The 94,153-nt window shown below is 74.1% G+C and carries 80 protein-coding genes; 37 read left to right on the top strand and 43 right to left on the bottom strand.

The genetic code is table 11. The annotated features are described in order from the left end of the window. Positions 1–90: 90 nt before the first annotated feature. The 6 genes from ABIE39_RS16170 to ABIE39_RS16145 form a co-directional block, all read right to left on the bottom strand. Positions 91–1,422 (bottom strand): RNA polymerase sigma factor, encoded by a 1,332-nt coding sequence (locus ABIE39_RS16170; RefSeq protein WP_354052577.1) that lies wholly within the window; start codon positions 1,420–1,422, stop codon positions 91–93. Position 1,423: 1 nt separating this feature from the next. Then, positions 1,424–1,780 carry a YciI family protein gene (locus tag ABIE39_RS16165; protein WP_061266624.1) on the bottom strand — a complete coding sequence of 119 codons (357 nt, stop codon included), beginning with the start codon at positions 1,778–1,780 and terminating at the stop codon, positions 1,424–1,426. Next, entirely contained in the window at positions 1,780–1,950 is a 171-nt protein-coding gene (locus ABIE39_RS16160; protein WP_186810323.1) for a hypothetical protein, read from the bottom strand. Before ABIE39_RS16160 ends, ABIE39_RS16165 begins: the two co-directional genes overlap by 1 nt. Then, on the bottom strand, positions 1,947–3,539 hold the full coding sequence (uxaC, locus tag ABIE39_RS16155) for a glucuronate isomerase (RefSeq protein WP_175007642.1): 1,593 nt from the start codon (positions 3,537–3,539) through the stop codon (positions 1,947–1,949). The genes ABIE39_RS16160 and uxaC overlap by 4 nt, the downstream gene beginning before the upstream one ends. A gap of 168 nt (positions 3,540–3,707) precedes the next feature. Next, positions 3,708–7,079 (bottom strand): 3-keto-alpha-glucoside-1,2-lyase-like domain-containing protein, encoded by a 3,372-nt coding sequence (locus ABIE39_RS16150; RefSeq protein ID WP_354052568.1) that lies wholly within the window; start codon positions 7,077–7,079, stop codon positions 3,708–3,710. A gap of 157 nt (positions 7,080–7,236) precedes the next feature. Continuing rightward, positions 7,237–8,241 carry a LacI family DNA-binding transcriptional regulator gene (locus ABIE39_RS16145; RefSeq protein ID WP_168945395.1) on the bottom strand — a complete coding sequence of 335 codons (1,005 nt, stop codon included), beginning with the start codon at positions 8,239–8,241 and terminating at the stop codon, positions 7,237–7,239. Positions 8,242–8,541: 300 nt separating this feature from the next. Between ABIE39_RS16145 and ABIE39_RS16140 the strand changes: the two genes are divergently transcribed. The 8 genes from ABIE39_RS16140 to ABIE39_RS16105 all read left to right on the top strand — a co-directional run bounded on the left by ABIE39_RS16140 (position 8,542) and on the right by ABIE39_RS16105 (position 16,562). Then, positions 8,542–8,832: an adenine nucleotide alpha-hydrolase family protein gene (locus ABIE39_RS16140; RefSeq protein WP_209828375.1), complete on the top strand. Its 291-nt coding sequence runs from the start codon at positions 8,542–8,544 to the stop codon at positions 8,830–8,832. Positions 8,833–9,180: 348 nt separating this feature from the next. Then, entirely contained in the window at positions 9,181–10,008 is an 828-nt protein-coding gene (locus ABIE39_RS16135; protein ID WP_175007644.1) for a TIM barrel protein, read from the top strand. Between the two features lie 68 nt (positions 10,009–10,076). Continuing rightward, positions 10,077–10,967, top strand: coding sequence for an ABC transporter permease subunit (locus ABIE39_RS16130; protein ID WP_175007645.1), 891 nt, complete (start codon positions 10,077–10,079; stop codon positions 10,965–10,967). Between the two features lie 88 nt (positions 10,968–11,055). Continuing rightward, positions 11,056–12,078 carry an ABC transporter substrate-binding protein gene (locus ABIE39_RS16125; RefSeq protein WP_354052565.1) on the top strand — a complete coding sequence of 341 codons (1,023 nt, stop codon included), beginning with the start codon at positions 11,056–11,058 and terminating at the stop codon, positions 12,076–12,078. A 17-nt stretch (positions 12,079–12,095) separates the two neighbouring features. Then, positions 12,096–12,893, top strand: coding sequence for an ABC transporter ATP-binding protein (locus ABIE39_RS16120; protein WP_255436958.1), 798 nt, complete (start codon positions 12,096–12,098; stop codon positions 12,891–12,893). Beyond that, positions 12,890–13,963, top strand: coding sequence for a Gfo/Idh/MocA family protein (locus ABIE39_RS16115; protein ID WP_354052563.1), 1,074 nt, complete (start codon positions 12,890–12,892; stop codon positions 13,961–13,963). Before ABIE39_RS16120 ends, ABIE39_RS16115 begins: the two co-directional genes overlap by 4 nt. After that, positions 13,960–15,444 carry a mannitol dehydrogenase family protein gene (locus tag ABIE39_RS16110; protein WP_354052561.1) on the top strand — a complete coding sequence of 495 codons (1,485 nt, stop codon included), beginning with the start codon at positions 13,960–13,962 and terminating at the stop codon, positions 15,442–15,444. The genes ABIE39_RS16115 and ABIE39_RS16110 overlap by 4 nt, the downstream gene beginning before the upstream one ends. Before the next feature lie 2 nt (positions 15,445–15,446). Then, positions 15,447–16,562: a mannonate dehydratase gene (locus ABIE39_RS16105; RefSeq protein ID WP_354052575.1), complete on the top strand. Its 1,116-nt coding sequence runs from the start codon at positions 15,447–15,449 to the stop codon at positions 16,560–16,562. A gap of 26 nt (positions 16,563–16,588) precedes the next feature. Here the strand turns inward: ABIE39_RS16105 and ABIE39_RS16100 are convergent, their stop codons facing one another. After that, a complete protein-coding gene (locus ABIE39_RS16100) occupies positions 16,589–17,005 on the bottom strand; it encodes a TIGR03618 family F420-dependent PPOX class oxidoreductase (protein WP_061266625.1) in 417 nt (138 codons plus the stop codon). A gap of 123 nt (positions 17,006–17,128) precedes the next feature. On the opposite strand from ABIE39_RS16100, the gene ABIE39_RS16095 reads away from it, so the two are divergent. Continuing rightward, on the top strand, positions 17,129–18,154 hold the full coding sequence (locus ABIE39_RS16095; RefSeq protein ID WP_354052560.1) for a 3-oxoacyl-[acyl-carrier-protein] synthase III C-terminal domain-containing protein: 1,026 nt from the start codon (positions 17,129–17,131) through the stop codon (positions 18,152–18,154). A gap of 23 nt (positions 18,155–18,177) precedes the next feature. Here the strand turns inward: ABIE39_RS16095 and ABIE39_RS16090 are convergent, their stop codons facing one another. Then, a complete protein-coding gene (locus tag ABIE39_RS16090) occupies positions 18,178–18,714 on the bottom strand; it encodes a DUF488 domain-containing protein (protein WP_354052558.1) in 537 nt (178 codons plus the stop codon). Positions 18,715–18,824: 110 nt separating this feature from the next. Here ABIE39_RS16090 and ABIE39_RS16085 point away from each other — a divergent pair, with 110 nt between their 5' ends. Further along, positions 18,825–19,874 (top strand): aldo/keto reductase, encoded by a 1,050-nt coding sequence (locus ABIE39_RS16085; protein ID WP_354052556.1) that lies wholly within the window; start codon positions 18,825–18,827, stop codon positions 19,872–19,874. Between the two features lie 64 nt (positions 19,875–19,938). On the opposite strand, the gene ABIE39_RS16080 is transcribed toward ABIE39_RS16085, so the two are convergent. The 3 genes from ABIE39_RS16080 to ABIE39_RS16070 all read right to left on the bottom strand — a co-directional run bounded on the left by ABIE39_RS16080 (position 19,939) and on the right by ABIE39_RS16070 (position 22,662). Then, entirely contained in the window at positions 19,939–21,276 is a 1,338-nt protein-coding gene (locus ABIE39_RS16080; RefSeq protein ID WP_354052554.1) for an RNA polymerase sigma factor, read from the bottom strand. 33 nt (positions 21,277–21,309) lie between these two features. Then, positions 21,310–21,747: a YciI family protein gene (locus ABIE39_RS16075; protein WP_354052552.1), complete on the bottom strand. Its 438-nt coding sequence runs from the start codon at positions 21,745–21,747 to the stop codon at positions 21,310–21,312. 117 nt (positions 21,748–21,864) lie between these two features. Next, a complete protein-coding gene (locus ABIE39_RS16070; protein WP_354052550.1) occupies positions 21,865–22,662 on the bottom strand; it encodes an ABC transporter ATP-binding protein in 798 nt (265 codons plus the stop codon). A gap of 247 nt (positions 22,663–22,909) precedes the next feature. On the opposite strand from ABIE39_RS16070, the gene ABIE39_RS16065 reads away from it, so the two are divergent. Continuing rightward, positions 22,910–25,195, top strand: a complete 2,286-nt coding sequence (locus ABIE39_RS16065) for a SpoIIE family protein phosphatase (protein WP_354052548.1) — start codon at positions 22,910–22,912, stop codon at positions 25,193–25,195. 80 nt (positions 25,196–25,275) lie between these two features. On the opposite strand, the gene ABIE39_RS16060 is transcribed toward ABIE39_RS16065, so the two are convergent. From ABIE39_RS16060 to ABIE39_RS16030, 7 genes are all read right to left on the bottom strand, one after another. After that, the gene (locus ABIE39_RS16060; protein WP_209828385.1) at positions 25,276–25,749 is read right to left on the bottom strand and encodes an ATP-binding protein; all 474 of its coding nucleotides are present in this window, start codon (positions 25,747–25,749) and stop codon (positions 25,276–25,278) included. Continuing rightward, a complete protein-coding gene (locus ABIE39_RS16055) occupies positions 25,746–26,081 on the bottom strand; it encodes an STAS domain-containing protein (protein ID WP_228485224.1) in 336 nt (111 codons plus the stop codon). Before ABIE39_RS16055 ends, ABIE39_RS16060 begins: the two co-directional genes overlap by 4 nt. A gap of 227 nt (positions 26,082–26,308) precedes the next feature. Continuing rightward, positions 26,309–29,908 carry an RICIN domain-containing protein gene (locus tag ABIE39_RS16050; protein WP_354052546.1) on the bottom strand — a complete coding sequence of 1,200 codons (3,600 nt, stop codon included), beginning with the start codon at positions 29,906–29,908 and terminating at the stop codon, positions 26,309–26,311. A 204-nt stretch (positions 29,909–30,112) separates the two neighbouring features. After that, positions 30,113–32,317 carry a beta-galactosidase gene (locus tag ABIE39_RS16045; RefSeq protein WP_354052544.1) on the bottom strand — a complete coding sequence of 735 codons (2,205 nt, stop codon included), beginning with the start codon at positions 32,315–32,317 and terminating at the stop codon, positions 30,113–30,115. A gap of 221 nt (positions 32,318–32,538) precedes the next feature. After that, a complete protein-coding gene (locus tag ABIE39_RS16040) occupies positions 32,539–33,870 on the bottom strand; it encodes an ABC transporter substrate-binding protein (protein ID WP_043654300.1) in 1,332 nt (443 codons plus the stop codon). 110 nt (positions 33,871–33,980) lie between these two features. Next, positions 33,981–34,919 (bottom strand): carbohydrate ABC transporter permease, encoded by a 939-nt coding sequence (locus ABIE39_RS16035; RefSeq protein ID WP_043654299.1) that lies wholly within the window; start codon positions 34,917–34,919, stop codon positions 33,981–33,983. Between the two features lie 4 nt (positions 34,920–34,923). Beyond that, on the bottom strand, positions 34,924–35,865 hold the full coding sequence (locus ABIE39_RS16030) for a carbohydrate ABC transporter permease (RefSeq protein WP_114553153.1): 942 nt from the start codon (positions 35,863–35,865) through the stop codon (positions 34,924–34,926). Between the two features lie 308 nt (positions 35,866–36,173). Between ABIE39_RS16030 and ABIE39_RS16025 the strand changes: the two genes are divergently transcribed. Both ABIE39_RS16025 and arfA read left to right on the top strand, forming a co-directional pair. Next, positions 36,174–37,175 (top strand): LacI family DNA-binding transcriptional regulator, encoded by a 1,002-nt coding sequence (locus tag ABIE39_RS16025; protein ID WP_043654319.1) that lies wholly within the window; start codon positions 36,174–36,176, stop codon positions 37,173–37,175. A 65-nt stretch (positions 37,176–37,240) separates the two neighbouring features. Beyond that, complete coding sequence (arfA, locus tag ABIE39_RS16020; protein WP_209828389.1) at positions 37,241–38,764, top strand: arabinosylfuranosidase ArfA; 1,524 nt, start codon at positions 37,241–37,243, stop codon at positions 38,762–38,764. Between the two features lie 41 nt (positions 38,765–38,805). On the opposite strand, the gene ABIE39_RS16015 is transcribed toward arfA, so the two are convergent. Continuing rightward, positions 38,806–40,035 carry an ROK family protein gene (locus tag ABIE39_RS16015; RefSeq protein ID WP_175007658.1) on the bottom strand — a complete coding sequence of 410 codons (1,230 nt, stop codon included), beginning with the start codon at positions 40,033–40,035 and terminating at the stop codon, positions 38,806–38,808. A 101-nt stretch (positions 40,036–40,136) separates the two neighbouring features. Here ABIE39_RS16015 and xylA point away from each other — a divergent pair, with 101 nt between their 5' ends. Then, positions 40,137–41,318, top strand: coding sequence for a xylose isomerase (gene xylA / locus ABIE39_RS16010; protein WP_249355793.1), 1,182 nt, complete (start codon positions 40,137–40,139; stop codon positions 41,316–41,318). Between the two features lies 1 nt (position 41,319). After that, positions 41,320–42,915, top strand: coding sequence for a xylulokinase (locus tag ABIE39_RS16005; protein ID WP_354052540.1), 1,596 nt, complete (start codon positions 41,320–41,322; stop codon positions 42,913–42,915). A gap of 106 nt (positions 42,916–43,021) precedes the next feature. On the opposite strand, the gene ABIE39_RS16000 is transcribed toward ABIE39_RS16005, so the two are convergent. The 13 genes from ABIE39_RS16000 to ABIE39_RS15940 all read right to left on the bottom strand — a co-directional run bounded on the left by ABIE39_RS16000 (position 43,022) and on the right by ABIE39_RS15940 (position 60,093). After that, a complete protein-coding gene (locus tag ABIE39_RS16000) occupies positions 43,022–43,483 on the bottom strand; it encodes a tRNA (cytidine(34)-2'-O)-methyltransferase (protein WP_354052573.1) in 462 nt (153 codons plus the stop codon). A 154-nt stretch (positions 43,484–43,637) separates the two neighbouring features. Further along, on the bottom strand, positions 43,638–44,702 hold the full coding sequence (locus tag ABIE39_RS15995) for a hydroxyacid dehydrogenase (RefSeq protein ID WP_354052538.1): 1,065 nt from the start codon (positions 44,700–44,702) through the stop codon (positions 43,638–43,640). Beyond that, on the bottom strand, positions 44,699–45,886 hold the full coding sequence (locus tag ABIE39_RS15990) for a dihydrodipicolinate synthase family protein (RefSeq protein WP_354052537.1): 1,188 nt from the start codon (positions 45,884–45,886) through the stop codon (positions 44,699–44,701). Before ABIE39_RS15990 ends, ABIE39_RS15995 begins: the two co-directional genes overlap by 4 nt. Beyond that, complete coding sequence (locus ABIE39_RS15985; RefSeq protein WP_354052535.1) at positions 45,886–46,944, bottom strand: NAD-dependent epimerase/dehydratase family protein; 1,059 nt, start codon at positions 46,942–46,944, stop codon at positions 45,886–45,888. The genes ABIE39_RS15990 and ABIE39_RS15985 overlap by 1 nt, the downstream gene beginning before the upstream one ends. An 8-nt stretch (positions 46,945–46,952) precedes the next feature. After that, a complete protein-coding gene (locus tag ABIE39_RS15980; RefSeq protein ID WP_255436962.1) occupies positions 46,953–47,873 on the bottom strand; it encodes a carbohydrate ABC transporter permease in 921 nt (306 codons plus the stop codon). Continuing rightward, positions 47,870–48,823, bottom strand: coding sequence for a carbohydrate ABC transporter permease (locus tag ABIE39_RS15975; protein ID WP_083385437.1), 954 nt, complete (start codon positions 48,821–48,823; stop codon positions 47,870–47,872). The genes ABIE39_RS15980 and ABIE39_RS15975 overlap by 4 nt, the downstream gene beginning before the upstream one ends. Positions 48,824–48,897: 74 nt before the next feature. Then, positions 48,898–50,172, bottom strand: coding sequence for an ABC transporter substrate-binding protein (locus ABIE39_RS15970; RefSeq protein WP_074810197.1), 1,275 nt, complete (start codon positions 50,170–50,172; stop codon positions 48,898–48,900). 103 nt (positions 50,173–50,275) lie between these two features. Next, positions 50,276–51,697, bottom strand: a complete 1,422-nt coding sequence (locus ABIE39_RS15965) for a Gfo/Idh/MocA family protein (protein WP_354052533.1) — start codon at positions 51,695–51,697, stop codon at positions 50,276–50,278. 380 nt (positions 51,698–52,077) lie between these two features. Beyond that, positions 52,078–54,297 (bottom strand): peptidase C14, encoded by a 2,220-nt coding sequence (locus tag ABIE39_RS15960; protein ID WP_354052531.1) that lies wholly within the window; start codon positions 54,295–54,297, stop codon positions 52,078–52,080. An 83-nt stretch (positions 54,298–54,380) separates the two neighbouring features. Beyond that, positions 54,381–56,648, bottom strand: coding sequence for a peptidase C14 (locus ABIE39_RS15955; RefSeq protein WP_354052529.1), 2,268 nt, complete (start codon positions 56,646–56,648; stop codon positions 54,381–54,383). A gap of 867 nt (positions 56,649–57,515) precedes the next feature. Next, positions 57,516–58,580 (bottom strand): GNAT family N-acetyltransferase, encoded by a 1,065-nt coding sequence (locus ABIE39_RS15950; RefSeq protein WP_354052527.1) that lies wholly within the window; start codon positions 58,578–58,580, stop codon positions 57,516–57,518. Between the two features lie 164 nt (positions 58,581–58,744). After that, positions 58,745–59,347, bottom strand: coding sequence for a HEAT repeat domain-containing protein (locus ABIE39_RS15945; RefSeq protein ID WP_354052525.1), 603 nt, complete (start codon positions 59,345–59,347; stop codon positions 58,745–58,747). Between the two features lie 56 nt (positions 59,348–59,403). Beyond that, on the bottom strand, positions 59,404–60,093 hold the full coding sequence (locus ABIE39_RS15940) for a GntR family transcriptional regulator (RefSeq protein ID WP_061266641.1): 690 nt from the start codon (positions 60,091–60,093) through the stop codon (positions 59,404–59,406). Between the two features lie 148 nt (positions 60,094–60,241). Here ABIE39_RS15940 and ABIE39_RS15935 point away from each other — a divergent pair, with 148 nt between their 5' ends. The 4 genes from ABIE39_RS15935 to ABIE39_RS15920 are packed head-to-tail and all read left to right on the top strand — an operon-like array spanning position 60,242 to position 64,822. Further along, the gene (locus ABIE39_RS15935) at positions 60,242–61,885 is read left to right on the top strand and encodes a hypothetical protein (protein ID WP_354052523.1); all 1,644 of its coding nucleotides are present in this window, start codon (positions 60,242–60,244) and stop codon (positions 61,883–61,885) included. After that, a complete protein-coding gene (locus ABIE39_RS15930; RefSeq protein WP_354052521.1) occupies positions 61,882–62,679 on the top strand; it encodes an SDR family NAD(P)-dependent oxidoreductase in 798 nt (265 codons plus the stop codon). Before ABIE39_RS15935 ends, ABIE39_RS15930 begins: the two co-directional genes overlap by 4 nt. Beyond that, positions 62,676–63,986, top strand: a complete 1,311-nt coding sequence (locus ABIE39_RS15925) for an enolase C-terminal domain-like protein (protein WP_354052519.1) — start codon at positions 62,676–62,678, stop codon at positions 63,984–63,986. Before ABIE39_RS15930 ends, ABIE39_RS15925 begins: the two co-directional genes overlap by 4 nt. Beyond that, the gene (locus ABIE39_RS15920) at positions 63,983–64,822 is read left to right on the top strand and encodes an SDR family NAD(P)-dependent oxidoreductase (protein WP_354052517.1); all 840 of its coding nucleotides are present in this window, start codon (positions 63,983–63,985) and stop codon (positions 64,820–64,822) included. Before ABIE39_RS15925 ends, ABIE39_RS15920 begins: the two co-directional genes overlap by 4 nt. A gap of 39 nt (positions 64,823–64,861) precedes the next feature. Here the strand turns inward: ABIE39_RS15920 and ABIE39_RS15915 are convergent, their stop codons facing one another. The 3 genes from ABIE39_RS15915 to ABIE39_RS15905 form a co-directional block, all read right to left on the bottom strand. Continuing rightward, complete coding sequence (locus ABIE39_RS15915) at positions 64,862–65,956, bottom strand: type I restriction enzyme HsdR N-terminal domain-containing protein (protein WP_354052515.1); 1,095 nt, start codon at positions 65,954–65,956, stop codon at positions 64,862–64,864. A gap of 371 nt (positions 65,957–66,327) precedes the next feature. After that, a complete protein-coding gene (locus tag ABIE39_RS15910; protein ID WP_021482951.1) occupies positions 66,328–66,660 on the bottom strand; it encodes a nuclear transport factor 2 family protein in 333 nt (110 codons plus the stop codon). A 47-nt stretch (positions 66,661–66,707) separates the two neighbouring features. Beyond that, positions 66,708–67,520: an SDR family NAD(P)-dependent oxidoreductase gene (locus ABIE39_RS15905; RefSeq protein WP_354052513.1), complete on the bottom strand. Its 813-nt coding sequence runs from the start codon at positions 67,518–67,520 to the stop codon at positions 66,708–66,710. Positions 67,521–67,590: 70 nt separating this feature from the next. Here ABIE39_RS15905 and ABIE39_RS15900 point away from each other — a divergent pair, with 70 nt between their 5' ends. Further along, positions 67,591–68,595, top strand: coding sequence for a C-terminal binding protein (locus ABIE39_RS15900; RefSeq protein WP_354052511.1), 1,005 nt, complete (start codon positions 67,591–67,593; stop codon positions 68,593–68,595). Positions 68,596–68,633: 38 nt separating this feature from the next. Further along, entirely contained in the window at positions 68,634–69,488 is an 855-nt protein-coding gene (locus ABIE39_RS15895) for a fumarylacetoacetate hydrolase family protein (protein WP_354052509.1), read from the top strand. A 15-nt stretch (positions 69,489–69,503) separates the two neighbouring features. Here ABIE39_RS15895 and ABIE39_RS15890 read toward each other — a convergent pair whose 3' ends face one another. Continuing rightward, the gene (locus tag ABIE39_RS15890) at positions 69,504–70,376 is read right to left on the bottom strand and encodes an SMP-30/gluconolactonase/LRE family protein (protein ID WP_354052507.1); all 873 of its coding nucleotides are present in this window, start codon (positions 70,374–70,376) and stop codon (positions 69,504–69,506) included. Positions 70,377–70,584: 208 nt separating this feature from the next. On the opposite strand from ABIE39_RS15890, the gene trpS reads away from it, so the two are divergent. Continuing rightward, the gene (trpS, locus tag ABIE39_RS15885) at positions 70,585–71,718 is read left to right on the top strand and encodes a tryptophan--tRNA ligase (protein WP_354052505.1); all 1,134 of its coding nucleotides are present in this window, start codon (positions 70,585–70,587) and stop codon (positions 71,716–71,718) included. Here trpS and ABIE39_RS15880 read toward each other — a convergent pair. Next, entirely contained in the window at positions 71,712–72,377 is a 666-nt protein-coding gene (locus ABIE39_RS15880; protein WP_175007672.1) for a methyltransferase domain-containing protein, read from the bottom strand. The genes trpS and ABIE39_RS15880 overlap by 7 nt on opposite strands. Positions 72,378–72,416: 39 nt before the next feature. After that, positions 72,417–74,357 carry a phosphoenolpyruvate carboxykinase (GTP) gene (locus ABIE39_RS15875; protein WP_209828417.1) on the bottom strand — a complete coding sequence of 647 codons (1,941 nt, stop codon included), beginning with the start codon at positions 74,355–74,357 and terminating at the stop codon, positions 72,417–72,419. A gap of 116 nt (positions 74,358–74,473) precedes the next feature. On the opposite strand from ABIE39_RS15875, the gene ABIE39_RS15870 reads away from it, so the two are divergent. Then, complete coding sequence (locus ABIE39_RS15870; RefSeq protein ID WP_175007674.1) at positions 74,474–75,970, top strand: helix-turn-helix domain-containing protein; 1,497 nt, start codon at positions 74,474–74,476, stop codon at positions 75,968–75,970. Between the two features lie 21 nt (positions 75,971–75,991). On the opposite strand, the gene ABIE39_RS15865 is transcribed toward ABIE39_RS15870, so the two are convergent. After that, complete coding sequence (locus ABIE39_RS15865) at positions 75,992–77,062, bottom strand: hypothetical protein (RefSeq protein WP_354052503.1); 1,071 nt, start codon at positions 77,060–77,062, stop codon at positions 75,992–75,994. 162 nt (positions 77,063–77,224) lie between these two features. On the opposite strand from ABIE39_RS15865, the gene ABIE39_RS15860 reads away from it, so the two are divergent. The 12 genes from ABIE39_RS15860 (at position 77,225) to ABIE39_RS15805 (ending at position 88,629) form a co-directional block, all read left to right on the top strand. Then, on the top strand, positions 77,225–78,481 hold the full coding sequence (locus ABIE39_RS15860; RefSeq protein ID WP_175007676.1) for a hypothetical protein: 1,257 nt from the start codon (positions 77,225–77,227) through the stop codon (positions 78,479–78,481). 52 nt (positions 78,482–78,533) lie between these two features. After that, entirely contained in the window at positions 78,534–78,749 is a 216-nt protein-coding gene (locus tag ABIE39_RS15855) for a hypothetical protein (protein ID WP_043653789.1), read from the top strand. Between the two features lie 181 nt (positions 78,750–78,930). Beyond that, positions 78,931–81,249 carry a chemotaxis protein CheA gene (locus ABIE39_RS15850; RefSeq protein ID WP_354052571.1) on the top strand — a complete coding sequence of 773 codons (2,319 nt, stop codon included), beginning with the start codon at positions 78,931–78,933 and terminating at the stop codon, positions 81,247–81,249. Next, the gene (locus tag ABIE39_RS15845; RefSeq protein WP_043660141.1) at positions 81,246–81,659 is read left to right on the top strand and encodes a chemotaxis protein CheW; all 414 of its coding nucleotides are present in this window, start codon (positions 81,246–81,248) and stop codon (positions 81,657–81,659) included. The genes ABIE39_RS15850 and ABIE39_RS15845 overlap by 4 nt, the downstream gene beginning before the upstream one ends. Positions 81,660–81,714: 55 nt before the next feature. Then, positions 81,715–83,328, top strand: a complete 1,614-nt coding sequence (locus ABIE39_RS15840; protein ID WP_354052500.1) for a methyl-accepting chemotaxis protein — start codon at positions 81,715–81,717, stop codon at positions 83,326–83,328. A gap of 41 nt (positions 83,329–83,369) precedes the next feature. Beyond that, the gene (locus ABIE39_RS15835) at positions 83,370–84,977 is read left to right on the top strand and encodes a methyl-accepting chemotaxis protein (protein WP_354052498.1); all 1,608 of its coding nucleotides are present in this window, start codon (positions 83,370–83,372) and stop codon (positions 84,975–84,977) included. Positions 84,978–85,041: 64 nt separating this feature from the next. After that, positions 85,042–86,094, top strand: a complete 1,053-nt coding sequence (locus tag ABIE39_RS15830; protein WP_354052496.1) for a protein-glutamate methylesterase/protein-glutamine glutaminase — start codon at positions 85,042–85,044, stop codon at positions 86,092–86,094. Further along, positions 86,091–86,903, top strand: coding sequence for a CheR family methyltransferase (locus ABIE39_RS15825; protein ID WP_175007679.1), 813 nt, complete (start codon positions 86,091–86,093; stop codon positions 86,901–86,903). Before ABIE39_RS15830 ends, ABIE39_RS15825 begins: the two co-directional genes overlap by 4 nt. Continuing rightward, complete coding sequence (locus tag ABIE39_RS15820) at positions 86,900–87,283, top strand: response regulator (RefSeq protein WP_175007680.1); 384 nt, start codon at positions 86,900–86,902, stop codon at positions 87,281–87,283. Before ABIE39_RS15825 ends, ABIE39_RS15820 begins: the two co-directional genes overlap by 4 nt. Beyond that, a complete protein-coding gene (locus ABIE39_RS15815; protein ID WP_175007681.1) occupies positions 87,280–87,750 on the top strand; it encodes a chemotaxis protein CheX in 471 nt (156 codons plus the stop codon). Before ABIE39_RS15820 ends, ABIE39_RS15815 begins: the two co-directional genes overlap by 4 nt. Continuing rightward, a complete protein-coding gene (locus tag ABIE39_RS15810; RefSeq protein ID WP_175007682.1) occupies positions 87,747–88,109 on the top strand; it encodes a response regulator in 363 nt (120 codons plus the stop codon). The genes ABIE39_RS15815 and ABIE39_RS15810 overlap by 4 nt, the downstream gene beginning before the upstream one ends. Positions 88,110–88,140: 31 nt before the next feature. After that, the gene (locus ABIE39_RS15805; RefSeq protein ID WP_061266681.1) at positions 88,141–88,629 is read left to right on the top strand and encodes a hypothetical protein; all 489 of its coding nucleotides are present in this window, start codon (positions 88,141–88,143) and stop codon (positions 88,627–88,629) included. Positions 88,630–88,807: 178 nt separating this feature from the next. Here the strand turns inward: ABIE39_RS15805 and ABIE39_RS15800 are convergent, their stop codons facing one another. The 4 genes from ABIE39_RS15800 to ABIE39_RS15785 are packed head-to-tail and all read right to left on the bottom strand — an operon-like array spanning position 88,808 to position 91,997. After that, positions 88,808–89,173, bottom strand: a complete 366-nt coding sequence (locus tag ABIE39_RS15800; RefSeq protein ID WP_061266682.1) for a flagellar assembly protein FliW — start codon at positions 89,171–89,173, stop codon at positions 88,808–88,810. Beyond that, a complete protein-coding gene (gene flgL / locus ABIE39_RS15795; protein ID WP_354052494.1) occupies positions 89,173–90,045 on the bottom strand; it encodes a flagellar hook-associated protein FlgL in 873 nt (290 codons plus the stop codon). The genes ABIE39_RS15800 and flgL overlap by 1 nt, the downstream gene beginning before the upstream one ends. 29 nt (positions 90,046–90,074) lie before the next feature. Continuing rightward, complete coding sequence (flgK, locus tag ABIE39_RS15790) at positions 90,075–91,496, bottom strand: flagellar hook-associated protein FlgK (RefSeq protein ID WP_354052492.1); 1,422 nt, start codon at positions 91,494–91,496, stop codon at positions 90,075–90,077. A gap of 12 nt (positions 91,497–91,508) precedes the next feature. Beyond that, positions 91,509–91,997, bottom strand: a complete 489-nt coding sequence (locus ABIE39_RS15785; RefSeq protein WP_175007684.1) for a flagellar export chaperone FlgN — start codon at positions 91,995–91,997, stop codon at positions 91,509–91,511. A 207-nt stretch (positions 91,998–92,204) separates the two neighbouring features. Here ABIE39_RS15785 and ABIE39_RS15780 point away from each other — a divergent pair, with 207 nt between their 5' ends. Next, on the top strand, positions 92,205–93,005 hold the full coding sequence (locus ABIE39_RS15780) for a sigma-70 family RNA polymerase sigma factor (RefSeq protein WP_175007685.1): 801 nt from the start codon (positions 92,205–92,207) through the stop codon (positions 93,003–93,005). 152 nt (positions 93,006–93,157) lie between these two features. Then, positions 93,158–94,021: a flagellin N-terminal helical domain-containing protein gene (locus ABIE39_RS15775; RefSeq protein WP_175007686.1), complete on the top strand. Its 864-nt coding sequence runs from the start codon at positions 93,158–93,160 to the stop codon at positions 94,019–94,021. Positions 94,022–94,153: the final 132 nt, after the last annotated feature.

Here is a 94,153-nt window from a genome sequence, read left to right as displayed (position 1 = left end):
ACCCTCGACCTGATCACTGAGGTCCGGCAATCAGAGCGATCGCGAGGTCACTTGCTCTGTCGCTCCATGGCCCTCATTAGGAGACACGCCCTAGGTCGAGCTCGCGAGGGGGAGGTCCGTCAGGCGGCGCTCCAGGAGGCGGCGCTCGCCCTCGCGGTCGACGAGCGCGAGCGCGCGGCGCAGGTCGACGGCGGCGTCAGCGGGTCGCCCGGCCCGGACGAGCAGCTCGGCGCGGACGGCGGGCAGCAGGTGGTACTCCGCGAGCGCCGGCTCGTCCGCGACGGCGTCCAGCGCAGCCAGCCCCGCCTCGGCGCCGCGCACCTCCGCGACCGCGACCGCGCGGTTGAGCGCGACGACGGGCGAGCCGGTGAGGTCGAGCAGGACGTCGTAGAGGCCGAGGATCTGCGGCCAGTCGGTCGCGGCCGCGTCGGTGGCCTGGTCGTGGAGCGCCGCGACGGCGGCCTGCACCTGGTACGGCCCGGGCCGCCCGACGGCGAGCGCCGCATCGAGCTCGGCCAGGCCCTCGGCGATCTCGTCGTGCCGCCAGCGGGCGCGGTCCTGCTCGGCCAGGGTCCGCGTGACGCCGTCGGGCCCCACGCGCTCGTCGCGGCGCGCGTGCTGGAGCAGCAGCAGGGCGAGCAGGCCGCGCGTCTCGGGCTCGTCGTCGAGCAGGCGCGCGGTGAGGCGGGCGAGCCGGACGGCGGCGTCGGCGAGCGCGCGCCGCTCGGCCGAGCCCGCGACGGCGTCGGCGGGCTCCGCCCACGCGTCGTACCCCTCGGTGAACAGCACGTACAGCACCGCGAGGACGCCCTCGACGCGCTCGGCCCGCAGCGCGGTCGGCGGCACCCGGAAGGTCATGCCGGTCGCGCGGATGCGGCGCTTGGCCCGGACCAGGCGCTGCGCCATCGTCGCCTCGGGGACGAGGAAGGCGCGCGCGACCTGGGCGGTCGTCATGCCGGTCAGCGACCGCAGGGTGAGCGCGACCCGCGCCTCGGCGGGCAGCGCCGGGTGGCAGCACGTGAAGAGCAGGCGCACGAGGTCGCCGTCCGGGTCGTCGGCGTCCCAGGCGTCGTCGTCGAGGCCGCGCGCGACCTGGTCGAGCACGGGATCCGCTGCCCGACCCCCGCCCCGGTGACGCGGGTCGACGCGCTCGCCCAGGCGGCCCGCCGCGGCGACCCGCTCGGCCTCGACCCGACGACGGCGCAGCACGTCGATCGCGTGGCGGCGCGCGGTCGTCGTCAGCCACGCGCCGGGACGCTCGGGCACGCCGTCGCGGCCCCACGTCCGCAGCGCCGCGGCGAACGCCTCCTGCGCGGACTCCTCGGCCAGGTCGAGGTCGCCCGTGCTGCGCGCGACGGCGCCGAGGACGCGTGCCCACTCGGTGCGGAACGCGTCCTCGACGGGGTCCGTCGCGGGCGTCAGCTCAGGACCCGTCGAGGTCCAGCGGCCATGCAGGGTGCAGCTCGATCGCGCCGCCGTACGCCATGGGGTGCTCGGACGCGATGGCGATCGCGGTGTCCAGGTCGGGGGCCTCCAGGACGTCGAAGCCCGCGATCGACTCCTTCGTCTCGGAGAACGGCCCGTCCGTGACGAGCACCTTGCCGCCCCGGACCCGCACGCCCACGGCGTCCTCGGGCGGGCGCAGCCGGTCGCCGACCACCGCAGCGCCGCTGCCGTAGTGCCGCCCGACCCACTCCTCGATCGGGGCCGCGGCCTCGGCCTCCTCGGGCCGCAGCCCCGGGTCGTCCGGGGTGCCGAGCACGAGCATGAGGTAGCGCATCAGAGGTCCTCCGCCCTCGTCGCCGCGGGCCGGCGGAGCGCCGTCGGCCCGGAGAACGCCACGTCCGCGACGGCCGTCCCGTCCCCGACGCTGCGTCCGTCACGGTACCGCGCACGGTCCGGCGGGTGCTCGCGGTCCGCCGCGAGGATCGTCTCCAGGAACGTCGTCATCGTGCCTCCTCGTCTCGCACGGCCCGTGCGGCCGTACGGGAGGACGACGAAGCCCGGGCGCCGAGATCGACACCTTTCTGCTGCCGTGGCGGTCGGCGGGGTGAGGGGTAGGAGGCGCGCGGCAGGTGGTACGCCAGGTCGACGGCGGTCTCGACCGCCTCGTCCATCTCCAGCCGGTGCTCGGCGACGAGGCGCGCGAGGAACCCGGCGTCGACCCGGCGCGCCAGGTCGTGGCGGGCCGGGACGGAGCAGAACGCCCGGGTGTCGTCGACGAACCCGCTCGTGTTGTAGAAGCCGGCGGAGTCCGTGACGGCCTCCCGGAACCGGCGCATGCCGTCGGGCGTGTCGAGGAACCACCACGGAGCTCCGAGGCGGAGGGCGGGGTACACGCCCGCGAGCGGGGCCAGCTCGCGCGAGAACGCGGTCTCGTCGACCGTGAACGCGATCATGCGGAACCCCGGATGGTGGCCGAACGCCTCGAGGACCGGACGCAGCCCGCGCACGTACTCGGTGCGCTCGGGCACGTCGTACCCCCGGTCGGGTCCGTACGCCTGCACGACGCCGGTGCAGTGGTCGCGCAGCACCCCGGGGTGGAGCTGCATCACGAGCCCGTCCTCGGCGGACATCGCCGCCATCTGGAAGAGCATGTGCGCGGCGAAGGCCCGCGCCTCCGCAGCCGTCGCGACGCCGCGCAGCGCACGGTCGAGCACGTGCGCGGCGTCGACGTCGTCCATGGGGGTCGTGTCGGCCGTGGGGTGACCGTGGTCGGTCGCGCGGGCGCCCGCGGCGACGAACGCGGCGCGGCGCTCGCGGAGGGCGTCGAGGAACGACCGGTAGTCGACGACGTCGGTGCCCGCCGCGGCACCGAGCTCGGCGACCTGGGCGGCCCAGTCCGCCCGGTCCACGCGCAGGACCGGGTCGGGCCGGAACGTCGGCACGACACGCTCACCCCAGCCGTCGGCCGCGAGGCGCGCGTGGTCGACGAGCGGGGACTGGGCGGCGTCGGTGGTCGCGAGCGTCTCGATGCCGAAGCGCTCGAACAGCGCGCGGGGGCGGAACTCCGGTCGCGAGAGCCGGTCGACGAGATGGTCGAACAGCTCGTCCGCCGTGGCGGCGGACGGGCGGACCGGGGCCTCGAAGACCTCGACCAGCGCGTGCTCGAGCCAGTACCGCGTCGGGGTCCCGCGGTAGAGCCGCCACCCGGCGCAGAACCGACGCCAGATCGTCCGGGGATCCGTCGCCGCGGGCGCCGTGCCAGCGGGCGCCGACGCGAGGGGTGCCGCACCGAGGTCCTGCACACCGCGTACGCCCGGCGAGCCGTGCGGCGACGTGCTCTGCGCGACGAGCATCCGGACCAGGTAGTGGTCCGGGGTGACGAGGAGTGCTGCGGGATCGCCGAAGGGCGCGTCGTCCGCGAGGAGCGCGGCGTCGACGTGCCCGTGCATCGAGACGATCGGCAGCCCGCGCGTGGCGTCGTACACCTCGCGGGCGAGGGGCCGCAGAGCCGGGTCCGCGGGCAGCGCGCGGTCGGGGTGCAGGGTCCACGGTGCCGTGGTGGTCCTGGTCTGGTGGTGCGTCGTGCTCGTCACGGGTGTCCTCCGGTGGTGCGCGGGGGGCGGTGGTCCCTCCGGTGCGGACGGGAGCGCGCGCCCTGGTGCGTGGTGGTCTCGGGGCGGGTGCGCAGCACGTCCCGACGACGCGTCGGGCTCGGTGCCGCCCGCGGACGAGCGGGCGGCACCGAGCCCGACGGTGGAGCCTCAGCCGCAGGTCGGCTGACCGTGCTCCGGTGTCGCGACGGTCTCCCGCTCGTCGGAGGTGTCGGACGGGCGAGCGGTGACGGTCACGGACCCTGCCGCCGGTGCCTCGCGTCCTCGGACGGCGAACGCCTGATAGGCGTTGCCGCCGGGAGCGACGCCGGCGAACGTCTTCGACCCGTACGGCGTGTCGAGGACCACGTCCAGCGGGACCTCGTCGTCGTTGAGCGCCCGGACCGCCACGTAGGGCGCGCCGGCGAGGCAACGGACCTCGGCGGTCGCGGTGACCGCGACCTCCTCCGGGCCGGGAGCCTCCGTGCTCGGGAGGCGCTCGATCCAGACGTTCCGGAACCGCGGGTTGAGGCCAGGGTCGCCGTGGTCCTGGAGCTTGACGTACCCCGACGTCGGACCCTCGTCCTTGCCGTTGCCGGTCTTGCCGTCGACGGCGACGTCGTCGTGCACGAGCTGCCCGTTCCACACGAGCGTGATGCGGGCGTCCTCGGTCTTGGTGCCGTCCGGGCCGAAGCGCGCGGCACGGAACTCGAGGTCGTAGGTCTGCCAGGTGCCCATCGGGGTCGCCGCGTTCACGTCGGGGGCCTTCTTCAGGTAGATGGCCCCCGCGTCGTTGTTCTTCGGCGGGTCGATCCCGAACGACTCGAGCACCTGGACCTCGTAGCGCTCCTGGATGTAGACGCCGCTGTTGCCGCGTGCCTGGCCCGTGACCTCGGGCCCGTGCTCGGGCTGGTACCACTCGATGTGCATGCGGAAGTCGTCGAACCTCTCCTTCGTGCGGATGTCGCCGCCGAAGGACTCGAACGAGCCGTCCGCGATCGGCCACGTCGCGGGCCCGCCCCCGTTGACCGCGGCCCACGCGTCCAGGTCGTCGCCGTCGAAGAGCGTGATGCGTTCGCTCGGGGTGACCGTGAGGCTGTCGAGGTTGACGTGACCGATGTCGTCGTCGTCGTGCCGGATCGTGATGGTGTTCGCACCCTCGCGCAGCGGCACCGTCTCGACCTGCGTCGCCCAGGCCGACCAGCTCACGGTGCTGTCGAACCAGACCTGCTTGAGCTTCTCGCCGTTGACGTACAGGCTCAGGTTCCGCGGGGTCGGTCGCGGGTCGCTGTTCTGTCCGTTGGCGTACCGGATCGCGAGGTCGTGGGGCCCGGCCTCCTCGGTGCGGACCGCAAAGGTGGTCTGTGCGCCCGGCTCCCAGTTGCGGTCGACGAAACCGCTGCCCGAGTAGCCGGCGTGGTTGCTGTTCCAGCCGGCACCGCCGGAGATGTCGGCGGCCTCGGCCTCGTAGACGGGCGGCGCGACGGAGCCGTCCGGCAGGCGCGTGAGCGTGTACCAGGCCTCGGTGCTCCACAGCTCCTGTCCGCTCTCGGACGCGAAGGGTCGCGGGGAGTGGACGTTCACGACCCGCCCCGGCTTCAGCCCGTCGACCTGCAGCGTCACGGTCTTCCGGTCCGCGGAGACGGCCGCGGCCGTGACGTCGAGGTCCTCCTCGTCGACCTTGGGTCCGCCGTACTGCGGTGTCGCGACGTAGCGCCACTGCGACGCCGTGTACCTCGACGCGAGGTCCTGCGCGGTCTCCTCGGACAGCGGCTGCGTGTACTCGATCTCGAACCCGCCCTCGACCGCGCGCATCGCGAGCATGTCGAACGCGTGGTTGTCGTCGTACGTGAGCTTCTGCAGCCCGTACGAGAGCTTGCCCGCCTGGCCCCAGTTGCCCGACCAGCCGATCCCGCCGACGTAGATCGCGCCGTCGGGGCCGACGCTCGTCCGGCTCACACCGGACTCCAGGCCCTGCGTCATGCGGAAGACGGCGCCCTGCTCCTGGCCGGCGACGTCCTCGAGGTACGCACGCTGGAGACCGCCGTAGGTCACGTCGCCGATCGCCAGCTGACCGGCGAACACGCCCTCGGTGAGCACGACCGGGTTGCTCGGCGAGTTCGAGATCTCGCTGTGCGGCATCCACAGGACGGGCTCGGTGACGGGCTGGTCGTCGTACGGGCCGTCGGGGTTCGTGAAGTGGTTGTAGAACGCGCCCTCCTCGACGCGGACCAGCTTCGACGTCGGGATGCGGACACCCTGGTTGTCGGTGACGTACATGCCACCGTCGGCGCCCCAGCCGAGGCCGTTCGGCGTGCGCAGGCCGCCCGCGACGTACTCGACCTCCCCGGTCTCCCTGCTGATCTTCATGACCGAGCCGCGGTTCTCGGCGAGCTGCGGGTCGAGCGAGTTACCGCCGGGCACCATGGCGATGCCGGTGGTGACGTAGAAGTACCCGTCCTCGTAGAGCAGGCCGAACGCGAACTCGTGGTAGTTGCCGCCGAACGGCCAGGTCGCGATCGTGTCGTGCTCGTCGGCGACCTCGTCGCCGTCGGTGTCGACGAGCGCGGTCAGCCCGTCCTTCTCGGACACGTAGATCGTGCCGTCGACGTACTTCAGACCCATCGGCTCGGTGAGGCCCTCGGCGACCTTGGTGTAGGTCACGTCGTCCGCGCCGGTGTCCCCCTGGACGTGGTCGACCAGGTAGACCTCGCCGCGCTGCGTGAGCCGGTCGCCTCCCCACGTGGAGATGGCCAGACGGCCGTCGGGTAGCCAGTCCATGCCGGTCACCTGGGGCTGGAAGCCCTCGGGGCGCAGGTCCGTCAGGGTGTAGTCGGGGTGCACCTCGGTGAGCGGCAGACCGTCGCCCGGGGCCTCGGTGACGCCTTCGCACTCCTTGCGGCCGGGCGAGGTGACACGCGTGACGTCGGCGTCGGTGCTCAGCACGGAGGTCGGGACCACGACGTAGCCCGAGGCGCCCGGGGGGCGCCACTCGAGCTTGAGCCGCTGGTCGAACTCGCCGTCGAAGTGGTCGATGCGCAGTGCGCGGTAGCCCGGCTCGAGCTCGATCGACCCCTCCTTGGACGTCGCGCCGTGGCGACCCGGGTGGTCGACGACGAGCTGGTCGTCCAGGAGCAGCCGCGCTCCGTCGTCGTTCGTGATGCGGAAGTCGTACGTGCCGGCCGCGGGGACGTTCAGATATCCCGTCACCTCGGTGACGAACTTGTCCGTGAGGCCGAAGTCGGCGGCCGTGGTCCAGTCGATCGTCGGCATGATCTTGTCGACGTTGGGCGTCTGCCCGGGCTTGAGCGTGCAGTAGTCGTCGAGGATGACCTGCACGTCGAAGACGCGCAGGGTGACGCCTGGCTCCTGGGGGCGGATGTCGGCCTGGGTCGCGGCGGGGACGGCGGTCGGTGCCGCTGCCTGGGCGGTCAGCACGCCCGACGGGAGGGCGAGCGCGGCGATCGTCGCGACGACGGCGCGCCGTCGTCTGCGCCGTGCTGCGCCGTGCGGAGGTCGTACCAGGTTCGAGGGGTGGTCCATCTGCCTGCCTCTCCATCGAGGGCCGTGCGTGTCCGGGACGGTGCGCGGGGCGCGCATCGGTGCGCGCCGTGCGGTCACTATCCGGGGGCGTGCGCGGCCGGGGCAACGAGTTGCCACTTGTTGCCCTTGCCGGTCGACGTGGTGCGCCCTCGGCGGTTCAGCCCGGACGACCGGTCGAGCCTCGCTCCACGAGCTTGGCCGGCAGGAGGGTCGGTCCGACAGCAGCCGGGGGCGACGAGCGCAGCTGGGCCAGGAGACGCTGGACGGCGAACGACCCGAAGTGGCGCAGCGGAGCGGCGACCGTGGTGAGCGGGGGCGTGCAGAAGTCCGACCCGAAGATGTTGTCGAACCCGACGACGCTCATGTCCCGGGGCACGTCGACGCCGAGCCGACGCATGCCGCGCATGGCTCCGATCGCGATGAGGTCGTTGTAGGCGACGACCGCCGTCGCGGCGTGCGCGACGAGCGCCTTCGCCGCGGAGAGCCCGCCGGCGAGCGTGGGTGCGTAGGGGCCGACCCGACGGGCCTGCACGTCGACCTCGCGCGTCGCCTCGCGGAACGCCCGCCAGCGCATCCCGTCGGCCCACGACGCCTCCGGCCCGGCGGCGTAGGCGAGGCTCGTGTGCCCGAGACCGGCGAGGTGCTCGACGGCGCTGCGCATGCCCTGGGCGTTGTCCGTGAGCACGCTCGGGACGTCGGTGACGTGCCGGTTCATGACGACCGTCGGGCGCTGCTTCGCGGCGACGCGGATCGAGGAGTCCGAGAGCCGGGACGTCGCGAGGATCATGCCTTCCACGAGGGGGAGGGTGCGGTCCAGGGCCCGGCGCTCGGCCTCGTCGGACTCGTGCGCGTCCACCATGAGCAGCGTGTACCCGGCGTCCTGGGCGGTCTTCTCGGCGCCACGGAGGATCTCGAAGAAGAACGGGTTGGTGACGTCCGCGACGACGATCCCGAGCAGGGAGGTCCGGCCGGTCGGGAGCCCGCGGGCGAGCGGGTCGGTCCGGTAGCCGAGCTCGCTGGCGATTTGCCGGATGCGTTCCGCGGTCTGGGCGTTGACGCGGCCGGGCCGCGAGAAGGCCCGCGACACGGTCGAGGGCGCGACGCCGGCCGCCTGGGCGACGTCGTAGATCGTCGGGCTGGCACCATTGCCGGCGGGGGTCATGCGGTCGGACTGTAACGTTGCTGACAGCGTCGGACAACAACCGGTTGTCGTCGTCGTGTCGCGCGGGGACGGTGCCGGAGGCAACCGACGGCAACTCCTTGACGGTCACCGGGGTGCGCCGTCCAATGGCTCCGTGAAGCCGCGACCGACCCCGTCCTCGACCCTGCCGACGGTTCGGCGCGGACCGGGTGCCAGGCCGCCAGGCTCGGACTCTGCAGCACCCGCACCCGCACCCGCGGCCGCGCCGGCGCCCCCGTCGCACCGGTGCCCACGGTGAGGCGCACCGCCACCTCGCCGGTCGTGACCGGCCCTGGACCGGACCCGGTCGACCGCACGGCCACGGTCGACGGGCCGGCTGCGGTCGAGAAGGCGGTGCAGGTGGAGACGGCCGAGAGCGAGCTGCGGCGGCTCGGCCTCGACGCCCTGCGGGTCCACCACCACGGTGACCTCGCTCGCGTCGAGGCGCCCTCCGTGGAGCTGCTCGCGGTCGCGAGCGAGCCGCTGCGCGGCGAGGTGCTCCGGGCAGTCCGGTCGGCGGGGTTCCGTCTCGTCGCGCTCGACCTCGCCGGGCCGCCCGACCCCGCTGCCTGACGGCGGCCCTCGTCGACCGGTGGCAACCGGTGGCAACCGGTACCGGGCGCGCGCAGGCGAGCGCACGTTCCCGCACGCACCCGCGGAACCCGGCGGTGGTCGTGCCCGACTCGCTCCGACGGCGTCGGGGGGCAACAAGTGGCAACTCGTTGTCCGCCGAGAAGCCCGCCCCTACTGTCCATGCCAGGCGCACCGAGAACGAGCTCCGTGCGCCGGACCTCGACACCGTCTCGTCGACGACCCGCCTCACCTCCGTGCACCGCCCCGTCCGGCGCCTCCCCGCGTCGTCGGGAGCCGGACGGCGGTCGCCGCGCCGTCGCCGGGAGACGACCAGAAGGAGGACGTGCGATGTGGACGCTCTCGGGCTTCGCGGACGAGATCTCGCCCGACGTCGAGACGCAGTGCGTCGTCGCCGCCGAGCTGGGGCTGCGCTTCGTCGAGCTCCGCAGCGCGTGGGGGACGAACATGCTCGACCTCGACGCCGACCAGCGCGCTGAGGTCGCGCGCCTGCTGCACCGCCACGACCTGAGGGTCTCGAGCATCGGCTCGCCCGTGGGCAAGATCTCGGTCGACGACGACTTCGACCCGCACCTCGACCGGATGCGGCACGCCGCGCGGCTCGCGCAGGAGCTCGGGGCGCCGTACGTGCGGGTGTTCTCGTTCTTCGTGCGGCCGGGGACGGACCCGGCGACCGTGCGCGACGACGTCCTGCGGCGGATGCGGGCGCTCGCCGAGGTCGCGCGCACAGCGGGCGTCGTGCTGGTCCACGAGAACGAGAAGCACGTCTACGGCGACACGCCGGAGCGGTGCCTCGACGTCGTCGAGTCGGTGGGGTCGGAGCATCTCGCGCTCGCCTGGGACTCGGCGAACTTCGTCCAGGTGGGCGTCGCGCCCTACACCGACGGGTACGCGCTGCTGCGCCCGTACCTCGAGTACGTGCAGGTCAAGGACGCGCTCGCGGCGACGGGGGCCGTCGTGCCCGCCGGCCGCGGCGACGGCCAGGTCGTGGAGACGGTCCGTGCCCTGCGGGACGACGGGTTCGACGGGTTCTTCTCGCTCGAGCCGCACCTCAGCGACGCCCATGCCCTCGGCGGCTTCTCCGGACCCGAGCTGTTCACCGAGGCGTGGGAGGCCTTCACCACGATCCTCGAGGCCGAAGGGGTGCCCTACCGATGACGAGTGCACCGCCCCCGGACGTCCCGCGCCGCACCCACCCCCGCACCACGACCATGGAGGACCGCAGGATGACGACAGCCCAGGACGTGCGACCCGCCCGCCCCGCGCCGGGACCTCCTGCGACGCCCCGACGGGTGCGCTCGGGTGCCCGGGCCGCGACGTCGCTGGGTGCGCGCACGGTCGCCGTCGCGTCTGCGGCGTGGCGGCCGGCGCTCGTGCTCCTCGCCCTGTTCGCGGTGTGGTGGTTCGTCGCATGGCGCGAGCTCGTCCCTGCCTACCTCGTCCCGTCGCCGGGCGCCGTTCGGGACACGATGGTCGCGGACTGGCCGATGCTGCTCGAGCACACGTGGGTCACCACGATGGAGACGGTCGTCGGGTTCGTCCTCGCGGCGGCGATCGGCGTCGCGACCGCGGTGCTCCTCGTGTACTCCCCGACCGCGGAGAAGTCGCTCTACCCCCTGATCCTCTTCGCCCAGGTGATCCCCAAGATCGCGATCGCCCCGATCCTCGTGGTGTGGTTCGGGTTCGGCGCGACGCCCAAGATCGTCCTCGCGGTGCTCATCGCGTTCTTCCCGGTCGTCGTCTCGGCCGTCGCCGGTCTGCGGTCGATCGACCCCGAGCTGCTGGAGATGTCCGCGACCATGGGTGCGTCGCGCTGGAAGACGTTCCGCAAGATCCGCTTCCCCGGGTCCCTTCCCCAGCTCATGTCCGGGCTCAAGGTCGCGGTCACCCTCGCGGTCGTCGGCGCTGTCGTGGGTGAGTTCGTCGGCGCCGACCGCGGCCTCGGGTACGTGCTCCTCCTGGCGAGCGGCAACCTCGACGCGCCTCTGCTGTTCGCCGACCTCATCCTCATGTCGCTCATCGGCGTCGTGCTCTTCCTCCTGGTCGAGCTGCTCGAGCGGCTCCTCATCCCGTGGCACGCGTCGCGGCGCGGGAACCTCGTCCTCGCGGCGTCATGACGTCCCGGGACACCGGCGGCCGCCGGGTCCCGGTCCAGCACACCCCGCCCCTCGACGACGAGGCGGCACGAGCAGAAGGGCTCTTCCCATGCGCGGTGGACAGTTCGCAGTGACGCTGGCGGTGGCCGGCGCCGTGGTGGCAGGGACGGCGGCCTGCGGGCAGCCCGACCCGGCACCGCCCGGCGGCGAAGGGAGCGCGGACCTCACCGAGGTCACCGTCACCCTCAACTGGGTCCCGTACGGCGAGCACGCGCCGTTCTACTACGGCGTCGACCAGGGGATCTTCGAGGAGGAGGGCATCGACCTCACCATCCAGCCGGGGAACGGGTCGGGGAACACGGTCCAGCAGGTGGCGCAGCGCAACACGGACTTCGGGTGGGCGGACACACCCCCGCTGGCCAACGCGATCAGCTCCGGGATGCCCGTGCGCAGCGTGGGCGTCTTCCTGCAGACCGGACCGAGCTCCGTCGAGTTCTTCGCCGACCAGGGCATCGCCGAACCCGCCGACCTCGTCGGCAAGACCGTCGGGGGCACGCCCGGCGACGCGATGTACGGCACGTTCCCGGCGTGGCTCGAGCTCAACGGCGTGGACCCTGCGGACGTGACGGTGGTCAACGTCGACGCGGCGGGCAAGATCGCCGCCCTCATCGAGGGCAAGGTGGACGCCATCCAGGGGTTCCACCACGACCAGGCGCCGACCATCGAGAACCAGACCGGGGAGGAGGTCGACGCGCTGCCCTTCGCCGACTTCGGGATGAACCTTCTCGGCACCGGTCTGGTCGCCAACGAGCGGCTCATCGCCGACGACCCGGACCTCGTCGCGGCGATGGTGCGCGCGACCTCCCGTTCCTTCCTCGCGGCCGCCGAGGACCCCGAGGGCGCGGTCGCGGCGATGGCGGACGGCGCCGAGCAGGCGCCGGACGACGCGGTCCTGGCGGCCCAGCTCGCCGCGACGATCGAGCTGCTCGGGCTCGACGAGGCCCCCGCTCCGGGCGTCAACGGCGAGGAGCAGTGGACGAGCACGCTGACGTTCCTCTCCGAGAACACCGACTTCGACGGTGGCACCACCCCCGCCGACTTCTGGGACGGCTCCTTCGGGGCGGACCTGTGACGGCGGCCCCGGAGCGGGTGGCTCCGAGCATCGACACCCGAACGGAACCGGTCATCGAGGTCCGCGACCTCACCATGCGGTTCGCGTCGAAGCGGTCCGAGACGGTGGCTCTCGACGACGTGTCGCTGACCGTCCGGGCCGGCGAGCTCGTGACGATCGTCGGGCCGTCCGGCTGCGGCAAGTCGACGCTTCTCAAGATCGTCGCGGGTCTCACGGCGTACACCGAGGGCGAGGTGCGCCTCAACGGTCAGGTCGTCACGCGTCCCCAGCGCGACATCGGCTTCGCGTTCCAGCGCTCGGCGCTGCTCGAGTGGCGCGGGGTGCGCAAGAACATCCTGCTCCAGGCCGAGATGCGCGGGATGGACCGGCGTCGCGCCCAGGAGCGCGCCGACGCGCTCATCGAGCTCACCGGGCTCACCGGCTTCGAGAAGGCGCTGCCGCACGAGCTCTCCGGTGGCATGCAGCAGCGCGTCGCCCTGTGCCGGGCGCTCCTGCACGAGCCGCGGGTGCTGCTCATGGACGAGCCCTTCGGCGCGCTCGACGCTCTCACGCGCGAGCAGATGAACATCGAGATGAACCGCATCTGGCGGGAGACGGGGACGACGATCGTGCTCGTCACCCACTCCGTGCCGGAGGCCGTGTTCCTGGGCAGCCGGATCGTCGTCATGAGCCGCCGCCCGGGCCGGATCGTCGAGACGCTCGAGCCGGGGCTGCCCGCCGAGCGCGACTACGGGGCGACCCTCGTCGACCCGCGGTTCACCGGTGCTGCCGAGCGGCTGCGCGACCTGCTGGGCGCCAGCCACGTGGTCGAATGAGCGGGGTCGTGGTCGGGGGCCCGAGTGCCGCGGGAGCCGTCGGGGTCGGCATCGTCGGGTCAGGCAGCATCGGCGCGCTGCACGCGCGGGCGCTGCGCGACCTGCACCCGCGGGCGCGCCTCGTCGCGTACAGCGGGCGCGACCTGCCCGACGTCGCGGCGAGCGGCGTCCGGCCGGTGCGTACGACGGCGGACGACGTGGTCCGCCGCCCGGACGTCGACGTCGTCGCGGTCTGCACCCCGAGCGGGAGCCACGCGCGGCTCGCGCTCGCCGCGCTCGAGGCCGGCAAGCACGTGGTCGTGGAGAAGCCGCTCGCGCTCACCGTCGAGGACGCGCTGCGCGTGGAGCGGGTCGCGCGCGAGCGGGGACGCCTCGTCTCGATGATCGCGCAGCGCCGTTTCGAGCCGCAGCACCAGGTGCTGCGGCGCGCGCTCGACCAGGGCGCGCTGGGCGACCTGCGGCTCGTCGCGACGCACGTCCCGTGGTTCCGCGACGACGACTACTACGCGGCCGCGTCGTGGCGGTCGGACGAGCGAGAGGGCGGCGGCTCGCTCGTCAACCAGGGCGTCCACAACGTCGACCTCCTGCGGTGGTTCTGCGGACCGGTCGAGTCCGTGACCGCCCAGGCCGCGACCCTCGCGCGCCCGACGGGCGCCGAGGACACCACGGTCGCGACCCTGCGCCTGGCGTCCGGCGGTCTCGGGGTCGTCACGACGACGACGACGACCCCGCCCGGCTTCGTCGCGACCCTGACGCTCCACGGGTCGCGCGGCTCCGTCGAGCTCGCGCAGGACGAGGTGGTCCGGTGGGACGTCCCGGGCGTCCCCGCTCCCGCGTCCGGCAGTGCGGCGGGCGGGGCCGCGGACCCGCTGGCGATCGGGCACGCCGGTCACCGTGCACAGTGGGAACGGGTGCTCGCGGCGCTCGACGGCGCGGAGCCGCCACCGGTGGGGCCCGCCGACGCCGTGGAGACCGTCCGGCTCCTGTGCGCGATCCGGGAGGCGGCCGCGACCGGGCGCGCCGTCCGTCCGGCCGACCTCGCGCGCGTCGGACCCCGGGAGGCGGCGTGACGACGCGGCTCCACCGGGGCGGACCGCCGTCGCTCCGGCCCGCGCCGGTCGACCCGGCGGAGGTCGGCATCGTCCATCTCGGGATCGGCGCGTTCCACCGGGCGCACCAGGCGGTCGTCACGGAAGACGCCGCGCTGGCCACGGGGGAGGACCGTTGGGGGATCCTCGGTGTGACCCAGCGCTCCGCGGCCGTGCGGGACCAGCTCCGTCCGCAGGGTGGCGTCTACACCGTGCTGACGGTCAGCACCCGGGAGGCGACCGCGCGGGTCATAGGTTCCGTGACGGACGTGGCGTGGCCGGCCGAGGAGACGCCACGCATCCTCGCGACGATCGCTGCGCGCACGACGCACATCGTGACGCTCACCGTCACCGAGAAGGGGTACGCGCGCCGCGCCGACGGGGACCTGGACACGGAAGCGGTACGCGACGACCTCGGCCTGCTCGCCGCGGAGGAGACGGGTGAGGGCGCGGACCAGGAACCCGGGCCGGCCACGACCGCCGTCGGGCTGCTGGTCCGCGGGCTGGCCGCGCGCCGCCGGGCCGGCGGCGCGCCGCTCACCGTGGTGAGCTGCGACAACCTCGCCGACAACGGCCGCGTGCTCGCCCGCCTCGTGCGCCAGGCGGTCGACGCCGCGCTCCCCGGCCGCACGGGCGACGCGCTGCGTTGCTGGCTCGCGTCGGCGGTGACGTTCCCGTGCACCATGGTGGACCGGATCGTGCCCGCCACCACGTCGGCGCACCGTGGGGAGGTCGCGGAGCTCCTCGGCGCGCGCGACGAGGGCGTCGTCGTCGCGGAGCCGTTCCTCCAGTGGGTCGTCGAGGACCGCTTCGCCGGGCCACGCCCGGCGTGGGAGCTCGGCGGCGCGACGCTCACGAGCGACGTCGCGCCGTACGAGCGCGCCAAGCTGCGTCTGCTCAACGGGGCGCACTCGTACCTCGCCTACGCCGGGTCGCTGGCAGGCCACGCCACCATCGCCGACGCTGTCGCCGACCCGGTGCTGGCGGCCGGGGCCCGCGCGCTGCAGGCCGATGCTCTGGAGACGCTCGAGGCGCCGGAAGGCGTCGATCTGCCTGCCTACGCCGAGGCCCTGCTGGGTCGGTTCGCGAACCCCGCGACGGGCCACGCGACCCGGCAGGTCGCCATGGACGGCACGTCGAAGATCCCGGTGCGGTGGGGGACGACGCTCGGCGACCTCCTCGCGAGCCGGCCTCACGGCGTGCACGCGCCGGGCGTCGTCGGTGCCCTCGCCGCCTGGGCCACGTTCGTCGTGACGGAGGTACGGGCCGGGCGTCCCCTGGACGACCCGCGCGGCGACGAGCTGCGCACGGCCGTGCAGGGGGCGCCCGACCAGGCGGCGGCCGCCCGCGCGCTCGTCCGCCTCACGGGGCTGCTCCCGGGCGTGGAGGACGTCCGGCTGGACGAGGTCGCCGACGCGGTCGTCGGCGCGATCAGGACGAGAGACGAGGTGGGTGCCCGGTGAAGATGGGTTTCCGGTGGTACGGCGAGGGCAACGACACGGTGACGCTGGACCACGTCCGGCAGATCCCCGGGGTCGAGACGATCGTCTGGAGCCTCCACGGCAAGCAGGCGGGCGAGGCGTGGGGGCAGGCGGAGATCGACGCGGAGGTCGCGAGGATCACCGGTCTGTCCGCCGCGGCTCGAGCGCGAGGGATCACCCGGACCTTCGACGCCGACGTCGTCGAGTCGGTGAACGTGCACGAGTCGATCAAGCTCGGGAGGACGGTCCTCGGCCTGAGCCGCGACGAGGCGATCGACAACTACGTGACGACGATCCGCCGGCTGGGCCGGGCGGGCGTGAAGGTCGTCTGCTACAACTTCATGCCCGTCCTGGACTGGTTGCGCACCGACCTCTGGCACCCGCTGCCCGACGGCTCGACGGCGCTCTTCTTCGAGCGCGCCGTCGTCGACTCCTGGACGCCGCAGCGTCTCGTCGCCGAGATGGAGACGAGCACGCACGGCCTCACGCTGCCCGGGTGGGAGCCCGAGCGGCTCGCGAGCCTCGCAGAGCTCGACGCCGCCTACGAGGGGGTGACCCACGACGACATGTACGCGCACTACCGGTACTTCCTGGACGCCGTGATCCCCGCGTGCGAGGAGGCCGGGGTACGGCTGGGCGTGCACCCGGACGACCCGCCGTTCGACGTCTTCGGCTGGCCGCGCGTCGTCTCGACCAAGGACGACCTGGCACGTGTCCTGGCCCTCCACGACAGCCCCTATCACGGTCTGACGCTGTGCCTCGGCAGCTTCTCCGCGAACCCCGAGCAGGACGCCGTCGACGCGGTGCGCACGTTCATGGACCGCATCCACTTCACCCACGTGCGGAACATCAAGCACCTGGGAGACGGGGACTTCACCGAGGTCGCGCACCGGGCGTGCGAGGGCAGCGTCGACACGACGGGCATCATGCGCGCGTATGCGGAGGCCGACTACCGGGGCTATGTCCGCCCCGACCACGGGCGGCACCTGTGGGACGAGAACACGACCGCCAAGCCGCGACCCGGCTACGGCCTGTACGACCGCGCGCTCGGGATCCAGTACCTGCTCGGCGCGTGGGACGCGTTCCGCCACGGCGGGTGACGACCGGTGCCGGGCGGCGGGCGGCGCTACGCGTCGTCGCCGGCCTTCGCCTCGCCCCAGCCGTACCAGCGCTCGACCTCGACCCAGGCGCTGACGCGCGGGTCGGTCCGGTTCGCGTACTCGTGGCCGGTGTAGTGGCGCGAGATGCGGTCGATGTCGGCCAGGCCCTCGTCGGCGCGCAGCTCGACGACGCGCCCGATGAGCGTCACGTGCGTGTACCAGTTCTCGTCGAGCACGGTGAGCGAGACGCGAGGGTCGTTCCGCAGGTGCTTGAGCCGCACGCGGGACTCGTCGAGGTTGACGAGCACGCGGCCGTCGTCCTCCCACACGTACCAGGTCGCGGCGGTGACGGGCGCGCCGTCGGAGCGCACCGTCGCCATGACGGCGGCGTTCGGGCGGCGGAGCATCTCGACGAGACGGGAGGGCAGCGGCGGACGGGACACGACGGCTCCTTCGGTGGCACGACGGCGGACCTCCCGACGGTACGTCACAGGTGTGGCGCACGACCTCCCGGAGGTCGCGCGGAGCGTTCTGACGACGAGCGGCCGCGTGACATGATCGTCCTCATGCTCACTCCCGCCACCGGCGCGGCCGGGTCGCGCATCGTCGGCCTCGGTCACTTCCAGCCCGAGAAGACGCTGACGAACGACGACGTCGCGCAGCTCGTCGAGACCAACGACGAGTGGATCCGCTCGCGGACGGGCATCGTCACGCGGCACGTCGCGGACGACGACACGACCGTCGCCGACATGGCGACCGCGGCGGCTCGCCACGCGCTCGACGACGCGGGCGTCGACCCGGCCGAGGTCGACCTCGTCATCGTCGCCACGGCGACCGCGACGGACCGCTCGCCCAACACGGCGGGCCGTGTCGCGTACCACCTGCGCACGGGGGTCATGCCCGGGCAGTCGACGCCCGAGGAGGCGTCCGAGCTGGACCTGCGGGGCGTCGTCGGGCCGGCGGTGCTCGACGTGAACGTCGCGTGCTCCGGCTTCGCCCACTCCGTCGGCCTCGCCGACCAGGCGATCCGCGCCGGCTCGGCCCGCACGGCCGTCGTGATCGGCGCGGAGAAGCTCACCGCGTTCACCGACTGGACCGACCGCAGCACGTGCATCCTCACCGCCGACGGCGCCGGAGCGGCCGTGCTGCGCGCGACGGACGGGCCCGGCGTCGGCCCGGTCACCTGGGGCTCCGAGCCCGACCTCACCCCGGCCGTGCTCATCGAGGCGCCGCAGGAGAAGTTCGCCCAGGACGGTCGCGCCGTCTTCAAGTGGGCCATCACGCGCGCCGCCGAGCGCGCGCGCACCGTCGTGGAGCGCTCCGGCGTCTCGCTCGACGACATCGAGGTGCTCGTCGCGCACCAGGCGAACCTGCGCATCATCGAGCCCCTCGCGAAGGCGCTCGGGCTGGAGTCCAAGGTCGTCGTCACGGACATCGTCGAGTCCGGCAACACGTCCGCGGCGTCCATCCCGCTCGGGCTCTCCAAGTGGTGGCACGCGGGCAAGATCCCCGCGGGCGTCCCCGCGCTCCTCTTCGGCTTCGGCGGCGGCTTCGCGTGGGCGGGCCAGGTCGTGGAGACCCCGACCCGCTGACGCGGGGCGACGAGCCCGCTGCGTCAGCCCGCCGTGTGGTCCGGCTCGGGCGGGTACCAGACGCGCGTGCCCTCGACGCGGGCGAAGGACGTCAGGGTGTGGGGCCGTGGCGCGGCGTCGGAGACGATGTCGCGCACCTCGACACCGCGGACGACGAGCGCGTCCCCGACGAGCGACCGGTGGCAGCGCCACGGGACGGCCTCCGCGCACATCAGCACGAGGTCGTCGTGGGCGCTGCGCCGCACGAGGTCGTCGACCGCGGCGCCGAACTCCGGAGTCTGCATCTGGTCCGCGTACCCGCGGAACGACAGGTTGCGCCACGCGCCGTTCGGGCTGTCGGGACGGGCGTGCCGCAGGCCGCCGAGCGCGCGCACCCACCGGTACGTGATCCCGTGGGACCGCAGGACGGGCGCCAGGGCGTCCTGGCCGAACTGGGGGTTGTGCCGCGACCGCGGTACCGTCCGGACGTCGACCAGACGGCGGATGTCGTTTCCCCGGAGGAGCGCAAGGAACTCCTCGACCGGACGCGTGGAGTGCCCCACCGTGTACACGACGCTCACCCGGCCACTCTAGGAAGGCACCGCGTCCCCGGCACGAGGGACGGGACGCCCGGGCGGCCCGGTCGTGGGCCGGGGTGGGCGTCGCGGCCGGCGCACGCCAGAATGGGCCTATGCCCCTCGCCCCGCGCTACCTCGCCGCCGACGACCGCTACGACACCATGACCTACCGGCGGACGGGGCGCAGCGGCCTCGACCTGCCCGCGATCTCGCTCGGTCTGTGGCACAACTTCGGGGACGTGAACCCGTTCGAGACCCAGCGCGCCGTGCTGCGCCGCGCGTTCGACCTCGGGATCACCCACTTCGACCTGGCGAACAACTACGGCCCGCCCTACGGCTCGGCGGAGGAGAACTTCGGCCGGCACCTCGCGCAGGACCTCGGCGCGTACCGCGACGAGCTCGTCATCTCGTCGAAGGCCGGCTACGACATGTGGCCCGGCCCCTACGGCGACGGCGGGTCGCGCAAGTACCTGCTCTCCTCGCTCGAACAGTCGCTCCGGCGGATGAACCTCGACTACGTCGACGTCTTCTACCACCACCGTCCGGACCCGAGCACGCCGCTCGAGGAGTCCATGCGCGCGCTGCACGACGCCGTCCAGCAGGGCAAGGCGCTGTACGTGGGCGTCTCCAACTACTCGCCCGCGCGCACGCGCGAGGCCGCGGCGGTCCTCGCCGACCTCGGCACCCCGCTGCTCATCCACCAGCCGAGCTACTCGATGCTCAACCGCCACGTCGAGGACCCGGCGCACGAGGACGCGTACGACGGCGTGCAGACCGAGTCGCTGCTCGACGTCGTGGGCGACCTCGGCGTCGGCACCATCGTCTTCTCGCCGCTCCAGCAGGGCCTGCTCACGGACCGCTACCTGTCCGGGTCGGCACCCGAGGGGTCGCGCGCGGCCCGCCCGGACTCGCCGTTCCTGTCCGAGAAGAACCTCGACGAGACGTACCTGGAGCGTGCCCGGGCGCTGAACGAGATCGCGGGCGCCCGCGGCCAGACCCTCGCCCAGCTCGCCCTCGCCTGGGTGCTGCGCGACGAGCGCGTCACCTCCGCCCTCGTCGGGGCGAGCAGCGTCCGCCAGCTCGAGAACAACGTCGCGGCGCTCTCTGCGCCGCCCCTCACCGACGACGAGAAGGCCACCATCGAGTCCGTCCTCGCGAGGTAGAGCGCCGGTCGCGCGAGGTAGAGCCCTGGTTGCTACCAGGGCTCTACCTCGCGGGGTGGTCGGGTCACGCAGTGTGTGGGTCGGCCGACGACGACGCGGCGGCGGCGCGCTCGAGCAGGAGCTGGCGCTCGTAGCGGGTCGGGGCGAGGGCGGCGGCGCGCTCGAGCACGTCGGCCGCCTCGGCGTGCCGACCCAGGCGGGTGAGCAGGTCTCCGCGCACGGCCCCGTAGAGGTGGTGGCGCGCGAGCCGAGGGTCGTCCGCGACGCCGTCGAGCACCGCGAGCGCGGCCGCCGAGCCGTCCGCGAACCCGACGGCGACGGCGCGGTTGAGCTCGACGACCGGCGACGGCGCGACGGACGCGAGCGCGTCGTAGAGCGCGACGATCGCGTCCCAGTCGGTCTCCGCCCAGGTCCGGGCGCGCGCGTGGCACGCGGCGATCGCGGCCTGGAGCGAGTAGGCGCCGAGCGCCCGTCCGGCCCGCGCGCCGAGCGTGAGCGCGCGGTCGAGGGCGTCGAGCCCGTGGCGCACGAGGAGCCGGTCCCAGCGCGCGCGGTCCTGGTGCTCGAGGAGCACGGGCGCACCGTCGGGCCCGGTGCGCGCGGCGAAGCGGGACGCCTGGAGCTCCATGAGCGCGACGAGCCCGTGCACCTCCGGCTCGGCCGGGAGCAGCCCGGCGAGCACGCGCCCGAGGCGCATCGCGTCGTCGGCGAGCTCGCGCCGCACCCACGTGTCGCCCGACGTCGCGGCGTAGCCCTCGGAGAAGACGAGGTACACGACCTCCAGCGCGGCGGGCACCCGCTCGGCGAGCTCGTCGGCCTGGGGGACGGCGAACGGGACGCGCGCCTCGGCGAGCGTCCGCTTCGCCCGCGAGATGCGCTGCCCGACGGTCGCGGACGGCACGAGGAAGGCCCGCGCGACCTCGTCGGTGGTCAGGCCTCCGACGAGGCGCAGCGTGAGCGCCACGCGGGACTCGCGCGGCAGCACGGGGTGGCACGCGACGAGGACGAGCGCGAGCAGGTCGTCGCCCACCGGGTCCTCGACGACCGCGTCGGGAGCCGGGACGGAACCGACGAGGACGGCGCCGCCGTCGGCGGGGTGCGCCGTCGGGCCTCCCCACCCGCCGGGCGCGGCGAGGTCCGCCGCGAGCCGCGCGTACTTCTCGTCGCGCGTGCGCTCGCGGCGGACCAGGTCGACGGCGCGGCGGCGCGCGACCGTCGTCAGCCACGCGCCGGGGTTGTCCGGCACGCCCTGCATCGGCCACTGCTCGAGCGCCGCGACGAACGCCTCCTGCGCGACCTCCTCGGCGAGGCCGACGTCGCGCAGGGTGCGGGCGAGACCGGCGACGAGCCGCGGCGACTCGATGCGCCACACGGCGTCGACGGTGCGGGAGACGTCGGTCATGCCCGGGCCCGGCCTCGTCGTGCGGGTCCGGCGTCAGGCGCCGTGCTGCGCGCGGATCTGGTCGGCGAGGCCCTCGTCCTTCTCGCGCTGCTCGGGCGTGTACTCCGCGCCGAAGTCCTCGGCCTCGAAGATCGGCCGGATCTCGAGCACCTCCTCCAGGCCCGCGCTCGGGTCGCTCGGGCACTTCCGCGCCCACTCGACGGCTTCCTCGAGCGAGGAGACCTGCCAGATCCAGTACCCGGCGACGATCTCCTTGGACTCGGTGAAAGGACCGTCGACGACCGAGGTCTCGCCGCCGCGGAACACGACCCGCGCGCCCCGGGACGTCGGCTGCAGGCCCTGCCCGTCGAGCATGATGCCGGCCTGGACGAGCTGCTCGTTGTACTCGCCCATCTGCGCGAGCATCTCCTGCGTCGGGGCGATCTTGTCCTCGTCGGCCCCGCTGCCCTTGATCATGACCACGACTCGCATGACGTTCCTCCTCGGTGAGTGCCTCCTCGACCGTAGTGTCGTGGAGGCGGGTTCACCAGGACGTCGGACGGCGGACCCCGGTCTTCGACACGGCCCGCCGACGAGTTCTCCCGGACGTCAGCGGAAGCGCTGGACGGCCAGCGGGGCGGCCTCCGCGAGGCCGCGGACGGCCGGGTGGTCGGCGCCCGGCGCCGTGCCCGCGAACACGTCGCGCAGCGACCCCGACGCGACGAACGTCCCGTCGGCGAGCACGTGCACGGTGGGGCACATCCGCTCGACGAGCTCGAGGTCGTGCGAGACGAGCAGCACGGCGGTGCCGAGCGCGGCCGTCGCGTCGGCGAGGCGCCGCACCACGTCGCCGCGCATCGCGGGGTCGACGGCGGTGAGCGGCTCGTCGAGGAGGAGCGCCCGGGGGCGCGTCGCGAGCGCGACGGCGAGCGCGACGCGCTGCTTCTCGCCGCCCGAGAGCGACTGCACGGTGCGCGGCGCGTACCGGGGTTCGAGCGCGACGTCGCCGAGCAGGTCTTCGACGGACCGCCCGCTCGGGCGGCCGGCGCGCCGCGCATCCTTGAGCGCCGCGGACAGCGTGCGGTCCACGGTCCAGCGGGGGTCGATGCCGATGCCGGCGAGACCGTCCTGGGAGACGCGGCGCACGTCCGCCGTGAACTGCTTCTTGTCCCGGCGGGAGAGCCTGCCGACCGTCCGCTCGGCGTACGTCACGTGGCCCGCCGTCGGGCGCACGAGGCCGACGAGCGCGCGCACGATCGTCGACTTCCCGGCACCAGACTCCCCGACGATCCCGACCGGCGCGGTGCCGGGGGTCACGTCGAGGTCGATGCCGTGCACGACGTCGGGACCTCCGTAGCCGGCCGCGAGGCCGCTGGCGCGCAGGAGGGGGGTCGTCGTCGTGCTCATGGGTCACCTTCTGGTCGTCGGGGTCCGGGCGGGCGGTCCGGGCTCCCGCTCGTCCGACGAACGACGCTACCGCGGAGTTCCGTGGTGTCGGTCACGGGGCTCGTCCGACGACGCCCGGGAGCCCGGCGCACGAGCGTGTCCCGGCGCGCGGTAGCCTGGGGCACGCGTCTCCGGATCCTCGAGCCCAGGTGGTCCGCCGACCGTAGTACGGCAACCGTCCCTGGACGCGATGCCCGGACGGAGGATCGTGACCAGGACGGTCGACGAGCCGGAGCTTCTCGCGCCCGGCGAGGCGGTGGACCTCGACAACTGCGCCCGCGAACCCATCCACGTCCCCGGCATGATCCAGCCGCGCGGGGTCCTGCTGGTGGTGCGCGAGGCCGACGGCGTGCTGCTCCAGGCGTCGGCGAACGTCGAACGGCACCTCGGCGTCCCCGCGGAGGTGCTCGCGGGTCGGCCGCTCGCCGACGCGCTCGGCGCGGAGCCCGCGCGCGACCTGCTCGAGCACGCGGCGGACGGCGCGGACCTCGCGACGCGCAACCCCGTGACCCTGCACCTCGACCGGTGGGACGGGCGGCCGCTCGACGTCGACGCCGTGCTCCACCGGCCCCCGCTGCCGGCGGAGGGCCCGGGGTCCGAGCCGGTGCTCGTCGTCGAGATCGAGACCGCGTCGGGCGCGCGCCCGCTGACGTTCCCCAACACCTACCTCGCCGTCCGGCAGGCGTTGCGCGACCTCGAGCGCGCCGCGACGCTCGACGAGCTGTACGACGACGCGGCCCGGCACGTGCGCGCGCTCACGGGGTTCGACCGCGTGATGATCTACCGCTTCGACGCCGACCACAACGGCGAGGTCGTCGCCGAGGCGCGCCGGGACGACCTCAACGCGTTCCTGGGGCTGCACTACCCGGCGTCGGACATCCCGCCGCAGGCGCGCGCCCTGTACGAGAAGAACTGGATCCGGCTCATCGCGGACGTGGACTACGCGCCGCAGCCGGTCGTCCCGACGCTGCTGCCCACGACGGGCGCGCCCCTCGACCTCACGTACTCGACGCTGCGCAGCGTCTCGCCGATCCACCTCGAGTACCTGCGCAACATGGGCGTGCGGGCGTCGATGTCGATCTCGCTCCTGCGCGACGGCAGGCTGTGGGGGCTCGTGGCGTGCCACCACTACTCCGGGCCGCACGAGCCGCCCTTCGAGGTCCGCACCGCCGCGGAGTTCCTCGGGTCCGCGCTCTCGGTCCGGCTCGTCTCCCAGGCGGAGGACGAGCGGGAGATCGAGGTGCGGCGCGCCGAGGGCGTCCTCGCGCACCTCGCCGCGGACAGCCGCGACGAGAGCGTCCCCATCGGCATCGCCCTGACGCGCTCGGGGTGGCTGCGGCGCCTCGTCCGGGCCGACGGCGCGGCCGTCGTCGCGGAGGGCGGGCTCATCGCGGTCGGCAACGTGCCCGACGAGGACGGGTGCCGCGCGCTCGTCGCGTGGGTCCTCGGGCACGGCGAGGACCTGGTCACGACCGACGCCCTGCACCGGGACGCGCCCGAGGTCGCGGCGCTCGTGCCCGACGTCGCGGGCGTCCTCGGCATCGTGCTGCCCGAGGGGCAGGTCGTGCTGTGGGTGCGCGACGAGGTCCTGCGGCACGTGGACTGGGGCGGCGACCCGTACAACAAGGAGATCGCGCGCGGCGAGGACGACTCGGTGCGGCTCAGCCCGCGCAAGTCGTTCGAGCGGTGGCGCGAGGTCGTGCGCGGGCACAGCCTGCCCTGGACGTCGGACCAGACGGACGTCGCGACGTCGTTGCGCGGCCACCTCGTCGAGGCCCTCTACCTGCGCGGCCGCAAGGCGGTGCGGGCGACGGAGGAGCTCCAGCGGAGCCTCCTGCCCGCGCTCCTGCCCGACGTCCCGGGGTGGACGCTGCAGTCGCGCTACGAGTCGGCGGGCACGGGACTCGTGGGCGGCGACTGGTACGACGCGCTCGTGCTGCCGTCCGGGCGGCTCGCGCTCGTCGTGGGCGACGTGACGGGCCACGGGCTCCAGGCCGCGGCGACGATGGGCCAGCTCGGGACGACGCTGCGCGCCGCGCTCGTGAGCACGGGTTCCGCGGTCGAGGCCGTGACGCTCCTGGGCGAGGTCGCGCGCTGGACGCTCCCCGGCGAGGTCGCGACGATCGCCGTCGCGGTGCTGGACCCGGTGACCGGCGTCGTCGAGCACGTCTCGCTGGGGCACCCGCCGCTGCTCGTCGTCGCGCCCGACGGCACGACGAGCTGGACGGAGAGCGCGATCGTGCCGCCGCTCGGGCTCGTGGACCGCGTGCCGCCCGCGCAGCACGTCCAGGTGCCGCCCGGCGGCGCGCTCGTGCTGTACAGCGACGGTCTCGTGGAGCGGCGCGAGGAGTCGATCCTCGACGGGCTCCGGCGGCTCGCGGCGTTCTTCGCGGCGGAGCCGGGGACGGTCGACGTCGACGGCGTCGTCGCCGCCGCGCGCGACCCGCGCTCCGCGGACGACGCGACCCTGCTCCTGGTGCGTCGCGACGCCTGAGGTGCCCCCGGGAAGTGCGGCGTCCGAGCCGCGCGGCGGGGGGAGCCGCGCCGCGGCGGAGGGTGCGTGACGGCGGGGCGTCAGCCGATCGGGAGGAGCGCGCTGCGCACGCCGGCCCCGCCACGGAAGACGGGGACGTCGAAGCGCGCCCAGACGTGCTTCTCGCCGGTGCCGGCACGGAACCAGCCGACGGCCGTCGAGGCGCGCTGCGCGAGCACGAGGCCGAACCCGCCCGCGCCCGGTGACCGCCGGCCCGCGACGACCGGGACGTCCGGCGAGTGGTCGACGACGTCCACGACGAGCTCGCGGCCGTCGCTGAGCAGCCGCACCTGCGTCGGGGGGAGGCCGTGGCGCAGCGCGTTCGTCGCGAGCTCGCTCGCGACGAGGACGACGCGCTCGGGCGTGGCCTCGAGCGCGCGGTCCGCGGGCAGCGGGGCGCCGGTGAGCATGCGGTGCAGGCCCTCCCGCAGGGTGGCGAGGTCCGCCAGCGTGCGCAGCGGCCAGGCACCGATCTCGACGAAGCCGGGCGGTACCGCCGCGTGGGCGAAGGTCACGCCTCGTCCTCGGCAGGTCCGGCGTCGTCGGTGAGCTCGAACAGCTCGGCGACGCCGCTGAGCTCGAGCAGGTCGCGGACGCGCCGCGGGACGCGCTCCAGCACGGGTGCCCCCGAGCCGGCCGTGGCGGCGTGGTAGAGCAGGCGCAGGCCGCCCGAGTCCATGAAGGTGACCGCGCCGAGGTCGATGTGGATGCGCCCGTCGGCCGACTGCGCGAGCCGCAGCAGCTCGTCCTCGCGCCGGGCCTGGACCGCGGCGTCGATCTCGCCGCGCATGGTCCAGCGCGTGCCGCCGGCCGTCGTCAGGACGTCTCCGCTCGTGGTGGGGGTCACGGTGGTGGGCTCCTCCTCGGTCCCGGCACTGTACCGGGCACCCGGGATACGGTACGCGGCTCCGCCGACGCACGCGAGGCAGTGTCGCGGCGTGGCCGCGATCGTCGGGTGACGTGCCTCTCCCGCGCCGCGGAGGGCGGCGCGGGGGAGCCACGACGAGGGCCGCACGGCGGGCCGGGACGGCGTCGCGGACGACGCCGACCCGACCCGCCGGGCGGCCGGACGGCTCAGCAGGAGCGCGCGTCGAACGCGACCTCGAGCGGCGCGAACCCGTCGACCGTCACGACGGCCGTCCCGCCCGGGACGGACGCCGCGCGCGACGCGAACGACTGGTAGGCGCTCGCGCCCGGCGCCACCGCGGCGACCGTGCGCGTGCCGTACGGCGTCGCGAGCGTCACGTCGAGCGGCGCGTGGCCGTCGTTCGTGGCGCGGACCGCGACGTACACCTTGCCGGCCAGGCACCGCGTCTCGGCGGTGACCGCCACGGGCGCCGCACCGGCGTCGGCCGTCCAGCGCAGGGCGTACGCCCGCTGCGTGCCGTCCTCGGCCGTGACGCGCACCGTCGTCGTGCCGGGCACGCCGTCCGCGGCCTCGACCGCGACCGTCGCCCAGGGGTCGTGCGCGACCGCCTCGACGGCGGGCACGTCGCCCGTGACCGGCACGTCGTACGTCGTGACGGCCGGGTCGAACCCGGTGAGCGGCTCGCCGGCCACGGTGATGCCCGACGCCGCGGCGTCGGTCCCCGTGCCCGGCACCTTGGCGAGCACCTCGATCTCGGAGACCACCAGGTGGGTGTTCGCCCGCGCCGTGAGGACGACGCGCACGGACGACGTCCGCACGTCCGCAGGGATCTCGACCGCGGGCGCGGGGCCGTCCGGCGAGGCGTCCACCGTGACGGGCGCGCCGACGTCGGTCCACGTGCCGCCCACGAGCGCCTGGAGCCGGACGGACTGCGCCCAGCTCGCGCTGGACCCGTCCTTCCAGAAGCGCGTCACGACGCCGGTGACGTCGCGGTCGCCCGGGAGCGTGACCGTGAGCGTGTCGGACGCCCGCTTGGTGCCCGACACCCAGTTCGACCACGCCTTGTCGGTGAGGTTGCCGTTCACGACACCGCCGACGGCGTAGCCCGGCTCGGTGAACGTCGCGCCGGCGGTCGTGCCCGCGACGAGCGCTCCGTTGGCGGACGCGGCCTCGGTCACCTGGACGCGGACGGTGGCCGGGAGCGTGTCGCCCGCCCCCGCGTCGGCCGTGCCCGTGAGCTCGACGACCCCGACGCCGTCGTACGCGCCCGCGGGGGCGTCGTCCCAGACCACGGGGCGCTCGACCTCCGCGCCGCCCGCGGCGACCGCCGTGACGGTCGCGGGCAGGGCCGGGGTGCCGCCCGCGTACGCCTTGGCGCGCGCGGGGAGCGTGGACGTGAGCTCGTCGACGACGACGGTCGCCGTCGCGGCGACCTCGCCGCCGGTCGGGGTGGCCACCGTGCCCGCCACCTCGACGGTGCCGCGCTCGGCCCACGCGTCGTCGTCCGGCACGGCCCACGAGACGGGGAGTGCGCCGCGCGCCCCGTCGCGGTAGACCGGCGTGACCGTCGCGGGCAGCTCGGGCGCGGTGCCCGGCGTCGTGAACGCCCGGACGGGCTCGGTGCCGAGGACCGTCTCGTCGACGATCCGCCAGCGCTGGTTCACGCCCGAGTTCGCGAGGTACGTGCCCACGGGCGAGCCGTCCGCCGTCGCCTGGCCGCCGACCTCGAGGAGGGTCTTCGAGGACGCGTTGACGAGCGTGAAGGTGCCGTCGCCGGTCGTCGAGAGGATCCACTGCGCGGCGAGCGGGGTGTCCGCGACGTCGGCGGGCGCGTCCTGGAGGACGGCGGACGTGTCGGCCGCGACGGCGAGCTGGCGGCCCGTGGCCGCGTTCGTCACGGCGTAGCGCGTCCGGTGCGTGCCGGAGCCCTCGGGGGCGCCGAGCGCCGTGAGCTCCCACGCCTGCTCCGCGACCGGCGCGTCGGTGCGGATCACGACGCCCGTGCCCGACGCCGACGGCGCGAGCGAGCGGTCCGCCTGCACGCCGTCGAGACGGTAGGCGTGCCCGCCCTGCACGAGCGCGGCGTCGTCCGCGACGCCGGAGACGCCGTCGACGACGAACGTCGTCACGGACTCGGCCGGCACGACGAGCGTCGCGCTGGGGCCGTCCGTGCCCGGCGTGACGGCCACCGGCTCGCCCTCGACGAGGTAGCCGGCCGTGCTCGTGACCACGGGGGTGACGGTCGCATCGGACCCGACCGCACCGAACTTCGACAGGTCGAGCGTCACGGCGCGCTCGGCCTTCGTGGCGTTAACGTGCACGACCGTCGCGGACGTGCCGTCGGCCGACACCGCGGCCGTGCTGCTGGCGTCGTCCGAGCGGATCAGCGAGTCGCCCGGCTCGATGTAGTGCGTGAAGTTCTGGGTCGCCCAGTACTTCGTGTTCGTGTAGATCGGGCACGTCTCGAGCGTGTCCTCGGCGGTGCAGTCGAACGGGATCTGGATCTCGCCCCAGTTCATGCCGTTCGCGCTCTCGCCGCCGGGCGCCATGTTGGCGTAGTCCTCGACCGGCTGCCAGAACACCCACGCGCTCGGCTCGAGCTCGCGCAGGTCGTCGACGATGTGCTGCGCGCTGCCGAGGCCGGACTCCATGGTCTCGAAGTCCTGGCCCGTCGAGCTCCAGTTCCCGCCGACCTCGCTCATCCACAGCGGCTTGTCCTCGCCCTTGGCGATGTCGCGGACCGTCGTGCGCTGGCCCGTGCCGTAGGTGTGGACGTTGAGCTGCGACACCTGGTCGCGGACCGCCTGCGGGTACGCGTTCCAGTTGGTCGCGAACGTGCCGGGGTTGGTCTCGTCCATCGCCGAGATCACGGCGTCGGTCGAGGAGCCCTCGAGCGCCGCGGCGAGCGCCGGGACGACCTTCGCCTGGAGCGCGGGGCCCATGTGGGCGCCCTCCTGGCGGCCGCCGGTGGGGTTGCCGTCGGCGCCGAGCTGCGTGCCCCAGTAGTTGGTGTTGGGCTCGTTGAACGGGTCGATCGTGTCGACCTCGATGCCGTGCGCGTCCTCGAGGCGCTCGGTCACGCCGACCAGGTAGGCCGCGAAGTCGTCGATGCTGTCCGTCTTGAGCTGGTCCGCGGTCGAGCTGAACCCGCCCGAGACGTACCCGCTCACGGTCATGAACCACGGCGGGGAGTTGCTGAACGTCTCCCAGTGCGTGACGTCGTCCTTGATGCGGTCGACCCACCAGCGCTGCGTCGCGTCGGCGTCCTCGTCCCAGTGGTCCGGGTTCTCGGGGTCCCACCAGTCCACGTCGGTGCGCGTCGTGCCCTCGGGCGCCTTCCACCAGCCGTCGACGGCGCCGCCGGCGCGCAAGTAGTCCGGCACGTCGGGAGCGTTCCCGCCGCCGACGTTGTAGCGCGCGATGTTGAGGTTGAGGCCCTCGTCGCCGAACACCATGTCCGCGAGCCGGTCGCGGATCTCGTCCGGGTAGCCGCCCGTGGCGTTGGCGAACCACACGAGGCTCGTGCCCCAGCCCTCGAACGGCGCGCCCGCGTACGACGGGTCGGGCGTCACGGTGACGCCCGCGACGTCGGCGGGGGCCGCCGTCGTGCCGGTCGCGGCGACCGCGCCCGCGGGCGAGGCCTGCGCGGGCAGGGCCGCGAGCGCGCAGCCCGCGACGAGCGCCCCGGCGCCGAGGCCCGCGACGACGCGGGCCCCCGTCCGGCGGGCGGCCGGGCCGCCCGGGCCCGTGCGGCGAGGACCGGGTGGTCCACCCCGCGTGGTCGTGTCGGTCTCGGTCGGGCTCATCCCTGAGCCACCTCCTTCGCGTCGCTGCGAACCGGCGGGGTGCACCGGGTGCGGGTCGTTCCCGCGGGGGTCTGTCTGCCGAGGTAGAGCCCTGGTCTGCCGAGGTAGAGGCGTGGTCTCGACGACCGCGACCGCTGCCTCCACCTCGGCGTTACCAGGCCTCTACCTCGGGGTACCGGGCCTCTACCTCGTGGTACCGGGGCTCTACCTCGCGGTGGCGGGCTGCTTCCTCGGCGGGGTCGGCTCGGCCGGGCGGCGGACGACCGCGACGCCGCGCGGCTCGAGCAGCAGCGCGCCTTCCACCGTGCCCTCCACCGCGGCCTCCGCCGTGCCTTCCGCCGTGCCGGCCCTCGTGCCCGACGCCGTGAGGCGGCGCCCGGCGAGGACGTCGCCCGCGACGTCGGGCACCTCGACCGGGCGGGCCGTGCGGTTGACGAGGAACCAGAAGTCGTCCGTGCCGTCGGTGCGGACCGCGAGCTCGACGTCGCCGCGGACGGCGGCGGGCAGCTCGCTGCGCACGCCCGCGTCGTCGAGCAGGCGGGCGAGCACGGGGACGAGGCCCTGGCGGCCGAACCGCGTGGAGACGTACGCGGCGGAGCCCTCGCGGGCGCCCGTGCCGTCCCCGCTGCGGACCGTCCGGCGCGTCACCGCGGCACGCCCGGCCTGCTCGCCGGTCTTGTACCAGCCCAGCACCTCGACGTCCGGGTCGACGACGTCCACCGGCTCGGTCCACACCGTGCCCTCGAGCTGCTCGCCCGCGAGCTCGACCGTCGCGCTCTCGCCGTCCAGGAGCGGGGCGAACTCCTCGACCCGGATGCCGAGCAGGTCGCGCAGCGCGCCCGGGTAGCCGCCGAGCCAGGCGTGGTCGTCCTGGTCCACGACGCCCGAGAAGTAGGTCGTGACGAGGTGGCCGCCCGCCTCGACGAACGCCGTGAGGCGGTCGCGCAGGCCGGCCGGGACGACGTGCAGCACCGGCGCCACGACGACGTCGTACGTCGCGAGGTCCGTCGCGGACGGCACGACGTCCGCGCGCACGCCGAGAGCGAGGAACGCCGAGTACCAGTCGAGCGCCTCCTGGCGGTAGCGCAGCCGGTCCGTCGGGTGGGAGTCGAGCTCGCTCGTCCACCACGAGTCCCAGTCGAAGACGATCGCGGCGCGCGCGGGCTTCTGCGTGCTGCCCGCGACGGGCGCGAGGTCGCGCAGGGTCGCGCCGAGCGCGACGACGTCACGGAATAGGCGCGAGCGCTCGCCCGCGTGCGGGACCATGCCCGAGTGGTACTTCTCCGCGCCGGCCGCGGACTGGCGCCACTGGAAGTAGCAGACCGCGTCGGCGCCGTGGGCCACGTGGGTGAGCGAGTCGCGCGCGAGCTCGCCCGGCTTCTTCGCGACGTTCACGGGCTGCCAGTTCACCGCGCTCGTCGAGTGCTCCATGAGGAACCACGGCCGGTGCCGGGCGATGCCGCCCGTGAGGTTCGCGGAGAACGACAGCTCGTCGAGCGCCTGCGGGCCGGGCAGCACGTAGTGGTCGTTGGAGACGAAGTCGAGCTCGTCCGCCCACGCGGCGTAGTCCATGCCCTTCGTCTCGCCCATGACCATGAAGTTCGTCGTCACGGGCACGTCCGGCGTGACGCGGCGCAGGATCTCCGCCTCCGCGCGCAGGTACTGCCGGAGCGCGTCGGACGAGAAGCGCTTGAAGTCGAGCTGCTGGGTGGGGTTCGGGTGCGACGCCGCGAGCCGCGGCGGGAGGACCTGGTCCCACGCGCTGTAGCGCTGCGACCAGAACGCGGTGCCCCACGCGGCGTTGAGCGCGTCGAGCGTCGGGTAGCGGTCGCGCAGCCACGCGCGGAAGGCGGCGGCCGCGTCGTCGGAGAAGTCGTAGACGTTGTGGCAGCCGAGCTCGTTCGACACGTGCCAGGCGACCAGCGCGGGGTGGTCGCCGTACCGCTCGGCCATGCGCTCCACGAGGCGCAGCGCGTGCTCCCGGAAGACCGGCGACGTCGGGCGCCACTGCTGTCGCGCGCCCGGCCACAGGGTCTCGCCCGTGCGGGTCTGCGGCAGGATCTCCGGGTGCTTCGTCGTCAGCCACGGCGGCGGCGAGGCGGTCGCCGTCGCGAGGTCGACCGTGATGCCGTGCGCGTGGAGCAGGTCCATCGCGTCGTCGAGCCACGCGAAGTCCCACGTGTCCTCGGTCGGCTGGATGCGGGCCCACGAGAAGATCGCGAGCGAGACCACCGTCACGCCGGCCTCGCGCATGAGGCGGACGTCCTCGTCCCAGACCTCGCGCGGCCACTGGTCCGGGTTGTAGTCCGCGCCGTAGGACAGGCCCGACGGCGTGTACGCACCGGGCTCGCCCGGCGGCGTGTGCGGCCCGGGACGGCGCAGCCAGCGGAACGGGGTGGGGGAAGACATGCGTGCTCCTAGCGGGACGGTGCGCGGCGACGGGCGGTGCCCGGCCGGTCGGGAGGACGCGCGACGGCGTCCTCGGGGAGGTGGGGGGGGGGGGGGGGGGGGGGCCCCCCCCCCCCCCCCCCGGGGGGGGGGGGGGGGCGGGGGGGGGGGGGGGGGGGGGCGGGGGGGGCGGCCGCCCCCCCCCCCCCCCCCCCCCCCCCGGGGGTGACGGTGTCAGCGCGTCACTCGTTGACGGTGAAGCCCTGGTCCTTGCCGTAGGTGACCGTGGCGTCCTGCCACGCGGTCAGCCCGTCGGCGAGCGGGGTGCCCGAGACGTAGGCCTTGCCGACGGTGTCGTTGAAGACGGAGTTCGCGTACACCTGGAACGGCAGGTACGCCCAGCCCTCGGCGACGTGCGCGGCGGAGTCCGCGAGGACCTCGTTGACCTTCTGGCCGCCGAAGTACTCGAACTCCTGCTGCGTGAAGTCGTCGGCCTCGAGCTCGGCGACGGTCGCGGGGAACGCGCCCTCGGCGACGCGGGTCGCGATCCCGTCACCGACCGTCGCGTACTCGAGGAACGCCCACGCGAGGTCCTGGTTCTTGCTCGCCGCCGGGATGGCGAGCGAGCTGCCACCGTTCTCGGAGGTGACGTCGGCGCCGGCCTCCCACTGCGGCATGGGCGCGACGGCCCAGTCGCCCGAGGCGGACTCGACCGAGGTCTCGAGGTTGCCGCGCATCCAGGCGCCGATCACGAGGCTCGCGATCGACCCGTCGGCGAGGCCCTGGTACCACTCGTCGCTCCACGACGTGACGGGCGCGACGAGGTCCTCGTCGATCATCTGCTGCCACGTCGTCGCGAACTTCTGCGTGCCCTCGTCGGAGAAGTCGACGGTGACGTCGGTCCCGTCGACCTGGTAGGGGCGCCCGCCGGCCTGCCAGATCATGGAGGTCGTGAAGCCGGCGTCGCCCGTGTCGTTGGTGAGGTACGCGCCGGGGTCGGCGGCGTGCAGCGCCCGGGCGGCCTCGACGTACTCGTCCCACGTCGTCGGTACCGCGATGCCGTGCTCGTCGAACACGCGCTTGTTGTAGAAGAGCGCCATCGGGCCGGAGTCGGTCGGCAGCGCGTAGACGCCGTCGCCCTGCGTCACGGCGTCCCACGGGCCGGGCGTGAACGTGCCGTCGAGGTCGTCGGCCCCGTAGGACGAGAGGTCGGTGAGCGCCTCGGAGAGCGCGAACTGCGGGAGGGCGTAGAACTCGATCTGCGCGACGTCGGGCACGCCGGAGCCGGCGGCGATCGCGTTCTGGAGGGCCGTGTACTGGTCGTTGCCGGTGCCGGCGTTGACGATGTCGACCGTCACCCCGGGGTTCTCCTCCTCGAAGTCGGCGGCGACGCTCTCCAGCGTGGGGTCCCAGGCCCACACGGTGATCGTGCCGCCCTCCTCGAGGGCGCTCTCCGCGTCGTCGGAGCTCCCGCCGCCCGACCCGCCGCTGCAGGCGGTGAGCACGAGGGCGAGGACGCCGGTGGCGGCGATGGCGGCGGTCGCTCGGCGCGACCTGCGGGTGATGGGGGACATGCGGGTTCCTCTCACTTCGTCGTCAGACGGACGGGTGGTGCGTGGGGTGGTGCGGGTGGGGGTGTGCGCCGGGGTGCCGGCGGGTGGGTGGACGGTCCGGCGTCGGACCGTCACTCCTTGACGGAGCCGGCCGCGAGGCCGGACTGCCAGTAGCGCTGCAGGAACAGGAACGCGATCACGAGGGGCAGGATCGTCAGGACCGCGCCGGTGATGACGAGGTTGAAGATCGCCTGTCCGCCCGCGGTGGCCGCCTGGGCGTTCCACGCGTTGAGCCCGAGGGTCAGCGGGTACCAGTCGGGGTCCTTGAGCATGATCAGCGGCAGGAAGTAGTTGTTCCAGGTCGCGACCATGGTGAAGAGCAGGACGGTGACGATGCCGGGCGCGAGCAGCGGCAGGGACACCTGGAAGAACGTGCGGGCCTCGTTGGCGCCGTCGACGCGGGCGGCCTCCAGCAGCTCCTGGGGCACCGACTCGGCGGCGTAGGTCCACATGAGGTAGAGGCCGAACGGGGAGATCAGCGACGGGATGATCACGGCCCAGGGAGTGTTCGTCAGGCCCATCTGGCTGAACATGAGGAACGTCGGCACGGCGAGCGCCGTGCCCGGCACCGCGACGGCGCCGATGACGGTCGCGAACACGCCTCGCTTGCCGGGGAAGTCGAACTTGGCGAGCGCGTACCCGCCCATCACGGCGAGGAACGTGGCCCCGCCGGCGCCCACGACCACGTAGAGCAGGGTGTTGGCGAGCCAGCGGACGAAGATGCCGTCGTCGTAGGTGAGCGTCTGGACGACGTTGTCGACCAGCGCGAACTCGCTGCCGAACCACAGCCCGAAGCTGTCGAAGAGGTCGGGCTGGGTCTTCGTCGCGTTGACGACGAGCCAGACGAGCGGGACGAGCGAGTACACGAGCACGACGCCGGTCAGGACGGTGAGCAGCACGCTGCGGCGGGGCTTGTCGGCGGAGTACGCGGCACGCCGGGGCGTGCGGAGGCGGACGGGCTTCGGTCCGGGGCGGGACGCGGCGGAGGCCGTGGGGGTCGCGGTGGTCATGGTCTCAGGCCTCCTTGCGCATGCCGCGGAGCTGGACCACGTAGGCGACGATCATCGTGACGACGCCCATGATGATCGCGACCGTGGCCGAGTAGTTGTACTGCTGCCCGGAGAAGGACAGCGAGTACGCGTACAGGTTCGGGGTGAAGTACGTCGTGATCGCGTTCGGGGCGAGCGCCTGCAGGATGCTCGGCTCGTTGAAGAGCTGGAAGGAGCCGATGATCGAGAAGATCGTCGCGATGACCAGCGCGCCGCGGATCGCGGGCAGCTTGATCGCCGAGATGATGCGCCACTGGCTGGCCCCGTCGAGCTCCGCGGCCTCGTACAGCGACGTGGGGATCACCCGCAGCGCCGAGTAGAAGATGAGCATGTTGTAGCCCACGAACTCCCAGGTCACGATGTTGCCGATCGAGGCGAGCACGAGGTCGGGGGAGAGCGGGTTGGGCAGCGAGACCCCGAGCGCGTCGTTGATGTTGCCGACGAGCCCGAACCGTGTGCCGTACATGAAGCCCCACATGAGCGTCGCGACGACGGCCGGGACGGCGTACGGCAGGAAGATCGAGATGCGGAAGAACGACTTGCCGTAGAGCCGGCCGCTGTCGATCGCGAGGGCGACGAGCAGCGCGAGGCCGAGCATGATCGGCACCTGGACCACGAGGAAGAGGCTGACGCGCCCGAGCGCCTCCCAGAACTGCGGGTCCGAGAACGCCCGGGCGTAGTTGTCGAGGCCCACGAAGTGCGTGCCGCCGACCATCTGCGTGCGGAACAGGCTCAGGTACAGGGAGTACGCGATGGGTGCGAGGAACACCAGGGCGAACACGGCCATGAACGGACCCACGAAGCCCCAGCCGACCCACGAGCGCCGGTGGCGTCGGGTGCGGGGGGACGAAGGTGCGTCGACCGATGGCAGGGACGCTCCTGCCACGGGTGGGGACGTCGTCGTCATGCTGTGTCCTCGTCGTCGGGGGAAGGGGACGCCGGTCGTCGCCCTTGTTTACGCAAACATCAGCATGCACGACATTCGATGTTTGCGCAAACATCGCTTAGGGTGGTCGACGTCGGCGCGACGGCGCCGAACCAGCGCTGGAGCTGTGCCGCCACTGACCGCGAGGACGACGGATGACCAACCGGCTCGACGACGACGCCCCCGTCACGACGACGGCGCCGCAGCGGCGGACCGCTCCGGTCGCCGAGACGGTCCCCGCCGTCGAGCCGGCCCGGGCCCGCCGGCCGCACGACGTCCGCCGCGTGTCGATGGCCGACGTCGCCCGGATGGCCGGGGTGTCCGCGCAGACCGTGTCGCGCGTCGCCAACGGGCACCCCGGGGTCGTGGAGGAGACGCGGACCCGCGTGCTCGCCGCGATGGCCGAGCTCGACTACCGGCCGAACAGCGCGGCCCGCGCCCTCAAGAGCGGCACGTTCCGGACCATCGGCGTGATCCTCTTCTCGCTCGCGACCACGGGCAACGTCCGCACGCTGGAGGCCATCGCGACGTCCGCGGCCGCCCAGGGCTACGCGATCACCGTCATTCCCGTCGCCGCGCCGACCCAGGGTGGCGTGCACGGCGCGTTCACGCGCCTCGGCGAGCTGGCCGTCGACGCGATCATCCTCCTCATGGAGGTGCACCTGCTCGACGTGGCGCGAGTCAACCTCCCGCCCGGGGTGAAGGTCGTGGTCGCCGACTCCGACGCCGGCGACGCGTACGCCGTCGTCGACACGGACCAGGCGGACGGCACCCGCCAGGCGGTGCAGCACCTGCTCGACCTCGGCCACCGCACCGTCCACCACCTCGCCGGCCCGGAGAGCTCCTTCGCGGCCGAGCGCCGGGCCGTCGCGTGGCGCGAGACGCTGGAGCGCGCCGGCCGTCCGGTGCCCGAGCCGGAGCGGGGCGACTGGTCGCCCGCGTCGGGCTACGAGGCCGGGCGGCGGCTCGCCGAGGACGACGACGTGACCGCGGTGTTCGTCGCGAACGACCAGATGGCGCTCGGGCTCGTGCGCGCCCTGCACGACGCGGGCCGGCGCGTGCCGCAGGACGTGAGCGTCGTCGGGTTCGACGACCTGCCCGAGTCGAGCGAGTTCCTGCCGCCCCTGACGACCGTCCACCAGGACTTCGCCGAGGTGGGGCGTCGGTGCGTCGAGCAGGTCCTGCGCCAGGTGCACGACGGCGTCGCCGAGACCGGGACGCGGCTCGTGCCCACCCGTCTCGTCGAGCGCGCGAGCACCGCACCCCCGCCCGCCGCGGCCACACGTCGCTGAGCGTCGCCCGCGCACCGCAGAGCCCCGCCGTCGACCCGTCGGCACCGACCCACGAGACGAGGACCATGACCCACGCACGCATCCAGATCGATCCGGACGACGCCGTGGGCGCCGTCTCTCCGCGGCTGTTCGGCACGTTCGTCGAGCACATGGGGCGCTGCGTGTACGGGGGGATCCACGACCCCGGGCACCCCTCGGCCGACGCCGACGGCTTCCGCGGCGACGTGCTCGAGCTCGTGCGCGAGCTGGGTGCGACGGTCGTGCGCTACCCCGGCGGGAACTTCGTCTCCGGTTTCCGGTGGGAGGACTCCGTCGGCCCGCGCGAGCAGCGCCCGGTCCGGCTGGACGCCGCCTGGCACAGCATCGAGACCAACCAGGTCGGGCTGCACGAGTTCGCCGGGTGGGCCGAGCGCGCGGGGCTCGAGGTCATGATGGCGGTCAACCTCGGCACGCGCGGCGCGGCCGAGGCGGCGCAGCTCCTCGAGTACTGCAACCACCCGGGCGGTACCGCGCTGTCCGACGAGCGTCGGGCGAACGGCGCGCCGGACCCGTTCGGCTTCCGCCTGTGGTGCCTCGGCAACGAGATGGACGGCGACTGGCAGATCGGCCACAAGACGGCCCACGAGTACGGCCGGCTCGCGGCCGAGACCGCGCGGCTGATGCGCTTCGTCGACCCGACGGTCGAGCTCGTCGCGGCGGGGTCGTCGTCGGCCGACCAGCCGACGTTCGGGGACTGGGAGCGCGAGGTGGTCCGCCAGACCGCCGGGCTCGTCGACCACGTGTCGCTGCACGCCTACTACGAAGAGACCCCGGGCGACCTGCCCTCCTTCCTCGCGTCCGGCGTCGGGCTCGACCGCTACATCGCGACCGTCGCGGGGATCCTCGACGAGGAGGAGGCGGCGCTCGGCGACCGGATGCAGGGTCGGCGGCTCGGCATCAGCGTCGACGAGTGGAACGTGTGGTACCTCGACCGCTTCAACGAGCGGGACAAGGAGCCGCTGCTGACGGGGGCGTGGAACGTCGCTCCGCGGATCATCGAGGACGAGTACGCGGTGGCGGACGCCGTCGTCGTCGGGAGCCTGCTCAACTCGCTCGTCCGGCACGCGGACCGGGTCTCGATGGCGAACCAGGCACAGCTCGTCAACGTCATCGCGCCGATCCGCACCGAGCCCGACGCCGACGCGTGGCGGCAGACCATCTTCTGGCCCTTCGCGATCACGGCCTCCCGTGCGCGGGGCGCCGCGCTGCGCGTCGCCGCGGACTGCCCGACCGTCCCGACCGCCGCGTACGGCGACGTGCCCGTCGTCGACGTCTCCGCGACGACGACCGCCGACGGTCGTGTCGAGGTGTTCTGCGTGAACCGTGACCCGGAGCACCCTGTCGAGGTCACGCTCGCCGCGGGTGGGGTGCGCGCGGTGCGCGACGCCGTCGTGCTGACGGTCCCCGAGGGGCACGACCGGTTCGTGACCAACACGCGGGACGCGCAGCCCGTCCGCCCCGTGCCGCTCGGCGCGCGCGTCGAGGACGGCGAGGTGCGGCTGACGCTCCCGGCGCTCTCGTGGGCGGCGGTCGGGCTCGACCTGGCCTGACGCGGGCCCCTGGGCGCGCACCACCGGCGCGCGCCCGGGGATCAGTCCTCGGCGACCCAGGCGCTCGGGTCCTCGACGACGCCGCGCAGCACCTCGCGCGCGCCGCCCGTGAGCGCGGCGTGGTCGCCGACCGGCGCGGGCAGCAGCACGACGTCGGTCCAGGGGGCGGCGAGGACGCGCGCCCGGAGCTCGGCCTCGGCGGCGGCGCGCAGGTAGGGCAGGAGCGCGGGGTAGATGCCGCCCAGCAGGACGGTGTCGATGTCCACGAGGTTGACGTAGTCGGCGAGCGCGCTGCCGAGCGCGGTCCCGGCGCGCTCGACCGCGGCGAGGGCGTCCGGCTCGCCGGCGTCGAGGGCGGCGACGAGCGCCCCGGTGGGCGCGTCGACGGGCAGGCCCGCGCCGCGCAGGAGCGCGTCCTTGCCCGCGTACTGCTCGAGGCAGCCCGTCGCGCCGCAGCGGCACCGGGGGCCGCGCGGGTCGACGACGACGTGCCCGACCTCGCCCGTCCAGCCGTGGCGGCCGTGGAACAGGCGGCGGTCGACGACGATCGCGGACCCGATGCCCACGTCGCCCGACACGTAGAGGTACGTCGAGGGCGCGGGGCCGCTCGCGTCGTCGGGCACGACGCCGTGGCTCGCCTGGGCGAGCGCGGCGAGCTTGGCCTCGTTGCCGATCTCGACGGCGACGTCGGGGCCGAGCCCGAGGAGGCGGACGGGGTCGAGGTGGGACCAGCCGAGGTTGGGCGCGACCTCCAGCCGCCCGGCGCGGGGGTCGACGAGGCCGGGCAGGGCGAGGCGTGCGCCCGCGACCGTCATGCCGTCGGCGCGGACCTGCGCGAGCAGGTCGTGCGCGATGCGGCCGAGGCGGGCCAGCACCGCGGTGGGGTCGCTGTCGTGGAGGTCGTCCGGGTCGACGTGCTCCGCGACGACGGCGCCGGTGAGGTCGAGCACCCGGCCGCCGAGGTAGTCGACGTTCACCTCGAGCCCCAGCCCCACGAGGGTGCGCGGCGCGGGGGCGAGCGGGACGGCGGGCCGCCCGGCGCGCTGCGGGGTGGCCGGCGGCAGCTCGGCCACGATGCCGGCGGCGACGAGCCGGTCGACGAGCGTCGAGACGGTGGCGCGCGTGAGGCCGCTCGCGCCGGCGATGTCGGCCCGTGAGCACGGGTGCGACGCCTCGAACACGGCTCGCGCGACCAGGGCGAGGTTGTGCTCGCGCAGCGTGGCCTGGCGGGCTGCTGGGGGACCCGTCCGGGTCGCGACGCTGCGGTTCACGGTCTTGACCTTACCGACCCGTGCGGATAAGTTCAGCCGTAAGACATAAATAGGCCGGGGTCGATCGACGTCGCTCCGGCCCTCTCGACGAGGAGACCACCGTGGCCGACGAGCCCATCCAGGACATCAACTTCTCCTTCGGTCTGTGGACCGTGGGCTGGACCGCGCAGGACCAGTTCGGCAGCGCGAGCCGCCCGGAGCTCGACCCGGCCGAGTCGGTGCGTCGCCTGGCCGACCTCGGCGCGTGGGGCTTCACGTTCCACGACGACGACGTCGTCCCGTTCGGCTCCGACGACGAGGAGCGCACGAAGCGCCTCGGCGCGGTGCGCCAGGCCGCCGAGGACACGGGCCTCGTCATCGAGATGGTGACGACCAACCTGTTCAGCCACCCCGTCTTCAAGGACGGCGGCCTCACGTCGAACGACCGCGGCGTGCGCCGCTACGCCCTGCGCAAGGTGCTGCGCAACGTCGACCTCACCGCCGAGCTCGGCGCGAAGACGTTCGTCATGTGGGGCGGCCGCGAGGGCACCGAGTACGACGGCGCCAAGGACCTGCACTCCGCGCACGAGCGCTACGCCGAGGGCATCGACCTCACCGCGGCGTACATCAAGGAGAAGGGCTACGACCTCAAGATCGCGCTCGAGCCCAAGCCGAACGAGCCCCGCGGCGACATCTTCCTGCCGACCATCGGCCACGCGCTCGGCCTCATCGCGAAGCTCGACAACGGCGACATCGTGGGCCTCAACCCGGAGACGGGCCACGAGCAGATGGCGGGCCTCAACTACACGCACGGCATCGCGCAGGCGCTGTGGGCGGGCAAGCTCTTCCACATCGACCTCAACGGCCAGCGCTCGATCAAGTTCGACCAGGACCTCGTGTTCGGCCACGGCGACCTGCTCTCCGCGTTCTTCACGGTCGACCTGCTCGAGAACGGCTTCCCGAACGGCGGCCCCACGTACACGGGCCCGCGCCACTTCGACTACAAGCCGTCGCGCACCGAGAACGAGGTCGGCGTGTGGGACTCCGCGCGCGCCAACATGGAGACCTACCGCCTGCTCGCGCGCAAGGCCGCGGCGTACCGCGCCGACAGCCGCGTCCAGGAGGCGTTCGCGCACTCGGGCGTCTTCGAGCTGGGACAGTCCACGCTGGGCGAGGGCGAGTCCGTCGCCGACCTGCTCGCGGACCGCAGCGCGTACGAGGAGTTCGACGTCGACGCCGCGGCGAACCGCGACTTCGGCTTCGTGCGCCTCAACCAGCTCGCGCTCGAGCACCTCATCGGCTGAGGTGGCCACCGACGCCAGGACGTCCGACGCCGGCGGCGAGCGCGTGCTCGTCGCCGGCGTCGACACGTCCACGCAGTCCTGCAAGGTCGTCGTGCGCGACGCCGGGACGGGCGCCCTCGTGCGCACCGGCTCGGCCAAGCACCCCGACGGCACCGAGGTCCACCCCGACGCGTGGTGGGACACGTTCCGCGAGGCCGCGTCCGCGGCGGGCGGCCTGGACGACGTCGCGGCGCTCGCCGTCGGCGGCCAGCAGCACGGTCTCGTCGCGCTCGACGCGGACGGCAACGTCGTGCGCGACGCGCTCCTGTGGAACGACACGCGCTCCGCGCCCGCGGCGCGCGACCTGATCCGCGAGCTCGGCGAGGCGCGCCTCGCCGAGGGCGTCCGCGACGCCCACGACCGGGTCGAGTCCGCGACCGAGGCGGGCGCCCAGGCGTGGGCCGACGCGATCGGGTCCGTGCCGGTCGCGTCGCTCACGGTGACCAAGCTGCGCTGGCTGCGCGACGCGGAGCCGGAGAACGCGGCGCGCGTCGCCGCCGTCGCGCTGCCGCACGACTGGCTCACGTGGCGCATCGCGGGGTACGGCCCGGCGGGCGACGAGTCCGCGCCGCTCGGGCCGGACCTCGACGCCCTCGTCACCGACGCGTCCGACGCGTCGGGCACCGGCTACTACGACGCGACCAGGGACGGCGGCTCCGACGGCCGGGGCGCGTACCGCCTCGACCTGCTGGAGCTCGCGCTCGGACGGACCGACGTCGTGCTGCCGCGCGTCGTCGGGCCGTCCGCGACGGCGGGCGTCGCGCACCCCTCGGTCGCCGGGAGCGCGGTCGACGGCGGCACGCTGCTCGGCCCCGGCGCGGGCGACAACGCCGGTGCGGCGCTCGGCCTCGGCATGGTCGCGGGCGACGTCGCGGTGTCGATCGGGACGTCGGGCGTCGTGTCCGCCGTGACCGACGACCGCACGGCGGACGGCTCCGGCCTCGTCAACGGGTTCTCCGACGCGACGGGCCGGTACCTGCTGCTCGCCGTGACGCTCAACGCGAGCCGGGTGATCGACGCGGCGCGCGCCGTGCTCGGCGTCGACCACGCGGGGCTGTCGCGGCTCGCGCTCCAGGCGCCCCCCGGCGCGGACGGGCTCGTGCTCGTGCCGTACCTGGAGGGCGAGCGCATGCCCAACCGTCCCGACGCGTCGGGCACGCTGCACGGCATCCGGCTCGGCACGTCGACGCCGGAGCACCTCGCGCGCGCGTACGTCGAGGGCATGCTGTGCGGCCTCGCGGACGGGCTCGACGCGCTGCGGGCGCTCGGCGTCCGGGTCGAGCGCGTGCAGCTCATCGGCGGCGGCGCGCAGTCCGAGGCGGTCCGGCGCATCGCGCCGCAGGTCCTCGGCCTGCCCGTCACGGTCCCCGAGCCCGGCGAGTACGTGGCCGACGGTGCCGCGCGCCAGGCGGCGTGGGTCCTCGCCGCGCACGAGGCGGGCGGCTCCGGGGCGGACGTCGCCCCGCCCACCTGGGCCGCGTCGTCGGCTACGGTGGTCGAGGCCGACCCGGTCCCGGCGATCCGGGACCAGTACGCGGCGGTGCGCGACCTCGTCTGACCCCGCCCCCGCTGAGTGCATGGGACAGTCGCGTCCGAGGCCTTGGGGCGCGACTGTCTCATGCACTCACGGGATGCCGGGCGGGTGGGCCGGTCGGGTGCCGCGGTCAGGAACCGCCGGCGAAGCCCGTCTGGCGCCACGCCTCGTAGACGGCGATCGACGCCGCGTTGGTGAGGTTGAGCGACCGGCGACCGGGCAGCATGGGGATCTTCAGCTGGTCCGTGATCCGCTCGTGGGCCAGCACGTCGTCGGGCAGGCCCGTCGGCTCGGGGCCGAACAGCAGGACGTCGTCCGGCCGGTACGTCACGTCGGTGAACGACGTCGTCGCGCGCGTCGTGAACGCGAAGACCCGGCCCGGGAGGGTCGCCAGCGCGGCGTCCAGGTCCGTGTGCACCTCGACGCTCGCGAGGTCGTGGTAGTCCAGCCCCGCGCGCCGCAGCTTGGGCTCGTCCAGGTCGAAGCCCAGCGGCTCGACGAGGTGCAGACGCGCCCCGGTCACCGCGGCGAGGCGGATCGCGTTGCCCGTGTTCCCCGGGATGCGCGGCTCGAAGAACACGACGTGGGGCAGGGTCGACGGCGGTCGGGCGGCCGGGTCGGCGACGTGCGGCCGCCAGTCGGTGCGGGGGTCGGGGGTCTCGCTCACGCCCCCGATTCTCGCAGCGGTCCGAGCGGGGCGCGGTACACCTCGACGTCGGCCCCGGTCGTGGCGCGGCGCGGGAGGCTCAGCCCATGCGGTCGAGGTCGGTCGCGCGGACCTCGTGCACCAGCGGCTCGCCCGCGCGGAAGCGGGCGAGCTCGTCGACGACGATCGCGCCCTGCGCGAGCCGGCCCTGCACGGTCGCGGCGGCGTGGTGCGGGGTGAGGAGCACGTTCCGCAGGCGGCGCAGCGGGTGGTCCTGGGGCAGCGGCTCGGCGTCGTAGACGTCGAGGGCGGCGCTGATCCGCCCGCTCGCGAGCTCGCGGACGAGCGCGTCCTCGTCCGTGAGCCACGACCGTGCGGTGTTGACCAGCCCGGCGTGGTCGGGCAGGAGCGCGAGCTCACGCGCGCCGAGCAGGTGATGGGTCTCGGGCAGCACGGGCGCGTGCAGCATCGTCACGCGGCTCGTCGCGAGCAGCTCGTCGAGCCCGACGAGCGTCGCGCCCAGCGCGGCGGCGTCGGCGGGGGAGAGGGTCGGGTCGGCGACCACGACCTCCGCGCCGAGCGCGCGCAGCACCGCGATCGCCGCGCGCCCGGTGCGCGACGCCCCGACGACGCCGACGCGTGTGCCCGCGATCTCGTACCGCGGGGGTGCGGCCTCCGCGTCGGCCCACGGGACGCCGTCGTGCAGGGCGTTGTGGAACGCGGGGACCTGGTGGAGCAGCGCGAGCGCGAACGTCACGGAGACCTCGGCGACCGGGCGAGCCATCGCCTGGCCCGCCTGCGTCACGCGGACCCCGCGCTCCCACAGCGCGGGCGTGACGAACGGCTTGACCGAGGCGCCCGTGTGCGCGACGAGCCGCAGGCCGGGGAGCCGGTCCAGGAGGTCCGCGTCCAGGGGCGGGGTGCCCCAGGAGACGACGAGCGCGTCGACGCACTCGCGCGCCGCGGGGCTCAGCCGGTCGAGCGCGGCGCCCAGCGCCCGCGGCTCGTCGACGACGTCGAACGGGCCCGCGCCGGCCAGGCGCTCCCACGCGTCCGGGGCGAACAGCTCGGCGCGCAGCCACGGCGCGACGGCGACGACCGCGCGGGCCGCCCCGGTCCCCGGGCCGGGCCCCCCGACGGTCTCCGTGCCGGGCGCGCCGGTCACCGCAGCCAGTCCTCGAGGTGCTCCGCGACGAGCGCGTCGTCCGCGGCCGCGAGCCACGGGTACGACGCCGTCACCCGCGTCAGCTCGTCGGCCTGCCCGGGGGAGAGGGTCTCGGCCGGGTCGAGGCACCAGATGCCGTCGAGCAGACCCTGGCGGCGCAGCACCTCGTGCACGCCCGCGATGACGCCCGCGAAGTCGTGCGCCGCGTCGAAGACGGCCGCGTTCGCGTCGGTGAGCCCGGCCGCGCGCGCGGTGAGGGTCGCCAGGGCGGCGGCGTCGGGCACGGTGGCCCCGCCGTCGGGGCCGATGCCGTGCGCCGCGTGCGCGAGCGCGAGCGTCTCGACCGCGCCCCGGGTCCAGACCGCCCACTGGCCGAGCAGACCGCCCACGAACCGGGCCGTGAAGGTCGAGGCGCGCCCCTCGGCGTCGGTCACCGGGACGTCGAGACGCTGCGTGAGGTCGGCGACGATCGCGTCGTCGTTGCCCGTGTACAGCGAGATCTCGTCGCCGCGACCCGACGCGGCGACGCCGCGCAGCACGTCGATCGTGCGGTAGCGGTGGAACGGCGCGGCCTTGATCGCGACGACCGCCTCGATCGACGCGTACTCGCGCCAGAAGCCGACGGACAGGCGCGGGCCGCCGATCGCCTCCTGGAGGTAGAACCCGATGACGGGCAGCACCTCGCCGACGGCGCGGGCACGGTCGAGCAGCACGCGCTCGACCTCCTCGCGCGAGCCGGTGAGACCGGGCACGCGCGGCGCGAGCAGCACCGCGTCGTAGCCGAGCGATGCCGCGAGCTCCGCCTCCGCCGCGGCCTGCCGCACGTCGCCGGCCGCGCCCGCGACCTGGACGAGCGGGCGGGGCCCGGTGCGCAGCGAGCCCGCGGGCGCGTCGCCCGCGACCGTCGCGCGCGACACCTCGGCCGCGAGCTCGAGCACGGGCCGCAGGAGCCCGTGCTCGCGGATCTCGAACTGCGTCGTGTGGACGCCGACGGCCACGCCGCCCGCGCCCGCCGCGTGGTAGTACCGCGTGAGCGCGCGCTGGCGGCGCTCGTCGAGACGACGGTCGGCGTCGAGCGCGAGGGGCTGGGCCGGGATGACCGTGCCCGCGCGCAGGAGCGCGGCGACGTCGTCGGCGAGGCGCGGGGTCGCGGGCGCTGCGGCGGGAGTGGTGGGGGCCGTCATCAGAACGCCCCGTCGCGCACGGCGAACTTCGTCGGCTTGCCGCTCGTCGGCAGCCCGGCCGCGAGCCACCGCGCCTGCCAGTCCACGAGCGTGCGCAGCGGCACCTGCGGGTAGCCGAACAGCTCGTGGCAGCGCGTCGCGTCGTTGAGCAGCGCCGTCGGGGCGGGCTCGCCCGTGAACGACACCTCGCGGTCGAGGCCGCGGCCGAGGAGCTCCGCGAGGCGCCGCACCGACGCCGTCTCCGGTCCGGTGAGGTTGATCGCCGTCGCGGGCGACGACGCGAGCGCGAGCGAGCGCAGCGCGACCTCGTTCGCGTACCCCTGCCACACGACGTTGACGTGCCCGGTCGTGAGGTCCACGGGCTCGCCCGCGAGGATCGGCGACGCGACGTCGAACAGGACGCCGTAGCGCAGGTCGACGGCGTAGTTGAGGCGGATCGTCACGACCTTCGTGCCGCGCGAGAGCGCGGCGTGCTGGAGCACGCGCTCGCGGCCGAGGCAGCTCATCGCGTACTCGCCGACCGGCCCGACGGGGTGCTCCTCCGAGCACCCGCCGGACTCGACGGGCACGAGCGGGTAGACGTTCCCGGTGGAGAACGCCGCGATGGTGGAGTCGGCGTAGCGGCGCGCGACGTCGTGCACGAGGGCCGCGTTCGCGGCCCACGCGAGCGACGGCGCGGACGACGTGCCGAACTTGGCGCCCACCATGTAGACGACGTCGGCGCCGTCGGGCAGGGCGGCGAGGTCCGCGTCGGGCGCGAGCAGGTCGGTCGCGACGACGTTCACCCCGGCGTCGCGCAGGCGGTCGGCCTGCTCGGGGTCGGACCACCGCGAGACGGCGTGCACGGCGTCGCCCGTGCGCCCGGCCGCGTCGAGCGCCCGGCGGGCGAGGACGGTCAGGCTCGGGCCCATCTTCCCGCCCGCGCCGAGGATGACGAGGTCGCCCGAGCGGGCGGCCAGGTCCTCCACGAGGGCGGGCGACGGCGTCGTGAGCAGCTCCTCGAGCTCCGCGACGGACGTCGGGGCCTTCAGGGCGGTGGTGCTGGTCTGCGTGGTCATGTGGTGAGTCATCCCTTGATGCCGGACGAGGTGACGCCCTCGACGAAGAAGCGCTGGGCCACGAGGTACGAGGCGAAGATCGGAACGAACGAGATGGTGGCGCCCGCGAGCACCATGTTGAGCGGCACGTCCTGCTGCTGGAGCGAGGCGATGCCGACGGTCAGCGTCCAGTGGTCGGTGCCCTGGCCGATGATGAGCGGCCACAGGAAGTCGTTCCAGTGCCACAGGAAGACGAACGTGCCGAGCGTCGCGAGGATCGGCTTGCACAGCGGCAGCACGATGCGCAGGAAGATGCGCCACTCCGAGGCGCCGTCGAGCTTCGCGGCCTCGAACAGCTCGTCGGGCAGGTCGAGGATGAACTGCCGCATGAGGAACACGGCCTGCGCGTTCGCGAGCGTCGGCAGGATCAGGCCCCAGTAGGTGTCGAGCCCGCCCGCCTGCGCGATGAGGATGAACGTCGGGATGAGCGTCACGTGGTACGGGACCATGACCATCGCGAGGAACGACCAGAACATCGCCTCGCGCCCGGGGAACTTCTTCTTCGCGAACGCGTAGCCGGCCATCGACGCGAGCAGCAGCACCGCGACCACGGACACGACGGAGTACACGAGCGTGTTGACGAGCCAGGTGCCGATGTTGCCCGCGCCGAGCACGCGGCCGTAGGCCTCGGTCGTGAGGTTCGTCGGCAGGAGCGACGCGGGGAAGTCGATCGCGGCGGCCGGCTTCAGCGACAGCACGACCATCGCGTAGAACGGGAAGATCGTCACGACGGCGGCGAGCGAGAGCACGGCGTAGCGCAGCACCTTGCCGCGCAGCGACAGGTCGCTCGCGCCCTTGCGGCCGCGCCGGCGGCGGGTCGCGGCGGGGCGCACGGGCATCGCGGCGCCCTCGAGCACCCGCCCGGTGGTGGTGGGGTCGACGGCGGTCACTTGTCCCTCCCGATGGCGTAGCGCTGGATCAGGGCGACGACCAGAGTGACGACGAACAGCGCGACGCCGAGCGCGCTCGCGTAGCCGAGGTCGAAGTACTTGAAGCCCTGGTCGTAGATGTAGAAGACGAGGTTGTAGCTCGCCCGGGCGGGGCCGCCCGCCGTCATGACGTAGACGAGGTCGAAGATCTGGAACGACGCCGTCGTCTCGATGACGGCGAGGAAGAACAGGGTCGGCTTGAGCTGCGGCGCGATGATGAACCAGAACCGCTTCCACGGCCCGGCGCCGTCGATCGCGGCGGCCTCCTCGAGCTCGCGCGGCAGGTCCTGCATGCGCGCGAGGAGGATGAGCATCCCGTAGCCGAAGCGCGACCAGATCGCGACCATCGCGAGCGCGGGCAGCACGAGCAGCGTGTCGCCCAGCCAGGAGTCGGTCGAGAACCCGAGCGCGCCCATGAGCTTCGACCACGGGCCGTTCGTGGAGAACACCCACGTGAACACGGTCGCGGCGAGCACGAGGCTCGTGACCACGGGCAGGAAGAACACCGAGCGGTAGAAGCCGGAGCCGCGGAACGAGCGGCGCACCATGAGCGCCATGAACGTCGAGATGGCGAGCGACACGGGGACGATGAGCACGCTCAGCACGACCGTGACGCGCAGCGCCGACCAGAAGATCGGGTCGTCGACCATGCGCCGGAAGTTCTCGACGCCCGTCCACTCGGCGCCGACGCCGATGGTGTAGTCGAAGAAGCTCAGCGCGACGCCGGCGATCGCCGGGCCGAAGCGGAACAGCAGGAACAGCAGGAACGCGGGGAGGGCGAACAGCAGGCCGATCCTCGCCTCTCGGCGCTCCAGGACGCGGCGGGTCGTGCCGCGCGGGGGCTTCGGCGCCGGGCGGCGGTCGGCCCCGTCGGCGGTCAGCCCGTCCGAGGTGGGGGCGGTCGCGGTCATGGGTTCTCCTCTCGTACCGCGAGGTACCGCGGCGCGGGCAGCAGGGGGGACGGCTGCCCGCGCCGCGGCGTCGGTCAGCCGAGCAGCGGGTTCGCCGCCGCGGCCGCGTCCTTCAGGGCCTGCTCCGGCGTCTTCTCGCCGATGAGCGCGGCCTGGAGCTCCGGGGCGAGCACACCCATGACCTCACGGGACTTCTCGTTGACCTCGCCCGCGGTCGTGTACTGGAGCGTCTCCTCGAGCGCGGACAGCACCGCGTCGTCGGCGTACAGGCCCGACTCGCTCTCGTACGGCGAGAACCAGCCGGCGGCCTTGGCGTACTCGGCGCTCACCTCGGGCGAGGTCGCGAACGCGGCCCACTTGCCCGCGGCGTCGAGGCTGTCCGCCGTCTTGAGCACGGACAGCGAGCCGACGGTGCCGAACGCGACCGCCTCCGCCTCCTTGAGCGGCGGGAGCACGACGACGTTCTCCTCGCCCCAGAAGCCCGCGACGTCGGCCGGGCCCTGCTGCCAGGTGCACGCGATCTTGCCCTTGGCGGTGTTCGTCTGCTCGAACGCGGGGATGGTCGTCAGCAGGTCCTTCTCGATGTACCCGCCCTCGGCGAGGTCGACCGCGAACTGCAGCGCCTCGACGCCCTCGGGGGAGTCGAACGCGACCGACGAGCCGTCCTCGGAGAACACGGACCCGCCCGCCTGCCACAGCAGCGGGTAGAAGGACTCGTTGAGCGTCGCGTCGACCGAGCCCCAGTAGTTGGTGACGTCGTAGCCGGCGGCCTGGAACGTCGGCGCGAGCGCCATGAGGTCGTCCCACGTCTCGGGGTAGTTGCCCGCCTCGCCGACGGCCTCGAACGCCGCGGCGTTGCACACGAGCGGCTTGCTGTTCATGATCAGCGGCGAGCCGAGCATCGCGCCGTCGACCGTGACGGCCTTCGACGCGTTCTCGCGCAGGTCGCCCACCTGGTCCGTGACGTAGTTGTCCACGGCGGCGAGGGACTTGCCGTACTTCGGGATCTGGTCCGGGATGAGGTAGACGACGTCGGGGCCCTTGTTGCCCGCGATCGCGGTCGCGAGCGTCTCGTCGCGGCCGGCCCACGGGTAGATCTCGACCTTGACGTCGACGTCGGGGTTCTCCTCCTGGAACGCGGCGACCTGCTCGTCCCAGAAGGCCTTGTGGGCGGCCTCGTCGGCGATGACGGGGTACGTCCACATGGTGACGGAGCCGGACGCGGCACCGTCCTCGGGCGTGGGGGTGGAGCTGCCGGCACCGGCACCGCCGGCGCAGGCGCTCAGCGCGCCGAGCGTGCCGACCGCGAGCGCGGCGGTCCAGAGGCGCTTCGTCGTGCGCAGGGTCATCGACGTGTCTCCTTGGTGAGGTCCCGCCCGGGTGGGCGGGTGGGGGTGGGGGTGCTGCTGGGCGGTGTGGTGCTGTGGTGGTGCGGTCGTCGGGCCCGGCGCGTCAGCGCGCCGGGACGTCGACGACGGTGCGCCGGTGGCGCGACTCCTCGGCCGCGAACACGGCGAGGTGGCTCTGCAAGGACTCGACGGCGCCCGACCTGACGTGGCTCGGGTCCCCCGTCGCGACGGCGCGCACGAACGCGTCCATCACCCCCGAGTCGCCGCCGCCGTGGTCGTCGGCGGCGTTCGTGGCGCCGTGGTGGCCGCCGTCGTGCACGGTGACGCTGCCGTCGCGGAAGTCGGTCACGCGGACCTTCTCCCCGTCGCCGTCGAGGCACCCGTGGGTGCCGAAGATCTGGGTCTTGCGGTGGTCCTGCTCGGAGAACGCGGTCATGGTGAACGTCGCCGCGCCGCCGCCCTCGAGCTCCATGGCGACGACCTGGTGGTCGACGACGTCGTTGTCCGAGGCGTAGACGCAGCGGCCGTAGTCGCCGGTGCGCAGGGCCTCGACGACGCCCGCCTCGTCGGTCGCGTCCGTGATGACGGAGACCGGCCAGATCGGGCCCTTCTCGCGCAGCGTCGACAGGTACAGGCGCGGGGCCGAGTACGGGCACGTCGGCTCGAGCGGGCAGTCCGGGCAGCGGTCCGCCGCGCCCGCGGGCCGCTCCTCGGGCCGGAAGTGCTTCAGGGAGCCGAAGCTCGCGACCGTCGCGATCCGCTTGCCCGTGACGTAGCGGATCCAGTCGAGGTCGTGGCTCGACTTCGCGAGGAGCATCGGGCTCGACGTCTTCTCCGAGCGCCACGGGCCGCGCACGTAGGAGTGGGCGTCGTGCCACCAGCCGACGGGCTCGAGGTGCTGGACGTTGACGATCTCGCCCAGGACGCCCGAGTCGACGACGGACTTCACGAGGTCCGTGTACGGCATGTAGCGCATCACGTGGCAGACGCCGAAGAGCACGCCCGACGCCTCGACCGCGTCGACGACGTCCCGGCACTCCTCCGGGCTCGGCGCGAGCGGCTTCTCGACGAGGATCGCGTACCCCTGCGGCGCGAGCGCGACGACTGGGTCGCGGTGCTCGCGGTCCTGCGTCGCGACGATCACCATGTCCGCGACCCGGCCCGTGCCCCCCGCGGCCCGGTCGGCGTCGCCCGCGGCGACGAGGTCCTGCCAGCCGGCGAACTCCGCGACCTGCGGGAGTGCCGCGCCCAGGCCGACGGCGGGCGCGGACGTGTCGGCGGCGAGCGCGGCGGCGGTGGTGGCGGCCGGCGTGACGGCCGGGTCGGCGGGGCCGCCGGTCTGGGCCGCGGCGACCTGGGCCGCGACGGCCTGGTCGACGACGAGCCCGCGCTGGTGCGCCCGAGGGTCGGCGACGGCGACCAGACGGGCGCGTTCCGGGTGCTCGGCGATCCAGCGCGCGTACGTCTGTCCGCGGTTCCCGGCGCCGACGAGGGCGACGGTGACAGGCTGGGGGGTGGGGGTCACGTGTGCGGTCCTTGCTCCGTTGCGATGGTCCTGCGGGGCGGGGGTCTCCCGCCCCTGGCAGGCCTCGTTTGCTATTTGCTATAGCAAGCCTGCCATGCCGATGTTACGCCAGATCGGCGCTCGTGTTAACTCGCGCACGACGCGATGCGGAGTTGTGACCTTTCGCGTCGCGGCTGCGGCACCGGCGCGGTGGTCGACGTGGGTCGGGGCCGGGGGTGGTGAGTGCGGGTCTACCATCCGCGCGGCTCGTTCCTCGCGGCGCTCCCGCCAGGCCCGCCACGACCCGCACTCACCACCCCCGGCCCCTTCGTCGTCTCGCCTCGTGCGGTGCTCACCGCGCCGGGTCGCGCCCGGTGCGGAGAGCGGCACGAGGGGGCTCGTCAGACGACGAGGTTGCCCGTCGTGACGACGCGGTCGCCGTCGTCGGGGAACGCCGTGCGGGTGACGCCCTGCTCGACGTTGCCGCTGTGCAGGACGTACGAGTCGCCACCCAGGGCGGACGGTGCGAGCGCCAGGGTCCCGCCCGCGAAGGTCGAGCCCGTGGCGGACCAGCTGTTGATACCGGCGTCGAGGTTCACGTGCCCAGTGTCGCCCGACGGCGCGGTGCTCCGGACGCCGTCGAGCGCCCAGGTGACCGGCTTGTCCGCCTTCGCCCGGCGCAGGAAGCTCCCGCCCGCGGGCTTGCCCTCGAGCCGCGCGCCGCCGTCGAGCCGGACGGTCTGGTCGGCCGCGCCCGCCGCGACGAGGGCGACGTTGCGCACGACGCCGCCGCGCACCGTGAGGTCGCCGCTCACCGTCACCGTCCCCTCGCCCTCGGCCGCCTCGAGCGTGCACGCGTCGAGGACGACGGCGCCCTTCCCGGCGAACGACGCGTTCTTCAGCCCGTTGAGGGTCGTGCGCACGAGGTGCACCGGGTTCGTGACGTTCGCCTGGGTGATCGCGGTGTCCGGCAGGACCGCGAAGCGCGACCCCTCGATGACGTTGGGCCGCTTCGACAGCGCCGAGGCCTGGGAGATGATCAGGGTGTCGTCGGCCTGGCAGCCGCGGAGCTGCACGCCGTCGGCGTTGACCCACAGCATCCCCGAGCCCGCGAGGCCGTCCTTGCGGATGACCTGCACGTCCTCGAGCGTGAGGTCGGTGACCTTGACGCGCGCGACGAACCACGAGCACACGTGCCGCGTCACCGTGATGCGCTTGGCCGCGCCACCCCAGGCCGCGCCCGAGTTGGCGAACGTCATGAGCCCCGAGTTCCCCACGTACGTGAGGTCGTGCTCGTACTGGCCGTGCGTGACGAACGGGCCCTGGTCGTCGCCGTCGCCGTGGCAGTTCTCCACGAGCCCGTACGACGACGCGGTCCAGTCGTTGAGGTGCCGCGCGTTGGTCGTGTGGCAGTCGACGACGTGCCCGTAGTTGCAGTAGATCTGCTGCGTCAGGTAGCCCGCGCCGCCCCACGTGACCGACGCCGGGTTGGTCAGCGAGCAGCCCGCCGTGCGGAAGAACGTGCTCCAGCGGCGCATGACGAGCGGCCAGAACGTCGCGACGCCGTGCACGTTCTCCACGTCGCAGCGCACCGCGTACTCGTAGGCGATCGGGTGCGAGCCCGTGTACTGGTCGCCGTCGGGCCGGCCGCGGAACGCGAGGTTGCGCACGTGCACCTGCTCGACGGGCTCCACGCGCGTCCACGTGAGCGTGCGGCCCTTCGCGAGCGACCAGCCCGCCTTGTAGTTGACGCGCACGTGGGTGGCGTCGACGATCTGCGTGATCTGGACGAGGCGCTGCAGCTCGCGCTCCCACCGGCCGGCGAGCGCGTTGACCTCGACCGCGTACCACTGGCCCACCTCGAACTGCGACGAGTCCGCGACCTCGTAGTCGTCGCGCAGCTCCGGCATCGTCGCCGTCAGGGTGTTCTTCCGGACGTCGTCCGTGACCTTCCCGCGGAAGAACAGCACGGCCGCGAACGGGTCGTCCTGCCCGGCGTCCTCGATGCCCTCGGTCGTCATGAGGTGGTTGCCGAAGTCGAGCTCGAGGTTCGAGCGCGTGAACGTGTGGCGCCGCGTGAAGTTGAGGTCCGTGTGGGCCTCGATGCGGGTGATGCTGGGGTCGTTCACGAGGGCGTCGAGGGCGTCGTCGGCGGGGGTGTCGGGGCCGAAGAGGCCGAACCAGCGGAAGTCTCCGGTGCCGGTGTGCAGCGTGTGCCAGCGCCCCTTGGCTCCCGCGTCCTTCGGGGCGAGGACGGTGCCACCGTTGGCGGCGGCGGTGGACTTCGCGTCGTAGCGCACGAGGCGCGCGGCGCCGTCGCCGGGGGTGGCGTGGCCGAGGACCTGGGCGACGGTGCCGTCGTCGAGCTTCTTGGCTTTCCAGCCGGTGAGCTGGGCGACGGTGGTGGCGACGAGGACCTCGTCGTCGGGCTTGTCGTCCTTCTTGGTCGCGAGCGGTGCGCCGGGGAGGGGCGCCGCGTGGGCGCTGCCGGTGCCGAGCGCGACGGCGCCTGCGGCGAGGGAGGCGATGCCGGCGACGCGCAGCAGGTGGCGCCGCGAGGGCGCCTGGGCGGCCTCGCCCGGCGCGGCCGTCGTCGGCTCGGTCGTGGTCTCGAGGGTCATGGGGTGTCCTTTCGTCGGCCCGGCGCGACGGCGCGGGTGTCGGTGGGGAGGGGGATCAGGTGCCCGGGCGTCACCCGGGCGGGTCACACGGTGAGGTTCGCGTCGACGAGCACGCCGTCGCCCGCGGTCGGCAGGCCCGCGCGGTCGACGCCGGTCTCGACGTTGCGCGCATGGAGGACGCGCACGCCGTCGGGCAGGTCGAGGCGACCGCCCGTGAACCGCGACCCGGTCGCGGCGTAGCGGTCCCCGGGGCGCAGGGCGACGTGCGCGGTGCCGTCGGCGGCCCGCAGGTCGGCGCCGCGGAGCGTGACGTCCACGGCACCCGCGCCGGTGCCGCGCGAGACGAGGGCCCCGGCCGTCGTCGTGCCCGCGGCCCGGACGCCGTCGAGCACGAGCCGCTGGTCGCGCGCGCCGCTGAGCCGCACGCCCACGCCCTGCCACGACCCGCCCGTGACGGTCACGTCCGCCGAGCCGAGGTCGACCGGCGCGGCCGGGGCGTCGTCCGTGCCGCCGACGAGCTCGCAGTCGGTGAACGTCACGGGGCCGGCGCCGCGCAGGATCGTGCCGTCCACGCCCGTGATGCGGGTGCGCACGAAGTGCACGGGGTTCGTCACCGGCGTCTGGTGCAGCACCGACCCCGCAGGCAGCGCGAACGCGCAGTCCTCGACGACCGTCGGGCGCCGCGACAGCGACGACCGCTGCCCGACGGCGAAGAAGCCGGCCGTGCAGCCGCGCACCTGTGCGCCGTCGGCGTTGATCGTGAGCGTCGCCTGCGGGTCGAACGTCGACCGTGCGACGACGTGCACGTCCTCGAGCGTGAGGTCCGTGATCTTGGTGCCCGCGACGAACCACGAGCACGTGTGGTGCTTGACCGTGATGCGCTTGGCCGCCGTGCCCCACTGACCGCCCGAGTTGGCGATGTCCATGAGCCCGCTGTTGCCGACGAACACGAGGTCGTGCTCGTACTGGCCGTGGGTCGTGAACGGGTTGCCGCCCTGGTCGTCCCCGTCGCCGTGGCAGTTCTCCACGAGGCAGTACGCAGACGCCGTGAGGTCGTTGAGGTGCCGCGCGTTGTGGCTCGTGCAGTCGGAGACCCGCCCGTAGAGGCAGTAGATCTGCTGCGTGAGGTAGCCGGCGCCGCCGTAGAAGACCGTCGGCGGGTTGGCGACCGAGCACCGCTCCGTGACGAAGTGGGTGTTCCAGCGCCGCATGATCACCGGCCACCACGTGCGGTGGCCGTGCACGTCCGAGACGTCGCAGCGCACCGCGTACTCGAACGCGACGGGGTGGGAGCCGGTCATCTCGCGGTCGTCGGGCAGCTCGCCGTTCGCCGGGCCGTCGAAGGGCCCGGACCCGTGGAACGTCATCGCGCGCACGTGCACCTGCTCGACGGGCTCGACGCGCGTCCAGGTGAGCACCCGCCCGGCGGGCAGCTCCCAGCCGTTCTTGTAGTCGACGCGCACGTGCGACGCGTCGAGCACCTGCGTGACCTGGACGAGGCGCTGGAGCTCACGCTCGTCCCCACCGCCGCCCGGGCGCTCGTCCGAGCGCAGCGCCCACCACTGCCCGACGGCGAACGCGCCCGCGTCCGCGACCTCGAAGACGTCCGCGAGGTCGGGGAGCGTCGCGGCGAGGGTGCGCTGCTGCGTCTCGTCGGTCACGCGGCTCTGGAAGAACAGGACCGCCCCGAACGGGTTGTCGTGGGCGTTGCGCTCGATGCCCTCCGTCGTGACCGTGTGCCCGCCGAAGTCGAGCTCGAGGTTCGAGCGCGTGTAGGTGTGGCGGCGGGTGAAGTTGAGGTCCGTGTGGGCCTCGATGCGGGTGATGCTGGGGTCGTTCACGAGGGCGTCGAGGGCGTCGTCGGCGGGGGTGTCGGGGTCGAAGAGGCCGAACCAGCGGAAGTCTCCGGTGCCGGTGTGGAGGGTGTGCCAGCGGCCCGTGGCACCGGCGTCGCTGGGGGCGAGGACGGTGCCGCCGTTCGGGGTCGCGGTGGACCTCGCGTCGTAGCGCAGGAGCCGGGCCGCGCCGTCGCCCGGGGTCGCGTGGCCGAGGAGCTGGGCGACTGCGCCGTCGTCGAGCTTCTTGGCCTTCCAGCCGGTGAGCTGGGCGACGGAGGCGGCGACGAGGACCTCGTCGTCGGGCGTGTCGTTCTTGCCCGCGGGGAGCGTGCCGACGAGGGGCGCCGCGTGCGCGCTGCCGGTGCCGAGCGCGACGGCGCCCGCGGCGAGCGAGGCCATGCCGGCGACGCGCAGCAGGTGGCGGCGCGAGGGTGACGCCGCCTCGGCGGTCGTGGGGTCGGTCGCGCCGAGGTCGTCGGACGCGGGGCGGGTCTGGGATCGGGGAGTGGACAACGGGGGCACCCTTCGTGACGTCGGGAGGACGCCGTGCGGGCGGGCGACGCGGTGGCTCCGGCGGCCCGGGGCTGCGGGGTGTTCCGGGGGAGCGGTGCTGCGGGGGTCGTGCGGTTCCGGTGCTGGGTCGGGGGTCAGCGGGTTCGTGCGCGTCGTTGCGACGGTGAACCGGACTCTCGGAGAGTAGCGGGATGCTATGGCATCGTCAAGGGCAGATCGAAAGGCGTCGGCGCAGGTCAGAGCGGTTGTCGAGCAAGAACGATTGCCATAGCAATTGAACCGAGGCGGAGCTCGGCACGCAGGCCGCGCCGAGGTAGAGCCGTGGTCGCGCGAGGTAGAGCCGTGGTTGCGCGAGGTAGAACTCCGGTCGCGCGAGGTAGAGCCGTGGTTGCGCGAGGTAGAGCCGCGGTGGACCCGCGGCGCGCGCGGGCTTGGGTCGGCGCGCCGTCGGTCGGTCTGGGGGTCGTGGTCCGGGAGGCCCGGCTCGATCGCCTCTTCACCTCCATGTCCGCCCGCCACTCGGCGACCGCCGGGCCTTGGGGGCTCCCCTGTGGCGGCCCGGCGCCTCGTCGACCAGGCCGTCCCGGCGGGTCGAGCAGGCGAAACGCGGGCGTGAGGCGACCTGGACGCGCCCGGACCGCCTGATCGACGTAGCGGTGCCATGCTGCGACACGGAAATGTCGCATGCGTGGACAGCGACGACCTGGACCGATCCCACCGTCCTGAGCACGCGCCGTCGGGCACCAGAGCGGGGTTCTCCGTTTCGGCCCACCATGGCTCTACCTCGGCGAACTGCTGCTCTACCTCGTTGACCTGCGGCTCTACCTCGGCGGACCGGGGCTCTACCTCGAGGGGTGGGTCAGCCGGTCACAGGTAGTCGCCGGGCCAGTGGAAGGCCACCCCGGCCGCGGCGGCGTCGCGGAGGTGCGCGACGACGTCGGCCGCCGCGCGGACGGGCCGGAGCATGCCGGTCGTGTCGGTCGCGGCGACGGGCGCGTCGAGCACCGCGGCGGCGAAGCGGTCGGTCAGGGCGTGCGCGGGGAGGCGCACCTCGACGGCGGGGGAGCCGTGCAGGTGCGCGCGGTGGAGCATGGTGCGCGCGAGGGCGTCGACGACGTCGTGCGCGCGGTCCGAGGCCGGGTCGACGCCGAGCTCGCGGACCTTCAGCACGTCCGGCTCGGGCTCGAGGACGAGGTAGCCCACGACCTCCCCGTCGGCCGCCCGTGCGGTGAACACCTCGGCGCCGGAGTACCAGAGCGGGATGCGCCGCTCCCAGTGCTCGGCGGTGCGTCGGACGGCGAGAGGGCGCGGCCCGTCCGCCACGGTGTCGAACGCGTCGTGCAGCGCGGCGAGCTGCTCCCACCGCAGCGCGACCGACCACGCGGGCCACGGGACGCCGGGCAGGCGTTCGGTGCGGGTCCGCACGGGGGCGTCGCCCACGAGGTCCGACGGCGCGGCACCCGTCGGGAGCCCGTCGTCGTCGAGGTCGTCGTGCCCGGGGTCCGGCTCGTCGACCGGACGCGGCGCGCCGCGCAGGAGCGGCATGTCGAACGTCTCGAAGCCGCTCGACCCGTAGACGTCCGGGGTGCCGGTGAACAGGAGCGCGACGTCCGCGCCGTCCTGCTCCATCTGCTCGACGGCCCGCGCGAGCAGCGCGCGGACGAGGCCCCGTCCCCGCGCCTCGGGGGCGGTCGCGACGTTCGCGACCCCGCCCGCCCGCAGGGCGCTGCCGTCGGGCCCGCCGAGCTCGCGCGGGGTCCAGTACACCGAGCCCACGACGCGGCCGGCGTCCGGGTCGACGGCGACGTGCGTGCGGTCGAGCCGGCCGTCGTCCGTCTCGTAGACCGGCACCATGAGCGGCGCGTCGAACGCACGGCCCCACAGGGCGTAGAGCGCGGGGACGTCGTCGGGCGTGGCGGTGCGCAGGTGCATGGAGGTCCAGGGTCCGGGCCGGTGTTGACGGGATGCTATAGCAAAAGTAGGGTCGCGGGACGACCGTCGGCGTGCGACGCGACGGACCGTGCGGGCCGGGCTGGGCGCGCACGAACGCCCCGGATGGCGGCGGTGCCGCCATCCGGGCTCCTGCCCGCCTGCGATCAGCCGAGCCGATGGGCCGCCTGCCGGACGGACGGGCGCGGGTCGTCTGCCGCGAGCGCCGCGTACGTCGCGAACCGGGGTGAGCCCACCTCGTGCAGGACGTGCAGCGCCACGATCCGCTGGTGCTCGAGACCGGACTCCCACGCGGCGACGGCGCACCGTTCCGCGGGCGGTGCCCGGAGCGTGCCGAGCGACAGCAGCGCGCGACGCCGGACGTACTCGTCGTCGTCGGCGAAGAGCGTCAGGAGCAGCGGGGTCGCGTCAGGCCCGATGGCGGGAAGACAGGCCGCGATCTGCCACCGTGCGTCGGGTTCCGTGGACTCCGGCGCGGCGCAGACGTGCTCGGCGACGCCGGCCAGCGTCGCCGGGTGCTCGGAGAGCAGGTCCGCCAGCTCCTCGACCTCGTTGTCACGCGCCAGCAGAGAGAGGAAGGAGCTCTTCTCTGCGTCGTTCCACTCCGGGAAGGGCCGGTCGTCGAGGAGGGCCCGGGCGCAGTCGTACGCCACGAGCCACTCCTCGTAGTCCGTCTCCCACTCGCCGAAGTCCTGGGGATGCGTCCGCGCCCAGGCGGCGAACGCTTCGGCGGCGCGCACGATGTCCATCCCGCGACCCTAGGCGGCCGGGGTTCGCGTGAGCCGCTGCGCGGACGCTGCGGCGGTCAGCCGTTCGCCGCGGCGGGCTCGGCGTCGTCGTCCGTGTGGCTCGCGAGGCGCGCGGCGGCCTCGCCGATGTGCTCGGCCATGACGCGCTGGGCCGTGTCCGGGTCGCCGCCCGCGATGGCGTCGACGATGAGGTCGTGGGTGCGCGCGTGCGCGACGCGCGCCTCGGGTTCGAGCGCGGCGTTCGCGGCGCGCAGGAACCCGGTGATGCGGCTGCGGAGCTGGGCGTTGAGCGTCATGAGCATGCGGTGGTCGGCCATCTCCCAGAGCTGCTCGTGGAAGCGCCGGTCGAGCTCGAACACGCGGGCGTTGCTGCCCTTCTCCGCCGCCTGGACCATCTGCTGGACCGTCTTGCGCAGCTTCGCCTCCTTCGCCGGGTCCCAGGCGTCCTGGACCCGCACGACGGCGAACTGCTCCAGCAGGGTGCGCAGGCTCGAGATCTCCTCCAGGTCGCGGCTCGTGAGCGCGGCGACGCGCGCGCCACGGTGGGGGAGCCGCTCGACGAGGCCTTCCTGGGTCAGGCGCGTGAGCGCCTCGCGCACCGGGATGTGGCTCGTGCCGAGGCGTTCGGCGAGCTTGCGCTCGACGAGCCGCTCGCCCGGCGCGAGGTCGCCGCTGAAGATCGCCTCGCGCAGCTCGACCGTGACGCGGTCGGCGACGTTCTGGTCCGGCACGCTCTTGAGCGCCATGGTTTCTCCGTGGTGTCGTGGGGGCGGCGGGCTCGGATCGTCGAGGGTCGGGCGCCGCTGAAGGATAGCGGCCACGGTGCCGTCCCGGGGGCGTCTCGACAAGACAACATGCTATAGCATCGGCACTCCCGAGCCCAGAGGAGGTGCGATGGTCGCCCTGCACACGCGGGCCCCCGTCCCCGCGTTCGTCGGCCTGGCCGGCGTCGCCGTCCGCGACGTCACGCCCGCCCCGGGCATCCGGGCGCGCAACTGGGGCCCGGCGGACTGGGACGTCACCGAGGGCGCCCACCGCGCGATGACGTTGACCGCCGTCGCGCTCGCGGAGGAGCGCCCCGGCCGCGGGGCCGCCGCCGAGCCCCTCGTGCTCGTGACGATCGACGGCACGTGGTGGCGCCGGGTCGACGACGAGGCGACCTTGCGCACGACCGTCCTCGACGCGACCGGGCTGCCCGTCGAGCGCCTGCTCGTCTCGCTCTCGCACACGCACGCCGGGCCCGTCCTGTGCTCGGGCGACGCCGACCTCCCGGGCGGCGACCGCGGCGTCACCTATCTGCACGACCTCGCCCGCGCCGCGGCCGACGCCGCCGTGGAGGCGATCGCGTCCCTCCGGCCCGCGACCCTCGAGTGGACGACCGGCCGCTGCGGCCTCGCGTCGAACCGCGAGGCCCTGCTCGACGGCTGCGCCGGCGGGGAGGCGGGGACGACCGCGGGAGCCGCTGCGGAGAGCACGCCGCCCCGGCCGCTCGTCGGTTTCAACCCCGACGCCGGCACCCCCCGCTCGCCCGGTGCCGACCCCGCGGACGACACGGTCGTCGTCGGGCGGCTCACGGCGCGCCCCGCGCGCGCCGCGGACCCCCGGCCCGACGGCGCCGCGCCCGCGGGCGAGCACGTCACCCTCGCGACGATCGTCAACTACGCGTGCCACCCGACGACGCTCGCGTGGCAGAACCGGCTCGTCTCGCCCGACTACGTCGGCGCGATGCGCGACCTCGTCGAGCGCGAGACGGGCGCCCCCGTCGCGTTCCTCCAGGGGGCGTCGGGCGAGCTCGCCCCGCGCGAGCAGTACACGGGCGACACCGCCGTCGCGGACCGCCACGGCACCTCGCTCGGCCACGCGGTGCTCGCCGCGCTCGCGGAGCTCCCGCCGCCGGGCACGGAGCTGGAGCTGACCCACGTCGTCGAGTCCGGCGCGCCGCTCGCGGTCTGGGAGCCCGCGCCGTCGGCCGCGCTCCCTGGCACCGGCACCGGCACCGCCGCACGGCCCGACGCCCGGACGCTCGCCGCCGTGACGGAGCCCGTCACGCTCGACCTGCGCGACCTCCCGACGTGGGACGAGCTCGAGGCCGAGTGGGCCGGCATCGACCCGCGCTCACGCGAGGAGCGCCTGCGCCGCGCGCGGAACCTGCGCGACGGCTACGTCACCGGCCCGACCGTCCAGCACCCCACGTGGGTGTGGCGCGTCGGCGAGGCGCTGCTCGTCGCGCACCCCGGCGAGGCGTACTCGCGCCTCCAGCGCACGGTGCGTGCCCACGCCGGGACGCGGCCCGTCGTCGTCGCGAACCTCACCAACGGCCCCGGCTTCGTCTACCTGCCCACGCGCGAGGCGTACGACGTCGGCGCCTACCAGGCGTGGCAGTCGCCGCTCGCGCTGGGCTCGCTCGAACGCCTGGAGCGGCACGCGTGCGTCGTCGTCGACGACGTGCTCGTCGGCGCCGCCGCCTGGCCCCCCGGCGTCGGCGCGCCACGACCCGTCGCACCCCCGACCCGTCCCGTCCCCGAGGAGGAACAGTGACCACCCCCGCCCCCGACGCCCCGCGCGTCCCGCTCGCCGTCGTCACCGGGGGAGCGGCCGGCATCGGCCGTGCCGTCGCCGAGCGTCTCGCGACCGACGGGTTCCGGGTCGTGTGCGCGGACGTCGTGCAGCACGACCTCCCCGCGCTCGACCTCGGCGCCGTCCCCGACGTGCCGGGACTCGTGTGGGCCCCGCTCGACGTCACCGACCACGCCGCCGTGCGCGCCGCGTTCGACGACCTCGCGGACGGGTTCGGCGGGATCGACGCGCTCGTCAACAACGCGGGCATCCAGCGCCACCGCGCGCTCGAGGACCTCACGTGGGACGAGTGGTCGGCCGTCGTGGACGTCAACCTGCACGGCGTCTTCGCGTGCCTCCAGGCGGCGGGTCGCCACATGCTCGCGGCCGGCCGGGGCGCCGTCGTCAACATCTCGTCCGTCTCGGCCCGCGGCTCCGCCGGTCGGGCCCCGTACTCCACGACCAAGGCCGCCGTCGTCGGGCTCACCGCGACCGCGGGCGCCGAGTGGGCCGCGCGCGGCGTGCGGGTCAACGCCGTCGCGCCCGGGTACATCGACACGGGCGTGTTCCGCCAGGGCGTCGCCCAGGGCACGCTCTCGGAGGAGACGATCCTCGCGCGCATCCCCGCCCGCCGGCTCGCCCAGCCGGAGGAGATCGGCAACGCGGTGAGCTGGCTCGTGTCCGACCAGGCCGCGTACATGGTCGGCCAGACCGTCTACGTCGACGGCGGGTTCCTCGTCGACTACGGCGTGCCGCTCGCCAAGAAGCCGGAGTGAGCGCGGTGCCCGCCGCGCGCGTCGTCGCCGTCCGCACTGCGACGACGGTCGTCCCGCTGCCGCAGCCGCTGCGCCTCGGCGCGATGACGGTCGAGCGCCGCGAGTACGTCGGCGTGCGCGTCGTCGCCGAGACGGACGACGGCCGCACCGTCGCCGGGGAGTCGTACGCGCTCACGCGCGAGGCGCCCATGGCCGAGCTCGTGGACCGGCTCGTCGCCCCGCACGTGGTGGGCCGCGAGGTCGTGGCGTCCGACGGCGTCGCCGCGCGCCAGAGCGTCGGCGCCGCGTGGGACGCGGCCCTGCGCGGGTCCGCGATCGTCGGCCGCGTGGGCCTCGTGCGGCGCGCGATCGGCCTGGTCGACGTCGCGCTGTGGGACCTCGCGGGCCAGCTCGCCGGGCGTCCGGTGTGGTCCCTGCTCGACGACGGCGCGGACCTCGCCGGGTCCGCGGAGCCGGGTGTCGGCGGCGACAGGGACGCTCCGTCACGTGCTGTCGCCGGGAGCCCTCGTGACGTCTCGTCCGTGGCCGTCGCGGTGCCACGCCCCGCGATCCTCGTCGCGGCGTACCCGACGCCCGGCCGCACCGCGCGCGACGTCGCGGAGGAGGTGCTCGCGCACGCGCGCGCCGGGTGGCCGCTGCTGAAGATCTCGCGCTCGCCCGACCGCGCCCTCATGCGCGACCTGCTCGCGATCCTGCGCGCCGAGCTGCCCGACGTCACCGGCCGTCCGACCGTCGCGGGGCGCAGCGGCGTCGTCGTCGACGTGGGCTTCGGCTGGCGCGACGCCGACGAGGCGCTCGCGGACCTCGACGCGTGGGGCGTCACGGGCGCGGCGGGGGAGAGCGCGCCCGCGCTCGCCTGGCTCGAGGACCCGCTGCTGCCCGAGGACGCGGCCGGCGCGGCGCGCGTCCGCGACGCGTCCAAGCTGCCGCTCTCCGTGGGCGACGAGGTGACGGACTCCGAGGTCTTCGCCCGGCTCGACGCGCGGGGCGCGCTCGACGTGCCGCGCGTCGACGTCGTCGCGATCGGCGGCATCACGCCCGCCGACCCGCTCGTGCGCGCGTGGGCCGCGCGGGGGAAGGTCGTGTCCAGCCACGTGTACCCCGAGGTGAGCGTGCACCTGGGCGGAGCGGCGGGCATCGGCGTCGAGACGTTCGACCGCTCGCCCGCGGGCAACCCCTACGACCCCGCGCCGCTGCTCGTGCGCGGCGGTCCCGTTCTCGACGGCGGCCACGCCACCCCGCCCGACGCGCCCGGCCTGGGCTTCACGCTCGACCCCGACCGCTTCGACCTGGAGGCCACCCCGTGACCGGACCTGTGGTCGGACCCGCGAGCGAGCACCGCAGCGCCGTCGTCACCGGCAGCGGCAAGGGCATCGGCCGCGCCGTGGCCGCGCGCCTCACCGCCGACGGGTGGACCGTCGTCGGGCTGGAGCGCACCCCCGGCTCGGGGACGGTCGAGGAGGGGGTGTGCGCCGCCGTCGTGCTGGGCGACTCGCGCGACCGCGAGACCCACCGCGAGGCCGCGCGGGCCGCGCGCGACCTCGCGCCGCTCGCCGGATGGGTGAACAACGCGGGCATCACCGTCCGCACGCCGCTGCACGCGCTCGCCGACCCGGAGCGGGCGGCGCAGGTCGAGCAGGACGCGCGCGACGTCGTCGAGATCAACGGCCTCGGCTACCTCTGGGGCTGCGCCGCCGCCGTCGAGGCGTTCACCGACCAGGTGAGCGGCGGATCGATCGTCAACATCGGCTCGATCCACGGCCGCGCGGCGTTCGCCGACCACGCCGCCTACGAGCTGACCAAGGGCGGCATCGACGCGGTCGCGCGCTCCGTCGCCGTGACGTACGGGCGGTACGGCGTCCGCGCCAACACCGTCGCGCCGGGCGGGGTGCGCACCCCGCACCTCGATGCGCAGATCGCCCGTGCGGCCGACCCGGCAGCCGAGGAGCGCGCGCTCGCCGAGGGCCCGCCGCTCGGGCGCATCGCCGAGTCCGCGGAGATCGCCGCCCTCGTCGCGTTCCTGCTGTCCGACGAGGCCGGCTACGTGTCCGGCCAGTCGATCGCCGCCGACGGCGCCTGGACCGCGTCGTTCGGCAACCCGCCCCACGACCCCGACCTCGACGCGCGCTACGGCCTCGCCTGACCGGGGGGATCACCGACGCGGGGCGGTCCGTCACACCCTCTAGAGGTAGTTGTGGACGGTCTTGCGCACGTGCTCGGCGTGCTCGTAGATCTCGTCGAGGGACGTGATCGGGTGCCGCGTCTCGACCTTGTTCTCGTCGAACAGCCCGAGATACCTCTGCCCGGTGTTGAAGTGCAGGCGCGCGATCGGCTTGCGGTTGTTGTCGTCCAGCAGGACACCCATGTAGCTCTTGGTGTCACGATGCACGATCCGGGCCGGTGAGACCTCGCTGCACGCGATCGCGCGGATGATCTGATAGCCCTCGATCTCGTCGAGGGTGGTCTCGATACCCCGGTCGTCGGGGCGCGTCGCTTCGGCAACACTCTCCTGTGCTGCCTCGGTGCCGGTCATCGGCACGCTGCCCGCGTCCGGGTACGCCTGGCCACCGAGCGCCGCCTTCAGCCTGTCGTTGACCTGGTCGGCGAGGAACTGCTTCATCGCCTTGGCAACGAGAGTCCTGAACTGCTCCTTCACCTTCTGCGTGAACGAGCCGTCGTACACCCGGTTCGTGAGCGCCTTGATCCACTCGTCGTCCGGCTCGCGGAACTGAGCGGCGAGCGCACGCTTCAGAGCGCCGATGTACTTGAGCTCCTCCGCGGCGCTGACGACGGACTCCAGATCGAATGTGTCCTTCGTGAGCTTCTGCACCTCAGGGATGAGCGTCTCGTCCAGGTCGAGCAGGTCGAGCTGGAGGAAGGGCTTCTCGTCCATGCGGTTGGGCTTGTCGAGATCGGTGAAGAAGTGGAAGTGCTGCCCGTTCGTGAGGATGGCGATCCGGGCGTTGGTCGTCGCGAAGTAGCGGAACAGCTGGGAGGCGTGGTTCAGGCTCAGCGGGGACCCGATCGTCTTCGCCTCGACGAGCATCTGGAGCTCGCCGTCCTTGACGATCGCGTAGTCGATCTTCTCGCCCTTCTTCGTTCCGACGTCCGCCGTGAACTCGGGGATCACCTCGTTCGGGTTGAAGACGTCGTACCCGAGGACCAACGAGATGAACGGCATGACGAACGCGTTCTTCGTCGCTTCCTCGGTGCCGATCGTCGCCTTCTGCTGCTGGATCTTCGTCGCCAATGACGCCAGTCGTTCGCCGATCTCCACAGTGAGTTCCCCCTGGTCGTGCCGTTGCGAAAGGTTGCGGGGAGCCTAGTGCGCTGTCGCGGCCGGCGACAGAGCGAGGCGCTCATCTCGGCGGGTGAACATCGGGAGCCGCGCAGCAGCGTGTGAGGCGGACGACCTCGCCGGCCTGGTGAACGCGGCCGACGACCTGGTAGACCTCCGCGCCGCGAAGGCCGCTCGCGACGAGCTGAGCGGCATGGGGGCCCGCGGTGCCCTGGGAACAGGTCAAGGCTGACCTCGGCCTGGCGTGAGGCACCGGATCGAGGCCGCGCGCCCGCCCCTGCAGGCGCAGAAGATCGCTCGCCCCGGCGCGGTGGGACGCCGCCGCGAGGGTGACCGGTAGACCGAGGGCCTCAGCCCTTGACCATGCTCGCGCGGGTGATGAGGCCGTCGCGGACCTCGAACGTCGCGATGGTCTCGCCGGTGCCGTTCGACGTCGTGACGAGCTCGCGCGCGACGAGCCAGCGGTCGCCGAAGGTCACGGACGCGTCGATGACGCAGTGCAGCGCGGTGTCCTCGAACCGGCTCGCGTAGAACGCGCGCAGGGCGTCGCGGCCGACGATCGGCTCGGGGGTCACGCCGCTCACGACGGCGTCGGGCGCGTAGGTCGCGCAGAAGCCGTCGAGGTCACGGACGTTGAAGGCGTCGACCTGGGCGGTGACGACGGCGGACGGGGACGTGCTCATGGGTGCCTCCTCGGGCAGGGTGGGCGAGTGGTGCGGCGGACCGGCGGTCAGTCGATCCGGACGCCGCCGTTGACGTCGTACGTCGCGCCCGTGACGAACCCGGCGCGCGGGGAGGCGAGGGACGCGACGACCCAGGCGACGTCGTCGGGCGTGCCGAAGTCCCCGAGGGGGATGGACGCGGTGAGCCCGGCGCGGGCGTCGGGGGCGAGCTGGTCGGTGATGGCGCTCGTCACGGGGCCGGGGGTCACGGCGTTCACGCGGATGCCCTCGCTCGCGAGGATGCGCGCGAAGGAGCGCGTGATGGCGAGGATCGCGGCCTTGCTCGCGGCGTAGTGCACGCCGGTCTTCAGTGCGCCCTGCTCGCCCGCGATGGACGAGAGGTTGACGATCGCGCGGTCGCGCGCGGTCCGCTCGTCGGGCGTGAGCGTGGCCCCGACGGGTGACGGACGGCCCGCGCGCAGCAGCGGGAGCGCGGCGCGTGACAGCACGAACGTGCCGCGCGCGTTGGTCTCCATGACGAGGTCCCACTCGTCGAGCTCGATGTCGTCGAGCGCGCGGTAGGGGCACACGCCGCCGTTGTTGACGAGCACGTCGAGGCGTCCCCACGCGTCGGTGACCTCGGCGACGAGCGCCTCGACGGACGCGGTGTCGCGCAGGTCGAGGCGCGAGACGCGCGTCGCGGCGCCCTCCGCCTCGCACCGGGCCGCGGTGGCGCGCGCGCCGGCCTCGCCGCCGGTGTACGTGAGCCAGACGTCGTGCCCGTCGCGCGCGAGCTGGAGGGCGGTGGCGGCACCGATGCCGGAGCTGGCGCCGGTGACGAGGGCGAGGCGGCGGCGGGCGCCGTCCGGGGCAAGGGTCATGAGCCCACGCTATAGCATCCGACCGGCCCGAGGGTTGGTCGAGGGTGCTATTTGCTATAGCATTCCTTGCATGACAGCCGACACCGTCGTCATCACCGACTGCGACCTGCCCGGGACCGCGTGCGAGGACACCCTGACCGCCGCCGGGCTGCGGGCCGTGCGCGCCGCCGCGCGCACCGAGGACGAGGTGATCGCCGCCGTCGAGGAGGCCGCCGCGAGCGGGTCCGCGCCCTCCGCGCTCGTCGTGCAGTGGGCCCCGATCACGGCCCGCGTGCTCGACGCCGTCGCCGGCCCGGGCGGGGTGCGCATGGTCTCGCGCATGGGCATCGGCTACGACATGGTCGACGTCGCGGCCGCCACCGAGCGCGGCGTCGCCGTCGCCAACACCCCGACCTACTGCATCGAGGAGGTCGCGAGCCACACGGTCGCGATGATCCTCACGCTCGACCGCGGCCTCGTCGCCTACGACCGCGCGCTGCGCGCCGGCACGTGGGCCCCGACGGCGCAGCACGCCGCGCGCCTGTCCAGCACCGTCGTCGCCGTCATCGGGTACGGGCGGATCGGCTCCGAGGTCGCGCGCTCCGCCCGCGCGCTCGGCTACCGCGTGCTCGTGCACGACCCGTTCGTCGACCCGCAGGCCGTGGCCTCCGACGGGCACGAGGCCGTGGGGATCGACGAGGCCGTCGCGCGCGCCGACGTCATCACGCTGCACGCGCCGCTCACCGAGTCGACGCGCCACCTGCTCGACGCCCGCACCCTCGCGGCCGCGAAGCCCGGCGTGCGGGTCGTCAACACGTGCCGCGGGCCGCTCGTCGACGAGGGCGCGCTCGCCGACGCGCTCGCGTCCGGCCACGTGGGCTCGGCCGCGCTCGACGTCTACGCGACCGAGCCGCTGCCCGCCGACTCGCGCCTGCGCACGCTCGACAACGTGCTGCTCACCCCGCACGCCGCGTGGTTCTCGCCCGAGGCCATGCAGGACCTCCCCGTGCACACCGCGCGCAACGCCGTCGACTTCCTCGCGGGCCGCCCCGTGCCGTCGATCGTCAACCCGGACCACGCGCGCGCCCTCGCCTGAGGAACCGCGCCACCCGCCCCGACCTAGGAGACCCACCCGTGCAGCTCGTCCGACTCGGCCCCCTCGGCCAGGAGCGTCCCGCCGTCCGCGAGGACGGGGTCGTGTACTCCCTCGACCCGCTCACCCGCGACATCGACGGCGCGTTCCTCGCGGCCGACGGCGTCGGCCGGGTCCGCGCGGCGCTCGCCGCGGGCGCGCTGCCCGTGCTCGACGGCGCCGACGAGCGGCGCGTCGGCGCGCCCGTCGCCCGGCCGACGGCCGTCGTCTGCATCGGGATGAACTACGCGGAGCACGCCGCCGAGTCCGGCTCGACGCCGCCCGACGTCCCGATCGTCTTCTGGAAGCACTCGAACACGGTCGTCGGCCCGCACGACGACGTGCTCGTGCCGCCCGGGGCGACGACGGTCGACTGGGAGGTCGAGCTCGGCGTCGTGATCGGCCGCCGGGCGCGCTACCTGTCGTCCCCGGAGGAGGCGCTCGACCACGTCGCGGGCTACGCCCTGTCGCACGACGTCTCCGAGCGCGACTACCAGATGAAGGTCTCCGGCGGGCAGTGGTCGAAGGGCAAGAGCTGCGAGACGTTCAACCCGCTCGGCCCGTGGCTCGTCCCCGCCGACGAGGTGGACGTCCAGAACCTCGGGCTCCGGTCCTGGGTCAACGGCGAGCCCCGCCAGGACTCGACGACGGCCGACATGATCTTCGACGTCGCCTACCTCGTGCACCACCTGTCGCAGTACATGGTCCTCGAGCCCGGCGACCTCATCAACACCGGCACCCCGCAGGGCGTGGCCCTCTCCGGGCGCTTCCCCTACCTGCGCGCGGGCGACGTCGTCACGCTCGAGATCGACGGCCTGGGCCGCGCCGAGCAGCGCGTGCGCGACGCCGTCCGCTGACGACCGCGGGGACGCTCAGCCCGCGAACGGCAGGGCCGGGAGCCCCTGGACCCCCGGGTCCGCCACGAACAGCGACCCCGACGCGGCCTCGTCCGCGTCGGGGTCGTCCAGCCCCTGGCGCGAGGTCGTGACGAACAGCCGGTCGAGGTCGTCGCCGCCGAACGTGCACGCGCTCACCTGCGACACCGGGAGCGGGACGACGGCGTCGAGCGTGCCGTCGGGGGAGTAGCGCCGGACGGCCCCGCCGCCCCACAGTGCCACCCAGACGCCACCCTCGGCGTCGACCGTGAGGCCGTCCGGCATGCCGTCGTCGGGGTCGATCTCCACGAACGCGCGACGCCGCACGAGACCGCGCGGGTCCTCCGCGGCGGGCACGACGTCGAGCACGTCGATCCGCCGCGTCGCGGAGTCGACGTAGTAGGCCCGCGACCCGTCGGGCGAGAACCCGAGCCCGTTCGACACCTCGACGCCGTCGAGCGCGACGCGCGACGACCCGTCCGACTCCACCCGGTACAGCGCGCTCGGCCGCTCGCCCTCGGCCTGGCCGCCCACGTAGAACGCGCCGTCGGGCGCCGCCGCCCCCTCGTTGAGGCGGACCGTCGGGTCGTCGACGAGCGACGCGAGCGTGCGGACGGGGGCGCCGTCGCCGTCCGCCACCGCGACCGACCGCGCGAGCCCGACGACGAACCCGCCCCCGGTCCGCGGCCGCACCACGGCCGCGTGGTCGCCCACGTGGAGGCGGTCGACGCCGCCGTCGGGCCGCAGCGTGAGGAGGTCGCCCGCGAGCATGTCCACGTACCGCAGGCCGCCCCAGCCCGGCCACCACACCGGGCCCTCCGCGTGGTAGGCGACGGGACCGGTGACGTTCTCGACGGAGATCTCAGGCATCCGACCATTCTCGCCGAGGGCCGTCGGCCCGCGCGGCGGGCGTAGGGTGGACGCATGATCACGCAGAGCTGGTGGTGGCTGCCTCCGCAGCCGTGACCAGTCCTGCCCACGTCCCGAGCTGCGCGCCGCAGCCGGGACGTCGTCATGTCCGGGCCGGTCCGGTCCTCGACCGGGCGTGGTGCGTGGCTCCCCACCGAAGGAGAGCACCATGACCACGACCCTCGACCCCGCGCCGTCGGCCCTCCCGTCCGCGACGCCGTCCGGGCTGTCGGCGTCGACCGCGTCCGTCGCGGCGGCCCGCGAGCGGTCCGCGCAGATCGAGGCCCGGCTCGCGACCGACCCGTCCGGCTTCCGCGTCCTCACCGGCGACCGCCCGACGGGCGCGCTGCACCTCGGGCACTACCTCGGCACCCTCGCGAACCGCGTCCGGCTGCAGGACGACGGCGTCGAGGTCGTGCTCGTCGTCGCCGACTACCAGGTCATCACCGACCGCGACGACGCGGGAGACCTGCGCGCCACCGTGCGCGAGGTCGTCCTCGACTACCTCGCGGCCGGGATCGACCCCGCCCGCACGACGGTCTTCGCGCACTCCGCGGTCCCGGCGCTCAACCAGCTCCTGCTGCCGTTCCTCAGCCTCGTCACGACCGCCGAGATCGAGCGGAACCCGACCGTCAAGGCCGAGGCCGTCGCGGCCGCCGCACGGCAGGGCCGACCCATGAGCGGCCTGCTGTTCACCTACCCGGTGCACCAGGCCGCCGACATCCTGTTCTGCCACGGCAACCTCGTGCCCGGCGGGCAGGACCAGCTCCCGCACGTCGAGCTCACGCGCACCGTCGCACGACGCTTCAACCAGCGCTACGCCGCCGCGCAGCCCTACTTCCCCGAGCCCGACGTCCTGCTCGCCCCCGCGCCCACCGTGCTCGGCACCGACGGGCGCAAGATGAGCAAGTCCGCGGGCAACGCGCTCGAGCTGCGCGACGACGAGGACGCCACCGCGCGCTTCGTCCGCCGCCACCGCACCGACTCCGAGCGGCACGTCACGTACGAGCCCGAGCGCCGGCCCGAGCTCGCGAACCTCCTCACGCTGGGCGCGTTCGCCGCCGGGACGACGCCCGAGGCGCTCGCCGACGAGGTCGGTGCCGCCGGGGCGGGCCGCCTCAAGCAGGTGGTGACCGAGGCGCTCGTCGAGCACCTGCGTCCCCTGCGCGCCCGCCGTCGTGCCCTCGCCGCGGGGGACGGGCCCGACCCGCTCGACGTGCTGCGCGAGGGCAACGCCCGCGCGAACGCGATCGCCGAGCGCACCCTGGCCGAGGTCCGCGAGCTCATGGGCACCGCCTACTGATCCGCCCGGCGGAGCTCCGCGCGCCACAGGCCGCGCCCGCCCGGCGCGGGCCGGTCCAGCCGCTCGACCGAGACGGCGACGAGCCCGTCCTGGCCGAACGCGTCGATCTCGGCTCGGGTGAGCGGCCAGGGCGGCCCGTCGTCGTCGGGCTCGTCGGCGACGGCCTGGATCACGAGGAGCGTGCCGCCCGGCGCGACGAGGGAGCGTACGCCGGCGGTGAGCTCGGCGCGGACGACCCGGTGCACGGCCTGGACCGTGTAGACCTCGACGACCAGGTCGAAGGCTCGGCGCCACGCAGCGGGCAGGTCGAGCAGGTCGCCGACGGCGTACGTCACCGCCGACCCGGGGCGACGGTCGCGCGCGGCGGCGACCGCGGACGGCGCGACGTCGAACGCGGTCGTGACGTAGCCGAGCCGTGACAGGTGCTCCGCGTCGGCGCCCAGCCCGCACCCGACGACGACCGCCGTGCGGTGCTCCCCGTCCGGCGGGACGACGACCCGCTCCACCAGCGCGGGGTGCGGGTCGTCGTGCTCCCACGGTGTCGTCACGGTGCCGCTCGCTGCGGATGCCCAGAGCTGCTCGAACCAGGCCGTCGGGTGGGCGTCGTCCGCCCTGCCCAGCAGGTCGGCCTCGGACTGCCAGGGGCGTCGTTCGACCATGCGACCGACACTAGCCGCGCACGGCCCCGACGCACGCGGTCACGCGCCCAGCCGGTCCCGCAGCCGCGCGAGCTGTGCCCAGAGCTCGTCGGGCACGCGGTTGCCGAAGGTGTCGAAGAACTCGGCGGTCAGCTCGGCCTCGGCGAGCCACTGCTCGGGCGAGACGTCGAACAGGGCGTCGAGGTCGGCGTCGTCCAGGTCGAGGCCGCCGAGCTCGAGCGCGCCGGGCGCGGGGAGCAGGCCGACGGGGCTCTTCACGGCGCCGCTGTCGGTGCGGACGCCGCGCGAGCGGTCGACCTGTGCCGCGATCCACGCGACGACGCGCGCGTTCTCGCCGAACCCGGGCCAGAGGAACCGGCCGTCGGCGTCCTTGCGGAACCAGTTGACCTGGAAGATCTTGGGGCGCTTCTCGGGGTCGAGGGAGGCGCCCACGCGGAGCCAGTGCGCCCAGTGGTCGGCCATGTTGTAGCCGCAGAAGGGCAGCATCGCGAACGGGTCCCGGCGCAGAGCGCCGACGGTGCCCTCGGCGGCGGCGGTCTGCTCGGAGGAGATGGTGGCGCCCATGAAGACGCCGTGCTCCCAGCCGTACGCCTGCGCGACGAGCGGGACGTTGGTCGCGCGGCGCCCGCCGAACACGATCGCGTCGATCGGGACGCCGTCGGGGTCCTCCCAGGAGTCGGCGATCGTCGGGCACTGCGCCGCGGAGACGGTGAACCGTGAGTTCGGGTGCGCGGCGGGGCGGCCGGCGTCGGGCGTCCAGTCCTGGCCGGTCCAGTCGATCAGGTGCGCGGGCGGCTCGGGGGTCAGGCCCTCCCACCAGACGTCGCCGTCGTCGGTGAGCGCGACGTTCGTGAAGATCGTGTCCCGCGCGAACGTCTCGACGGCGGCGGGGTTGGTCTCGACGCCGGTGCCGGGCGCGACGCCGAAGAAGCCGGCCTCGGGGTTGATCGCGCGCAGGCGGCCGTCGGGGCCGGGGCGCAGCCACGCGATGTCGTCGCCGATGGTCTCGACGGTCCAGCCGGGGATCGTCGGTCGCAGCATCGCGAGGTTGGTCTTGCCGCACGCGGACGGGAAGGCCGCGGCGAGGTGGTAGGCCCGGCCCTCGGGCGACGTCGCGCGGATGAGCAGCATGTGCTCGGCGAGCCAGCCCTCGTCGCGCGCCATCGCGGAGGCGATGCGCAGCGCGAAGCACTTCTTGCCGAGGAGGGCGTTGCCGCCGTACCCGGAGCCGTACGACCAGATCTCGCGCGTCTCCGGGAAGTGGACGATGTACTTCGTGTCGTTGCACGGCCACGGCACGTCCTCGGAGACCGCCCCGGTGTCGTCGACGAGCGGCGCGCCCACCGAGTGCACGGCCGGGACGAACGCGGCGCCGGCGTCGATGAGGTCCATGACGGCCGTCCCGACGCGCGTCATGATCCCCATGCTGACGACGACGTACGGCGAGTCGGTGACCTGGATGCCGACCTGGGAGATGGGGCCGCCCACCGGGCCCATCGAGAACGGGACGACGTACATCGTGCGGCCGCGCATCGAACCCTCGAACACGCCGCGGAGCTCGGCGCGCATGGCGTCCGGCTCGCGCCAGTTGTTGGTCGGGCCGGCGTCGACCTCCTCGCGCGAGCAGATGAACGTGCGCGACTCGACACGCGCGACGTCGCTCGGGTCGGAGCGCGCGAGGTAGCTCCCGGGGCGCAGCTCCGGGTCGAGGGGCAGGAGCGTCCCGGCGTCCACGAGGAGGTCGGTGAGGCGCTGCTTCTCCGCCGCGGAGCCGTCGCACCAGACGATCGCGTCCGGCTCGGTGAGGGTCGCGATCTCCCGCACCCAGGCGCGCGCGTCGCGCGGACGAGGGTCGGCCGTGCCGCCTCGCTGCCCCGGCGACCGGTCCGTCGACAGCCCGGCGAGGTCGGTCTCGACGTCGTCGAGCAGCGCGGCCTGGCGGGTGCGGCGGGTCTGGCGGGGGCCTGCGGCGGTGGTCATGGGTTCTCCTCGCTCGGCGGGTGGGCGGTGCTGTGCCTCCAGCCTCACGCCGAACCGGCGTGGATTTCGCCTCAGAACGCTGTGAAGATTCGTCGATCTTGACGTACTGTCAAGCCATGGCCAGCGCGACGTCGTCCAGCCGCCCCGGGGACCGCCCCGAGGCTCAACCCGCGGCCCAGGCGGACCTCATCACGCTCGGCCGGCGCGTGCGGCACTTCCGCACGGCGCGCGGCCTCACCCTCGACGCGCTCGGCGAGGCCGTGGGCACCGCGCCGAGCCTGCTGTCGATGATCGAGAACGGGCGTCGCGAGCCGCGGCTGTCGCTCCTCCAGCAGCTCGCCCAGGCGCTGGGCGTGCCGGTCACGGACCTGCTCACGGACGAGCCGCCGTCGCGCCGCGCCGCGCTGGAGATCGCGCTCGACCGCGCCCAGCGCGGACCGCTGTTCGCGGGTCTCGGGCTGCCCGCCGTGAAGGCGAGCCAGAAGCTGCCCCTGCCGGTGCTCGAGAACCTCGTGGGCCTGCACGCCGAGCTCCAGCGCCGCGCGACCGAGGCCGTCGCGACCCCCGAGGAGGCGCGCCGCGCCAACACCGAGCTCCGCCTCGAGCGCCAGGCGCGCGACAACTACTACCCGGAGATCGAGGCGCTCGCCGAGGAGATGACGCGCAAGGCCGGGTACACCGTCGGCGCGCTCACCCACCGCACCGTCGCGCGCATGGCCGAGCAGCTGGGCTTCACCATCTGGCACGTCGACGACCTGCCGCACTCGACGCGCACCGTCACCGACCTGGAGAACGGGCGCATCTACCTGCCGCCCGCGTCGATCCCCGGCGGCCACGGGCTGCGCTCGCTCGCGCTCCAGGCCATCGCGCACCGCGTGCTCGGGCACGAGCGGCCGCGCTCGTACGCGGAGTTCCTGCGCCAGCGCGTCGAGATCACCTACTTCGCGGCGTGCTGCCTCATCCCGCAGACCGCGGCCGTCGACTTCCTGGAACGGCGCAAGCGTGAGAAGGACCTCGCCGTGGAGGACCTGCGCGACGCGTTCGGCGTGACCCACGAGGCCGCCGCGCAGCGCTTCACGAACCTCGCGACCGTGCACCTCGGCATCCCGCTGCACTTCCTGCGCGTCGGCGACGACGGCGCCCTGTTCCGCGGCTACGAGAACGACGGCCTGCCCCTGCCCGCCGACGTCACGGGTTCGATCGAGGGCCAGATGGTGTGCCGCAAGTGGGCCGCCCGCGAGGCGTTCACGCGTCGCGACCGCGCGCAGGAGTCGTACCAGTACACGGACACGCCCGCGGGCACGTTCTGGTGCTCCACGCAGACCGGCACGACGACGTCCGGCCAGTTCTCCATCGCCGTCGGGGTGCCGTTCGCGTCGGCGAAGTGGTTCCGCGGCCGGGACACGACGGTGCGGCGGCAGTCGTCGTGCCCGGACGAGTCGTGCTGCCGCCGCCCGGCCGCGGACGCGGCCGCGCGCTGGGAGGACGCGTCGTGGCCCAGCGCACGCATGCACCAGCACGTGCTCTCCGCGCTCCCGAGCGGCGCCTTCCCCGGCGTCGACGCGACGGAGGTCTACGCGTTCCTCGCCAAGCACGCCCCCCGCGACGCCTGAGCGAGCGCTCGGCGAGGCGCCTCAGGCGACCGTCCGGCCCGAGAGCGCCGCGACCTGCCGGTGCACCTGCGCCGTCTCGATCTCCGACCGCAGCGCGACGCGGTCGAGCCCGACGGCCGCCGCCTGCGCGACCGGGCCGAGCACCATGCGCAGGTCCGCGACGGCGTCGAGCGCGGCCCGCTTCGTCGTCGCCCGCTCGGCGCTCGCCGTGACGAGCGACAGCGCCAGCCCGAGGTCCTCGGCGACGAGCTCGCGCGGGGAGAGCAGCGTCGACGCGATGCGCGCGAGCGTGCCGACCTGCCTGCCGAGCTCGCGTGCGGGGGCCCGGCCGCGCCCCAGGCGGGCCGCGCGCTCGCCGAGCTCGCGGGCCACGAGGGCCGACGACGCGTCGCGCAGGTCCTCGACGTAGGTCCGGGACTCGCCCGGCCCGGCGAGGGGCCGGTGCACCCGGTCGAGCGACCACGCCGGGTCGCGCCCGTCGGCCCGCAGGTGCCGGTCGAGGTCCACCGCGTCGAGCGCGGCGTCGGCCCCGCCGGCGAGCCACGCCTCGACCCGCGCCACGTCTGCCGGGTCGTCGACGTCGAGCCCCACGGTCGACAGCACGTCGAGCCAGGTCCCGGTCCGTGCGTCGAAGAGCGGGACGAGGTCGTGGTCCTCCGGTCCGACGGGGCGCACGAACCGATCGTGCGCCGGGTCGTGCAGCAGGACCCACTCCTGCCCGTCGAGGGTCACCGGGCCCGCCTCGGTGAGCTCGAGCACGACGCGCAGCGCCCACTCGTCGTAGGTCTCGCCCCACGTCTCGCCCGTCACCGGGTCGCGCAGGACCCGCGGCGTGCTCAGGCGCTCGGGCAGCCACAGGAGCGGGTGCCACATCGCCTCGGGGCGCACCGTCGCCCACCGTCGCCGGCCCGCGGGCACGGTCCACGGCAGGGGGAGCGGTGACGCGGACAGGGGCGAGAGCAGCAGCTCGCCGTCGGCCAGGCCGGCGAACGCCTGCCAGCGGTGCAGGCGGGCCACCGTCGCGATCGCGGACGCGGGGAGCAGGAGGCCCGCTCCCGGTCCGGCGTCGAACGTCCGGCGTCTGTGCTCCACAGGGGTCCTCTCGTCGTGGTGGTCTCCACGCCTATGCGACGGGGGCGCACGCCAACCTGCGCGCACCACCTCGAACCACGCGCGGGCGAGTGTGACGGACATCACGTTGCCGCGGGGCTGCGAGCGGCCGATTTTCGCGCGGGCGCCGCACACACCCTCGCCATGCACACCTCGACCGTCGCCACCGACGTCCCCGCCCCCCGTACCCACGACCGCGCGAGCGACGAGCTCGACCGCCTCACCACCGACCTCGCGCTGCGCGTGCGCTCCGGGACGCTCCCCGAGCGCGAGGCCCGCATGGCGGTCTTCGAGGCCGTCTTCCGGACCGGGATCATCCCGTCCGAGACGCTGCGGTACTGCCACCGGCACGACGTCGCGCGGTTCCTGCACGACGACATGGTCGAGGCGGCCGTCGACTTCTACACCCGCAAGCTCCTCGACCTCCCGAGCGCCGACGGCGCGGCCGGGGACTCGACAGGGCGCAACGGCACCAAGTTCTTCGACCTCGAGGTGTTCGCCGACGGCGCGAGCGCGGCCGGATCGATCCGCCAGGCGCTCGGCGACTACACGCTCATGCACCGCACGCTCCTGCGCTCCGTGCGCAGCGCGCGCCGGGTGGGGCAGATCGTGTCGACCGACCTCCTGGAGGGCACGGTCGACGACGAGGGTCGGCTCGCGGGCCTCCTGCACGAGCTGCCGGTCGTCCCCGACCCCGCGACGGACGTCGTCGACGCGGGCCGCTCCGCGCAGCTCGAGCAGCTCTACGAGACGCACGTGAGCGCGGCCGCACGACAGCGTGGCGTGCTCCGCACCCAGATCGACGCGGGCGCGATCCGGGAGGCGTTCGACCTGCCCGAGCTCGACCGCCCGCTCGACCCGGACGCGCGCGCCCGGATGCTCGGGTGGGTCGAGGAGGACGAGGACCTCGCCCTGCGCTCCGTCGTCGGGCTCCTCGCCCCGACCGACGAGCGCCGTGCGGTCCTGCTCGGCCGGCTCTGGGCGGCGTTCGACCGCGACCGGCTGCAGACCGTCGCCGACCACGAGTACGGCGCGCGGATCGCGCACCTCCTCGTCCGCGACGCGCTCGCCGACCGCGCGCGGCCCGGCCGGCCCGCCGTCTCCCGCACCCGCGTCGCCGTCAAGCAGGCCGTCGCGGGCTGCGGTGCGGACGCCGCCTGGGTGACCGAGCTCACCGCCGTCTTCCTCGAGCACGAGCACGAGGCGCGCTCCGCGTGGGACCCCGACCGCGGGACCGGCGAGTCGACGCGCGACGCGGCGCGGTACCTCGACGCCCTGACGTCGGCCGCGGCACTTCCCGGCGCCCCGCTGGGTGCGACGCCGCTCGCCGTGCGCCGCGCCCTCGCCGACCTGGTCGCCGCGGCGCGCACGGGTGGCCAGAAGCGGTCGCTCGTCGCATAGGACCTCACGACCACCGACGCGCCTCGCCCGCGAGGCACCGAGAGGAGACCCCATGGCCGCCGTCCCGGCACGCCCGCGCACGACCATCGCGGAGCGCTGCGCCCCGCTGAACAAGGAGCTCGCCCGGCGCCGCTCCGGCTCGCCGCTCAACCCGCGCGACGTGCACGAGCTCATCGCCTCGCTGGTCGAGGAGCTCGTCCTGCAGGGCATGACGCGCCCGGAGGCCGCGGGGCTCGTGAACCGCGCCGCGCAGAAGGCGACCGCCTGACACCACCCAGGACGACCCGCGCCCCACGACGCGGCACCGCGTACCGACAGTGCGCGATGACCGCCCGTGCCGAACGGGTCGGCCACCCGGGCACCCGCGGGGGTACCCGGTCCGCACGCCGGAGACCGGCGACGAGACAGACGCACGCCAGACATGGCGGGGAGGTACGGACGTGGACGAGATGGACGAGATCGTCCACGAGTTCCTGGTCGAGTCCTACGAGAACCTCGACCAGCTCGACCAGGACCTCGTGGCGCTCGAGAGCGACCCGTCGTCGCGCGCGCTGCTGAGCAGCATCTTCCGCACGGTGCACACGATCAAGGGCACGAGCGGCTTCCTCGGGTTCGGCAACCTCGAGCGCGTGTCCCACGTGGGCGAGTCGCTCCTGTCGGAGCTGCGCGACGGCGAGCGGGCGATGGACCAGCCGACGGCGGACGTGCTGCTCGCGCTCGTCGACACCTTGCGGGCCATCCTCGCGAAGGTCGAGTCCGGCGTCGGGGACGACCTCGACGTCGACCCGATGGTCGCGCGGATCGTGGCCGTCCAGGACGGCACGGCGGCGCCGGAGCCGGACGTCGCGACCGATGCCTCGACCGACGTCGCGCACGACGTCGCCCCCGAGACCGACCCCGAGCACACGCCCGTCCCCGACCCGGACGGCACAGCCGCGCCCGACGTCGCCCCCGCGCCCGTCGCGGCACCGCCCGCTGTCGAGCCGGCGCCCGCGACCGCCGTCGGACCGGCGGCCGCGACCGCCGTCGGACCGGCGCCCGCGCCCGAGCCGGCACCCGAGCCCGAGCCGCACACCCGCAACGCCGCGGACGGCTCGATCCGGGTGGACGTCGACCTCCTCGACACGCTCATGCGGCAGGTCGGCGAGCTCGTGCTGGTGCGCAACCAGATCGACCGGATCGCCGGCGCGGGCGAGGACCAGGAGACCAAGCGCTCCGCGCAGCGCCTCAGCCTCATCGCGTCCGAGCTGCAGGAGGGCGTCATGAAGACGCGCATGCAGCCGATCGAGCACGTGTGGTCCAAGATGCCGCGCGTCGTGCGCGACCTCGCGAAGACGCTGGGCCGCGACGTCCGGATCGAGATGACGGGCGGTGACACCGAGCTCGACCGCTCCCTGCTCGAGGCGGTCAAGGACCCGCTGACGCACCTGGTGCGCAACGCCGTCGACCACGGGATCGAGGCGCCCGACGACCGGCGCCGCGCCGGCAAGCGGCCCCAGGGGCTCGTGACGCTGCGCGCCTACCACTCGAACGGCCAGGTCGTCGTCGAGATCACGGACGACGGCGCAGGTATCGACCCCGAGAAGGTCGGGCGCACCGCCGTGGCCAAGGGGCTGCGGACCGCGGGCGACGTCGCCGCGATGGCCCCGTCCGAGCTGCTCGACCTGCTGTTCCTGCCCGGCTTCTCGACGGCCGCGAAGGTCACCAACGTGTCCGGGCGCGGCGTCGGGATGGACGTCGTGCGCACGAACATCGAGGCCATCGGCGGCTCGGTCGACGTCGAGTCGACGGTCGGGACCGGCACGACGTGGCGCATGCGGATCCCGCTGACGCTCGCGATCATGCCCGCGCTCACGGTGATGTGCTGCGGCGCGGTCTACGCGATCCCGCAGGTCAGCCTCCTCGAGCTCGTCGCCCTCGGCGACCAGCACGGCGAGATCGAGCACGTCGGCACCGCGCCCGTCTTCCGGCTGCGGGGCACGCTGCTGCCGCTCCTGTCGCTCTCCGAGGTGCTCGGGCTCGACCCGGAGTCCGAGGGGCGCGTCATCGCGGTCGTCGAGGCGGACGACCAGCGCTTCGGCGTGATCGTCGACCGCGTCCTCAACATGGAGGAGATCGTCGTCAAGGCGCTCGCGAACCGGCTCAAGCAGATCGGCATGTACTCCGGGGCGACGGTGCTCGGCGACGGCGGGGTGGCGCTCATCCTCGACCTCCAGGCGATCGCCCGCAAGGTGCTCACGTCCGACGCCGCGGACCTGGCCCGCGCGTACGCGCAGGACACGACGGAGAGCGCCGCGACCGTCGAGCAGATGCTCGTCGTCGGGGCGGGGGACCGCCGCGTGGCGATCCCGCTCTCCGCGGTGACGCGGCTCGAACGCATCCGCTCCGACACGATCGAGCAGGTCGGCTCGCGCGAGGTGCTCCAGTACCGCGGCGCGCTGCTGCCGCTCGTGCGGCTCGACCAGCTCCTGGGCGCCGCCGGCGGCCCGCCCGCGGACGAGCTCGACATCGTCGTGTACACCCGCGCGGGGCGCAGCATCGCGATGGCGGTCACGGAGATCTTCGACATCGTCGAGGACGACGCGCGCCGGCGCAGCGACATCGACGGCCACGGGCTCACGGGGTCGACCGTGCTCAAGGACCGCGTGACGGAGCTGCTCGACGTCCGCAGCGCCGTCCAGGCGGCGGACCCCGGCTTCTACGACGACCTCGACCCCTTCGACGACGCGACGGCCGGGACCGACCTGTCGCTGGCAGGTGCCCGATGACCACGCAGCAGCTCGTGACGTTCACGCTGGCCGACCGGCTGTGCGGGATCCCCGTCGACCGGGTCCAGGAGGTCCTGCCGGGCCGGGCCCGGACGCGCGTGCCGCTCGCGCCCGACGACGTCGGGGGCCTCGTCAACCTCCGCGGGCAGGTCGTGCTCTCCGTCGACCTGCGGCGTCGCCTCGGCATGGCGGCCCACGACGCGGACCAGATGATGGTCGTCGTCTTCGTCGGCGACGAGACCGTGAGCCTGCTCGTCGACACGATCGGCGACGTGCTCGAGGTCGACGCCGACCAGTTCGAGACGCCGCCCCAGACGCTCCCCGAGGAGCTGCGTGCCGTGATCCGCGGCGCGTACAAGCTCCCCGACCGGCTGCTGCTCGCCCTCGACGTCGACGCCGCGGCGTCCTGAGCCCGCCGGGCTCGCCCTTCCCTCTTCTCGACCCTCGTCCCCCCAGGAGCCACCGATGTCCACGCTCGAGACCCCCCGGCCCACGCGCCGGCGTCGCTTCGCCGACTTCTCCGTCCGCACGAAGATCCTCACCGCGCTCGGCGTGCTCGCCGTCGTGCTCGTCCTCGTCGTGGCCTTCGCGCTGCAGAGCCTGCGGTCGACGTCCGACGACACGGCGTCGGTCGCGAGCGTGGCGAGCTCGCTCCTGCGCAGCAACGCGGAGGTGGACCACGACACGCAGGAGGCGTGGCGGCTCACCTACCAGTACGACATCGTCGAGGGCGAGGCTCGCGAGCAGACCGTGGAGCAGATGGCGGCGACGGACGCCCGCGTCGAGGAGCAGATCGGCCTGATCGACGCGGTGCTCGCCGCCGACGGGGTGGAGGAGCCGAACTGGACCGCGTTCAAGGCGAGCTGGGCCGAGTGGCTCGCCTTCCGCGACGCGACGCTCATGCCGGCGGTCGAGGCGAAGGCCGTGACGCCCGAGATCCAGGCGGCCAACGACGAGATCATCGCGACGTACCGCGCCTCGCTGTCGGCGTCCGGTGACGCGGTCTACGCCTACCTCGACACGGTCGCGGACGACGCGGCGGCGAAGGCCGCGCGCGCCTTCCTCCTCATGATCGTCGTCGCGGTCGTCGGGCTCTTCCTCGCGGTCGTCGTGGGCGTGCGGGTCGCCAACCGCATCCGTCGGTCCGCGGGCACGGTCCAGCACGCGCTCGGCGCGCTCGCCTCCGGTGACCTGACGGTGCGGGCCGAGGTGGTGGGTCGTGACGAGCTGGGGCAGATGGCTGCGGCGTTGACGAGTGCGCAGGAGAACTTGCGGGGGATCATCGCGGAGGTGGCGGGGACGTCGGAGGCGGTGGCTGCGGCGACGGAGCAGCTGTCTGCGGCGGGTGCGCAGTTCTCGGCGTCGTCGGACGAGACGGCGGCGCAGTCGGGTGTGGTGGCGTCGGCGGCGGAGCAGGTGTCGCAGAACGTGCAGACGGTGGCTGCGGGTGCGGAGGAGATGGGGGCCTCGATCCGGGAGATCGCGCAGAACTCGAACGAGGCGGCGAAGGTGGCGAACAAGGCCACGGAGCGGGCTGCGGCGACGAACGAGACGGTGCAGAAGCTGGGGACGTCGTCGCAGGAGATCGGTGACGTGATCAAGGTGATCACGTCGATCGCGGAGCAGACGAACTTGTTGGCGTTGAACGCGACGATCGAGGCGGCTCGTGCGGGTGAGGCGGGCAAGGGGTTCGCGGTGGTGGCCAGCGAGGTGAAGGAGCTGGCGCAGGAGACGGCGAAGGCGACGGAGGACATCGCGCGTCGGGTGGAGGCGATCCAGGGGGACACGGTGGGTGCGGTGGAGGCGATCGGGGAGATCGCGGACATCATCGGGCGGATCAACGACTACCAGCTGACGATCGCGTCGGCGGTGGAGGAGCAGACCGCGACGACGAACGAGATGTCGCGGGGGGTGCAGGAGGCGGCGACGGGGTCGAGCGAGATCGCGGGCAACATCACCGGCATCGCCGCCGGCGCGTCGTCGACGGCGGAGGCCGTCGAGCAGATGAACGGCTCGATCGCCGAGCTCGCCCGCATGGCCGCCGAGCTCCGCAGCCGCGCCTCCCGGTTCACCTACTGACCCCCTGACACCCGTACGCCTTCCGCAGAGAGACGACCACGATGCCCACGAACCAGCAGCAGGACCTTCCCCGACGCCCGTGGAGGGACAGTCCCGTCCTCGTCAAGATCCTCACGTCGGTCCTCGTGATGGTGGTGGTGACCGCCGTCATCACGGCCGTCGCGCTCGTCTCGATGCGCCAGCTGCGCTCGGACGCCGACGAGATGTACCGCGGCAACGTCACGCCGCTGCAGCAGCTCACGGAGATCCAGCGCGCCTTCCAGGGTGACCGCGCCCGCGTGGTCCAGTACGGGATCGCGGACGCGGAGACCCGGGCGAGCCTCCTCGACGAGCTGGTGGAGCGCAAGGTCGACCTGGAGGCCCAGATCGAGGCGTACCGTCCGAACGCGGTGAGCCAGACCGACGTCGACGCGCTCGTCGCCGCCCTGGACGCGTACTACGCGGCCGCCGAGGGCGAGCTGTTCCCGTTGGCGGACGCGGGTGACACCGCGGGCTTCGCCGCGTACTTCGACGACACCGTCCGTCCCCTGACGACGGGCGTCCTGGACGCGATGCAGGTCGAGACGGTGTCCCAGGGCGAGCAGGCGGCGGAGCTCGCCGAGGAGACGGACACGCTCGCGGCACGGGCGCTGCTCGCCACGATCCTCGTCGCGGTGCTCGGCGCCCTCGCGGCGACCGCGCTGTCCTACGTCGTGGCGCGCGGGATCGCCCTGCGGATCCGGGCCGTGTCGAGGAGCCTGACCGCGCTGGGCGACGGTGACCTGACGGTGCGGGCCGAGGTGGTGGGTCGTGACGAGCTGGGGCAGATGGCTGCGGCGTTGACGAGTGCGCAGGAGAACTTGCGGGGGATCATCGCGGAGGTGGCGGGGACGTCGGAGGCGGTGGCTGCGGCGACGGAGCAGCTGTCTGCGGCGGGTGCGCAGTTCTCGGCGTCGTCGGACGAGACGGCGGCGCAGTCGGGTGTGGTGGCGTCGGCGGCGGAGCAGGTGTCGCAGAACGTGCAGACGGTGGCTGCGGGTGCGGAGGAGATGGGGGCCTCGATCCGGGAGATCGCGCAGAACTCGAACGAGGCGGCGAAGGTGGCGAACAAGGCCACGGAGCGGGCTGCGGCGACGAACGAGACGGTGCAGAAGCTGGGGACGTCGTCGCAGGAGATCGGTGACGTGATCAAGGTGATCACGTCGATCGCGGAGCAGACGAACTTGTTGGCGTTGAACGCGACGATCGAGGCGGCTCGTGCGGGTGAGGCGGGCAAGGGGTTCGCGGTGGTGGCCAGCGAGGTGAAGGAGCTGGCGCAGGAGACGGCGAAGGCGACGGAGGACATCGCGCGTCGGGTGGAGGCGATCCAGGGGGACACGGTGGGTGCGGTGGAGGCGATCGGGGAGATCGCGGACATCATCGGGCGGATCAACGACTACCAGCTGACGATCGCGTCGGCGGTGGAGGAGCAGACCGCGACGACGAACGAGATGTCGCGGGGGGTGCAGGAGGCGGCGACGGGGTCGAGCGAGATCGCGGGCAACATCACCGGCATCGCCGCCGGCGCGCAGGAGAGCGCCCGGTCGATGGAGCAGCTCAACGTCGCCGTCGGTGAGCTCGCCCACGTCTCGGAGCTGCTCGACGCCCAGGTCTCCCGGTTCCGGCTCTGAGAGCGCCGACCATGACGCCCCCACCCCGCGCGGCCGGCGCGTGCCGCGCCCGAGGAGGCCGACGGTGATCCGCGTGCTCGTCGTCGACGACTCCGTCGTGATCCGCCGCCTCGTCGCGCAGACGCTCGACCGGGACCCTGACATCACCGTGGTCGGCACGGCGGCCGACGGCCGCCTCGCCCTCGCGAAGGTCGAGCAGCTCGACCCCGACGTCGTCACGCTCGACATCGAGATGCCCGTCATGGACGGCATCGAGACGGTGCGGGCGCTCCGCGCGGCCGGCCGGCGCATGCCCGTCGTCATGTTCTCGACGCTCACGGAGCGCGGGGCGTCCGCGACCCTCGACGCCCTGACGGCCGGTGCCACGGACTACGTCACCAAGCCGAGCGGCACCGGCTCGGTCCAGACGGCGCTCGAGCGCGTCGGCCAGGAGCTCACGCCCAAGATCAAGGCGCTCGTCCCGCGCGCTCCCGGCGTCCCGGCGACGAGGAGCGCCCGGACGGCGGCCCCGGTCCGCCGCCCCGTCCCGGCACGACCCGTGCGCGCGGTCGTCGTCGGCTCCTCCACCGGAGGGCCGGAGGCGCTGCGGACGGTGCTGTCGTCGTTGACCACGCCGCTGCCGGTCCCGATGCTCGTGGTCCAGCACATGCCGCCGGTCTTCACCCGCCAGCTGGCCGAGCGCCTGGACCGCGCGGGCCCCACGACGGTGGTCGAGGCCGCCGGGGGCGAGGTGCTCCGGCCCGGTCACGCGTACCTGGCGCCCGGCGGCCGGCACCTCGAGCTCGCCCGCCAGGGCGCGGACCTGACGACCCTCGTCACGGACGGGCCCCCGGTGAACTTCACGCGGCCCGCCGTCGACGTCCTGTTCCGCTCCGCGGTCCGCACGCTGGGCGGCGACCTGCTCGCCGTCGTCCTCACGGGGATGGGGTCCGACGGCCGCGAGGGTGCGGGCGAGATCGCCCGCGCCGGCGGCCACGTGCTGGCCCAGGACGAGGAGAGCTCGGTCGTCTGGGGCATGCCGGGAGCCGTCACGACCGCGGGGCACGCCCACGCGGTCCTTCCCCTCGACCAGGTCGCGCGCGCCGTCGTCGGCGCGGCCGAAGGAGCGCACGCATGACCGTCTCCACCCAGTCGTTCGCGTACGTGAGCGACCTGGTCCGCAAGCACAGCGCGATCCAGCTCGCGCCGGGCAAGGAGTACCTCGTCGAGGCGCGGCTCGGGCCGCTCGCGCGCGAGAAGGGGCTCCAGGGTCCCGACGCCGTCGACAGCTACGTCCGCCGCTACCTGCGGGGCGGCTCCCCGGCGGAGACCGTGCGCGTCGTCGAGGCGATGACGACCAACGAGACGTCCTGGTTCCGCGACACCTCGCCGTTCACCGCGCTGCGCCGAGCGATCCTGCCGGAGCTCGCGGGCGCGGACCTCAGCATCTGGTCCGCGGCGTGCTCGACCGGCCAGGAGCCGTACAGCATCGCGATGGTCCTGCGCGAGGAGCGGGTGCGGAGCTACCGGATCCTCGCGACGGACATCAACGCGCAGGTCGTCGAGCGGGCCCGCACGGGCCGGTACAGCCAGCTCGAGATCAACCGCGGCCTGCCCGCGCCCATGCTCGTGCGCAACTTCCGGCGCGTGGGCGCCGAGTGGGAGGTCGACCCGGCGCTGCGGGAGAACCTCACGTTCCAGCAGCACAACCTGCTCACGGCACCGCCCGGGCCCCGGATGTTCGACATCGTCTTCCTGCGCAACGTGCTCATCTACTTCGACCTGCCGACCAAGCAGTCGATCCTCGCCCGGCTCCGCAGCCGGGTGCGGCCGGGCGGCTTCCTCCTGCTGGGTGCCGCCGAGACCACCGTCGGCGTCGATCCCGCGTGGGAACGGGTCGACGTCACGCAGGGCTCCATCTACCGACTCCGAGGAGGCAGCGCATGAGAGCGCTGATCATCGACGACGCCCGCGTGATGCGCCGCATCGTCGCCACGACGCTGAGGGATCTCGGCTTCGAGACCGCCGAGGCGGGTGACGGGCGCCAGGCGCTCGACCTGCTCGAGGCGGGCGAGCGCTTCGAGCTCGCGTGCGTCGACTGGAACATGCCGGTCATGGACGGGCTGCAGTTCGTGCAGGCCGTCCGCGCGCGCCGCGAGTGGCGCGACCTCACGCTCATGATGATCACCACGGAGTCCGAGCAGTCGCGCATCGTGCGCGCGCTCGCCGCCGGTGCCCACGAGTACCTCATCAAGCCGTTCACGCCGGACGCACTCATGGGCAAGCTCGACATGCTCGGGCTCCTGCCGACCAAGGAGCTCGCATGATCGACACCCGGGACACGCTCACCCAGAGCGTCCTGCCCATCGCCCAGGACCTCTTCGCCGCCATGGTCGACGGCGAGCCGGGCCTGCTCGAGCCCGTCGACGCCCTCGCGGCGCCGATCGCCGACCCCGTGCACGCGTGGGTCGACATCGTCGGCCCGACGTCGTGGCGCACGCTCGTCGTGACCGCCCGCCCGACCGCGGACCGGATCGCGCGCGCGCTCCTCCAGCTGGACGACGGCGAGACCGTGAGCCTCGACGACGTGCGTGACGCGCTCGGCGAGGTCGCCAACGTCGTCGGCGGGAACCTCAAGGGCATGCTCGACGGTGGCTCGTCGCTCACCCTGCCCGTGGTCGACACCACGGGCCCGGCGGTCGTGCGAGCGGCCGACCACGCGCAGGCGCTGCTGTGGCGCGGCGAACCCCTCGTCATCTCGTTGTGGACCTCGAAGGACGGAGAACAGCTGTGAGAGTCGTCGTCGCGGACGACAGCCGCGTGATGCGGCAGATCGTCGTCCGGACCCTGCGCCAGGCGGGGTTCAAGGACTGGGAGATCCTGCAGGCCGGGGACGGCGCCGAGGCGCTCGCCCTCACCCTGGCGGAGCAGCCGGACCTCGTGCTGTCCGACTGGAACATGCCGGAGATGAACGGGATCGACCTCCTGCGCGCGCTGCGCACCGCGGGGTCGAGCGTGCCGCTCGGGTTCGTCACGTCGGAGGGCTCGCCGCAGATGCGCGAGCTCGCGGACGCCGAGGGCGCCCTGTTCCTCATCGCCAAGCCGTTCGACGCGGACACGTTCGAGGACGTCCTGCGCCCGCACGTCCGTTGACCCCGACGTCCGTCCCCCGGAGGAGCCCCCTGTGACCACGACCCCCCTGCCCGAGCTCAAGGAGATCCGCGACCTGTACGCGGGGCTGGTCGGCCGCGGCTGCACGGCCGTGCGCGCGAGCGCGCTCCTGACGCCCGAGACGAGGCCGGGCGTCATCGCCGCGACCTACGTCAGCCACCGGGCGCAGGTCGAGGCGGTCGTCGCCGTCGACGTCCCGCTCGGCGCCCACCTCGGCGCCTCGATCGGCCTCGTGCCGCCCGGCCCCGCCCAGGACGCGGCGGCCGACGGCGCGCTGAGCGACGTCCTGCTCGAGAACCTGTCCGAGGTCCTCAACGTCACGGCCGCCCTCTTCAACGCCGAGGGCGCGCCGCACCTCAAGCTCGCCGAGGTGTTCGACTCGACGCGCGGGCCGCTCCCGGGCGCACCCGTGACGTTCCTGCGCAGCACCGGTCGCCGCCTCGACGCGGAGATCGAGATCGCCGGCTACGGCGGCGGGGCGCTGACGGTCGTCCTCGCCTGACGACGACCGGGACCGACCCGCACGGAGGCCGGGCCAGGGGCGCAGGCCCCGGGCCCGGCCTCTCGTCGTCCCCCGGTTCGCGCCCCGGCACGGCGCGGGACGACGACGGACAGCCACCCCGGTGCCGTGAGCGGCGCCGGGGTGGCTGTGGTCGGGTGGGGACGGGCCGTCCGCGAGGTCAGGCCGTGACGAGGGTCCGCCGCAGGTCGAGCCCCTGCCCCTCGAGGACGGACTGGACCGCGGCGCCCGTCTCGGGGTGCACGAGCACGGGCGCCAGGAGGTTCGCGTGCACGCGGCCCGCGCGCACGCTCGCGACGACGAGGACGAGCGGGTCGGTCTCCTCGGCGCCGATGCGCGCGAGGTCGGACGACGGGATCGCGGGGGAGTACCCGGGCACCCAGCGGCCGGGGTCGAGGACGAGCATCTCGACGCCGGGGGTGTCGAGCGCGGACAGCGTGTAGACGCCGTCGCCCTGCTCGGTGAGGAGCTCGAAGCGTCGGGCCGCGAGGCCGGGGGGCGGGGTGACGAAGGTGAGCGTGGTCATCAGCGGAGGTAGTCCAGGAGTGAGGGCTGCAGGAGGGTGGCGCCGATGCTCAGGGTCGCCTGGTAGGCGACCTGCTTGAGCTGCAGGTCGATCGCGAGCTCGGCGAGGTCGGCGTCCTCGATGGCGCCGCGGCGCGTCTCGAGCGAGGTGCGGTTGCCGAGGTTGGTGTCGGCGGCGCGCTCGAGCTGGTTCTGCCGGGCACCGACCGTCGTGTGCTGGGTGAGCACCGCGTCGAGCCGAGCGTCGACGGCGGCGAGGTGCCCCCCGCTCCCGTTGCCGGCCCGCAGGTCGGCCGCCACGGAGTCCAGCAGCGCGAACACGGAGCCGGACCCCGTGCCGAAGACGGCCGCGCCGTCCACGTCGACGCGGACCGTCGAGTCGACGCCGATGCGACGCTCGACGGGTGCGCCGCCGCCCGTGAACGAGTAGTCGTCGCGGAAGGCGACGCCCTCGTCCGCGGTCCCGGCGAAGACGGTGCGCCCGAGGTAGGTGGAGTTCGACTGGCGCAGCAGCTCGTCGCGCAGCTCCACGAGCTCGGCGGCGACCGCCTCCCGGCCCTCCGCCGACGTCGTGTCCGACGCGCCCTGGAGGACGAGGTCGCGCACGCGCTGGACGATGTCGGTCACGGTGCCGAGCGTCGAGTCGAGCGTCGCGAGCCAGCCCTCGCCGTTCGCGATGTTCCGGTCGTACTGCTGCTCGGCCGCGAGCCGGCCGCGGATCGCGAGGGCGTCCGCCGCGGACGACGGGTCGCTCGAGGCACGCGTGATCTTGCGTCCCGAGGTGCCCTGCTCCTGGAGCTCGGCGATCCTCGCGAGGTTGGACTGCAGGCTCCTCGTGACGTACGAGGCCTGCATCTGGTTGGTGATGCGCACGGTTCTCCCCTTGCGGACCTGGTCGCGGGCTACAGCCCGACGCGGCCGGTGCGGTTGATGAGCTGGTCGAGCATCTCGTCGACGGCGGTGAGCACGCGGGCCGCGCCCTGGTAGGCGTGCTGGTACTGCATGAGGTTCACGGTCTCCTCGTCGAGGGAGACCGCGGAGTGCGAGAGCAGGTCGCTGAACGCCGCCGTGGACGCCGTGGTGGCGAGCTTCGCGTCGTAGCCGGCCGAGCTCGACTTCACGGCGAGCTGCGTGACGTGCGTCGACCACACCGCGTCGGGCCCGCCGGCGGCGCTTCCGAGCGCGGCGATGCGGTCGGCGACCGACCCGTCGAGGCTTCCCGCGCCGACGGCGGCGGTCGCGACCTGGCCGGGCGCGGTCACCGCGACCCGCAGGCCGGCGCCCGCGGACCTGCCCGGCTCGATCGCGAAGAACGCTCCGCCCGGGGTGCCCGACGGCGTCAGGCCCGCCGTGTGCAGCGCGTTGACCTGCGTGACGAGCGCCGACGCGAGCGCGTCGTAGCCCGCCGCGGCCTGGGCGTACACCCCGCCGGAGGACACCGGCGCGAGTGCCGACAGGTGCCCCGCGAGCTCGCCGCCCTCGAGCCCGACGGCCGCACCCGGACGGTGCGACCACTCGAGCCGCACCGCGTCGGCAGCCGCCCCGTCGAGCGTCGAGGCCCCGACGAGCCGGACCTCGTTCACGTGGTTGCCGTCGACGAGGAGGTTCCCGCCCAGGAGCACGTTGACGGTGCCGTCGGGGTTCGTGCTCGTCTGGGCGCCCGCGAGGCGCGCCAGGTCGGCGGCGAGCTGGTTGCGCTGGTCGACGAGCTCGTTGGCGGAGCCGTTCTGGCCGGAGGCGTCGAGGATGCGCGTGTTGAGCGCGGCGATCTTGTCCGCGACGGTGTTGATCTCGGCCACGAGCGAGCCGGCGCTCGTCCGGGCCTGGCCCCACGCGGTCTCCACGCGGGCCCGGCCGTCGACGATCCGGTCGACGACGGCGCCGGCCTCCTCGACCACGACCCAGGCCTGGGCGTCCTTGCCCGGCGAGTTCGCGGCGTCCTGCCAGGCGCCCCAGAACGACTGCAGCGCGGCGGACAGCCCGGTGTCCGAGGGCTCGCCGTGGATGTCCTCGACGGCCGTGAACGCGGCGGCGCGCACGCCCGCGTACCCGTCGGCGGACGCCGTCTGGCGCACGCGCGACTCCAGGAACAGGTTCCCGAGGCGGGCGACGCCGTCGATCGTCACGCCCTGGCCGGACCGCGCGGACTGCGAGAGCCGCCCCAGGCCCATCTCGGTGAGCGGGGCCGTCGCCGACTGCTGCACGCGCTGGCGCGTGTAGCCCGGCGTGTTGACGTTGGCCACGTTCTGACCGGTGACGTCGATGCCCGCCTGGGCGGCGCTCAGGCCTCGGAAGGCCGTGTTGAGGATGGAGAACGAGCTCATGGGAGGGGCTCCTTACAGCATCGTGTCGAACAGGCGGGCGACGTCGGACCGGTCCGTGGTGGCGCCGGTCGCGTCGTAGGTGCGGGGCTCGCCGCCGAGCGTCGCGAGCGTCTCCTGCGTGGAGCGCGACGCGTGGTTGACGAACTGGGTGTTCGTGTCGCGGACGGTCTTGATCCGCACCGTCAGCTCCGTGAGGCCCGTGAGGTGGCCCTCGAAGATCTCGCGCCAGGGCCCCGCGGTGGGGGCGGCCGCGGCGATCTCCCGCAGCGTGGCGTCGGGCGCCAGGCCCCACTCCGCCGCCACCGTCTCGGACGCGACGGTGCGCACGAGGGTCGCCTCGCGCACCTTCTCCATGACGGTCTCGACCTCGCGGTTCGCGTGGGCGAGCCAGCGGGTGCGGCCGGCGGTGAGGAGGAGCTGCTCCTCCTCGAGCTTGAACAGCAGCATCTCGAGCAGCTCGCGCTCTCGCCACAGCAGGGTCGACAGCTCCTGAGGGCCCAACGTGGCTCTCCCTTACGTGCGCGGTGGTCGGTCGGGGCGGCGGGCACGGGCCCGCTCGAGACGCACTGTCGGCACGCGCGGTGCGCATGTGGCGACTGATCCCCGGGCCCGCTGCATGGGAGAGGTCAGGACGCGGTCGCCGCCGCGCGCCTCACCCGCGTCTCCCGGTGCCGTACCGGGCCCGCCCCAGCAGAAAGGTGCTTCGGCGTGAACCTCTCCGAGCGCAACGCTCTCGTCGTCGACAACCTTGCCCTCGTCGGCTTCCTCGTCTCCGACCTGTGCGCGCGGGCCGACCACCTCTCGCGCGAGGACCTCGCGTCGGTCGGCGCCGTCGCGCTCACCACGGCGGCCACGAGCTTCGACCCGGCCCGCGGCGTGCCGTTCGGCGCGTACGCACGGCGTCGCATCATCGGGGCGCTCGCCGACGAGCTGCGCTCGCAGGACTGGGCCCCGCGCTCGGCGCGCCGGCGCATCAAGGAGCTGACGTCGGTCACGGCGTCGCTCACGGCGTCCCTCGGCCGCGAGCCGACCGACGCGCAGGTCGCCGAGGCGATGGGCGTCGCGGTCGTCGAGGTGCGCGCGGCCCGGGACGACGCGGGGCGGTCCATCGTGGCGATGGAGGACTCGACCTACGACCACGTGGTGCTCGAGGCGCCGACCCCCGAGGAGCAGGTCCTGTCCGTCGAGGAGCGGCACGTGGTGCGCGAGGCGGTGGCGGCGCTGCCGGACCAGCTGCGGCACGTCGTCGAGCAGGTCTACTTCGTGGGACGCAGCGTCGGCGAGCTCGCCGTCGAGCTGGGGATCAGCCACTCGACGGTCTCGCACGCGCGCATCGAGGCGGTCCGCCTGCTCCGCGAGGGTCTGGAGGCCCACTACTCGGCCCGGGAGGCCAAGGGCCCGGCCGTGCCGCTCACGGCGCGCCGCCGCGACTACCTCGCCGAGCTCGGCGAGCGCGTCGCGGGCGGAGCCACCCAGCGGTCCGCGTGGTCGGTGCCCGCGGCGTCCTGACGACGGGGCGCGCGACCACGTCGACCGCGGTCCGCCGGTCGGCCACCGTCGGGCCGCGGCGTCCGACAGTCCCCAGGAGGAGGCCGGTCGTGGGGACGGGCCGGAACCGGACGAGCCGGCCCGCCCGGGCCGCGCGGGACAGGAGCGCACGCATGGGTCTCTCGATCGTGACGAACATGGCGGCGACGACGACGTACCGCCGGCTCGCGGCGACGCAGCGCGAGCAGGGCGCGTCGGCGGAGCGCCTCGCGTCCGGGCTGCGGATCACCGGTGCCGCCGACGACTCGGCGGGGCTGACGACGGCCGAGGGGCTGCGCGCCCAGGCGAACGGCAGCGCCGTCGCGCAGCGCAACGCAGCAGACGCGGTCGCGATGCTGGAGACGGCGGACGGCGCGCTCGGCGGCATCCAGAGCATGCTTCAGCGCATGCGGGAGCTCGCGCTCCAGGCGGCGAACGACACCAACGGGCCGGACGCGCGCGCCGCGCTCGAGGAGGAGCTGGGGGCGCTCGCGCGCGAGGTGAGCCGGACCCACAACGAGTCCGCGTACGGCGACCAGCTCCTCCTCGCGAGCGAGCCGACGGTGACGTTCCAGGTCGGGGCCGGCGGCGACGCCGCCTCGACGATCTCCGTCCAGCTCCCGCGCGTGACGTGGGCGGTGTCGTCGGCGCTCGTCGCGGGCGACGGCGACCTGCGCGTGAGCCTGACCGGCGCGGGCTACCCGGACCTGGCGCACCTCACCTCGCGCGCGGCCGTCGAGGCGATCGACCGCGCGATCTCGCGCGTCTCGGAGGAGCGCTCGCGCATGGGCGCCACGATCAACCGGCTCGACCACGCGGCGCGCCTCGCGGGCAGCACGGGCGAGAACCTGCGCGCCGCGGAGTCGCGGATCCGGGACGCGGACCTCGCCCAGGAGGTGCGCGACGGCGCGCGCCTGAACGTGCTCGCGCAGGCCGGGACGGCGATGCTCGCGCAGGCGAACCAGGCGCCGTCGTCGGTGCTGCAGCTCCTCGGCTGAGCCGACACGATGTGACGCAGATCACTGACCACGATGCGCCCCCGGGTGCCGAGAGTGCTCGGTGACCGGCCCACGGATGGGCTGGGGGATCATCCACTCGCCCGTCTCACGGAGGACGTCATCATGGGCTTC

Origin of the sequence: Cellulosimicrobium sp. 4261 (genome assembly GCF_040546915.1) — a bacterium.
Classification (GTDB): domain Bacteria; phylum Actinomycetota; class Actinomycetes; order Actinomycetales; family Cellulomonadaceae; genus Cellulosimicrobium; species Cellulosimicrobium cinnabarinum.
This window is presented reverse-complemented; position numbering and strand designations above follow the sequence as displayed.

Coding starts and splice junctions, on each gene's coding strand:
- ABIE39_RS16160 (WP_186810323.1), bottom strand. CDS start 1,950: ATGACGACGTTCCTGGAGACGATCCTCGCGGCGGACCGCGAGCACCCG.
- ABIE39_RS15975 (WP_083385437.1), bottom strand. CDS start 48,823: ATGACCGCGACCGCCCCCACCTCGGACGGGCTGACCGCCGACGGGGCC.
- ABIE39_RS15960 (WP_354052531.1), bottom strand. CDS start 54,297: ATGACCCTCGAGACCACGACCGAGCCGACGACGGCCGCGCCGGGCGAG.
- ABIE39_RS15910 (WP_021482951.1), bottom strand. CDS start 66,660: ATGAGCACGTCCCCGTCCGCCGTCGTCACCGCCCAGGTCGACGCCTTC.
- ABIE39_RS16045 (WP_354052544.1), bottom strand. CDS start 32,317: ATGTCTTCCCCCACCCCGTTCCGCTGGCTGCGCCGTCCCGGGCCGCAC.
- ABIE39_RS16030 (WP_114553153.1), bottom strand. CDS start 35,865: ATGACGACGACGTCCCCACCCGTGGCAGGAGCGTCCCTGCCATCGGTC.
- ABIE39_RS16095 (WP_354052560.1), top strand. CDS start 17,129: ATGCTCACTCCCGCCACCGGCGCGGCCGGGTCGCGCATCGTCGGCCTC.
- ABIE39_RS16050 (WP_354052546.1), bottom strand. CDS start 29,908: ATGAGCCCGACCGAGACCGACACGACCACGCGGGGTGGACCACCCGGT.
- ABIE39_RS15970 (WP_074810197.1), bottom strand. CDS start 50,172: ATGACCCTGCGCACGACGAAGCGCCTCTGGACCGCCGCGCTCGCGGTC.
- ABIE39_RS15985 (WP_354052535.1), bottom strand. CDS start 46,944: ATGACCACGCAGACCAGCACCACCGCCCTGAAGGCCCCGACGTCCGTC.
- ABIE39_RS16135 (WP_175007644.1), top strand. CDS start 9,181: ATGTGGACGCTCTCGGGCTTCGCGGACGAGATCTCGCCCGACGTCGAG.
- ABIE39_RS15820 (WP_175007680.1), top strand. CDS start 86,900: ATGAGAGCGCTGATCATCGACGACGCCCGCGTGATGCGCCGCATCGTC.
- ABIE39_RS16080 (WP_354052554.1), bottom strand. CDS start 21,276: ATGACCGACGTCTCCCGCACCGTCGACGCCGTGTGGCGCATCGAGTCG.
- ABIE39_RS16040 (WP_043654300.1), bottom strand. CDS start 33,870: ATGTCCCCCATCACCCGCAGGTCGCGCCGAGCGACCGCCGCCATCGCC.
- ABIE39_RS15850 (WP_354052571.1), top strand. CDS start 78,931: ATGGACGAGATCGTCCACGAGTTCCTGGTCGAGTCCTACGAGAACCTC.
- ABIE39_RS16025 (WP_043654319.1), top strand. CDS start 36,174: ATGGCCGACGTCGCCCGGATGGCCGGGGTGTCCGCGCAGACCGTGTCG.
- ABIE39_RS15815 (WP_175007681.1), top strand. CDS start 87,280: ATGATCGACACCCGGGACACGCTCACCCAGAGCGTCCTGCCCATCGCC.
- ABIE39_RS15775 (WP_175007686.1), top strand. CDS start 93,158: ATGGGTCTCTCGATCGTGACGAACATGGCGGCGACGACGACGTACCGC.
- ABIE39_RS16115 (WP_354052563.1), top strand. CDS start 12,890: ATGAGCGGGGTCGTGGTCGGGGGCCCGAGTGCCGCGGGAGCCGTCGGG.
- ABIE39_RS16125 (WP_354052565.1), top strand. CDS start 11,056: ATGCGCGGTGGACAGTTCGCAGTGACGCTGGCGGTGGCCGGCGCCGTG.
- arfA (WP_209828389.1), top strand. CDS start 37,241: ATGACCCACGCACGCATCCAGATCGATCCGGACGACGCCGTGGGCGCC.
- ABIE39_RS15950 (WP_354052527.1), bottom strand. CDS start 58,580: ATGCACCTGCGCACCGCCACGCCCGACGACGTCCCCGCGCTCTACGCC.
- ABIE39_RS15945 (WP_354052525.1), bottom strand. CDS start 59,347: ATGGACATCGTGCGCGCCGCCGAAGCGTTCGCCGCCTGGGCGCGGACG.
- ABIE39_RS16075 (WP_354052552.1), bottom strand. CDS start 21,747: ATGCGAGTCGTGGTCATGATCAAGGGCAGCGGGGCCGACGAGGACAAG.
- ABIE39_RS15825 (WP_175007679.1), top strand. CDS start 86,091: ATGACCGTCTCCACCCAGTCGTTCGCGTACGTGAGCGACCTGGTCCGC.
- trpS (WP_354052505.1), top strand. CDS start 70,585: ATGACCACGACCCTCGACCCCGCGCCGTCGGCCCTCCCGTCCGCGACG.
- ABIE39_RS15800 (WP_061266682.1), bottom strand. CDS start 89,173: ATGACCACGCTCACCTTCGTCACCCCGCCCCCCGGCCTCGCGGCCCGA.
- ABIE39_RS16070 (WP_354052550.1), bottom strand. CDS start 22,662: ATGAGCACGACGACGACCCCCCTCCTGCGCGCCAGCGGCCTCGCGGCC.
- ABIE39_RS16035 (WP_043654299.1), bottom strand. CDS start 34,919: ATGACCACCGCGACCCCCACGGCCTCCGCCGCGTCCCGCCCCGGACCG.
- ABIE39_RS15840 (WP_354052500.1), top strand. CDS start 81,715: ATGTCCACGCTCGAGACCCCCCGGCCCACGCGCCGGCGTCGCTTCGCC.
- ABIE39_RS15900 (WP_354052511.1), top strand. CDS start 67,591: ATGACAGCCGACACCGTCGTCATCACCGACTGCGACCTGCCCGGGACC.
- ABIE39_RS16150 (WP_354052568.1), bottom strand. CDS start 7,079: ATGGACCACCCCTCGAACCTGGTACGACCTCCGCACGGCGCAGCACGG.
- ABIE39_RS16085 (WP_354052556.1), top strand. CDS start 18,825: ATGCCCCTCGCCCCGCGCTACCTCGCCGCCGACGACCGCTACGACACC.
- ABIE39_RS15935 (WP_354052523.1), top strand. CDS start 60,242: ATGGTCGCCCTGCACACGCGGGCCCCCGTCCCCGCGTTCGTCGGCCTG.
- ABIE39_RS15905 (WP_354052513.1), bottom strand. CDS start 67,520: ATGACCCTTGCCCCGGACGGCGCCCGCCGCCGCCTCGCCCTCGTCACC.
- ABIE39_RS15845 (WP_043660141.1), top strand. CDS start 81,246: ATGACCACGCAGCAGCTCGTGACGTTCACGCTGGCCGACCGGCTGTGC.
- ABIE39_RS15835 (WP_354052498.1), top strand. CDS start 83,370: ATGCCCACGAACCAGCAGCAGGACCTTCCCCGACGCCCGTGGAGGGAC.
- ABIE39_RS16165 (WP_061266624.1), bottom strand. CDS start 1,780: ATGCGCTACCTCATGCTCGTGCTCGGCACCCCGGACGACCCGGGGCTG.
- ABIE39_RS15890 (WP_354052507.1), bottom strand. CDS start 70,376: ATGCCTGAGATCTCCGTCGAGAACGTCACCGGTCCCGTCGCCTACCAC.
- ABIE39_RS15880 (WP_175007672.1), bottom strand. CDS start 72,377: ATGGTCGAACGACGCCCCTGGCAGTCCGAGGCCGACCTGCTGGGCAGG.
- ABIE39_RS15940 (WP_061266641.1), bottom strand. CDS start 60,093: ATGGCGCTCAAGAGCGTGCCGGACCAGAACGTCGCCGACCGCGTCACG.
- ABIE39_RS15855 (WP_043653789.1), top strand. CDS start 78,534: ATGGCCGCCGTCCCGGCACGCCCGCGCACGACCATCGCGGAGCGCTGC.
- ABIE39_RS15875 (WP_209828417.1), bottom strand. CDS start 74,357: ATGACCACCGCCGCAGGCCCCCGCCAGACCCGCCGCACCCGCCAGGCC.
- ABIE39_RS15870 (WP_175007674.1), top strand. CDS start 74,474: ATGGCCAGCGCGACGTCGTCCAGCCGCCCCGGGGACCGCCCCGAGGCT.
- ABIE39_RS16145 (WP_168945395.1), bottom strand. CDS start 8,241: ATGACCCCCGCCGGCAATGGTGCCAGCCCGACGATCTACGACGTCGCC.
- ABIE39_RS15860 (WP_175007676.1), top strand. CDS start 77,225: ATGCACACCTCGACCGTCGCCACCGACGTCCCCGCCCCCCGTACCCAC.
- ABIE39_RS15990 (WP_354052537.1), bottom strand. CDS start 45,886: ATGACGGCCCCCACCACTCCCGCCGCAGCGCCCGCGACCCCGCGCCTC.
- ABIE39_RS16105 (WP_354052575.1), top strand. CDS start 15,447: ATGGGTTTCCGGTGGTACGGCGAGGGCAACGACACGGTGACGCTGGAC.
- flgK (WP_354052492.1), bottom strand. CDS start 91,496: ATGAGCTCGTTCTCCATCCTCAACACGGCCTTCCGAGGCCTGAGCGCC.
- ABIE39_RS16130 (WP_175007645.1), top strand. CDS start 10,077: ATGACGACAGCCCAGGACGTGCGACCCGCCCGCCCCGCGCCGGGACCT.